Source organism: Nocardia sp. CWNU-33 (assembly GCF_046764895.1).
In the GTDB taxonomy this organism is placed as follows: Bacteria; Actinomycetota; Actinomycetes; order Mycobacteriales; family Mycobacteriaceae; genus Nocardia.
The window spans coordinates 1-111342 of the sequence record NZ_JBKOQN010000006.1 but is presented as its reverse complement, the minus strand read 5'-3'; the positions used below and the strand labels follow the sequence as shown (position 1 = coordinate 111342).

General features: G+C 66.6%; 113 protein-coding genes, 4 tRNA genes and 2 pseudogenes. 84 read left to right on the top strand and 35 right to left on the bottom strand.

What is annotated here, in order from left to right:
* Positions 1-4 precede the first annotated feature (4 nt).
* Positions 5-1582, top strand: coding sequence for a hypothetical protein (locus ACLMAL_RS09995; RefSeq protein WP_411998782.1), 1578 nt, complete (start codon positions 5-7; stop codon positions 1580-1582).
* Here ACLMAL_RS09995 and ACLMAL_RS09990 read toward each other — a convergent pair.
* Together ACLMAL_RS09990 and ACLMAL_RS09985 are read right to left on the bottom strand one after the other, a co-directional pair.
* Positions 1507-2316: a class I SAM-dependent methyltransferase gene (locus ACLMAL_RS09990; protein ID WP_411998781.1), complete on the bottom strand. Its 810-nt coding sequence runs from the start codon at positions 2314-2316 to the stop codon at positions 1507-1509. The two genes, ACLMAL_RS09995 and ACLMAL_RS09990, sit on opposite strands and share 76 nt — an antisense overlap.
* Entirely contained in the window at positions 2286-2804 is a 519-nt protein-coding gene (locus ACLMAL_RS09985) for a DUF2505 domain-containing protein (protein ID WP_411998780.1), read from the bottom strand. Before ACLMAL_RS09985 ends, ACLMAL_RS09990 begins: the two co-directional genes overlap by 31 nt.
* A gap of 153 nt (positions 2805-2957) precedes the next feature.
* Between ACLMAL_RS09985 and ACLMAL_RS09980 the strand changes: the two genes are divergently transcribed.
* A complete protein-coding gene (locus ACLMAL_RS09980; protein ID WP_411998779.1) occupies positions 2958-3497 on the top strand; it encodes a VanZ family protein in 540 nt (179 codons plus the stop codon).
* A 33-nt stretch (positions 3498-3530) separates the two neighbouring features.
* Here the strand turns inward: ACLMAL_RS09980 and ACLMAL_RS09975 are convergent, their stop codons facing one another.
* Positions 3531-4016, bottom strand: coding sequence for a DUF2505 domain-containing protein (locus ACLMAL_RS09975; RefSeq protein ID WP_328406656.1), 486 nt, complete (start codon positions 4014-4016; stop codon positions 3531-3533).
* Positions 4017-4058: 42 nt separating this feature from the next.
* Here ACLMAL_RS09975 and ACLMAL_RS09970 point away from each other — a divergent pair, with 42 nt between their 5' ends.
* Positions 4059-5147 (top strand): UDP-N-acetylmuramate dehydrogenase, encoded by a 1089-nt coding sequence (locus tag ACLMAL_RS09970; protein WP_411998991.1) that lies wholly within the window; start codon positions 4059-4061, stop codon positions 5145-5147.
* A 62-nt stretch (positions 5148-5209) separates the two neighbouring features.
* A complete protein-coding gene (locus ACLMAL_RS09965; protein ID WP_411998778.1) occupies positions 5210-6448 on the top strand; it encodes a L,D-transpeptidase in 1239 nt (412 codons plus the stop codon).
* 75 nt (positions 6449-6523) lie between these two features.
* Here the strand turns inward: ACLMAL_RS09965 and mscL are convergent, their stop codons facing one another.
* Both mscL and ACLMAL_RS09955 read right to left on the bottom strand, forming a co-directional pair.
* On the bottom strand, positions 6524-6976 hold the full coding sequence (gene mscL, locus ACLMAL_RS09960; RefSeq protein WP_406233723.1) for a large conductance mechanosensitive channel protein MscL: 453 nt from the start codon (positions 6974-6976) through the stop codon (positions 6524-6526).
* A gap of 158 nt (positions 6977-7134) precedes the next feature.
* Positions 7135-7869, bottom strand: a complete 735-nt coding sequence (locus ACLMAL_RS09955) for an SDR family NAD(P)-dependent oxidoreductase (protein WP_411998777.1) — start codon at positions 7867-7869, stop codon at positions 7135-7137.
* A 91-nt stretch (positions 7870-7960) separates the two neighbouring features.
* Between ACLMAL_RS09955 and ACLMAL_RS09950 the strand changes: the two genes are divergently transcribed.
* The 6 genes from ACLMAL_RS09950 to ACLMAL_RS09925 all read left to right on the top strand — a co-directional run bounded on the left by ACLMAL_RS09950 (position 7961) and on the right by ACLMAL_RS09925 (position 15186).
* The gene (locus tag ACLMAL_RS09950; RefSeq protein ID WP_411998776.1) at positions 7961-8794 is read left to right on the top strand and encodes an alpha/beta fold hydrolase; all 834 of its coding nucleotides are present in this window, start codon (positions 7961-7963) and stop codon (positions 8792-8794) included.
* A gap of 164 nt (positions 8795-8958) precedes the next feature.
* On the top strand, positions 8959-10431 hold the full coding sequence (gene mshA, locus ACLMAL_RS09945; protein WP_411998775.1) for a D-inositol-3-phosphate glycosyltransferase: 1473 nt from the start codon (positions 8959-8961) through the stop codon (positions 10429-10431).
* Complete coding sequence (locus ACLMAL_RS09940) at positions 10428-10934, top strand: YbjN domain-containing protein (protein WP_328406650.1); 507 nt, start codon at positions 10428-10430, stop codon at positions 10932-10934. The genes mshA and ACLMAL_RS09940 overlap by 4 nt, the downstream gene beginning before the upstream one ends.
* A gap of 212 nt (positions 10935-11146) precedes the next feature.
* Entirely contained in the window at positions 11147-12052 is a 906-nt protein-coding gene (locus ACLMAL_RS09935; protein WP_328406649.1) for an ROK family protein, read from the top strand.
* A gap of 86 nt (positions 12053-12138) precedes the next feature.
* The gene (locus tag ACLMAL_RS09930; RefSeq protein WP_406233713.1) at positions 12139-12876 is read left to right on the top strand and encodes a phosphoglyceromutase; all 738 of its coding nucleotides are present in this window, start codon (positions 12139-12141) and stop codon (positions 12874-12876) included.
* A 252-nt stretch (positions 12877-13128) separates the two neighbouring features.
* Complete coding sequence (locus ACLMAL_RS09925) at positions 13129-15186, top strand: CocE/NonD family hydrolase (RefSeq protein ID WP_411998774.1); 2058 nt, start codon at positions 13129-13131, stop codon at positions 15184-15186.
* An 83-nt stretch (positions 15187-15269) separates the two neighbouring features.
* Here ACLMAL_RS09925 and ACLMAL_RS09920 read toward each other — a convergent pair whose 3' ends face one another.
* A complete protein-coding gene (locus ACLMAL_RS09920; RefSeq protein WP_411998773.1) occupies positions 15270-15935 on the bottom strand; it encodes an NADPH-dependent F420 reductase in 666 nt (221 codons plus the stop codon).
* Positions 15936-16030: 95 nt separating this feature from the next.
* Here ACLMAL_RS09920 and ACLMAL_RS09915 point away from each other — a divergent pair, with 95 nt between their 5' ends.
* The 3 genes from ACLMAL_RS09915 to ACLMAL_RS09905 all read left to right on the top strand — a co-directional run bounded on the left by ACLMAL_RS09915 (position 16031) and on the right by ACLMAL_RS09905 (position 18553).
* Positions 16031-16435 (top strand): helix-turn-helix domain-containing protein, encoded by a 405-nt coding sequence (locus ACLMAL_RS09915; RefSeq protein WP_328406645.1) that lies wholly within the window; start codon positions 16031-16033, stop codon positions 16433-16435.
* Positions 16436-16631: 196 nt separating this feature from the next.
* Positions 16632-17867 (top strand): sensor histidine kinase, encoded by a 1236-nt coding sequence (locus tag ACLMAL_RS09910; RefSeq protein WP_328406644.1) that lies wholly within the window; start codon positions 16632-16634, stop codon positions 17865-17867.
* Entirely contained in the window at positions 17864-18553 is a 690-nt protein-coding gene (locus tag ACLMAL_RS09905) for a response regulator transcription factor (RefSeq protein ID WP_328406643.1), read from the top strand. The genes ACLMAL_RS09910 and ACLMAL_RS09905 overlap by 4 nt, the downstream gene beginning before the upstream one ends.
* 61 nt (positions 18554-18614) lie before the next feature.
* On the opposite strand, the gene ACLMAL_RS09900 is transcribed toward ACLMAL_RS09905, so the two are convergent.
* A complete protein-coding gene (locus ACLMAL_RS09900; protein ID WP_411998772.1) occupies positions 18615-18944 on the bottom strand; it encodes a hypothetical protein in 330 nt (109 codons plus the stop codon).
* Between the two features lie 69 nt (positions 18945-19013).
* The gene (locus ACLMAL_RS09895) at positions 19014-19895 is read right to left on the bottom strand and encodes a hypothetical protein (RefSeq protein ID WP_411998771.1); all 882 of its coding nucleotides are present in this window, start codon (positions 19893-19895) and stop codon (positions 19014-19016) included.
* Positions 19896-19960: 65 nt separating this feature from the next.
* Between ACLMAL_RS09895 and ACLMAL_RS09890 the strand changes: the two genes are divergently transcribed.
* From ACLMAL_RS09890 to ACLMAL_RS09850, 9 genes are all read left to right on the top strand, one after another.
* Positions 19961-20995 carry a Ppx/GppA phosphatase family protein gene (locus ACLMAL_RS09890; RefSeq protein ID WP_328406641.1) on the top strand — a complete coding sequence of 345 codons (1035 nt, stop codon included), beginning with the start codon at positions 19961-19963 and terminating at the stop codon, positions 20993-20995.
* Complete coding sequence (locus ACLMAL_RS09885) at positions 20992-22740, top strand: hypothetical protein (RefSeq protein ID WP_411998770.1); 1749 nt, start codon at positions 20992-20994, stop codon at positions 22738-22740. Before ACLMAL_RS09890 ends, ACLMAL_RS09885 begins: the two co-directional genes overlap by 4 nt.
* Positions 22741-22881: 141 nt before the next feature.
* Positions 22882-23757, top strand: a complete 876-nt coding sequence (locus tag ACLMAL_RS09880; RefSeq protein WP_411998990.1) for a sugar phosphate isomerase/epimerase family protein — start codon at positions 22882-22884, stop codon at positions 23755-23757.
* Positions 23758-23905: 148 nt separating this feature from the next.
* A complete protein-coding gene (locus ACLMAL_RS09875) occupies positions 23906-24790 on the top strand; it encodes a thioesterase family protein (RefSeq protein ID WP_411998769.1) in 885 nt (294 codons plus the stop codon).
* A 22-nt stretch (positions 24791-24812) separates the two neighbouring features.
* Entirely contained in the window at positions 24813-25631 is an 819-nt protein-coding gene (gene proC / locus ACLMAL_RS09870; protein WP_411998768.1) for a pyrroline-5-carboxylate reductase, read from the top strand.
* 160 nt (positions 25632-25791) lie between these two features.
* Positions 25792-26082, top strand: coding sequence for a helix-turn-helix domain-containing protein (locus ACLMAL_RS09865; RefSeq protein ID WP_328406637.1), 291 nt, complete (start codon positions 25792-25794; stop codon positions 26080-26082).
* Between the two features lie 169 nt (positions 26083-26251).
* On the top strand, positions 26252-26353 hold the full coding sequence (locus tag ACLMAL_RS09860; RefSeq protein WP_003402602.1) for a 30S ribosomal protein bS22: 102 nt from the start codon (positions 26252-26254) through the stop codon (positions 26351-26353).
* 175 nt (positions 26354-26528) lie between these two features.
* Positions 26529-27632 carry an NAD-dependent epimerase/dehydratase family protein gene (locus ACLMAL_RS09855; protein WP_406233680.1) on the top strand — a complete coding sequence of 368 codons (1104 nt, stop codon included), beginning with the start codon at positions 26529-26531 and terminating at the stop codon, positions 27630-27632.
* On the top strand, positions 27629-28657 hold the full coding sequence (locus ACLMAL_RS09850; RefSeq protein ID WP_411998767.1) for a lysophospholipid acyltransferase family protein: 1029 nt from the start codon (positions 27629-27631) through the stop codon (positions 28655-28657). The genes ACLMAL_RS09855 and ACLMAL_RS09850 overlap by 4 nt, the downstream gene beginning before the upstream one ends.
* Here ACLMAL_RS09850 and ACLMAL_RS09845 read toward each other — a convergent pair whose 3' ends face one another.
* On the bottom strand, positions 28658-29623 hold the full coding sequence (locus tag ACLMAL_RS09845; protein ID WP_411998989.1) for an HAD family hydrolase: 966 nt from the start codon (positions 29621-29623) through the stop codon (positions 28658-28660).
* A gap of 189 nt (positions 29624-29812) precedes the next feature.
* Between ACLMAL_RS09845 and ACLMAL_RS09840 the strand changes: the two genes are divergently transcribed.
* The 5 genes from ACLMAL_RS09840 to ACLMAL_RS09820 all read left to right on the top strand — a co-directional run bounded on the left by ACLMAL_RS09840 (position 29813) and on the right by ACLMAL_RS09820 (position 35254).
* Positions 29813-30073 carry a glutaredoxin family protein gene (locus ACLMAL_RS09840; RefSeq protein ID WP_328406634.1) on the top strand — a complete coding sequence of 87 codons (261 nt, stop codon included), beginning with the start codon at positions 29813-29815 and terminating at the stop codon, positions 30071-30073.
* A gap of 249 nt (positions 30074-30322) precedes the next feature.
* Positions 30323-31120, top strand: coding sequence for a redox-sensing transcriptional repressor Rex (locus ACLMAL_RS09835; RefSeq protein ID WP_328406633.1), 798 nt, complete (start codon positions 30323-30325; stop codon positions 31118-31120).
* Positions 31117-32631, top strand: a complete 1515-nt coding sequence (locus ACLMAL_RS09830; protein ID WP_411998766.1) for a glutamyl-tRNA reductase — start codon at positions 31117-31119, stop codon at positions 32629-32631. Before ACLMAL_RS09835 ends, ACLMAL_RS09830 begins: the two co-directional genes overlap by 4 nt.
* A complete protein-coding gene (hemC, locus tag ACLMAL_RS09825; RefSeq protein WP_411998765.1) occupies positions 32628-33692 on the top strand; it encodes a hydroxymethylbilane synthase in 1065 nt (354 codons plus the stop codon). The genes ACLMAL_RS09830 and hemC overlap by 4 nt, the downstream gene beginning before the upstream one ends.
* Complete coding sequence (locus ACLMAL_RS09820) at positions 33689-35254, top strand: bifunctional uroporphyrinogen-III C-methyltransferase/uroporphyrinogen-III synthase (RefSeq protein ID WP_328406630.1); 1566 nt, start codon at positions 33689-33691, stop codon at positions 35252-35254. The genes hemC and ACLMAL_RS09820 overlap by 4 nt, the downstream gene beginning before the upstream one ends.
* 123 nt (positions 35255-35377) lie before the next feature.
* Here the strand turns inward: ACLMAL_RS09820 and ACLMAL_RS09815 are convergent, their stop codons facing one another.
* A complete protein-coding gene (locus ACLMAL_RS09815; RefSeq protein WP_328406629.1) occupies positions 35378-35662 on the bottom strand; it encodes a hypothetical protein in 285 nt (94 codons plus the stop codon).
* A gap of 173 nt (positions 35663-35835) precedes the next feature.
* Here ACLMAL_RS09815 and hemB point away from each other — a divergent pair, with 173 nt between their 5' ends.
* From hemB to ACLMAL_RS09785, 6 genes are all read left to right on the top strand, one after another.
* Entirely contained in the window at positions 35836-36813 is a 978-nt protein-coding gene (gene hemB / locus ACLMAL_RS09810; RefSeq protein WP_411998764.1) for a porphobilinogen synthase, read from the top strand.
* On the top strand, positions 36810-37337 hold the full coding sequence (locus ACLMAL_RS09805; protein WP_411998763.1) for a hypothetical protein: 528 nt from the start codon (positions 36810-36812) through the stop codon (positions 37335-37337). Before hemB ends, ACLMAL_RS09805 begins: the two co-directional genes overlap by 4 nt.
* Before the next feature lie 336 nt (positions 37338-37673).
* Positions 37674-38267: a hypothetical protein gene (locus ACLMAL_RS09800; RefSeq protein ID WP_411998762.1), complete on the top strand. Its 594-nt coding sequence runs from the start codon at positions 37674-37676 to the stop codon at positions 38265-38267.
* Complete coding sequence (locus tag ACLMAL_RS09795) at positions 38264-38524, top strand: hypothetical protein (protein ID WP_411998761.1); 261 nt, start codon at positions 38264-38266, stop codon at positions 38522-38524. The genes ACLMAL_RS09800 and ACLMAL_RS09795 overlap by 4 nt, the downstream gene beginning before the upstream one ends.
* Positions 38525-38638: 114 nt before the next feature.
* Entirely contained in the window at positions 38639-38821 is a 183-nt protein-coding gene (locus ACLMAL_RS09790) for a hypothetical protein (RefSeq protein ID WP_411998760.1), read from the top strand.
* 159 nt (positions 38822-38980) lie between these two features.
* Positions 38981-39208, top strand: a complete 228-nt coding sequence (locus ACLMAL_RS09785; RefSeq protein WP_411998759.1) for a hypothetical protein — start codon at positions 38981-38983, stop codon at positions 39206-39208.
* A 37-nt stretch (positions 39209-39245) separates the two neighbouring features.
* On the opposite strand, the gene ACLMAL_RS09780 is transcribed toward ACLMAL_RS09785, so the two are convergent.
* Complete coding sequence (locus ACLMAL_RS09780) at positions 39246-39629, bottom strand: hypothetical protein (RefSeq protein ID WP_411998758.1); 384 nt, start codon at positions 39627-39629, stop codon at positions 39246-39248.
* A gap of 215 nt (positions 39630-39844) precedes the next feature.
* Here ACLMAL_RS09780 and hemL point away from each other — a divergent pair, with 215 nt between their 5' ends.
* The 11 genes from hemL to ACLMAL_RS09725 all read left to right on the top strand — a co-directional run bounded on the left by hemL (position 39845) and on the right by ACLMAL_RS09725 (position 49229).
* Entirely contained in the window at positions 39845-41182 is a 1338-nt protein-coding gene (gene hemL / locus ACLMAL_RS09775) for a glutamate-1-semialdehyde 2,1-aminomutase (RefSeq protein WP_411998757.1), read from the top strand.
* Positions 41183-41259: 77 nt separating this feature from the next.
* A complete protein-coding gene (locus ACLMAL_RS09770) occupies positions 41260-41877 on the top strand; it encodes a histidine phosphatase family protein (RefSeq protein ID WP_328412439.1) in 618 nt (205 codons plus the stop codon).
* The gene (locus ACLMAL_RS09765; protein ID WP_328406619.1) at positions 41874-42506 is read left to right on the top strand and encodes a TlpA disulfide reductase family protein; all 633 of its coding nucleotides are present in this window, start codon (positions 41874-41876) and stop codon (positions 42504-42506) included. Before ACLMAL_RS09770 ends, ACLMAL_RS09765 begins: the two co-directional genes overlap by 4 nt.
* On the top strand, positions 42503-42736 hold the full coding sequence (locus ACLMAL_RS09760) for a hypothetical protein (protein ID WP_411998756.1): 234 nt from the start codon (positions 42503-42505) through the stop codon (positions 42734-42736). The genes ACLMAL_RS09765 and ACLMAL_RS09760 overlap by 4 nt, the downstream gene beginning before the upstream one ends.
* Positions 42733-42969: a hypothetical protein gene (locus tag ACLMAL_RS09755; protein WP_411998755.1), complete on the top strand. Its 237-nt coding sequence runs from the start codon at positions 42733-42735 to the stop codon at positions 42967-42969. The genes ACLMAL_RS09760 and ACLMAL_RS09755 overlap by 4 nt, the downstream gene beginning before the upstream one ends.
* Positions 42966-43832, top strand: coding sequence for a cytochrome c biogenesis CcdA family protein (locus ACLMAL_RS09750; RefSeq protein WP_411998754.1), 867 nt, complete (start codon positions 42966-42968; stop codon positions 43830-43832). Before ACLMAL_RS09755 ends, ACLMAL_RS09750 begins: the two co-directional genes overlap by 4 nt.
* Positions 43829-45547 carry a cytochrome c biogenesis protein ResB gene (locus ACLMAL_RS09745; RefSeq protein ID WP_411998753.1) on the top strand — a complete coding sequence of 573 codons (1719 nt, stop codon included), beginning with the start codon at positions 43829-43831 and terminating at the stop codon, positions 45545-45547. The genes ACLMAL_RS09750 and ACLMAL_RS09745 overlap by 4 nt, the downstream gene beginning before the upstream one ends.
* Before the next feature lie 2 nt (positions 45548-45549).
* Positions 45550-46521 carry a c-type cytochrome biogenesis protein CcsB gene (gene ccsB / locus ACLMAL_RS09740; protein ID WP_328406614.1) on the top strand — a complete coding sequence of 324 codons (972 nt, stop codon included), beginning with the start codon at positions 45550-45552 and terminating at the stop codon, positions 46519-46521.
* Between the two features lie 48 nt (positions 46522-46569).
* The gene (locus tag ACLMAL_RS09735) at positions 46570-46812 is read left to right on the top strand and encodes a hypothetical protein (protein ID WP_411998752.1); all 243 of its coding nucleotides are present in this window, start codon (positions 46570-46572) and stop codon (positions 46810-46812) included.
* Positions 46813-47490: 678 nt separating this feature from the next.
* On the top strand, positions 47491-48441 hold the full coding sequence (locus ACLMAL_RS09730; RefSeq protein WP_411998751.1) for an ATP-binding cassette domain-containing protein: 951 nt from the start codon (positions 47491-47493) through the stop codon (positions 48439-48441).
* Positions 48438-49229, top strand: coding sequence for an ABC transporter permease (locus ACLMAL_RS09725; protein WP_328406610.1), 792 nt, complete (start codon positions 48438-48440; stop codon positions 49227-49229). Before ACLMAL_RS09730 ends, ACLMAL_RS09725 begins: the two co-directional genes overlap by 4 nt.
* A gap of 13 nt (positions 49230-49242) precedes the next feature.
* On the opposite strand, the gene ACLMAL_RS09720 is transcribed toward ACLMAL_RS09725, so the two are convergent.
* Positions 49243-52395 (bottom strand): ATP-binding protein, encoded by a 3153-nt coding sequence (locus ACLMAL_RS09720; protein ID WP_411998750.1) that lies wholly within the window; start codon positions 52393-52395, stop codon positions 49243-49245.
* A 178-nt stretch (positions 52396-52573) separates the two neighbouring features.
* Complete coding sequence (locus ACLMAL_RS09715; protein WP_411998749.1) at positions 52574-53344, bottom strand: hypothetical protein; 771 nt, start codon at positions 53342-53344, stop codon at positions 52574-52576.
* Between the two features lie 179 nt (positions 53345-53523).
* On the opposite strand from ACLMAL_RS09715, the gene ACLMAL_RS09710 reads away from it, so the two are divergent.
* Positions 53524-54135, top strand: coding sequence for a hypothetical protein (locus ACLMAL_RS09710; RefSeq protein ID WP_328406607.1), 612 nt, complete (start codon positions 53524-53526; stop codon positions 54133-54135).
* Between the two features lie 266 nt (positions 54136-54401).
* Here the strand turns inward: ACLMAL_RS09710 and ACLMAL_RS09705 are convergent, their stop codons facing one another.
* Positions 54402-54608 carry a hypothetical protein gene (locus ACLMAL_RS09705; RefSeq protein WP_411998748.1) on the bottom strand — a complete coding sequence of 69 codons (207 nt, stop codon included), beginning with the start codon at positions 54606-54608 and terminating at the stop codon, positions 54402-54404.
* A 121-nt stretch (positions 54609-54729) separates the two neighbouring features.
* The gene (locus tag ACLMAL_RS09700; RefSeq protein ID WP_411998747.1) at positions 54730-54954 is read right to left on the bottom strand and encodes a BldC family transcriptional regulator; all 225 of its coding nucleotides are present in this window, start codon (positions 54952-54954) and stop codon (positions 54730-54732) included.
* 182 nt (positions 54955-55136) lie between these two features.
* On the opposite strand from ACLMAL_RS09700, the gene ACLMAL_RS09695 reads away from it, so the two are divergent.
* The 5 genes from ACLMAL_RS09695 to ACLMAL_RS09675 all read left to right on the top strand — a co-directional run bounded on the left by ACLMAL_RS09695 (position 55137) and on the right by ACLMAL_RS09675 (position 58007).
* Positions 55137-55499 (top strand): DUF4229 domain-containing protein, encoded by a 363-nt coding sequence (locus ACLMAL_RS09695; RefSeq protein WP_411998746.1) that lies wholly within the window; start codon positions 55137-55139, stop codon positions 55497-55499.
* The gene (locus ACLMAL_RS09690) at positions 55496-56581 is read left to right on the top strand and encodes a PLP-dependent cysteine synthase family protein (protein WP_406233636.1); all 1086 of its coding nucleotides are present in this window, start codon (positions 55496-55498) and stop codon (positions 56579-56581) included. Before ACLMAL_RS09695 ends, ACLMAL_RS09690 begins: the two co-directional genes overlap by 4 nt.
* Positions 56582-56740: 159 nt before the next feature.
* Positions 56741-56962: a helix-turn-helix domain-containing protein gene (locus ACLMAL_RS09685; protein ID WP_328406601.1), complete on the top strand. Its 222-nt coding sequence runs from the start codon at positions 56741-56743 to the stop codon at positions 56960-56962.
* Positions 56962-57546, top strand: a complete 585-nt coding sequence (locus tag ACLMAL_RS09680) for a Clp protease N-terminal domain-containing protein (RefSeq protein ID WP_411998745.1) — start codon at positions 56962-56964, stop codon at positions 57544-57546. The genes ACLMAL_RS09685 and ACLMAL_RS09680 overlap by 1 nt, the downstream gene beginning before the upstream one ends.
* Before the next feature lie 77 nt (positions 57547-57623).
* Entirely contained in the window at positions 57624-58007 is a 384-nt protein-coding gene (locus ACLMAL_RS09675; RefSeq protein ID WP_406233631.1) for a phage holin family protein, read from the top strand.
* 95 nt (positions 58008-58102) lie between these two features.
* Here the strand turns inward: ACLMAL_RS09675 and ACLMAL_RS09670 are convergent, their stop codons facing one another.
* Both ACLMAL_RS09670 and ACLMAL_RS09665 read right to left on the bottom strand, forming a co-directional pair.
* A complete protein-coding gene (locus ACLMAL_RS09670; RefSeq protein ID WP_328406598.1) occupies positions 58103-58975 on the bottom strand; it encodes a 1,4-dihydroxy-2-naphthoate polyprenyltransferase in 873 nt (290 codons plus the stop codon).
* 60 nt (positions 58976-59035) lie between these two features.
* Positions 59036-59491, bottom strand: a complete 456-nt coding sequence (locus ACLMAL_RS09665; RefSeq protein WP_328406597.1) for an SRPBCC family protein — start codon at positions 59489-59491, stop codon at positions 59036-59038.
* 46 nt (positions 59492-59537) lie between these two features.
* Between ACLMAL_RS09665 and ACLMAL_RS09660 the strand changes: the two genes are divergently transcribed.
* Positions 59538-63083: an AfsR/SARP family transcriptional regulator gene (locus ACLMAL_RS09660; protein WP_411998744.1), complete on the top strand. Its 3546-nt coding sequence runs from the start codon at positions 59538-59540 to the stop codon at positions 63081-63083.
* A gap of 133 nt (positions 63084-63216) precedes the next feature.
* Here the strand turns inward: ACLMAL_RS09660 and ACLMAL_RS09655 are convergent, their stop codons facing one another.
* The 5 genes from ACLMAL_RS09655 to ACLMAL_RS09635 all read right to left on the bottom strand — a co-directional run bounded on the left by ACLMAL_RS09655 (position 63217) and on the right by ACLMAL_RS09635 (position 67970).
* Positions 63217-64062 carry an ABC transporter permease gene (locus ACLMAL_RS09655; protein ID WP_411998743.1) on the bottom strand — a complete coding sequence of 282 codons (846 nt, stop codon included), beginning with the start codon at positions 64060-64062 and terminating at the stop codon, positions 63217-63219.
* A complete protein-coding gene (locus ACLMAL_RS09650) occupies positions 64059-65048 on the bottom strand; it encodes an ATP-binding cassette domain-containing protein (protein ID WP_411998742.1) in 990 nt (329 codons plus the stop codon). The genes ACLMAL_RS09655 and ACLMAL_RS09650 overlap by 4 nt, the downstream gene beginning before the upstream one ends.
* 88 nt (positions 65049-65136) lie before the next feature.
* Positions 65137-66273 (bottom strand): o-succinylbenzoate--CoA ligase, encoded by a 1137-nt coding sequence (menE, locus tag ACLMAL_RS09645; protein ID WP_411998988.1) that lies wholly within the window; start codon positions 66271-66273, stop codon positions 65137-65139.
* Between the two features lie 363 nt (positions 66274-66636).
* Positions 66637-67029: a VOC family protein gene (locus ACLMAL_RS09640; RefSeq protein ID WP_328406593.1), complete on the bottom strand. Its 393-nt coding sequence runs from the start codon at positions 67027-67029 to the stop codon at positions 66637-66639.
* Between the two features lie 47 nt (positions 67030-67076).
* Positions 67077-67970, bottom strand: a complete 894-nt coding sequence (locus tag ACLMAL_RS09635) for a 1,4-dihydroxy-2-naphthoyl-CoA synthase (RefSeq protein WP_328406592.1) — start codon at positions 67968-67970, stop codon at positions 67077-67079.
* 114 nt (positions 67971-68084) lie between these two features.
* On the opposite strand from ACLMAL_RS09635, the gene ACLMAL_RS09630 reads away from it, so the two are divergent.
* The 3 genes from ACLMAL_RS09630 to menD all read left to right on the top strand — a co-directional run bounded on the left by ACLMAL_RS09630 (position 68085) and on the right by menD (position 71091).
* Positions 68085-68741: a PaaI family thioesterase gene (locus ACLMAL_RS09630; protein ID WP_411998741.1), complete on the top strand. Its 657-nt coding sequence runs from the start codon at positions 68085-68087 to the stop codon at positions 68739-68741.
* Between the two features lie 86 nt (positions 68742-68827).
* On the top strand, positions 68828-69274 hold the full coding sequence (locus ACLMAL_RS09625; RefSeq protein ID WP_411998740.1) for a DUF6918 family protein: 447 nt from the start codon (positions 68828-68830) through the stop codon (positions 69272-69274).
* 173 nt (positions 69275-69447) lie between these two features.
* On the top strand, positions 69448-71091 hold the full coding sequence (menD, locus tag ACLMAL_RS09620) for a 2-succinyl-5-enolpyruvyl-6-hydroxy-3-cyclohexene-1-carboxylic-acid synthase (RefSeq protein ID WP_411998739.1): 1644 nt from the start codon (positions 69448-69450) through the stop codon (positions 71089-71091).
* Between the two features lie 4 nt (positions 71092-71095).
* Here the strand turns inward: menD and ACLMAL_RS09615 are convergent, their stop codons facing one another.
* The 3 genes from ACLMAL_RS09615 to ACLMAL_RS09605 all read right to left on the bottom strand — a co-directional run bounded on the left by ACLMAL_RS09615 (position 71096) and on the right by ACLMAL_RS09605 (position 72378).
* Positions 71096-71320, bottom strand: a complete 225-nt coding sequence (locus ACLMAL_RS09615) for a hypothetical protein (RefSeq protein WP_406233615.1) — start codon at positions 71318-71320, stop codon at positions 71096-71098.
* A 113-nt stretch (positions 71321-71433) separates the two neighbouring features.
* Positions 71434-71670, bottom strand: coding sequence for a hypothetical protein (locus tag ACLMAL_RS09610; protein WP_328406587.1), 237 nt, complete (start codon positions 71668-71670; stop codon positions 71434-71436).
* A gap of 87 nt (positions 71671-71757) precedes the next feature.
* A complete protein-coding gene (locus tag ACLMAL_RS09605; protein WP_411998738.1) occupies positions 71758-72378 on the bottom strand; it encodes a TetR/AcrR family transcriptional regulator in 621 nt (206 codons plus the stop codon).
* A gap of 82 nt (positions 72379-72460) precedes the next feature.
* On the opposite strand from ACLMAL_RS09605, the gene ACLMAL_RS09600 reads away from it, so the two are divergent.
* The gene (locus ACLMAL_RS09600) at positions 72461-73495 is read left to right on the top strand and encodes an aldo/keto reductase (protein WP_411998737.1); all 1035 of its coding nucleotides are present in this window, start codon (positions 72461-72463) and stop codon (positions 73493-73495) included.
* 50 nt (positions 73496-73545) lie between these two features.
* Here the strand turns inward: ACLMAL_RS09600 and ACLMAL_RS09595 are convergent, their stop codons facing one another.
* The 4 genes from ACLMAL_RS09595 to ACLMAL_RS09580 form a co-directional block, all read right to left on the bottom strand.
* Positions 73546-77796: a molybdopterin-dependent oxidoreductase gene (locus ACLMAL_RS09595; RefSeq protein ID WP_411998736.1), complete on the bottom strand. Its 4251-nt coding sequence runs from the start codon at positions 77794-77796 to the stop codon at positions 73546-73548.
* A 224-nt stretch (positions 77797-78020) separates the two neighbouring features.
* Positions 78021-78731, bottom strand: coding sequence for a demethylmenaquinone methyltransferase (locus ACLMAL_RS09590; protein WP_411998735.1), 711 nt, complete (start codon positions 78729-78731; stop codon positions 78021-78023).
* Between the two features lie 256 nt (positions 78732-78987).
* The gene (locus ACLMAL_RS09585; protein ID WP_411998734.1) at positions 78988-80130 is read right to left on the bottom strand and encodes a glycosyltransferase family 4 protein; all 1143 of its coding nucleotides are present in this window, start codon (positions 80128-80130) and stop codon (positions 78988-78990) included.
* A gap of 87 nt (positions 80131-80217) precedes the next feature.
* Entirely contained in the window at positions 80218-80646 is a 429-nt protein-coding gene (locus tag ACLMAL_RS09580; protein ID WP_411998987.1) for a DUF3592 domain-containing protein, read from the bottom strand.
* Between the two features lie 73 nt (positions 80647-80719).
* Between ACLMAL_RS09580 and ACLMAL_RS09575 the strand changes: the two genes are divergently transcribed.
* The gene (locus tag ACLMAL_RS09575; protein WP_411998733.1) at positions 80720-81226 is read left to right on the top strand and encodes a DUF2505 domain-containing protein; all 507 of its coding nucleotides are present in this window, start codon (positions 80720-80722) and stop codon (positions 81224-81226) included.
* 67 nt (positions 81227-81293) lie between these two features.
* Here ACLMAL_RS09575 and ACLMAL_RS09570 read toward each other — a convergent pair whose 3' ends face one another.
* Genes ACLMAL_RS09570 through ACLMAL_RS09560 form a run of 3 tightly spaced genes read right to left on the bottom strand, consistent with a single transcriptional unit; the run spans position 81294 to position 83486 of the window.
* Complete coding sequence (locus tag ACLMAL_RS09570; RefSeq protein ID WP_411998732.1) at positions 81294-81731, bottom strand: VOC family protein; 438 nt, start codon at positions 81729-81731, stop codon at positions 81294-81296.
* A gap of 56 nt (positions 81732-81787) precedes the next feature.
* Positions 81788-82201 carry a helix-turn-helix transcriptional regulator gene (locus ACLMAL_RS09565; protein WP_411998731.1) on the bottom strand — a complete coding sequence of 138 codons (414 nt, stop codon included), beginning with the start codon at positions 82199-82201 and terminating at the stop codon, positions 81788-81790.
* 4 nt (positions 82202-82205) lie between these two features.
* Positions 82206-83486 carry a geranylgeranyl reductase family protein gene (locus ACLMAL_RS09560; RefSeq protein ID WP_411998730.1) on the bottom strand — a complete coding sequence of 427 codons (1281 nt, stop codon included), beginning with the start codon at positions 83484-83486 and terminating at the stop codon, positions 82206-82208.
* 334 nt (positions 83487-83820) lie between these two features.
* On the opposite strand from ACLMAL_RS09560, the gene ACLMAL_RS09555 reads away from it, so the two are divergent.
* Positions 83821-84828 carry a polyprenyl synthetase family protein gene (locus ACLMAL_RS09555; RefSeq protein ID WP_328406577.1) on the top strand — a complete coding sequence of 336 codons (1008 nt, stop codon included), beginning with the start codon at positions 83821-83823 and terminating at the stop codon, positions 84826-84828.
* 248 nt (positions 84829-85076) lie between these two features.
* A complete protein-coding gene (htpX, locus tag ACLMAL_RS09550; RefSeq protein WP_379066716.1) occupies positions 85077-85958 on the top strand; it encodes a zinc metalloprotease HtpX in 882 nt (293 codons plus the stop codon).
* 11 nt (positions 85959-85969) lie between these two features.
* On the opposite strand, the gene ACLMAL_RS09545 is transcribed toward htpX, so the two are convergent.
* Positions 85970-86455, bottom strand: a complete 486-nt coding sequence (locus ACLMAL_RS09545; protein WP_411998729.1) for a MarR family winged helix-turn-helix transcriptional regulator — start codon at positions 86453-86455, stop codon at positions 85970-85972.
* 125 nt (positions 86456-86580) lie between these two features.
* On the opposite strand from ACLMAL_RS09545, the gene ACLMAL_RS09540 reads away from it, so the two are divergent.
* Positions 86581-87627, top strand: coding sequence for a nitroreductase/quinone reductase family protein (locus ACLMAL_RS09540; RefSeq protein ID WP_411998728.1), 1047 nt, complete (start codon positions 86581-86583; stop codon positions 87625-87627).
* An 86-nt stretch (positions 87628-87713) separates the two neighbouring features.
* Here the strand turns inward: ACLMAL_RS09540 and ACLMAL_RS09535 are convergent.
* Positions 87714-87796: transfer RNA gene (locus ACLMAL_RS09535), tRNA-Tyr, on the bottom strand.
* 175 nt (positions 87797-87971) lie between these two features.
* On the opposite strand from ACLMAL_RS09535, the gene ACLMAL_RS09530 reads away from it, so the two are divergent.
* The 11 genes from ACLMAL_RS09530 to ACLMAL_RS09480 all read left to right on the top strand — a co-directional run bounded on the left by ACLMAL_RS09530 (position 87972) and on the right by ACLMAL_RS09480 (position 93981).
* Positions 87972-88463 (top strand): YajQ family cyclic di-GMP-binding protein, encoded by a 492-nt coding sequence (locus ACLMAL_RS09530; protein ID WP_406233588.1) that lies wholly within the window; start codon positions 87972-87974, stop codon positions 88461-88463.
* A 141-nt stretch (positions 88464-88604) separates the two neighbouring features.
* Positions 88605-88677: transfer RNA gene (locus ACLMAL_RS09525), tRNA-Thr, on the top strand.
* A 71-nt stretch (positions 88678-88748) separates the two neighbouring features.
* Positions 88749-88824: transfer RNA gene (locus ACLMAL_RS09520), tRNA-Met, on the top strand.
* A gap of 42 nt (positions 88825-88866) precedes the next feature.
* Positions 88867-89037 (top strand): 50S ribosomal protein L33, encoded by a 171-nt coding sequence (gene rpmG, locus ACLMAL_RS09515; RefSeq protein WP_014988500.1) that lies wholly within the window; start codon positions 88867-88869, stop codon positions 89035-89037.
* 186 nt (positions 89038-89223) lie between these two features.
* Complete coding sequence (locus tag ACLMAL_RS09510; protein WP_411998986.1) at positions 89224-90291, top strand: fused (3R)-hydroxyacyl-ACP dehydratase subunits HadA/HadB; 1068 nt, start codon at positions 89224-89226, stop codon at positions 90289-90291.
* Between the two features lie 270 nt (positions 90292-90561).
* A tRNA-Trp gene (locus ACLMAL_RS09505) sits at positions 90562-90634 on the top strand.
* A gap of 29 nt (positions 90635-90663) precedes the next feature.
* On the top strand, positions 90664-91053 hold the full coding sequence (gene secE / locus ACLMAL_RS09500; protein WP_411998727.1) for a preprotein translocase subunit SecE: 390 nt from the start codon (positions 90664-90666) through the stop codon (positions 91051-91053).
* Positions 91054-91207: 154 nt separating this feature from the next.
* Positions 91208-92002 carry a transcription termination/antitermination protein NusG gene (nusG, locus tag ACLMAL_RS09495; protein WP_411998985.1) on the top strand — a complete coding sequence of 265 codons (795 nt, stop codon included), beginning with the start codon at positions 91208-91210 and terminating at the stop codon, positions 92000-92002.
* 96 nt (positions 92003-92098) lie between these two features.
* Entirely contained in the window at positions 92099-92533 is a 435-nt protein-coding gene (rplK, locus tag ACLMAL_RS09490) for a 50S ribosomal protein L11 (RefSeq protein ID WP_328406571.1), read from the top strand.
* 80 nt (positions 92534-92613) lie between these two features.
* On the top strand, positions 92614-93327 hold the full coding sequence (rplA, locus tag ACLMAL_RS09485) for a 50S ribosomal protein L1 (protein ID WP_328406570.1): 714 nt from the start codon (positions 92614-92616) through the stop codon (positions 93325-93327).
* Positions 93328-93456: 129 nt separating this feature from the next.
* Positions 93457-93981, top strand: a complete 525-nt coding sequence (locus ACLMAL_RS09480; RefSeq protein ID WP_411998726.1) for an NADPH-dependent FMN reductase — start codon at positions 93457-93459, stop codon at positions 93979-93981.
* Between the two features lie 73 nt (positions 93982-94054).
* Here ACLMAL_RS09480 and ACLMAL_RS09475 read toward each other — a convergent pair.
* Positions 94055-95676: pseudogene (locus ACLMAL_RS09475) on the bottom strand (MFS transporter).
* 442 nt (positions 95677-96118) lie between these two features.
* Here ACLMAL_RS09475 and rplJ point away from each other — a divergent pair.
* From rplJ to ACLMAL_RS09405, 14 genes and pseudogenes are all read left to right on the top strand, one after another.
* Positions 96119-96664 carry a 50S ribosomal protein L10 gene (gene rplJ, locus ACLMAL_RS09470; RefSeq protein ID WP_328406567.1) on the top strand — a complete coding sequence of 182 codons (546 nt, stop codon included), beginning with the start codon at positions 96119-96121 and terminating at the stop codon, positions 96662-96664.
* A gap of 142 nt (positions 96665-96806) precedes the next feature.
* Positions 96807-97181 carry a 50S ribosomal protein L7/L12 gene (gene rplL, locus ACLMAL_RS09465; RefSeq protein ID WP_328406566.1) on the top strand — a complete coding sequence of 125 codons (375 nt, stop codon included), beginning with the start codon at positions 96807-96809 and terminating at the stop codon, positions 97179-97181.
* Positions 97182-97457: 276 nt separating this feature from the next.
* Entirely contained in the window at positions 97458-98534 is a 1077-nt protein-coding gene (locus ACLMAL_RS09460; protein ID WP_411998725.1) for an ABC transporter ATP-binding protein, read from the top strand.
* A gap of 44 nt (positions 98535-98578) precedes the next feature.
* Positions 98579-99340 (top strand): ABC transporter permease, encoded by a 762-nt coding sequence (locus tag ACLMAL_RS09455; protein WP_328412430.1) that lies wholly within the window; start codon positions 98579-98581, stop codon positions 99338-99340.
* An 81-nt stretch (positions 99341-99421) separates the two neighbouring features.
* On the top strand, positions 99422-100210 hold the full coding sequence (locus ACLMAL_RS09450) for an MlaE family ABC transporter permease (RefSeq protein ID WP_406238953.1): 789 nt from the start codon (positions 99422-99424) through the stop codon (positions 100208-100210).
* 34 nt (positions 100211-100244) lie between these two features.
* Positions 100245-101594 carry an MCE family protein gene (locus ACLMAL_RS09445; protein ID WP_411998724.1) on the top strand — a complete coding sequence of 450 codons (1350 nt, stop codon included), beginning with the start codon at positions 100245-100247 and terminating at the stop codon, positions 101592-101594.
* Entirely contained in the window at positions 101591-102667 is a 1077-nt protein-coding gene (locus ACLMAL_RS09440) for an MCE family protein (RefSeq protein ID WP_406233573.1), read from the top strand. The genes ACLMAL_RS09445 and ACLMAL_RS09440 overlap by 4 nt, the downstream gene beginning before the upstream one ends.
* Positions 102668-103687 carry an MCE family protein gene (locus ACLMAL_RS09435; protein WP_411998723.1) on the top strand — a complete coding sequence of 340 codons (1020 nt, stop codon included), beginning with the start codon at positions 102668-102670 and terminating at the stop codon, positions 103685-103687. It begins immediately after the preceding gene.
* A 1-nt stretch (position 103688) separates the two neighbouring features.
* Positions 103689-104957 carry an MCE family protein gene (locus tag ACLMAL_RS09430; RefSeq protein WP_328406561.1) on the top strand — a complete coding sequence of 423 codons (1269 nt, stop codon included), beginning with the start codon at positions 103689-103691 and terminating at the stop codon, positions 104955-104957.
* Positions 104957-106198 carry an MCE family protein gene (locus ACLMAL_RS09425; protein WP_411998722.1) on the top strand — a complete coding sequence of 414 codons (1242 nt, stop codon included), beginning with the start codon at positions 104957-104959 and terminating at the stop codon, positions 106196-106198. The genes ACLMAL_RS09430 and ACLMAL_RS09425 overlap by 1 nt, the downstream gene beginning before the upstream one ends.
* Entirely contained in the window at positions 106195-107436 is a 1242-nt protein-coding gene (locus tag ACLMAL_RS09420) for an MCE family protein (protein ID WP_411998721.1), read from the top strand. Before ACLMAL_RS09425 ends, ACLMAL_RS09420 begins: the two co-directional genes overlap by 4 nt.
* Before the next feature lie 130 nt (positions 107437-107566).
* Complete coding sequence (locus ACLMAL_RS09415) at positions 107567-108352, top strand: hypothetical protein (protein WP_411998720.1); 786 nt, start codon at positions 107567-107569, stop codon at positions 108350-108352.
* 12 nt (positions 108353-108364) lie between these two features.
* Positions 108365-109129 (top strand): hypothetical protein, encoded by a 765-nt coding sequence (locus tag ACLMAL_RS09410; protein ID WP_411998719.1) that lies wholly within the window; start codon positions 108365-108367, stop codon positions 109127-109129.
* Between the two features lie 427 nt (positions 109130-109556).
* Positions 109557-111342, top strand: a pseudogene (locus ACLMAL_RS09405) (DNA-directed RNA polymerase subunit beta); the annotation flags it as partial.

Below are 111342 nucleotides of genomic sequence, written 5' to 3'. Positions count from 1 at the left end.
GATCATGGGGACCGAAGGTCAGAGCAGGTGGGATCTCGTCTTCCCCTCCGGTGCGCCCGAGCGGATCGGCGATATGTTCGCCACCGCCGTGGTCGCCGACGCGGTCCGCGGGTATGACGCGGATCTCGCCCAGACGGTGGAGACCTGCCGGGACTGGCGCTGCTCCTATCGCACGGTGTTTCGTGGGCTGACCGCGTTGGCTGCCAGCTCGCCTGCGGCGTCGGTCGGCATCGCGACCGAAGGGCTGCGCTCCGCGCGCAAGTTGCTTCGGCTGGTGACCGGAGCAACCGTCGCGCCGCTGCGCAGCGTCGACGTCGAAAAGGTTGCCGAACCGGGCACCCTCGATACCGTCCGGGTCGAGGGCACCGCGAAACCACTCGGGCGGCTGGAAGTCCCCTACCGCGACACGGTGCTGGCGGAGGAGTCGTTGCAGCGCCAGCTGACCGAATGGCGTCGCGGCGGCATCGTGGAACCGGGATTCGCCGCCGCGGTGGAACGGGTGATCGACCATCCGGAGTGGTTGGCACTGACTGGTTTCCGTGTCATAGTCACCGGGGCGGCGGCCGAGCTCGGCCCGCTGCGCCCGCTGTTGCGGTGGGGTGCGGACGTGCTCGGCATCGATCTGCCGGGGACGGAACGCTGGCAGGAACTTTCGCGGCTCGCCGAGACCGGTGCCGGGGTGCTGCGCTATCCGGTCACGGCCGATCCCGGCGTCGATATCACCCAGCAGTTCCCGGCGCTGGTGCATTGGATCCGTGCGCAGCTCGGTGCGGAGGTCCGGCCGGTGTTCGGCCTGTACGCGAATGATCAGGGGTCCGCGGGAGTTCGGCTCGCCACCGCGCAGGACGTCCTTGTCGAGGATCTGCTCGAGCACCGGCCGGACGCCGCGCTGGCGTTTCTCGGGTCGCCGATCGACTGTTATGCCGTGCCGGAAGAGGTTGTCGCGCAGGCGCATGCGCGACTGCACGGGCGCGGTCTGCGTGGCGCGGACCAGAATCTGCTGCGGCTGCTGTCGGTGTCGACGCTCTATCGGCCGAACTATCGCACCACGGTCACCGACCACCTCGGGGCGAAATGGGGTGTCGCGGATGCGCTTGTTCCGTCCATCGGCCCGAATCATGCTCTGGCGCACCGTATCCTGCGCTGGCGCGCGGTGCTCGCGCACACTGCGGGGCGCACGGTGTCCTACACCGTCGCGCCACCGGCCTCGACGAGTGCGGTGCGCGCCGAGCGTTCGCTTGCGGCCGCCTACCGTGGCATGCACCGATTCGGCGTCGAAATATTCGAACCCGCCACGGCACGAACACTTCTCGCTGCGAAACTGGTCGCCGACCTGATGGCACCGCCTGCCGTGCCGGATGATGCGAATCCGGAGAGCCTGTTCGCGGTGGGCGCGGCGCACGGCGGCCTGTGGCGTCAGCCCTTCGAGCCGCATTCGATGCTGCCGGTCGCGACGGCAACAGGCTCGGTCGCGACGGCGCTCGACTCGGTCGGGGCCGCGACGGACTATGTGCGATCGTTGTTCGGCGCGACGGCCGACCACGGCACCGAGAGCACACAGTCGCGCATGCGGCGGCGGTAGGTCCGCACCGGAAAACCTTCCTGCCGCAACGACTCCGCCGCGGTCCGCCAGCGGACCCGTGGCCCGAACGGCGCGTGTGGCGCGGCGTGGGCCCAGGCGCGGTCGGCGGCGGTGAGCAGAGCATGGATCGGTTCGCCGGGAACGTTGCGGTGGATCAACGCCTTCGGAAGTCGCTCGGCGATGTCGGAGGGGCGCTCGACGGTGAACGGATCCCATGCCAGGGTGAGCGACAGTGGTCCCGAGCGATCCAGCAGCACCCACGCGCAGCGGCGGCCGAGTTCATCGCAGGTTCCGTCGACCAGCAGGCCGTCAGGGGCGACGCCGGACAGGATGGTCGCCCACGCGTCGGGAACCGCCGATTCCGGATATTGCCGCAGCACATTGAACGCGCGCACCAAGACCGGCCGCAGCCCGGCCAATTCGAAGCCGCCGCGGGCGAACCCGACACCGTCGCGGCCGGGTACCACCCGTTCCGGATCGATCTCCAGACCGATCACGCGCACGTCGGCGCGGACGGTCCGCACCCGGGTCGCCAGCTCCAGCGTGGTCCACGGGCTCGCACCGTAACCGAGATCGACGACCAGCGGATCCGGCGCGGTCTGCAGGCGCGCACGGACCAGCTCGTCGTTGATCAGCCAGCGGTCGCTGCGCCGCAGCCGGTTGACGCCGGTGGTGCCGCGGGTGATGGTGCCGACCGGTTTGGTCAGCTGGTCGGGTTTTGCTCTTCCAGCCACCGCACGGTCTCTTCGGCCTCGGCACGGAACAGGTCGACGAGGTTCACCAGCATCAGCTGCTCGAGTCGCGGACCAACCATGGGAATGAACACCTTCGCCTCCGAGGAGAACCGCGCGGTGCAGCCGGTGTCGGTGGGGAACACGCGGATGGCGCCGCCGAGGCTGCCGGGGCCCGCGGGGATGGACGCAGAGTATTTGCCGACGACTTCTTCCTCGTTGAACGGGCCGTAGCTCTCCTTGCGGGTGATCACCATGTCCTTGCGCATCACCGCCTGCGCCATCTCCGGCAGCATCTCTCGCGGCAGGATGTGGTGCAGCACGATCTCGATCCCGGAGTCGCTCACCTCGTGACTCACGACTTCGTTCTCCGAGTACTTCCGCATCTCCGTGACCCGCGCCTCCCAATAGTCGCGGTTCGACAGCGCTGCATACAGCTCTTTGGTGGTGTGCAACGGGTAGCGGGCTGAATAGTCCAGTCGGCGAGCCATGAGCGATTACGTTACCGGGACCGATTGCCGCGCCATCGCTCGGCGGTGAATGTGAAGACCATCCGCACGCGGTCGGACCAGGAGATTACCCAGTTCGCGCTGGTGGCCGCCCGCGCACGGCCGAGACCGAAATCTTTCGGTCAGACTTGCGAAGTGAACGGGACATGGCAGACATGGGGTGGGGTGGTCGTTGCGGCGCTGGCCGCGATTCCGGCGGCGAGCCCGGTCGCGTGGTGGCTGGCGCGGCGGCGCGGTTCCTGGCGCACCGCGCTCTGCGATGTGGGCATGGTGGTCGGTACGGTGCCGTGGCTGTGGATGATTCTCACGCCCGCCGGTTCCGGTCGCTCGGTCAACCTGGTGCCGCTGCGTGACCTGGCCGATCAGCTCACCGAGGACCGGGTTGTCGAACAGCTCGGCGGGAACCTGTTGGTCTTTGCGGCGCTCGGGTTTCTGCTTCCGGTGCGCTCGGCCTGGTTCGCCGATCCGTGGCGACTGCTGATGGTCGGCGCGATCCTGTCGGGCGGCGTCGAGATGCTGCAGTTCGCGCTGGGGGTAGGGCGTCATTCCTCGGTCGACGATGTGCTCGTCAACGCGGTCGGCGCGCTGCTGGCCGGACTGCTGTCCCGGCACTGGTGGCAGCGCTCCTCGGCTGGGCGCCGTGCTAACGCCCCGGAACGAACGCACACCTCCTGACATTTCAGAAGGTGTGCGGCGTCGGGCGCGGACTCAGCGCTGAGCGAGCCAGTTGTTGGTGAACTCCTCTTCGGAGGCGAACAGTTCGGTGAGGCGCTCGGCGATCGCGGCTTCGATCTTCCCGCCGAACAGCGGGATCTTCACCTCGATGCTGCCGGTGACCGTGGCGACCGAGCCGGAGCCGTCGGCAACGAGGGAGATGGCGCCGCGGACCTCGGCGGGTGCGCCGTCGACGCGGGCCTCGAAGGTCGCGGTATCGCCGGACCAATTCTCAGCGCGTGGGATGATCAGATCGCCGGGGCGGACCGCGGTGATGGCGGCGGGCAGCAGCTCGGCGGCGATGGCCTGGACCATCTCGACGTGGACCTGATCACCGTTGACGGCGACCGAATCGAGTCGGGCGTTGGGCCCACCCACCTCGGCGATGCGGTCCTTCCAATACTGCTCGTCAGCGATCGCCGCGCGCACGGCCGCGACCGGATGCGAATAGCGGGCCGTGTACGCCAGGGGTGTAGCCATGTTCGAACACGCTACCGTCTGGCTGTGCGAACTTCACGGGTGGTGTCGTCGGATCAGCTGCGCGAACTGCTGGCCGATACCGGTGCGCTGGTGCGCGAATCGGTGCGGCTTGCGGAACTGACCACGCTGCGGGTCGGCGGGCCCGCGACGGTGGCCGAGTGTGTGACGACCGAGTCGCTGGTGGCGACCGTGCGCGCGCTGGACGCGGCCGGAATACCGATGTTGCTGCTCGCCGGCGGCTCCAATCTGCTGATCGGTGACGAGGGCTTCGACGGTGTCGTCGTCCTGGTGCGGACCGAGGGCGTCGAGATCGGCGCGGACGGTGTGATTGCCGAGGCGGGTGCGAACTGGGACACGGTGGTGGAGGCGACGGTCGGGGCCGGGTTGGGCGGGCTGGAGTGCCTTTCCGGCATTCCGGGATCGGCGGGCGCGACCCCGGTGCAGAATGTCGGCGCGTATGGCGTCGAGGTGGAGCGCCTGCTGCGCCGGGCGCGATTGCTCGATCGCGCTACCGGCGAGATCCGCTGGGTCGAGCCGGGCGAGCTCGGTTTCGGATACCGGACCAGCGTGCTCAAACACCGTGACCACGCCGTCGTGCTCGCCGTCGATTACGCGCTCGATCCCAGCGGGTCCAGCGCACCGCTGCGCTATGGCGAGCTGGCGAACGCGCTCGGCGCGACCAACGGCGAATCCAGACCGGCGGCACAGGTGCGGGCGGCGGTGCTCGGCCTACGGGCGGGCAAGGGCATGGTGCTCGACCCCGGCGATCACGACACCTGGAGCGCGGGGTCCTTCTTCACCAACCCGGTCGTTCCGGAGGCCGGGGTGGGCGAGGTGCGGGCCGCGATCACCGCGCATGTGGGAGATGTCACGATCCCGACCTATCCGGCGCCGGACGGGGTCAAATTCTCCGCGGGCTGGCTCATCGAGCGGGCCGGTTTCGCCAAGGGCTTTCCCGGGCAGGCGGCCCCGGCTCGGCTGTCCACGAAACACACGTTGGCGCTGACCAACCGTGGTGACGCGACGGCCGCGGATTTGGTCGCGCTGGCCAGGACGGTCCGCGACGGTGTCGCCGAGCGATTCGGGATCCGGCTCGAGCCGGAACCGGTCACGGTCGGCGTCACGCTCTAACCGGATGACGCCACATTCTTCGCTAGCCGAGCGAACGATTTCTCGCGCGTAAATTCGAAGAAGTGTGCAATCGTCCAGTCATCCGAAGACCGGCCGCCGCCGTGTCGGCCGTGCTACTCGTCGTGGTCGCCCTGGTGGCAAGCTGCACGATCGACCGCGGCGGCAAGAGCGACTCCGCCCGCGACTCCGGTCCGGTCGCAAAAGTGAGCATGGCCCCGGCCGCCGACGCCGAGAATGTCAACCCGACGGCACCGGTCTCGGTCACCGTCGCCGACGGCACCATCGACCAGATCGCGCTGACCAATGCCAACGGCAAGCAGGTCACCGGCGAACTCGCACCGGACAAGCGCGGCTACAAGATCACCGAGGCGCTCGGCTACGCCGCCACCTACACCTGGTCGGGCACGGCGATCGGCACCGATCGCAAACCGGTTCCCATCGACGGCACCTTCCGCACGCTCGCGCCGAAGAACGCGGTCCCCGCGACCGTCAATATCGCCGACAACCAGGAAGTCGGCATCGCCGCGCCGATCATCCTGCAGTTCAAGGCTTCTGTGCAGAACAAGGCCGCGGTAGAGAAGGCGCTGACCGTCACGACCAACCCGCCCACCGAGGGCGCGTGGGCCTGGTTCCCCGACGACAACGGCGGCTCGCGCCTGCATTGGCGGCCGAAGGACTACTGGGTCCCCGGCACCACCGTGCAGGTCACGGCCAAGCTCTACGGACTCGACCTCGGCGGCGGCAACTATGGATACACCGATCTCACTTCGGATTTCCGCATCGGCCGCCGTCAAGTCGTGCAGGCCAACGCGCCGAGCCACCGCATGCAGGTGGTGCGCGACGGCCAGGTCGTCTTCGACTTCCCGGTCAGCTACGGCCAGGGCAATGAGCCACGCAATGTGACCCGCTCCGGTGTGCACGTGGTCACCGAGAAATACGAAGACTTCATGATGTCGAATCCGCCGTTCTACACCAACGTTCGCGAACGCTGGGCGGTACGCATCTCCAATAACGGCGAATTCATCCACGCGAATCCGGAATCGCTGTCGGCGCAAGGGGCGTCGAATGTGACCAACGGCTGCATCAATCTTTCGCCCAGTGACGCGCAAGCGTACTTCCCGACCGCGCTCTACGGCGATCCGGTCGAAGTGACCGGCACGTCGATCCAGATGTCGGCCGCCGACGGCGATCTCTACGACTGGACCATCGACTGGAGCACCTGGAAGGGCTTGTCCGCGTTGGACGCCGCGCACGCTCCCAGCATCTCTGCGACACCGGTCGCGCCGGGGCCGCCGCGTTGATCCGCGACCAGCGCATACAGATCCGCCCCCGTTCGATGATCCGAACGGGGGCGGATTGTCTTGGGCGCCAGGTGATTACCGGTTCGATGCGGCCTTCTCGGGCGCCACGTTTGCCTTCTCCAGCGCGATGGCCTCCTCGACGGTGCCCAGGTTGCGCCCGGCGAGCAGGTCGCGGATTTCGATGAGCAGTTCGGTCTCGGTCGGCTCGGCGGCCTTGGTGGTGCCGAAGCGGTTCTTGAGCGTCTTCATCGGCACCATCAGCACGAAGTACAGCACCGCGGCGACCATGACGAAATCGATGAGCGCGGTGATGATCGGGCCGACCGCGATGAAAGTGGCGGGCTTGTCCGCTACCAATTGGACGCCGAGTCCCAGCTCGTTGGTCTTGCCCAAAACGGCGAGCAAGGGATTGATGATGCCCTTGGTCACCGCCGTCACCACCGCGGTGAACGCGGTGCCCATGACCACCGCGACCGCAAGGTCGATAACGTTCCCGCGCATCAGGAAATCTTTGAAACCCTTGAGCATGAGCCGAGCAACTCCAATCTGGTGTATTCGAATTTCAAATCCCGGATGCTAACCGTCCGTGCACGCTGAGCAACCGCTACGGGGCACTCGGCCAGCCCTGGCTCCGGGCCACGATAGACGGGAGAGCGTGGTGCTGCGACCCGAGCGCGGACCCGATCTCAGCTGCGGCGCGCGAAGCGACCGGGCACCACCTGGTCGCGCGGCGCGACGACGATCTGGTCCAGGTTGACGTGTGACGGTCGAGACGCGACAAAGCCGACAATCTCCGCGATGTCCTGCGCGACCAGGGGGTCGATGCCTTCGTACACCTTGGCGGCGCGTTCGGCGTCACCGTCGAAGCGGACCAGGGAGAACTCGGTCTCGACGGCGCCGGGCGCGATCTCGGTGAGCCGGACCGGTTGGCCGAGCAGCTCGCCGCGCAGCGTGCGGTGCAGGACGGCCTGGGCGTGCTTGGCGGAGGTGTAGCCGGAGCCGTTGTCATAGGCGTGGAAGGCGGCCACCGAGGTGATGGTGACGATGAGGCCGTCGCCCGAGGCGATCAGCTTCGGCAGCAGCGCCTTGGTGATGCGCAGCGTGCCGAGCACATTGGTCTCCCACATCCAGCGCCAGTCGTCGAGATCGGCCTCCGCCACCGGGGCGAGGCCCTTTGCGCCACCCGCATTGTTGACGAGCACGTCGGCGCTGTCGATCGCGTCGGTGAAGGCCTGCACCGATTCGTCGGAGGTCACATCGAGTTCCAGCGCGGTGCCGCCGATTTCGTCGGCGAGGGTCTGCAGCCGATCGAGCCTGCGGGCGCCGACGTAGACGTGGTAACCCTGCTCGGCGAGCTCCCTGGCGGTGGCTTCCCCGATTCCCGAGCTGGCTCCGGTGACGACGGCGGTGCGGATACTCATGATCTCGATCCTAAGTGCAGGGAGTTTGCCGGAGACCGGGGTTGTTGCCCGGATCACGGTCGGCGCGCGCCGCACCGTTAGCCTCGGTGGCATGGCTATTCGGGATGCGGTCAGTGCGGACGGAACCACCATCGTCTATCGGGTCAGTGGGCCCGCCGATGGGCGCCCGATGGTGCTGCTGCACGGTTGGTCCGCGAATCTGCGGTGCTGGGGTGCGGCCGCTGACGAGTTGGCCGAGCGCTTCCGTGTCATCGCCGTCGATCTGCGCGGGCACGGCTACTCCGATGCGCCGGAGGCCGGGTACGACGATCCCGAGAACTGGGCCGCCGATATCGCGGCGGTGCTCGAGCGGGAGGGCATCGAATCCGGCGCGGTGCTGCTGGGCTGGTCCTACGGCGGCATTGTGCTCAGCGACTACTTGACCGCCTATGGCACCGGCGCGATCGCCGGCGTTGTCTACACCGGTTCGATGGCCAATATCGGCCGTGCACCAGGTGCGGCGACCGGTTCGGCCATGCAGGAAGCCATTCCCGGCGTCTTCGAGGAAAGCGCCGGGCGTGCGATACGTGCTTTCGGCGCCTTCGGCAATGCCAACACCGGCCCGGGCCAGGACAAGGGCGTTGATGCCCAGCGACTGTTCGGCACGAGCCTGGCCACACCGCCGCGGGTGCGCAAGGCGCTGTTCTATCGGACCGTCGACAACACCGAGACGCTGCGCGCCCTCGATGTCCCGGTGCTGGTTCTGCACGGCACCAGTGATCCGGTCGTCCCGATCGAGAACGGCCGCTACATCCTCGACACGGTCCCCGGTGCGCGCGCCTCGTTCTGGGAGGGCGCGCAGCACGGTTTGTTCATCGAGGACCGCGCGCGGTTCGTGGCCGAGATCGGTGCGTTCGTCGACGGCCTGGAGGTCGCGCCGAAGTAGCCGTCCGAAACCCGCCGGTACGGTCTGCGCTCCTCGCGCAGACTGGGTCGTGTTCGGGGAGTGTCTTTGGACGGCGCGAGTTCGTGAGTGTGCTCACGACCGACATGTGATGGCCGTCACTTGCCTCGGTAGCGGCGTCTGAGTTCGCCGATGCAACGTGCACTATGGATAGTGTGAGTGAACGCCCGGACCTACGGCCCAATCGGATTGCCGTGCTATCGGTGCACACCTCACCACTTGCTCAACCGGGCACTGGCGACGCGGGCGGCATGAACGTGTACGTGCTGCAAACTGCCATTCAGCTGGCCCGCCGCGGTACCGAGGTGGAGATCTTCACCAGGGCCACCTCCTCGAATGTCCCGCCCGTGCAGGAGGCCGCGCCCGGAGTGCTCGTGCGCAACGTGGTGGCGGGTCCGTTCGAGGGGCTGGACAAACACGACCTGCCGACCCAACTGTGCCCCTTCACCGCCGAGGTGCTGCGGCAGGAAGCCAGGCATCAGCCCGGTTACTACGACCTCGTGCACTCGCACTACTGGCTGTCCGGTCAGGTCGGGTGGCTGGCCAGAGACCGCTGGCGGGTGCCACTCGTGCACACCGCCCACACCCTGGCCGCCGTGAAGAACGCCGCACTCGCTGACGGCGACTGTCCCGAACCCGTCACCCGGGAGATCGGTGAGAAGCAGGTGATCGCCGAAGCGGATCGGATGGTCGCCAACACCGCCGACGAGGCGCGCCAGCTCATCGAGCTCTACGGCGCCGACCCCGAACGCATCGACGTGGTGCCGCCCGGGGCCGATCTGACCCGCTACCGCCCCGGCGACAAGGCCGCCGCCCGCGCGGAATTGGGGCTGGCCACCGACGAGCAGATCGTCGCATTCGTCGGTCGGATCCAGCCGCTGAAGGCCCCCGACGTACTGGTGCGCGCCGCGGCCGAGGTGCTGCGCGCCCAGCCCGCGCGGCAGCTGCGGGTGCTCATCGTCGGCGGCCCATCCGGAACCGGACTCGAGCGCCCCGACGCGCTGATCGAACTGGCGGCCGGCCTCGGCATCGCCGACCGCGTGACCTTCCTGCCGCCGCAGCCGCCCGACCGCCTCGTCCAGGTGTACCGCGCCGCCGATCTGGTCGCGGTGCCCAGCTACAACGAATCGTTCGGACTGGTCGCCATCGAAGCGCAGGCCAGCGGTACGCCGGTGCTGGCAGCGGACGTGGGCGGGCTCGGCACCGCGGTCCGCCACGGCGAGAGCGGCCTGCTGCTTCCCGGCCACGCGACCACCGATTGGGCGAGCGCGCTCGGTTACCTGCTGGACGACCCGCAACGGCTGGCCCGGATGAGCGCCTGCGCCGTCGGACATGCCGCCAACTTCTCCTGGGAACACACCGCGGAAGGACTGCTTGCCAGCTACTCCGCGGCGCTGACCGATTTCCGTGCGGTGCGCACCCGGCTCGGTGGCGGCCGCGGCGTGCTGTCCGACCGTGCACAGCTGCTCGGCGACGGCACCGAGTTCGACGCCGCACGTCCCGCGGAACCCGGTGAGCGCGCTAGCCTCGCCATGGAACGCGCGGCCGCTCTCCTCGGCGAGAGCAACCAGGCCAGATCACGGGCGCTGTGGCGGCGCCGGATGGGAGCACGCCGGTGAGTAGCGGGGCGCACGCGACCGCGCAGCTGATCGATGCGACGCTGCGTGAGAGGGAGATCGAATACACCCGGCCGAGCGCGGATGTCTTCGTCGTCATCCTGCCCGGTGAGCGCAAGCTGAAGACCACCGTCATGCTCACCGTCGGCAAGCACGGCCTACGGATCGAATCGTTCGTCTGCCGCAAGCCCGACGAGAACTTCGAAGGCGTCTATAAATTCCTGCTGCGGCGCAACCGCAGGCTCTACGGCGTGGCCTACACCCTCGACCGTGTCGGCGATATCTACCTGGTCGGCCGCATCGCCACCCACGCTGTCACCGCCGATGAACTGGACCGGGTGTTCGGCCAGATCCTCGAGGCCGTCGAAGCCGACTTCAACACCCTGCTCGAACTCGGCTTCGCCGAATCCATTCGGAGAGAGTGGAAGTGGCGTGTCTCGCGCGGCGAATCGCTGACGAATCTGCGCGCCTTCGAGCATTTGGTGGACGCGGCCGATCAGCCCTGAGCGAGTCCGGCTTCGTTGCTGAACCCACTGCAGGACGGCGATGTCGGATCAACCGAGCACGGGGAAGTTGCTCCGGGAATTCGCGGACGCGGTGCTGGCGTCGGTGCTCGGAGAGTCGCCCTCGACGCCGTAGGGTGCGGGATCTCTCCCGGGCAGGCCCGTGGTGCGCGACAATCGCGCTGGGACTCGGTGAGTGTGGAGGCGGCCCGGCTATGACAGTTCTTGCTCTTGATATCGGCGCGACGAAGTTCGCGGCGGGACGGGTGCACGGGGGCCGCAAGGTGCGTGACGTGCGGCAGGTCGATGTGCCGCGCGAGGCGGTGTGGGAGGCGTGCCGCACGCTGTTGGCGGAGGTCGCGGGCGACGACACCGTCACCGCCATCGGGATCGGCTCGGCCGGTCCTGTCGATACCCGGTCCGGTGTCACGAGCCCGCTGAACATCCCCGAGTGGAAGTCCGGATTCCCGATCGTCGCCGAGGTGCAGAAGCTATTTCCCGGCGCCGCAATACGATTCGCCATCGACGGTGCTTGCTTGGCGCTGGCCGAACATCATGTCGGCGCATTGCGCGGCGTCGCGAACGGGCTGGCGATGACGGTGTCGTCGGGGATCGGCGGCGGGATCATTGCGGATGGCCGGGTACTGCTCGGCCGGACCGGCAACGCTGGGCATATCGGTCACATTGTGGTGCCGGGCTGGGATGTGCCGTGCGAATGCGGCGGGGTCGGGTGCGTCGAGGCGATCGCCAGCGGCATGTCGTCGGTGCGCTGGGCTCGTGCGCAGGGCTGGTCCGGTGCGACCGGTGCCGCGCTGGCGAAAGCGGCGCACTCCGGCGACGACATCGCGCTCGCGGCGCTGCATCGATCCGGGACCGCGCTCGGGCAGGCCATCGCCTCGGCGGCCGCGCTGCAGGATATCGATCTGGTGGTGATCGGCGGCGGTTTCGCACAGTCGGGTGCACCACTCTGGGAGCCGTTGCGTGCGGCGGTCGCCCGGCACGCGCGATTGGAGTTCCTCGGTGGACTTCACGTCGTGCTGTCGCGAATCACCAACGGCGCCACCCTGGTCGGCGCAGGCGTGCTCGCCGCGGGCCACGCGACGGCCGACACCGTTGTCTGAAGGGCCGGGCTCGGACCGGCTGATGCCCGGTTCGGCCACCGGGAACGGATGCGAGGCAGGTTTGCGCACATGCCAGAATGGCCTGCATGACGTACACCCTCGTGCTGCTGCGCCACGGCGAGAGCGAATGGAATGCCCTGAATCTGTTCACCGGTTGGGTGGATGTGCACCTGACCGACAAGGGTATCGCCGAGGGCAAGCGGGCCGGCGAGTTGCTGGCCGAGCACGGCATCTTGCCGGACATCGTCTACACCTCGCTGCTGCGCCGCGCGATCAGCACCGCGAACATCGCGCTGGACGCGGCCGACCGGCACTGGATTCCGGTGGTCCGCGACTGGCGGCTCAACGAGCGGCACTACGGCGAGCTGCAGGGGAAGAACAAGGCGCAGATCCGTGACAAGTACGGCGACGAGCAGTTCATGCTGTGGCGTCGCAGCTACGACACCCCGCCGCCGCCGATCGACCCGGCCAACGAGTACAGCCAGGAGGGCGACGCGCGCTATGCGGGCATCGAGGTGCCGAAGACGGAGTGCCTGCTCGACGTGGTGAACCGGATGGTCCCGTACTGGGAGTCGACCATCTCCAAGGAGCTCGTCGCGGGCAAGACCGTGCTGGTCGCCGCGCACGGCAACTCGCTGCGCGCCCTGGTGAAGCATCTCGATCAGATCTCCGACGACGACATCTCGGAGCTGAACATCCCCACCGGTATCCCGCTGCGCTACGAGCTCGACGAGAACCTGCGCCCGGTCCGCCCGCGTGAGTACCTGGATCCGGAGGCCGCTGCCGCGGGCGCCGCCGCGGTGGCAAGCCAGGGCGGCAAGTAGCCCTGACCGGCAATCCCTGCACGCAGATGCGCTGCGGTCGAGCAATCGACCGCAGCGCATCTGCTGTTTTGGTGAGTGGCAATTCTGATCTTCGAGCGCGGCTACAGCCGGAATATGCAGCCGATATGGCATGCTGTCCGCTGTATGTGAATCGGTATTCGGATCAAAATTCGTGTGACCAGGAGTTCGAACTTACTCGTCGGTATGTAAACTTTCGCTCGTTCGATCAGTCCGAGAGGTGGATCACGTCCGATGAAGCACGCGTTGCGGGTCACGGTGGCGGCAGTTGCCACCGCGGTGCTCGTTCCTTTCCTCACTTCCGGCGCGAGCGCCGCACCGGTTGCCGCCGGTCCTGATGGCGGCGCGGCGGGCGCGGCCTGGACGGCGGCCGAAGACGGCCCCCAGCAGTTCCCGAACGTGAACATCCAATGGGATGTGCCGATCACCATGAGCGACGGCACCGTCCTCAAAGGCAACGTGTACCGCCCCGCGGACGCGGCGGGCAGGCCGATCGACACCCCGACGCCGACCGTCGTCAACATGACGCCCTACACCAAGCTGGTGTCGAACCTCGCCGACAGCGCGATGTCCATTCCCGGTCTCTCCGACGCGCTGATCGAGTTGTTCCGTCAGATCGATTTGAGCGGTACGCCGCTCTCCGGTGTCACCGACCTCACCAAGGCATTCGGCGGCGGCGAGCTGCGCAACTTCGCGGTCGACCGCCAGCTCATCAAAAGTGGTTACACCCAGGTCGTCGTCGACGTGCGTGGCACCGGTTTCTCGCAGGGTGTGTGGGACATGCTGCGCGAGCGCGAGCAGCAGGACACCGTCGAGGTGATCGACTGGGCCTCCCGTCAGCCGTGGTCGAACGGCCGCATCGGGATGAACGGCATCTCGTATTCCGGCATCAACCAGGTGCAGGTCGCCGAGAAGCAGCCGCCCGCGCTGAAGGCGATCTTCCCGGTGGTGCCCGGCAGCGACCTCGTCAACGACGTGCTCGCGCCCGGCGGCGGCTTCGGCTTCAACTTCATTCCGCTGTGGCTCACGGCGATCAACGGCCTCAAGCTGCTTCCGGATCTGGCGTCGGTGGTCAACGGCCAGTTCGACACGCAGTGGCTCGCCGATCGGGCGAAGGATCCGCTGACCTTCATGGACGTGCTGCTCAATGTCTACACCACCACCCGCGTCGAGGATCTCGATCCGCGCGCGAAGGAACTGCTGACCGGTACCTCGGCAGCGCGGGGGGCCTGGCTGGGCGATCCGAGCAAGATCCAGGTGCCGACCTTCGTGACCGGCGGCTGGCACGACCTGTTCACTTACTCGGAATCCAAGATCTACAACGAGATTCCGCTGCCCGCAGGCCAGAAGCAGCTGCTGATGGGCAACACCTATCACATCAATTCCGGCAACGAATACGGCAAGCCCGGCCTGCCGCCGCGGCTGGACGTGTTGCAGCGGGCCTGGTTCGACAAGTGGCTCAAGGGCATCGACAACGGCATCGACAGCTACGGCCCGGTCACGCTGCGTCAGCAGGGCGGCGGCTGGATCACCACCGATTCGTTCGCCGATCCGGATGCCGCCGAGGCATCACATGATGCGGTGCACCGCAGGATGTATCTGTCCGCCGACCGCAGTGGCACCGCGAACAGCCTGTACGACGGATCGCTGCTGCCGCAGGCGAGCCCCGACTCGGCGCGGCTGACGGTCGCGCCCGGCCTGACTACCCTGTGCTCCAACGACGCAGCGCAGGGTAGCGCGGGCGCGCTCTCGATCATCGACGGCTGCGCCAAGGACTCGCGGGTCGCCGAGACGAACGGGCTGACGTTCACCAGCGCGCCGGTCGCCGACACCACCACGATCTCCGGCCGGATCGCGGTGCGGCTCAACACCGTTCAGGATGGCGCGGACGGCTACTGGGTGGCCACCGTGAACGATGTCGCGCCGGACGGGCAGTCGACCGTGCTCTCCTCCGGACAGATCATGGCGTCGCTGCGCGAGGTCGATGCGGCCAACAGCAGCAAGTCCGCCAACGGCGACTACACCGACCCGCGCGCCTACACCTCGCTGGACCGCCGTCAGCCGACGGTGCCCGGCCAGGAGACCACCCTCGACATTGCGCTGCCCGCCACCGAGGCGATCTTGCAGCCGGGTCACCGCCTGCGCGTCGATGTGTTCGCGGGCAACTTCCCGAAGGGTCTGCCGGTGCTGCCGATGCTGCTCGACACGGGCTCGAGGCCGCAGCATGTGCAGCTGGATCCGAACCGTCCGAGCTTCGTCAATATCCCGGTCCGCGGTAATTCCGGCTGGTGATATCGGCATCGGAGCACTGAAAAGGACGCCTTCCTCGAATCATTCGAAACAGGCGTCCTTTCTTCAGGCACTATCGGCCTCGCTCAGTCCTCGACTGCGAAGGCGGCATCCAGCGGCGGGAAGATTGCCCTGGCATCCTGCCCGCTGAACCAGAGGCCGACGGTGAATACCGATGTCGCCTCCAGGTATTTCGCACGGTGCAGGCCACCGGACGAAACCGGTTGCAGCTTCAGGTCTTCGGCCAGGGCGCAGACCTGCCGCACGGCGGCCGGGTCGTCACCACAGATCGGGACACCCAGCCTGCGGCCCTCGAATTCTCGTGCGTCCGAAGCCCATACCTCGGCGGCGCAGACATTGAACGCCTTCACCACGTGCGCGCCGAGTGCGGTCGCCGCAATGCGCTCGGCGACCGCGTCTTCGGAGAGCACGAATGCGGTCACGCCCGCCGGTGCGGCCGCGTCCGGCATGAACGCATTGGTGCAATCGATCACTGTGCGGCCCACCAGTTTTCCGCCGACTTCGCCCAATACCGCGTCAAGGGCGCTTACCGGCAGCGCGAGCAGGACAACCGCACCGAACTCGGCGGCGTCCACAATGCTGCCCGCTCGTGCGCTGTGTCCGATCGTGGCGACCAGTTGGTCTGCCGCGACTTGCGAGCGCGCCCCGATGACGATGTCGTGCCCGGCCGCTGCCCAACCCCCGCCGAGCGCCTGTGCCATCTGCCCGGCGCCGATGATTCCGATTCGCATCTCAACTCCTGGATGTGTCTGGATGTCTTCGGAAATGACGCTAGGAAAGTCGATGGGCACCTCCGGGTGCGCAACGGCGGTGGCAGGCTCGAGTCATGACAGTCGAACCTGCCACGCCGATCGTCGCGGAACCCGCGCAGTTCGCGCCGTACGGCGATTTCGAAGCCGACTGCCCGGCCAGGATGGCGGTCGACCTCTTCGGCAACTCGTGGCTACCGGTGATCGTGTACATGCTGCGCGAGGGTCCGATGCGGCCGGGCGACCTGCGCACCGCGATCGGCGGCATCAGCCAGAAAATGCTCACCCAGACGCTGCGTCGGATGGAGCAGATGACCCTGATCGAACGCCGCCGCTACGCCGAGGCCCCGCCGCGGGTCGAGTACGAGCTGACTGCGGCGGGACGTGATTTGCTGAATCCGATCTACGCTCTCGGCGAGTGGGTCGATCGACACGGGAGCGCGGTCCGCGCCGCGATGTCGGGCGCCGACGACGAGGACTGAGCGCGGCCCGAGGGGTCGGCTGCCACACGAGGTATGTCCGCTGGATATGACCGATTTCCGCTCGTGTCGCGCACCGTCCTCCGCAGGCCTAACAACGCGTAAACGCGCGGCTAACAGGGCAGGAAGTGCCCATGACCTGCGCGAAACTTCTCGTACCCAGAGTTGGGTTGCCGGTCGGCGACCGTACGATTCAAGGGTGAGTGTTCCGCAGGCCGTACTGTTGGCAGTCCTCGCGGCTGTTGTCGGACTGGCAGTCGGCGGGCTACTGATCCCGTTCATGAACGCCAGGCAAGCCGCGCGCAGGCAGGCCGACTCGGGGCTCACGATGTCGCAGGTGCTCGACCTCATCGTTCTTGCCTCCGAGAGCGGCATCGCAGTGGTCGACGAGTATCGCGACGTGGTGCTGGTGAACCCGCGCGCCGAGGAACTCGGCCTCGTCCGCAACCGGCTGCTCGACGAACGCGCGTGGGCCGCGGTGGAGAAGGTCCTGGCCACCGGTGAGTCCGCCGAATTCGACCTCACCGCGAAGAACCCGATGCCGGGCCGCAGCAGGATCGCGGTGCGCGGCGTGGCCAGGCAGTTGTCGCGCGAGGAGACCAGCTTCACCGTGCTGTTCGCCGACGACGACTCCGAGCAGGCCAGGATGGAAGCCACGCGCCGGGATTTCGTCGCGAATGTCAGCCACGAGCTCAAGACCCCGGTCGGTGCGATGAGCCTGCTCGCCGAGGCCATGCTGGAATCCGCCGACGACCCCGAGGCAGTGCGCCACTTCGGCCAGCGGGTGCTCGGCGAGTCCAGGCGCCTGGGCAAAATGGTGACCGAATTGATCGCGCTGTCGCGGCTGCAGGGCGCGGAAAAGCTGCCCGAGCTCGAAGTGGTCGACGTGGACACGGTGGTGATGCAGGCGGTCGACCGCTCGCGAACCGCGGCCGAGGCGGCGGGCATCACCGTCAGCACCGACCGGCCCAGCGGGCTCGAGGTGCTCGGCGACGAAACTCTGCTGGTCACGGCCCTGTCCAACCTGGTGGAGAACGCGATCGCGTACTCGCTGGCGGGCTCACACGTGTCGGTGAGCCGGTCGCTGCGCGGCGATCACGTTGCGATGGCCGTGACCGATCGTGGCATCGGCATCGCCAAGGAAGATCAGGAACGGGTTTTCGAACGCTTCTTCCGGTCCGACAAGGCGCGCTCGCGCGCCACCGGCGGTACCGGGCTCGGGCTGGCTATCGTCAAGCACGTAGCCGCCAACCACAACGGTGAGATCACCCTGTGGAGCAAGCTGGGCACCGGTTCGACGTTCACCTTGCGAATACCCGCCCATCTCGAGGCCGATAGCGACGACGAGGTCGACGGCTCCGTGGTGAGCATGAGAGAAATCAGCCCGCGCCCTTCGGGGCCGAGCAGACCCAATGGTGTGGAGGCACGCAGATGACGAGTGTTCTGATCGTCGAGGATGAGGAGTCGCTGGCCGATCCGCTCGCGTTCCTGCTGCGCAAGGAGGGTTTCGAGGTCACCGTCGTCGGTGACGGACCATCCGCGCTCGCCGAATTCGACCGCTCCGGCGCCGACATCGTGCTGCTGGACCTCATGCTGCCCGGCATGAGCGGCACCGACGTGTGCAAGCAGCTGCGCACCCGCAGCGGGGTCCCGGTCATCATGGTGACCGCGCGCGACAGCGAGATCGACAAGGTGGTCGGGCTCGAGCTCGGCGCCGACGACTACGTGACCAAGCCGTACTCGGCACGCGAACTCATCGCACGGATTCGGGCCGTGCTGCGCCGCGGCGCGGGCGACGAACTCGACGGCGGCAACGAGAGCGGCGTGCTGGAAGCCGGGCCGGTCCGGATGGATGTCGACCGGCACACCGTGCACGTGAACGGCAAGCAGGTCACCCTGCCGCTGAAGGAATTCGACCTGCTCGAATATCTGCTGCGTAATTCCGGCCGGGTGCTGACCCGTGGCCAGCTGATCGACCGGGTCTGGGGCGCCGATTACGTCGGTGACACCAAGACCCTCGATGTCCACGTCAAGCGCCTGCGCTCGAAGATCGAGGGCGATCCGGCCAAGCCGGAACATCTGGTGACGGTGCGCGGCCTCGGCTACAAACTCGAGGCGTGACGAGGCGATTTCTCGAGGCGAATCCGCCGAGGCCCCCGACAACCTCGGCGTCGCCGCGATCTCAGGGCAGGTAGAGCCAGGTGGGACCGACGGGGGTGTCGGTCTTGCGCAGGCTGATCCAGCCGAGGGCGTCTTCCTGCATGCAGTCGTAGACATCCGCGGCGCTGGTGCCGCGGCAAGCGATGGTGTGGGTGACGCCGTACGGGCTCATGATCAGGTTCTTGCCCTCCTTTGCCGCATTGAGCGCCTCAGGGGTGTTGGCGGGCAGGAAGTCGGCGGTGAAATCGGCGTATTTGGCCGGGTCGCCATTGGGTTCCGCATGCGCGGCGCCGCTCATGGCGAGGGCGGCTCCGACGGCGACGGTTGTCAGGGTGACGGCTTTCTTCAACATGACCGCACATCAAACCCCATATTGGTGACGCTCGCATGGCGCACAGGTGAACCACCCGCTATGGAAACCTCACGTCGATTGGTCGGAAACCGGTGCGTCCGCCTTTATTCGGTTGGCATGCACGGTCGCCGGATGAATTGCAATCAGGCCGAGTCCTGCTCTGCGCTTGCAGTGCCTGGCCAATTCCTCGTAGGCGGGTTTGCCGAGCAATTCTTTGAGCTCGGGCGCGTAGGACTGCCACACCGGGCGTGCGCCCACGTGAGCGTCGGGGGAACCGGAGCAGTACCAGTCCAGGTCCATGCCGCCGGGGCCCCAGCCGCGGCGGTCGTATTCGGTGACGGTGGTGCGCAGGATCTGTACACCGTCCGGGCGGTCGACCCAGTCCTGGGTGCGCCGAATCGGCAACTGCCAGCACACGTCCGGCTTCACCTCCAGCGGCTCGATGCCTTTGCGCAGCGCCATGGTGTGCAGTGCGCAGCCGACGCCGCCCTCGAAGCCGGGACGGTTGAGGAAGATGCACGCACCGTCGAATCGCCGGGTCCGCAGCGCTGGCTCGTCTTCCAGGTCGTCGAGCTCGAGAAAGCCCTTTTTGACGACTTTGCCTTCGGCATTCTTGGCATGGTCCATCAACTGCCAGTCGCCGGGTGTGAGCATTTTCACAGCGCGTTCGAGACGCTTGCGATCGTCCTTGTCGGACAGGAAGGCGCCGTGCGAGCAGCAGCCGTCGTCCGGGCGATCGCTGAGGATTCCCTGGCAGGCCGGAGTGCCGAAGACGCACGTCCAGCTCGACAGCAGCCACGTCAGATCGGCGACGATCAGATGCTCGTCGTTTGCTGGATCGACGAACTCGATCCATTCGCGGGGAAAGTCGAGATCGACCTCGGGGCTCGGTTCGATCTTCTCCGCTGGTCGGGGCCGGGCCGGGCCGTTTGCGGATGCGCCTACCGTCACACCTCGAGACGCTAACAGTTCGGTCGCCTCGTCTAAAGCCCCGGTTCACCCAGTACCGTGTTCATGTGCGGCTTGGGGTACTCGATGTCGGAAGCAATACCGTCCATCTGCTCGTGGTGGACGCCCATCGTGGTGGCCACCCGATGCCGATGAGCTCGACAAAGGCGACATTACGGTTGTCGGAGAACATGGACGGCGCAGGTCGGATCACTGTCCAGGGGGCCGAACGGCTGATCGCGACCGTTGCCGAATTCGCCAGCATCGCCGAGACCTCCAAGTGCGTCGAGCTGATGCCCTTCGCGACCTCGGCGCTGCGCGAGGCCACCAACTCCGAAGAGGTGCTCGCCAGGGTGCTGGCCGAGGCCGGCGTCGAGCTGCGGGTACTTTCCGGCGTCGACGAGGCCAGGTCGACTTTCCTCGCGGTGCGCCGCTGGTACGGCTGGAGCGCGGGCCGCATCCTCAATCTCGACATCGGTGGCGGCTCGTTGGAAATGACCAATGGCGGCGACGAGGAACCCGATGTCGCGCTGTCGCTGCAACTCGGCGCCGGTCGGCTGACTCGCGAGTGGCTACGCGAGGATCCACCGGGCAAGCGCCGCGTCGCCGTGCTGCGTGACTGGCTCGACGCCGAGCTGGTGCTGCCCACCAAACAGCTGCTGGACGCGGGTAAGCCGGACCTTGCCGTCGGCACGTCGAAGACCTTCCGCTCGCTGGCTAGGTTGACCGGAGCGGCACCCTCTTCTGCGGGACTGCGGGTGCGCCGTACACTCACCAGCTCAGGTCTGCGCCAACTGATTGCTTTCATCTCGCGAATGACAGCGTCGGACCGTGCAGAATTGGAAGGCGTAAGTTCCGATCGGTCACAGCAATTGGTGGCTGGCGCATTGGTCGCGGAGGCGAGTATGCGGGCACTATCGCTGGATACCCTCGAGATTTGTCCGTGGGCACTGCGTGAGGGGCTGATCCTGCGCAAACTGGATACCGACATGAACGGCGGACCGCGAGCGACGAGCTCACCGGGACCGGCTGCGGAGACTGGCAGGCCCGCACCCGGTGGTGGCGCCGCGCTATCGGGCCCGATCGAAACGGTGTCGCCATGAGTGATGACTCCAAACAGCTATCGGTCGCCGAACTGCTGGCCCGCAATGGTCAGCAGGGTTCGTCGTCCTCCGGTGGCGGTGGCAGGCGTAGGCGCAGCGGCCGTGGGATCTCGGTTGCGGAGCTGACGGGCGATCTGCCTGTCATCCCGGCCGGCGGCGGTCGCTCCTCGCATGCCGCGCCCGATGAACCGGCGCTCGAAACGCCGTCGTATGAGCCTGCCGCGTATGAACCATCGGCCTACCAGCCATCGGTGCGCGAGCCCGCCGCATACGAACCTGCGGCATATCAGCCATCAGTGCGCGAGCCCGCCGCATACGAACCCGCGGCATATCAGCCGTCGGCGTTCGAAGCGCCTGCACCGGAACCGGTTTCGTACGCCCCCCCGCCGCCCGCGTCGGAGCTGCCGAGCTATTCACCGATGTCGGGGCCGATCACGCGCTACGACCCGTTGTCGGATTACGCTGCGCCCGAGCCGGATCCGTTGCCCGGCCGCTCGAGCCGGGTCATGCCGGGGCGGGACATGCCGGCTTCCCGACATGCCGCGCCCGCCGATCCGTTGTCGTCGCATGCCGCGTCCGACCCCTATGCCCCCGTCGATCCGTACGCACCGGTCGATCCCTATGGGGCCGATCCGCTGTCGGGCGACAGCGTGCCGCCGCTCGGTTCCGGGCGCACCGGTCGCAGGCGCAGGCGCGATCCCGACGAGGAAGCCACCGAGGTACGGCCGCTGCGCGAGGCAGGTCGAGCCGACCCGCTCGCCGACCGTGGGTCGCTCAACGGCCAGGCGGGAAACAGCGGAGCCAAAACCGGCAGGGCCGCCCGTCGCCGTGCGGAGGAGGCACTCGACGTCCGCCGTGCGGAGGAGGTACTCGACGTCGGGCCGTCGCCCGCGCCGTGGTCGCCCGCGCCCAACGGGTTCGCACCCGAATCGGCGCCGATGCCGCTTTCGCCGTTGCCGGAGGCCCCGCCGCGAGGCAACCGGGCCCCGAGTCCGGAGCCGCCTCCCGAGCCACCGCGAAGATCATCCCGACGCTCTGCCGATGCCGGCCTGCCCGCGTGGTCGGCACGAAGACACCACGCGCCGACCCCGAACAACGATCTCGCGCCCGAATCCGGTGGGATTCCGACCGCGGGATGGTCGCTGGCCAGCCAGGATCAGCAGCTGGTTTCCGGTCAGACGGTGGCGGGTGACCTGCTGCGCGACGAGGTCGAGCGGGCCGAACGCGAGGAGGCCGCGCGCGCGAGTAGACGCGAGGGCGGTCGAGGTAAGCGTGGCCGCGGGAAACGCGACGCGGGCCGCGCCCTCGACATCATCGACCTGGACGATATGCAGGGCCACACCGATGTGCACCCGCAGTTCGAGGTGGATGCGGACCCGCTGGAGGACGACGAGGACGACCTCGACGAGCATCCGGATTCGGAGCGGTCGGGGATCATGTCGTCGCGCCGTTCGCGGGTCGCGCGCAAGGCCGAGTACGACGCCAATCGGCGGCAGTGGATGATCCTCGGCGGGCAGAGCACCGGCGCCGCGGTCGCCGGCATGTTGCTGTTCAAGGGGTTCGAGCGGATGTGGGAGATGCTCCCCTGGGTGGCGCTGGCCCTGGCGATGATCGTGATTCTCGGCCTGGTGGCGCTGGTGCGGATACTGCGCAGGACCGACGACATCCTCAGCACGGTGATCGCCGTCGTCGTCGGCATCTTTGTCACGCTCGGGCCGCTAGCCTTTCTTCTCAGTACGAACTGAGTAGGAGCTGCTGTGGGGAACATCGGGCAGGCAGACGACACACAGGTGGGAAGTGTGGTCGGCGCGGACGTACTGGGTACGGGCGTGCGCGCCGAACCCCACTCGCCCGGCGAGCCCGCGTGCGTCGGCGGACAGCGACAGATATTGGTCGGTCTTTCGACGGCTTCGGTGTATCCACAGAACACCGAAGCGGCCTTCCGCTACGCGGCCGAACTCGGTTACGACGGCATCGAGTTGATGGTCTGGGCCGAGCCCGCCAGTCAGAGCATCGCCACTGTGCAGGCCTACGCCCGTAAATACTCCATGCCCGTGATCGCGGTGCACGCGCCGTGCCTGCTCATCTCGCAGCGAGTGTGGGGCTCGGATCCGGTCGCCAAGCTGGAGCGCAGTGTGCGCACCGCCGAGGCGCTCGGCGCGAGCACCGTGGTTGTGCATCCGCCGTTCCGGTGGCAGCGCCGTTATGCGGAGGGCTTCGCCGACCAGGTCGGCGAGCTGGAGGAGCGCAGCACCGTCATCGTCGCGGTCGAGAATATGTTCCCGATGCGCGCGGACACCCTGTTCGGTCGTGGCGCCGGTTCGGTCAAGCGGCTGGAGCGGCGCGGCGGGCCGGGGCTCGGCGTGACCGCGTTCAGTCAGTCCTACGATCCGACCGATGTCGGATACCGGCACTACACCCTCGACCTCTCGCACACCGCGACCGCGGGCGCCGATCCGCTGGCGCTGGCCGGGCGGATGGGGCATGGCCTCGCGCATCTGCATCTCGCCGACGGCCGCGGTGCCGCACACGACGAGCATCTGGTGCCCGGCGAGGGCACCCAGCCCTGTGTGGAGCTGTGCGCGGCCCTGGTGCGCACCGGTTTCTCCGGACATGCGGTCGCCGAGATCAATACCCAGAGCGCACGCACGACTCAAGACCGTGCGGCGATGCTGCACCGCACGCTCGCGTTCGCCAGAGAGCATCTCAATGGCATGGCGCCTGCTCCCGCGCCCGCGCCGAGCCACGCCGGCCAGGTGTGACGAGGTCGTTCGCCCACGCTCGCCGGAGGGGAATGCGGACGCCGAATCCGGTCGTTCTACGCTGTACGAACGCCGGGTATCGGATAAGCGTGGTGTCTCGGCTATCGCCGCGGACCGCCGATGCGGCACAGGAACGACAGGAGTGACGATGCCGGAGCTGACCGTGGACCTCGAGCGGGACACCGAGACCGACGCGCCGTTCAGCCGCGTATGCGCGCTGACCGAACTGTCCGCGACCACCCCCGACACCGGTCGTTACCTCGGCATCATCGACAAGATCTGGACGATCGGCAAAAAGGTGCACGGCGGCACCATGGTCGCGGCCAGCGCCGCGGCGGCCACCAACTGGCTGCGCGCCTCCGATCCGGCGCTCGTCGCGATGGCGCCCATCACGGCCAGCTCCGACTTCCTCGGCGCTCCGGAGCCCGGTGCAGTCGAGTACGAGGTACGCATCCGCAAAGTGGGCCGTCAGATCTGCCTGGCGGATACGACCCTGATCCAGGACGGGCGCAGTCTGGTGCGAACCGCCTTCACCTTCGGACACCTCGACGACGCCGATCCGCTGTACGCACCGCAGCACGGCGATATGCCCGCCGCGCCGCCCGCCGACGCCGTCGGTTACGAATCCGGCTCCCCGATGGGCAGCATCGTGCACGTGGGCCAGGGCGCGGAGCTCTACATCGACCGCGAGTGGGCCAGGTTCCTGGACGGCGAGCAGGCCGAACCGCGACTGCGGCTGTGGATGCGCCCACGCGCGGGCGATCAGCGCGATCCCGATGTCTCGATGTTCTTCGCGATGATGTCGGCCGACATGAGCCCGCCGGTCCCGATGAACCTCGGCCACTTCGGCTGGGCTCCGACCGTCCAGATGACCACCTACCTGCGCCGCAGGCCCGCCCCCGGCTGGCTGCGGATCATCGCGACCACCCACGAAGTCGGCGGCCGCATGTTCGACGAGGATCAGCTGATTCTCGATTCCACTGGTGCGGTCGTCGCGCAAAGCCGCCAGCTGGCGCTGATTCCGCAGCGCTGAGCGCGGTCTAACCTTTACCCCCATGACGAGAATTGCGGTGATCGGTGGAGGTCGCATCGGGGAGGCGTTGGTCGCCGGGTTGCTCGAGTCGGGTCGCGCGGGCAAGGACCTGGTTATCGTCGAGACACACGCGGATCGCGCCGCGCTGATCGCCGATCGGTTCGGCGTGCGGGTCACCGAGTCGGTGGCCGATGCGGTCATCGGCGCGGATCTGCTGGTGATCGCGGTCAAGCCGGGTGACGTCGACACCGTGCTGACCCAACTGGGCAAGGCCGAACTCGATGCAGACCGGGATCAGGTGCTCGTCTCGCTTGCGGCCGGCGTGCCGACCGCACGACTCGAGGCCAAGCTGCCCGCAGGCTTTCCCGTGGTGCGGGTGATGTCGAATACCCCGATGCTGGTCGGCCAGGGCATGAGCGTGCTCGCACCGGGGCGCTATGCCAGGCCGGAGCAGCTGGCCGAGGTGGCCGACCTGCTCTGCGCGGTCGGCAAAGTGGTGACCGTCGCCGAGTCGCAGATGGACGCGGTCACCGCGGTGTCGGGTTCCGGACCCGCGTATTTCTTTCTTGTCGTCGAGGCGATGGTGGACGCGGCCGTCGGCCTCGGCCTCGCCAGGGACGTCGCGACCCAGCTCGTGGTGCAGACCATGGTCGGGTCCGCCGCGCTGCTCGACGATGCCGAGCAGAGCGCCGTGGAGCTGCGCGCCGCGGTGACCTCGCCCGCAGGCACCACAGCCGCGGCGCTGCGTGAGTTGGAGCGGGGCGGGGTCCGGTCCGCGTTCCTGGAGGCGCTGCACGCGGCCAAGCAACGGTCTGCGGAACAGGGCAGGTCTACCGAGTGACCGATTGGTTCCCTGGAAGCAAAGCTTATTTCTCACACCCGTCGCAGTAATCCCACTGGTCCCGCTAAGCTTCAAGGAGCACGTGCGTGTCTGTTCCGCCGGTGGGGAAGCCGGCGGCGCGGACGTGCCGGAGGTCAATGGTGCAATGATGTCTAACAAGATGTCTGCAAATAGCTCAGGGACGTCGCCTGGCGGCTCCGGACCATCTACCAGCCGGGCAGGTTCCCGGTCGCAAGGCAGTTCGGTATCTCCAACGCAACCCGTGCTCGGTGGCGGCACCCAGTTCCTCACCGTCGCCGAGGTGGCAAATTTGATGCGGGTATCCAAAATGACGGTCTATCGGCTCGTGCACTCGGGTGAGTTGCCCGCCGTGCGGGTCGGTCGGTCGTTCCGGGTGCATGCCAAGGCGGTCCACGACTACCTGGAGACGTCCTACTTCGACGCTGGATGAGGCGGTTTCGTTCGCCTCGGGGTGTCCCGGTAGGATGAACCCTCGGTTCGTGTTCGCCTGCCGGTGGCACCGTTTCGTGGTGTCCGGTGGCCGTCGGCGGCGCGGATGCCGAGTACGGCGTACGTGATTGACGTGCGCGCCGAGTAGAGAGAACGCGAGGAACAACCCTATGGGTTCTGTGATCAAGAAGCGTCGCAAGCGCATGTCGAAGAAGAAGCACCGCAAGCTGCTTCGCCGCACCCGCGTTCAGCGGCGCAAACTCGGCAAGTAAGCCGCTGCGCGTTAGCTGGGGAGCCCGTCACCGATCCGGTGGCGGGCTTTTCGTTTTGAAACACTCAAGTTTGAAAACGGTTTGTGTATCGGGTGACTGAAGTCATCGTTAGATCCTCGTTAACAATCTCGGCGCGTCGTATGGCAGCGGTTACGCTTGAACCGCATTAAATGAAATGGGGGCTGTCGAGTTGGGATCCGGTGCTGTGGGATCTGAGATAAGAGATGGACACACACCCAAGGTTGCGCTGGTCACCGGCGCCAGCCGGTTCTTCGGCGGCAATGTGGTGGCCAGACTCGCCCAGGACCCCGGCATCGAACGCATCATCGCCGTCGACACCATGACCCCGAGTCGTGAGCTCTCCCGCCGCATGGGCCGTGCCGAATTCATTCGCGCCGACATTCGAAATCCATTGATCCGCAAGGTAATCGATGGCGGACAGGTGGACACCGTCGTGCATGCCGCGCTGTTGGCGCGGCCACCCGCCGGTTTCAGCAGAGCGGTGATGAAGGACCTCAACGTCCTGGGCGCCATGCAGCTGCTCGCGGTCTGCCAGAAGTCGCCGTCGGTGCGGCGAGTGGTGGTGCGCTCGACGTCGGCGGTGTACGGATGCAGCGCGAAAGACCCCGCGAAATTCACCGAAGAAATGAGTGCGCGCATACCGCCGAGCGGCGGATTCGCGCGCGACATGATCGAAATCGAAGGATTCGTCCGCGGGCTTGCCCGGCGCCGCCCCGATATGGCCACCGCGGTTCTGCGTTTCGCGCCGATCGTCGGTCCACGGCTGGCGGGGCGCGGTGTGCAGTATTTGCGTTCGCCGGTTGCACCGACCGTGTTCGGGCGCGATGCCAGGATGCAGCTGGTCCACGAGCAGGACGCAATCGCCGCTTTGGCGCATGCTGCCAAAGTTTCGGCCGTCGGCGCATACAATATTGCGGGTGACGGCGCCCTTGCTCTATCGCAAGCGGTGCGGCGGGCAGGCCGCATCGAGCTTCCGATCCCGTTCCTGGTGTTCCGCACGGCGGGACGCGCGTTGATGGGCCCGCTGATGCGCGAATTCAGCAGCGAACAACTCGATTATTTTCATTTCGGCTGTGGCCTGGACACCACGCGCATGCGCACCGAACTCGGGTTCGTGCCGCGCTGGACGACGGTGCAGGCGTTCGACGACTTTATCGGGGGCGCAGCGTTGCGGCCCGTCATCGATCCCGCATGGATCGATGCCGCAGAAAATAAACTGCTCGGCCTGCTCGGGGCCGGTACGGGAGCACAACCATGAACGATGTCGCGAAAGTCATCCAACTCCACGACGTGAATATCGAGGCGCGCCCGCGCCCGACCGCGCGTCGCTGGCCGGAGCCCACGGTCGGTGAGTCGTCGTCGGGCCAGGTGACCTCGCTGACCGAACGGCTTGCTGCCACCGAACCGCCAGTGCCGCAATCACTGTCGGACATGCTGCGCGGCGCCCTCGGCAAGCAGATCGGCAAGACCGCGGATTTCGCGCGGCGCAGGCTCACCGGCGATTACCAGGTCGACGAGTTCGGCTTCGACGAGCACCTACTCGAATCGCTGCTCCTGCCGATGCTGCGTCCCATGTCGGATTTCTGGTTCCGGGTGCAGGTCAGCGGGATGGAGAACATTCCAGAGGTGGGTGGCGCGCTGATTGTCGCCAACCACGCGGGCACTGTGCCGCTGGACGGACTGATGCTGCAGCTGGCGGTGCACGACAAGCATCCGAAGCAGCGGGCGCTGCGCCTGCTGGCAGCCGACCTCATTTTCGAGACGCCGGTGCTCGGTTCGCTGGCCCGCAAGGCGGGCCACACCCTGGCGTGCCGTCCGGACGCCGAACGACTGCTGCGCTCGGGTGAGCTGACCGGCGTATTCCCCGAGGGCTTCAAGGGCGTCGGTAAGCAGTACACCGATCGCTACAAGCTGCAGCGCTTCGGCCGCGGCGGATTCGTCGCCGCTGCGGTCCGCACCGGCACCCCGATTATCCCGTGCTCGATCGTCGGTTCCGAGGAGATCTACCCGAAGCTGGCCGATATCAAGCCGCTGGCGCGGCTGCTCAACCTGCCGTACTTCCCGGTGACCCCGCTGTTCCCGCACTTCGGTCCGCTCGGCGCGGTCCCGCTGCCGTCCAAGTGGTACATCGAGTTCGGCGCGCCGATCTCGACCAACGGCTACGAGGCCGAAGCCGCGGACGACCCGATGACCATGTTCGAGGTCACCGATCAGGTCCGCGAAACCATCCAGCAGACCCTCTACAAACTGCTGACCAAGCGCCGCAACGCTTTCAGCGGATAGTCAGTGCTCGCGGCGGCGAGTGACTGCCGCTGCCACCGCACCACCGGCGGCGCCCAGCGCCAGTGCGGTCGGCACGCCGATCTTGGCGGCCTTGCGGCCGGTCCGGAAGTCACGGATTTCCCAGCCGCGATTCTTGGCGACCTCCCGTAGATCCGAATCCGGGTTGATCGCCACCGCCGTGCCGACCAGCGACAGCATAGGCACGTCGTTGTGGCTGTCGGAATAAGCGGTGCACCGCTTGAGGTTCAAGCCTTCTCGGACCGCGAGGGTGCGCACCGCGTGCGCCTTGCCGAGGCCGTGCAGGATGTCGCCGACCAGCCGGCCGGTGAACTTTCCGTCCACACTTTCGGCGACGGTGCCGAGGGCACCGGTCAGCCCGAGCCGTTTCGCGATCACCTGCGCCAGCTCGACCGGCGTCGCGGTGACCAGCCACACCTGCTGGCCCGCGTCGAGGTGCATCTGCGCGAGAGCCCTTGTCCCCGGCCAGATCTTGTCGGCGATGATTTCGTCGTAGATTTCCTCGCCGAGTGCGGCGAGCTCCGCAGTCGGGCGGCCCGCGATGAATGCGAGCGCTTTTTCCCGGCCGCTTGCCATATCGGTGCTGTTCTCTTTGCCGGTAACGCGGAATTTGACCTGCTTCCAGGCGACGTCGACCAGGTCGGAGGTCTTGAAGTATTTGCGTGCGGCCAGACCACGGGCGAAGTGCACGATCGACGCGCCCTGCACCATGGTGTTGTCGACATCGAAGAACGCGGCCGCGGTGAGATCGCGCGGCACCTCCGGTCCGGTCGCTTCCTGTTCGGCGGCCGCCAGGTCGGCGTCGTGCAGCGTCAGCGCGGCATCCGCGCTCGCCTCGCCTGCCAGGTTGGCCCGCAGCTCTTCCTCGCTCGGGCCGAAGGGGCTGCGGGAGATCCGCGCAAGCTGGTCCTGGAGGCTCTGGCCGAGCCTGCCCTGGTTCCATCGCACCGGAAACTCGCCGAATCGTCCGGCGATGAATCCGGCCTTCGTCCCTGAACTGTGGGCCACCTTCGATTGTTCCGGCACCAGTACCTCCGCCCGTCGCGCGAACCACGTCCACAGTAGCCGGAAGCGGTGACAGTCACGGGCTTACCGCGCGCACCGAACCGGGCGTGGCGAGGCGATTTAATATCCGTCATGACCAATCCCACACATTCGGTGACTTTGCTGACGAGATCCGGCTGCGCGCTGTGTGTCACCGCACTGGAACAGCTGCGGGTGATCTGCGCCGACTTCGGGATCGAGCCCGCGACGGTGGATGTCGATGCGGCCGCCGTTACCGACCCTGGCCTGCGCGCGGAGTACGGTGACCGGCTGCCCGTCGTGCTGCTCGACGGCCGTGAGCACAGCTATTTCGATGTCGACGAGCCCCGATTGCGGTCCGATTTGACCCGCTGAGGGAAAGCTGATCCTGTCCGTTTCTGCCGCGCTGCTGGTCGCGGCGGAAAATGAGGCCAAATTCACCGACTTTGTGCAGGGCTTCACAAGCGGTTACGGTGGTGGCACGCGACCCCCATGCCCAGGCTGCGGACCCACCGCGTAATGACACCCAGCATTCCGATACTTCGATCATGGCACCGGACCGCCCCGGGCAAGAGGTCGAACAGCGAACCGGACCTGAGCAGTCCGGAACGAGGAGCCGACGACGTGACAGAGCAGCATGAGACGCCAGGCGGCGTCTCCGGCAGGGCTCTGCAGAAGGACATCCCGCAGGCCACTGTTGCGCGGCTGGCCACCTATCTCCGGGTCCTCGCCATGTTGGCCGACGACAGTGTTGCCATCGTATCGAGTGAGGAACTGGCTGTCGCGGCGGGTGTCAATTCCGCCAAGTTGCGCAAGGACCTTTCCTTTCTCGGACCCAATGGCGTTCGGGGTGTCGGCTATGACGTGGCGAAGCTGCGCAGCAGGATCGAGGATGTGCTCGGGCTGTCGCAGGGACATCGGGTGGTACTGGTCGGTGCCGGCAATCTGGGCCGGGCACTGGTCGGCTACGGCGGTTTCCAGCGCCGCGGCTTCACCGTCGTCGGTATGTTCGACAGTCACCCCGAGGTGATCGGCCTACAGGTCGCCGGTCTGGTGGTGCGTGACGTCGCCGCACTCGCCGAGGCAGTCACCGTGCTGCAGCCGACCATCGCGGTGATCACCGTTCCCGACGACGCGGCGCAGGCGGTGTGCGACTGCCTGGTCGGTGCGGGACTGCAGTCGATTCTGAGCTTCGCCCCGTGCGAGCTGACCGCGCCGGACGGCGTCGAGGTTCGCCGGGTGGATCTGGCCGTCGAGATGCAGATGCTTTCCTTCGATGCTTCGCGCAACGCACCGCCGTTGCCCGAAGTGGCACGTGCCGTATCGGGCCGCATCACCCATCGCGCGCATCCGGCACTCAAGCATTCGACCTCGCATTCGGCAACGGAGCCAAGCAGCAAGGGATCGGTGGTTACCCCATGAGTGTTCTTTTGGTCGGGATTTCGCATCGGAGCGCTCCCGTCTCGGTGTTGGAGAAGGTTGCCATCACCGATGCCGACCGCCCGAAGCTGGTCGACCGAATGCTCACTTCCAGCCACGTGTCCGAAGCGATGATCGTCTCCACCTGTAACCGGGTCGAGGTCTACGCGGTGGTCGACGCCTTTCACGGCGGTCTCGCCGAGATCGGCGACCTGCTGACCAAGCATTCCGGACTGCCGCTGCCGGATCTGACCAAGCACGCCTACGTCCGCTACAGCGAGGCCGCCGCCGAGCATCTGTTCGCGGTGGCGAGCGGCCTCGATTCGATGGTGATCGGCGAACAGCAGGTGCTCAGCCAGATCCGCAGTGCCTACGCCTCCGCCGATTCGCAGCAGGCCGTCGGCCGGACCATGCACGAACTGGCCCAGCACGCATTGCGGGTCGGCAAGCGGGTGCATTCGGAGACCGGCATCGATAGAGCGGGCGCCTCGGTGGTTTCGGTGGCGCTGGATCGGGCCCAGCAGGTGCTGCGGGCGGCTGCGAACGGTTCGCAGGCGCCAGCTCCGGTAACCACGGAGGGGTCCGCGGCCGTCCCATCCGACACCGCGCTCGCGGGCCGGACCGCCGTTGTCGTCGGCGCCGGTGCGATGGGCGGCCTTGCCGTGGCTCATCTTTCGCGTGCGGGCATCGGTCGCATCATCGTGGTGAACCGCACCATCGAGCGGGCGAGCAGGCTTGCGGAGACCGCGGCGTCCTACGGGGTCGAGTCGGCGGCGATGGAGTTGTCGCGGCTGACCGAGGCCATGGCCGCCGCCGATGTCGTGATCACCTGTACCGGCGCGGTCGGCGCTGTGGTGACCTTGGCCGACACCCATCGCGCCCTCGCCGATCGCGAACGCGCCGAATCCGCTTCGACCGAACGGCCATTGATCTTCTGCGACCTCGGCCTGCCCCGTGATGTCGAGCACGCGGTTGCCGGGCTGCCCGGCATCACGGTGATCGACATCGAGACGCTGCAGCGCGACCCCGCTGCTGGAGCCGCTGCCGACGACACTGCCGCCGCCCGCGCGATCGTTGCCGATGAACTCGCGAAATACCTTGCCGGCCAGCGGATGGCCGAGGTGACGCCGACCGTGGCCGCACTGCGACAGCGCGCGGCCGAGGTGGTCGAGGCCGAACTACTTCGTCTCGATTCACGGCTGCCGAGTCTTGCCGACCCGGAACGCGACGAGGTGGCGCGCACGGTGCGCCGCGTGGTCGACAAGCTGCTGCACGCGCCGACGGTACGGGTCAAGCAGTTGGCCTCGACGCCGGGCGGCGACAGCTATGCCGAGGCGCTGCGGGAATTGTTCGAGCTCAAACCTGGTGCGGCGCAAGCGGTCGCCGCGCCGATGGAGATCAACGCGATCGGCGGCGAGCACGGGTCCTTCCGGTTCGCGGGCGACGGCGACATTGTGCTGGCCGACGACTTCACGGCAGGCCACCTCGGCGAAGAACGGGGGCAGTCCGCATGACCATCGTGCAGGAAGAGGACAACGTGACCGCAGGCAGCATTCATGCGCCGTGGCGGATCGGCACGCGCGGCAGTCTGCTCGCGCTCACCCAGTCGGGCACTATTCGCGACGCGCTGATCGCGGCTGGGCAGGCGGCAGAGCTGGTCGTGATCAGGACCGCAGGCGACAACAACGCGACAGACCCGGTCGCGAAGATCGGCGTCGGGGTGTTCACCTCCGCGCTGCGTGACGAGTTGGCCGCCGGATCCATTGATATCGCGGTGCACTCGTACAAGGATCTGCCGACCGCGCCCGACCCCCGTTTCACCATCGCCGCCATTCCGGTGCGCGAGGATCCGCGTGACGCTCTGGTCGCCCGCGACGGCCTCGTGCTAGGTGAGCTGCCCGCCGGTTCCAAGGTGGGCACCTCCGCGCCGCGGCGCGCGGCGCAGTTGCGTGCGCTCGGACTCGGTCTCGACATTGTGCCGTTGCGCGGCAACCTGGACACCAGGCTGCGCAAGGTCGCCGAAGGCGAGCTCGACGCGGTCGTCGTCGCTAGAGCGGGGCTCGCCAGAATCGACCGTCTGGACGCCGTCACCGAGGCGCTGGAGCCGGTGCAGATGTTGCCCGCTCCTGCCCAGGGTGCGCTCGCTGTCGAATGCCGCAGCGACGACACCGCATTGCTCGCGGTGCTTGCCGGACTCGACGACGCCGCCACCCGGGCGGCCATCCTCGCGGAGCGGGCCCTGCTCGCCGAGCTGGAGGCGGGCTGCACCGCGCCGATCGGCGCGCTCGCCGAGGTCGTCGAATCGCTCGACGACGACGGCCGGGTTGTCGACGAACTCTCGCTACGCGGATGCGCCGCGGCCATCGACGGTTCCGAGGTGCTGCGGGCTTCCGTGGTCGGCGCCCCGGAGCGGGCGGCCGAGTTGGGTCGAGCACTCGCCCGTGAGCTGTTGGAGCTCGGCGCGCGTGAGCTGCTCACCAGCGTGGAACCGGAGGCGCTCGGTTCCCCCACACAGGCGGTGGATCTGCCCGCCACAGACTTTGTCGATCCCAGCCCAATGGAGAACAGCCGATGAGCAGCCGAGCTACCAAGAAGCATCCCGGTCGGATCCTTTTCGTCGGGTCGGGTCCCGGCGACCCGGCATTGCTGACAGTGCGCGCCCGTGAGGTACTCGGCCGGGCGACGCTGGCGTTCACCGATCCCGATGTGGACAAGGGCGTGCTCGCCCTCATCGGGACTGCCGTCCAGGCGGATCAGGACGGTGAGCGCCCCGTCGACGTGCGTCCAGCGCTCGGCGAACCCGCCGAGGTGGCCAAAACGCTGATCGCCGAAGCCCGCAACGGCCATGACGTGGTCCGCGTCGTCTCCGGCGACCCGCTGACCACCGACGCCGTTATCGCCGAGGTCACCGCGGTGACCAGGTCGCACATGGTCTTCGAGGTACTGCCCGGTCTGCCCGGCGGCTCGGCGGTGCCGAGCTACGCGGGCATCGCACTCGGGTCCGGGCACACCGAGGCCGACGTGCGCGGCGAGGTCGACTGGGCCGCACTCGCGGCCGCGCCCGGCCCGCTGGTGCTGCACGCGTCCTCGGGGCACCTGGCCGAAACCGCCAGCGCCCTTGTCGAACACGGCATGGCGCCGCAGACCCCGGTCGCGGTGACCGTGCGCGGCACCACGCGCCAGCAGCGCACCATCGAGGCGACCCTCGCCACGCTCAACAGCGCCGCCTCCGAGCTGGTCGGCCCGCTGGTGGTGACCATCGGCAAGGTGGTCGCGCAGCGCTCGAAGATGTCCTGGTGGGAGTCGCGCGCGCTGTACGGCTGGACCGTGCTCGTGCCGCGCACCAAGGACCAGGCAGGCGAGATGAGCGAGCGGCTGGTGACGCACGGCGCCATCCCGATGGAGGTGCCGACCATCGCGGTCGAGCCGCCGCGCAGTCCCGCCCAGATGGAGCGGGCGGTCAAGGGTCTCGTCGACGGCCGCTACCAGTGGGTGGTGTTCACCTCCACCAACGCGGTGCGTGCGGTGTGGGAGAAGTTCGCCGAATTCGGCTTGGACGCGCGGGCGTTCTCCGGTGTGAAGATCGCCTGTGTCGGCGAGGCCACCGCGGAGAAGGTGCGCTCGTTCGGCATCAACCCGGAGTTGGTCCCGAGCGGTGAACAGTCCTCCGAGGGTCTGCTTGCCGACTTCCCGCCCTACGACGATGTTTTCGATCCGGTGAACCGAGTGCTGTTGCCGCGCGCGGACATTGCCACCGAAACCCTCGCCGAGGGTCTGCGTGACCGCGGCTGGGAGATCGACGATGTCACCGCCTACCGGACTGTGCGCGCGTCGCCGCCGCCCGCCGAGACCCGCGAGATGATCAAGACCGGCGGTTTCGACGCGGTCCTGTTCACCTCGTCCTCGACAGTGCGCAACCTGGTCGGTATCGCGGGCAAGCCACATGCCCGCACCATCGTCGCCTGCATCGGCCCGAAGACGGCCGAGACCGCCATCGAATTCGGTCTGCGCGTCGACGTGCAGCCGGAGGTCGCTCAGGTCGGCCCGCTGGTCGAGGCGCTCGCCGAGCACGCCGCACGGCTGCGCGCCGAGGGTCTGCTGCCGCCGCCGCGTAAGAAGAGCCGCCGCAGCCGGTAATCGGATTGTCGGACGAAACGCCCACCGCGCTGTGGGCGTTTCGCTTTTCCACCGGCCACCGGCCACCGGCCACCGGCCACCGGCCACCGGCCACCGGGTCGAACGCCGGGCAGCTCGGCGGGATCAGCGGCTGTAGCGCATCAGGGTGCGCACCAGCCTGCAGGTGGTGTCCGATGGTGGGCGGATATCGATGAGTTCCGCGGTGCGCCGAATGCGCTCGTTACTCGCCTGGCTCGGGAGATAGATGCCCGAATCGAGCAGTGCGATGGTCAGCCGCATGGCCTTGAGCCTGCGGTTGTGGCTGACGTACCACTTGCGTGGGCGGCCTGCCGGCAGCGGCCGCTTCTGGAGCGGAACATACGGCCGGTCGATGATGACGGTCTTCGACTTGGGTGCGGTAGCGGGCATCGCCAGTCCTCCCGTAGTGGTGCGTTTTCGAGTGCGAATCTCTCGAACACTTCTTCGATTCTACCTCTGGGCACCGACAAAAACCGCTGGCCACAAGGACTTTCGCGGTTGGCGCAGTAGCGGGAAGAGCGCCGCTGAAACACCAGGGAGGCGGCAGGCGTATCGTGCGGTTCATGACCGGAATGGACCGCCCGCGGCGGTTGCGCCGTACCCCCGCTCTGCGCCGCCTCGTTGCCGAAACGACTCTGCAGCCACGGCAATTGGTGCTGCCGATGTTCGTGGCAGATGGCCTGGAAGAACCGCGGGAAATCAGTTCGATGCCGGGGGTGATGCAGCATTCGATGGATTCGCTGCGCAAGGCCGCCGTCGAGGCGGTGACCGCGGGTGTCGGCGGGCTCATGCTGTTCGGGGTGCCGCGTTCGGAGGACAAGGACGCCACCGGCAGCAAGGCCAGCGATCCGGACGGCATCCTCAACCGGGGCCTGCGTGCGCTGGCCGATGAGGTGGGCGGCTCGACGGTGCTCATGGCCGACACCTGCCTCGACGAGTTCACCGATCACGGGCACTGCGGTGTGCTCGCCCCGAACGGTGCCGTCGACAACGACGCGACCCTGCACCGCTACGTGGAGATGGCGCTCGCGCAAGCAGACTCCGGCGCCGACCTGCTCGGTACCAGCGGGATGATGGACGGCCAGGTCGGCGCGATCCGGCGCGGGCTGGACGCGGTCGGGCACACCGACACCGGCATCCTCGCCTACGCCGCCAAGTACGCCTCGGCCTTCTACGGCCCGTTCCGCGAGGCCGTCGGCTCCTCGCTGGAGGGCGACCGGCGCACCTACCAGCAGGATCCGGCCAACCGCAAGGAGGCGATCCGGGAGCTCGAGCTGGATCTGGCCGAGGGCGCCGACATCGTGATGGTGAAGCCCGCGATGTCCTACCTGGACATCCTGCGCGATGTCGCCGATCACTCGTCGGTTCCGGTCGCCGCGTACCAGATCTCCGGCGAGTACGCGATGATCACCGCCGCCGCCCAGCGCGGCTGGATCGACCGCAGGGGCGCGATCATGGAGTCGTTGCTCGGCATCCGGCGGGCGGGCGCGGACATCGTGCTCACCTACTGGGCAACCGAGGCCGCACACTGGCTGTCGTGACGAACCCGATAGGCCCGATGGGCGCTGTGCCGCAGCCGCCCGCACCGCCGGAGGACATCCGGACCGCACGTCAATTGTGGTGGGGCGTTGTCGTTTTCGGCATTGTGCAACTCGCGGGCTCGATGCTGGCCGCGGTGCAGAATCGGCACGAATTCGCCAAGCAGATGTTCGACCAGATGCAGGAGAGCGATCCGAAATTCACCATCGCCACCGCCGACCTGATGGTGTCCTTGGCGTACGTGGTCGCGGTGCTGCTCGGCCTGACCATCGCGGCGGTCGCACTGGTGCTCGCGCACCAACTGTTCCTCGGCAAGCTATGGGCGCGAACGCTGCTGACCTTCGTCGGCGTCTGGCTGGCGCTCACGGCGGTCGGCACCATGTTCGCGCTCGGTTCAGGGACCGCGGGTGTGGCCCCCCTGGTGGCGGGCGGCGCGGGCATCGTGCAGGGCGTGCTCGCGGCGGGTGCGATCTACCTGAGCCACCGTCCGGACTCGACCGCGTACTTCCAGCTGAAGCGCAGGTGAACGGGCGGTCGAGCAGGCGGTCGAGTTTGTCGGGGAAACGCCGGCATGTATCGTGAGGGTTGTCACAGTGGACTTGGGAACCGGTAGTTGCTTGTCAGACGTTCGCTTACCTTTCGTGAGTGCGTTGACCAGATGGCTCCGGGAGATCGGAGGCATAGATGCGTGTGGTTATCCAACAGCCACAGAGCATTCGGCGAGAATTGCTCGTCCTCAGCCTGCTGATTCTGTTCGGTGTGCTCACCGTCGCGGTACTGCTGATTCCCGGCATCGTCGGCTGAATCGTCCGCGTTCGATGGTCCTGCCCGTCGTCGTGATCGGCGCGACCGGGAGCATGACGTGAGCGATGTGGGGGAGGGCTCCGGCATTCTGTTCGCCGAACCGGGCGCGCGCTGGCGCTCGGTGTCCTACGGGCCGGGTCTGTGTCTGATCATTCTTTTCATCGAATTGGTGACCGCCACTGCGGTGCACTGGTTCGCCTTGATTTTCTGTGCTGCGCTGATCGCGGGTTTCGTTGTGTTGCAGGTGATCGCGGGTCGACGCCATGTGAGCGTCGAACTTACCGACAGCATCCTGCGCGAGGGTACCGAGACGCTCCCGCTGAGCGCCGTCGCCGCGGTGCTCCCCGAGCGCGACGAGGACTCCTGGGACGACGAGGACTGGGAGTCGGCGCGCGCGCTCGGCGAGCTGAGCGGGGTGCCGCGCCGCCGTGGCGGGATCGGACTGCGGCTGGTCGACGGTAGCTTCGTGCAGGCCTGGGCCAAGGATCACCGTGGATTGCGGGCCGCGCTCACCGAGGCGCTCGACCGGCAGTGTGGCACCCCGGGCAGCGACGCCACCGACGGCATTGCCGATAGTGTCGACGAGGTCGATAGCGTCGAAGACCCCGGCGGCGCCGATGACCGACACAGCGAGAACGGAGCGGATCGTTGAGGCGAGAAATCGTAGTGTTCGGTGAGGTAGTCGTTGCGGTGCTGTGCCTGGTCGTTGCGGTGCTCAGCTGGCGAAACGGGTTGGTCACCACGTCATTCGCCGCCGCGGGAGACCTCCCGGCCCACAGTGCGACCCGCTATGTCGGTCCGTGGCTGCTGCTGGCGGCTTTTCTGGTCGCCATAGCCGGTATTGCCGGCATCGACGCGGGCGCCCGGGCGCTGCGCTTCGTCGCCGAGCGTCCGTCGACCCGAGGCTGACCGAACCGGGCAACCACCGGCGATCATTGCCGCCGCTGCTGTTTACCGCGCCGACCGCGGGAACATCGAAGCCATGCAGCCGACAAGCCACACGAGGAAGATCGCCCTGGGGTTGTGGCAGGCGGCACGATCGGCGTCGCCACGATGCCTCCCGCCGCTGCCGTCCCCGCCGAGGTCGCGCCAGTGCCGCCCGCCCTCGGCGCCACTGCGCAGGCACTGCCGCTGCACCTGTTGCCGGCGCCGCTGGCCTGTCTGGCGACCACCGGCTCAGCCGAGTTCTGCATCGGGATCGCCTGATGCGGCACGCTCTGGCGCGCAACCGCCGACTCGGTTACCGTGCACGTGCAGCCACGGCTGCTGTGGGCGGTAGCACGGCGCACAACGCTGGATGTAGCGAATCTTTGTGTGGCCGTTAGGAATTCGCTGTAATTCATATTGCGTCGATAAGGAATGCTGATGATCGGATTTGCTGGAAAGCTGGGTGTCGGGGTGGCCATCGCCGCCGCGGTCGGGATCGGTGCCGCGCCGGCGGGCGCCACTACATTGCCGCTGGAGCCCGCCGCGGTCGACACCGCCATGGTCGTGCCGGTCTTCGCGCCGGAGACCGGCTCCGCAGGCATCTACAACGGGATCATGTGCCGGTTGCACACCATCTCGGCCTCGGTGCCGTGCATGTACACCTGAGCCGGAGACCCGGCTCGAGTGCGTGACCGGCCTCCACTCAGTTCCACTGCTGGTAGATGTCCAGCACGCGACCGTCGTGGGTGCCGGGGGCGTTGATATACAGCGTGATGGTGCCGTCCGGGTAACTTGCGGCCTCCGTCATGACCTGGCGCAGCGAGGCGTGGACGTTGCCGCTGTCGTCGTGGTAGATCTTGGTGTCGGTCTTCAGGCCCGCGCCGATCCGGTTCGGTGGCACGAGCATGGAGACCAGTGCGGGCAGCGGCCCGTCGGCGATGGCCGCGGTCTCCTGGTGGCTCAGATGCAGACCGACCCGGTCCGGCTGGCCGAATGGTTCCGCGGCAGCGGCGGTTCCTGCGCCGAGCAGTGCGGCGGTGGTGGTACAGGCGGTGAGAACCGCGGCGGTGAAGATGGCAAACCGCATAGACAGACCCTTCTGGCTGGTAGATGGTGCCCGAATGTGGTGTGAGACGCACCGAGATTACGCATCAGCAATCATTCGGCGACCGATATTCGAGGAAACATGCCCGGCGTGTTGCGCAGGAGTGCCGCGTCGGTGCGCGACGCGCGCTGCGGTGTGGATCACTCCACTACACCCTGTCGTCGACTCGATCGGATCGGGCTGAGAGACTGGACGTCGTGAGTTCTTCTCCGCGCGCGACCAGATCATCGGTGCCGGTTTCCGCTCAGCTCTTCGAACGGGCGAGTTCGGTGATCCCCGGTGGTGTGAACTCCCCGGTGCGGGCGTTCAAGTCCGTTGGTGGCACACCGCGATTCATCGCTTCCGCCAACGGCTACACCCTCGTCGACGCCGACGGCCACGAGTACGTCGACCTGGTGTGTTCGTGGGGGCCGATGATTCTCGGCCACGCACACCCCGCGGTGGTCGAAGCCGTGCAGCGCGCCGCGACCGGCGGGCTGTCCTTCGGCGCGCCGACGGAGGCCGAGATCGAACTCGCCGAGCTGATCGCCGAACGGGTCGCGCCGGTGCAGCGGGTGCGGTTGGTGAACTCCGGCACCGAGGCCACGATGAGTGCGGTGCGACTGGCCCGCGGCTACACCGGTCGCGCGAAGATCATCAAGTTCTCCGGCTGCTACCACGGGCACGTGGACGCGCTGCTCGCCGACGCCGGGTCCGGTGTCGCCACGCTCGGCCTGCCGACCTCGCCGGGCGTCACCGGCGCGCAGGCGGGCGACACCATCGTGCTGCCCTACAACGACATCGACGCCGTCACCGCCGCGTTCGCAGCGAATCCCGGCGAGGTCGCCTGTGTGATCACCGAGGCGGCCGCGGGCAATATGGGTGCGGTCGCGCCGCTGCCCGGGTTCAACGCGGGCCTGCGCGCACTGACCGAAGAGCACGGTGCGCTGCTGATCATGGACGAGGTGATGACCGGGTTCCGGGTCAGCCGCGCAGGCTGGTTCGGCCGCGAGGGCGTCGCAGGTGACCTCTACACCTTCGGCAAGGTGATGAGCGGCGGCCTGCCTGCCGCCGCGTTCGGCGGTCGAGCCGAGATCATGAATCACCTGGCCCCGCTCGGCCCGGTCTACCAGGCGGGCACCCTCTCCGGTAACCCTGTCGCCGTCGCGGCGGGCCTTGCCACGCTGCGCGCCGCCGACGACGCGGTGTACGCCGCGCTCGACCGCAATGCCGAACGGCTCGGCGGCCTGTTCACCGAGGCTCTCACTGCCGCGGGGGTCGAGCATCAGGTGCAGTTCGCGGGCAATATGGTGAGCGTGTTCTTCGCCGACCGTCCGGTCATCGACTACGCCGCCGCCAAGGCCAGCCAGACCTGGCGTTTCCCCGCCTTCTTCCACGCCTTGCTCGACGGCGGCGTGTATGCGCCGCCGAGCGCGTTCGAGGCCTGGTTCGTTTCCGCGGCGCTCGACGAGGACGCGTTCGACCGTATTGCCGCCGCCCTGCCCGCCGCCGCACATGCGGCCGCGGCCGCCACACCCGAAGGATCCCGCGCGTGAGTTCCGACCCCGATCAGCCAGATTCCGAAGAGCGCGAAACACCAGCCGCCGCCGATAGCGATCCCGGCGTCGAGACCATCGTGCACGTGCTGCGCCACGGCGAGGTGCACAACCCGAAGGGCATCCTCTACGGCAGACTGCCCGGCTTCCAGCTTTCGGTGACCGGACGCGCGCAGGCCGGCGCGGTCGCGCGGGCGTTGTCCGATCACGACATCTCGCTGGTGATCGCCTCGCCGTTGCAACGCGCGCAGGAGACCGCCGAGCCGATCGCCGCGCAGCACGACCTGATCGTGCGGACCGATGAGAACCTCATCGAAGCGGGCAACACCTTCGAGGGTCTGCGGGTGTCGGTCGGTGACGGCGCACTGCGCAAGCCGCGGCACTGGTGGAAGCTGCGCGATCCGTTCACGCCGTCCTGGGGCGAGCCGTACCTGCAGATCGCGCACCGGATGCTGGCAGCGGTGAACAAGGCGCGGGTCGAGGCGGCCGGACACGAGGCCGTGCTGGTCTCCCATCAGCTACCGGTGTGGACGCTGCGCCGGTTCCTGCAGGGGCAGCGGCTCTGGCACGATCCCCGGCACCGGCAGTGCTCGCTCGCTTCACTGACTTCCCTTGTGTACCAGGGTGATACGCTCGTCGACATCGTTTACTCCGAGCCTGCGGGCGGTTCGGACCCCACGGTGCACGGCGCATGAGATCGGCCACCGTGTTCTCTCGGCCCGTGGCCCGGCGCCTCGCGCCGGTCCTGGTCGCCTGCGTGTGCTTCGTTGCCGCGCTGGCCGGCTGCTCGACCGGGACAGACGCGGTGGCCTCCGGCGGCACCTTCGAGTTCGTCTCACCCGGTGGCAAAACCGACATCTTCTACGACCCGCCGAGCGCACGGGGCACCATAGGCACACTGGCCGGCCCCGACCTGATGACCGCAGGCAAAACCACCTCGGTCGAGGATTTCGCCGGCAAGGTGGTCGTGCTCAATCTCTGGGGGCAGTGGTGCGGGCCGTGCCGCGCCGAGGCTCCTGCCCTGGAAAAGGCCTACGAGGCGACCAAGGACAAGGGTGTCGTTTTCCTCGGCATCAACGTCCGTGATCCGCAGCAGGACAAGGCCCAGGATTTCGTGGTGGACAACAAGATCGGCTATCGGTCGATCTACGACCCGTCCATGCGCACGTTGCTCGCCCTCGGCGGCAACTTCCCGACCAGCGTCATCCCGACGACGCTCGTTCTGGATCGTCAGCACCGTGTCGCCGCCGTCTTCCTCCGGTCGCTCCTGGCCGAGGATCTCCAGCCCGTACTCGAACGTATCGCCACAGAGGACTCTCAGTGAACCGCACCCGCAGCCCGCGCGCCTGTCGCCCGCGGCAGGCCGCCCGACTCATCCGTGGAACATGGACCGTCGACGATCGCTGGGCGGGCGTGGCCTCGGTGCCGCGCAGCGCCGCGGCGGCATCGATGATGGATGTCAGCTGGGCCGAGGTCGACCCGGCACCGGCGGACACCGAACGGCAGGTGCCGATGCGCCGCGACGCGGAGCAGGCCGAGGAGGTGCAGTCGTGAACCGCGATCGCCGGATGCGCGGCGGCCGCGCCTGTCGTCCGCGGCAGGCTGCCCGGCTCGTCCGTGGCACCTGGCGGGTCGATGACCGCTGGGCCGGTGTCGCGATGGTGCCGCGCAGTGCCGCGGCGGAATCCTTGCGGGATGTCGCGCGCGACGATGCGCCGACGGTCTCCGCCGTGCCGGCTGCCGAGCAGGCGACCACTGGCGATCCGCGAGGAGCGGAGTCGGCGTGATCGTGCTTGCCGGAGTGGGGGAGTCGTTCCAGCAGACCGCGGCGACCGGACCGCTGCTGCTTGCGCTCGGTGCCTGCATGCTGGCGGGACTCGTGTCGTTCGCTTCACCGTGTGTAGTGCCGTTGGTACCCGGCTATCTGTCGTATCTGGCTGGGCTGGTCGGTGCCGAGGCGCCGCCTGTCACCCCTGCCGAAGCCAAAGGTCGCGGGGGTAAGTCCGGTTCGGTGGCGGTTGCCGATCGGGCCGTAGTGTCCGCACCGCAGGTGGCGCGCAGTGGCCGGATGCGGGTCGCGGGCGCGGCCGGTTTGTTCGTCGCCGGCTTCACCGTGGTGTTCGTGCTCGCTACCGCGACGGTTTTCGGCGTGATCCAGACACTGAACGTGAATCGTGAACTGCTGCAACGCATCGGCGGTGTGGTCACCATTCTGATGGGCCTGGTGTTCATCGGTCTGGTGCCCGCGCTGCAGCGCGACACCAGGATGGAGCCGCGCAGGCTGACCAGCATCGCGGGCGCGCCGCTGCTCGGCGCGGTGTTCGCGCTGGGTTGGACGCCGTGCCTCGGGCCGACCCTGTCCGGTGTGATGGCGGTGTCCGCGGGCACCGACGGGACGACCGCGGTGCGCGGGGTGGCGCTGATCGTTGCCTACTGCCTGGGCCTCGGCCTGCCGTTCGTGATCCTCGCCTTCGGTTCGGCGAGCGCGCTGCGCGGCGTCGGGTGGCTGCGCCGCAATTCCCGCACCATCCAGATCATCGGGGGCATCCTGCTTGTTGCGGTCGGCATCGCGCTGGTCACCGGCGCGTGGGACCAGTTCGTCGCCTGGGTTCGCGACGCATTCGTCTCCGAGGTGACGCTACCGATATGACCGTGATCGACAGACCGGAGGCGCCGCACACTCCGCCGCGCCAGTCGCTGCCGGGTCGGGCGTGGGCGCTGGTGCGCAACACCTGGCGCGGGCTCACCAGCATGCGCACCGCGTTGATGCTGCTATTCCTGCTCGCGTTGGCCGCGATCCCCGGCGCATTGCTGCCGCAGCGCAGCCTCAACGAGCAGAAGGTCGCCCAGTACATCGCCGACCGGCCGACGCTCGGGCCGTGGATGGACCGGTTCGAGCTGTTCGACGTGTTCTCCAGCTTCTGGTTCACGGCCATCTATGTGCTGCTGTTCATTTCGCTGGTTGGCTGCATCCTGCCGCGCGTGTTCGATCACTACCGGGCGCTGCGCACGCCGCCGGTGCGCGCACCGCGCAATCTGGCCAGGCTGCCGCACCACTACGCCGAGACCGTCGAGCGGTCTCCCGACGAGGTGATCGCGCATGCCCGTCGGCAGTTGCGCGGCTGGCGCACCGAGGTGCGCGTCGGTGGGAGCGTCCGGCCCGGAGGCGGCAGCCTGCCCAACCACGCAGGGCCCGGCGAGCGAAGCATCGAGCAGAGCGGGCGGGACGGGGAGATCACTCTTTCGGCCGAGAAGGGGTACACCCGCGAGCTGGGCAATCTCGTCTTCCATCTGGCTCTGGTCGGGCTGCTGGTCGCCATCGCGGTCGGCAAGCTGTTCGGTTACGAGGGCAGCGTTATCGTCATCGCGAACAACGGTCCCGGCTTCTGCACCACCTCGCCCGCGGTTTTCGACTCGTTTCGTGCGGGCAATGTGAACGACGGCACCGGCATGACTCCGATCTGTGTGCGGGTCAAGGACTTCAAGGCCGACTACCTGCAGAACGGTCAGGCCGAGATGTTCACCTCGAATATCGAATACCAGGCCGGTGCCGACCTCCAGACCAACACCTGGCGCACCAGCACGATTCAGGTGAACCACCCGCTGCGTGTCGCTGGTGACCGGCTGTACCTGCAAGGGCACGGGTTCGCGCCGACGTTCACCGTCACCTTCCCGAACGGGCAGACCAGGACAGAGACCATCCAGTGGCGACCCGAGGACGCCCGGACCTTCCTGTCCAGCGGAGTGCTGCGGATCGATCCGCCCGGCGGCATGTACGCCACCGAGGCCGAGCGCCGCAAGAATCAGATCGCCGTGGAGGGCCTGTTCGCGCCGACCGCCCTGCTCCACGGAAGCCTGCTGACCTCGTCGTTCCCCGTCATGAACGATCCGGCCGTCGCGGTGGATGTCTATCGCGGCGACACCGGCCTCGACACCGGAAAGCCGCAGTCGCTGTTCTCACTCGACTCCGAGCAGATCAAACAGGGCAGGCTGACCAAGGAGGCCAGGGTGAACCTGCGCCCCGGCGAATCCACCACCCTGTCCAACGGCGCCAAGGTGACCTTCGACGGCGCACAGGAATTCGTGAACTTGCAGGTGTCGCACGATCCCACGCAGCAGTGGGTGCTGGTGAGCGCGTTGGCCATGATGGCGGGGCTGCTCGTTTCGCTGCTGGTGAAGCGGCGGCGCGTCTGGATCCGCGTGTACCCCGCCGATGCCGAAGCCGGTACCGTTGACCAACGACGCACCGTAGTAGAAATGGGCGGGCTCGCGCGGACCGATCAGGCCGGCTGGGGTGGCGAGTTCGACACATTGCGTGCGCGCCTGCTGGATCAGCAGTCCGGCACCGAGAACACGGGAGAGTGACCATGCCGATCGACGAGAACATCGCGCACTACAGCGATCTCGCCTTCAAGTCGGCGATCGTTGTGTACGCCCTGGTGCTGGTACTGCTCATCGTGCAGTACGCCTCGGCGCGGACGCTGCAGGTCGTCGAGCGTGAGCTCGTCACCGCGGGCGGTTCCGGCGCAGACCGACCCGCCGTCCCCGGCCGCATCGAGACGCCGCAGGCCAAGCCGCTCGCGGAGCGCGCAGGCAATATGGCGTTCTCGGTGCTCGTCGTCGCGATCGCACTGCACGTGGCCTCGATCGTGTTGCGCGGCTTCGCGACCCACCGCTTCCCGCTCGGCAACATGTACGAGTTCGTCACCATGGCGACCGCGGCGGCCGCCGTCGTCGGCATCCTCTTCCTGCGTGAACAGCGTTACCGGGCCATGTGGGTCTTCCTGCTCGTCCCGATCCTGATCCTGATGTTCCTCGCGGGCACCATGCTCTACGCCGACGCTGCCCCCGTCGTCCCCGCCCTCAAATCGTTCTGGCTGCCCATCCACGTCACCATCGTCAGCATCGGCAGCGGCGTGTTCCTCGTCTCCGGCATAGCCAGCCTGCTGTTCCTCTTCCGCCTGCGCCAGCCCGAGGGCCAAGAATCCGCCACCATCCTCGGCACCATCGCCCGCCGCCTCCCCGACGCCCGCGCCCTCGACGGCCTCGCCTACAAAACCACCATTATCGGCTTCCCCCTCTTCGGCGCGGGGGTCATCCTCGGCGCGATCTGGGCCGAAGCTGCGTGGGGGCGGTTCTGGGGCTGGGACCCGAAGGAGACTTGCTCCTTCATCGCCTGGGTTCTCTACGCTGCGTATCTGCACGCCCGAGCGACCTCCGGCTGGCGCGATACCAAGGCTGCGTGGATCAACATCGCAGGATTCGTCGCGATGCTGTTCAACCTCTTCATCATCAACATCGTGATCTCGGGGTTGCACTCGTACGCGGGCCTGAACTGAGCGATTTCGCTGCTGCTTCGCAGGAGGTCGAACGGCACCCTGAGGAGCATGACCGCGGCCTTCGATGACATGAACCTCCGCGACCTCGTCGGTCTATTGACCGAAGAGGAGCAGCAGGATCTGCGACCTGCTGTGCTTCGCTTGGTGGCCAGCCACGGTCAGCCGGTCACAGACCGGGAAGCAGCGACCGAATCCAGATGTCTCTCGTTCGCTGGGACAGTCGAGGCCGAACCCGACTTCGTTTCCACGTCCCAGGAAGTGTTGTGGCGTGACCTCGGCGGCCGTGAGTGATCATTTGTGACACCGGGCCGCTTCTCGCAATCGCCAACAAGCACGACAGTGAGCACTCGGCTTGTTACGCCGCCTCGAGCCAAGAGCGGGGCCCGCTGATTGTTCCCTCGACCATAGTCACCGAAGTCTGCTACATGCTCGCCAAGCTCGGCACACAAGCCGAGGCCGGTTTCCTCCGTTCTTTGGCGGCCGAAGAACTCTAGGTTGAACAACTCCTCCCCGCCGACTATGCGCGCATGGCAGACCTTGTAGTCCAGTACGGAAGTTTCCCGCTCGGTGCGGCAGACGCGTAGGTCATTGCCATCGCGGAACGGTTCGGGATCAAGAGGGTGGCAACACTTGATCACCGTCATTTCCGTCAGGTAGTTCCAAAACACTGCGCCGCTTTGGAACTCGTGCCGGGCGAAGAGAAATTGACCAGACGTCAACGGTAGTTACGTCGCTGACCGGGCCTGCCAGTATCGATCACAGTTCCAGGTACAGGTGTTCACACGTGGCCGCGATCTGGTCGATCTGGCTCGGCACGCGGCACTGGTGCGGTTCCGGGTTTCACCGGGCTGTATTCGCTGCGCTGACCAGCGCAACCTCGTGAAACCGCGATGCAACCGCGGTGAATCCGGGCGGGCGCATTCTTTATCTCGACAGCGACCACGGGGTCGCGGATTCGAGGAGAAAGACATGATGGCCAGCCCCCGCCCACCGGCGATCACGGTCACCGGACTGCGCAAGTCCTACGGTGATCACCAGGTGCTCGACGGCATCGATCTGAATGTGCCTGCCGGGACCATCTTTTCGTTGCTCGGCCCGAACGGGGCCGGGAAAACCACCACGGTGCAGATCCTTTCGACACTGATCGGTGCCGATGACGGCGAACTGCGGGTCGCAGGCCACGACGTCACCCGCGAACCCGATGCGGTTCGCGCCGCGATCGGCGTCACCGGTCAGTTCGCCGCGGTGGACAACCTCCTCACCGGCGAGGAGAACCTGGCGATGATGGCGACACTGCACCATCTCGGCCGGGCCGAGCGCAAACGCCGAATCGCTACGCTGATCGAGCAATTCGACCTGGTGGACGCCGCGAAGAAACCGGCATCGACCTACTCCGGCGGCATGCGCCGCCGGCTCGACATCGCGATGGGTCTGGTCGGCGACCCGCAGGTGCTCTTCCTCGACGAGCCGACCACCGGGCTCGACCCGCGCAGCCGTCGCTCGGTCTGGCGGTTGGTCCGCGAGTTGGTCGCGGGCGGCACCACCGTCTTCCTCACCACGCAGTACCTGGAGGAGGCCGACCAGCTGGCCGACCGGATCGCGCTGATCGATGGCGGCAAGGTGGTCGCCGAAGGCACCCCGGAGGAGCTCAAGCGCCTGGTCCCGGGCGGCCACATCAACCTGCGGTTCACCGAGCCGCGTGCCCTGGCCCTCGCCGCGCAGATGTTCGGCGTCCTCGCCCGCGACGAGGACGAGCTGACGCTACAGGTGCCCAGCGATGGCGGCGTCGATTCGCTGCACGCCCTGCTGGACAAGCTGAAAGCCGCGTCGATCCACGCAGCCGAACTCTCTGTACACACCCCCGATCTCGATGATGTTTTCCTCGCCCTCACCGGCAAGCCGAAGGAGTCCGTGCGATGAGCACCACCATGAAGTACGCCGTGACCGACTCGATGATGATGGTGCGCCGCAGCCTGCTGCACATCGTGCGCTATCCGTCGATGACCTTGCCGCTGATCATCTCGCCGGTCGTGTTTCTCCTGCTGTTCGTCTACGTCTTCGGTGGCACCCTCGGCGCCGGACTCGGCAGCTCGGGCGGTCGCGCCGACTACGTCAACTACGTGACCCCTGGCATCCTGCTGCTGACCGTGGCGGGTGCGGCGACGGCCACCGCGGTGTCGGTCTGCACCGATATGACCCAGGGCATCGTGGCGAGGTTCCGCACCATGGCGATCTTCCGGCCATCCCTGCTGACCGGGCATGTCGTCGGCAGCGTGGTGCAGACCCTGCTCAGCGTCGCGACGGTCATTGCGGTCGCCGTGGTCATCGGTTTCCGTCCCACCGCGAGCCCGGCCGAATGGCTTGCCGCAGTGGGCATCCTGTCCCTGCTGATCATGGCGATCACCTGGGTTGCCGTCCTCATGGGCCTGGTCAGCGATAGCGTGGAGACCGCGAGCAACCTGCCCATGCTGTTGATGCTGCTGCCCTTCTTCGGCAGCGGGTTCGTTCCCACCGACTCGATGCCGTCCTGGCTGGGCTGGATCGCTGAGCATCAGCCGTTCACCCCCGTCATGGAGTCGCTGCGCGGACTGCTGATGGGCACGGCTATCGGCAACAGCGCGTGGATCGCCATCGCCTGGTGCCTGGCCATCACCGCCGCGAGCTTCTTCGGCGCGAAGCAGCTGCTGAACCGCGAGCCCGGCCGCTAAGCGGCTGTGCCCATCAGGCCATCCGTTTCCGCAGTGCGGCAAGGGCGGCGGAACGCAAGCCGAGTACGTCCAGGGCGGCGTATGTCGAGACACCCTCGACATACGCCGCCTCATCTGCGTTTGCGGCGCACTCTCTGGCTCGCTTACTCGACATGGTCGGATGGATCTGCCGCGGTGGATCGAACCGTTCGGCCAGCGCGATCAGGCGGGCGCCGTCTGCCGTCAGGCCGCGGTCGATTTCCACCATGGCCAATGCCAAAAGAACTGCGCCACAGGCTGTCAGCTCCGCCAGATAGCCGCCCGGCTGGGTCACCGGATGCTCCAGTAACGCGGTCACCTGCCAGGGCAGATCTTCGACGAGAGCGCCGACCAGATCCAGCCGGCCGTGGTAGGCGTGTGCCAGGACCATCGCCGACCGAGCCTCCAACGCCCACACCTGCACACCGCGCGGATCGGGACGGTAGAAGGGATGCGAGGTGCTCGCTACCAGCTCGGCAATCCTGCGCCAGCGCCGCAGACCATCGTCGATATCGCCGCGGGCGAGCCGAATTTCGGCATCGGCAATCACCTTGTACGGTTGCGCGAACGGGTCGGCATGGTCGGCAACCTGCGCCAACCATTGCTCGGCACCTTCGATATCCCCGAGCTGCAGTGACGCCATTACCAGCCCGACGATCAGATCGACGCGATCCGGTCTCGGCCCATGGTCCACGAGCTGCCGCAGCGCTCGTTCCACCTGCTGCCGCGCCAGCTCCCCCTGCTCCGACAGCAGCGCGAGTTTGCCGATCCGGCAACGCGCCTGGAACCGCATCCAGGTATTCGACGTGCGCTCGAAGGCGGCGAGCATCCGCCGGGTCGCCGCGAGTGCCTCGTCGCGGTCACCTGTCTGCTCCGCGCGGAAGCTCGCGACGAGGTGGGCAACGCCGGCGAGCAGCGGTTGATCACTAGCGCACAGCCGATCCAGTGCGGCGGAGTCCGGACCGAGCAGCTCGGGTCCAGCGCGGAAAATCACCGCAACGGCGCGCACCAGGGTGTCCGGCGGCGCCGCGGGCAGGCGGCGCAACACCAGCATCGATCGCAGCTCGAAACCACTCTGGGTGACGGCACTCAACGCGCAGACGGTCGCCGCCGTTCGGGTCACCTCCACATAGTCGGGTTCGGGCCGGTAATGCGAGAGCACCCAGGCACATTCGCCCACCAGCTCCACGATCCGCGCATAGTGGGATCCGACGTACCACCAGGCACCCAACGCCGCCCAGGTGGCGGCGACCGTCGGCCCGTCCGACCGATCCAGCCCGAGCCGCAGGGCCCGCACCAGGTTGTCCTGCTCGGCGCGCACGGGGTTGTTTTCCCCTTGGTCGGTGAAGGCGATCTCGTTGGCGCCGACACCGAATTCGCGTGCCCAGGCCAGGAACCCTGCCAACGCACGCTCGCCCTCACCCGCATCGGCCCGCCGAGCCGCACCGAAATCCCTGACGGTCTCCAGCATCCGGAACCGGGTGCCCGAGCCCACCTCGGTGATCTGGATCAACGAATGGTCGACCAGATGCTCGAGCATCTCCAATGTTTCATCCAGGCCGTCTGTGTCGCCCGAGTCGCCGCTGAGCAGTCGGTGCGCCGCCATAGCGGTGAATCCGTTGGGAAAGACCGACAACAACCGCATCGCCGCCTGCGCTTGCTCGTCGAGCAGGTTCCAGCTCCAATCGACCACCGCATGCAGCGTCCGATGACGTTGTGGCGCATCGCGGGAGCCGCTGCGCAGCAGCGCGAACCGGTCGACCAATCGGCCCGAGATCTCGGCGATCGACATCACCCGCACCCGCGCCGCCGCCAGCTCGATGGCCAATGGCAGCCCGTCCAGCTGGGCGCATAGTGCCGCCACCTCGGCCGGCGGCAGCGCGATGTCCGGCCGCACCGCGCGGGCGCGCTGCCCGAACAACTCGGCCGCCGTCGCCGCCGCCAGCTCAGGAAGCAGATGAACCGCCTCCGAGGTCAATCCCAGCGGCGCCCGGCTGGTGACGAGGATGCGCAGGTCTGCTACCAGTGACACCAGCGGACCGACCAGTGCGCTGACTCCCTCGAGAACCTGCTCGCAGTTGTCCAGGATCAGCAGGGTGGGACCGGACCCCAACGATTTGGCGATGGCGGAGATGACGCTGTTGCCAGTCGATGGCCCGGCCTGCGACGCATCACCCGCCCCCAGCGCACCGGCCACCTCGGTGGCGACCATGCCGTCGTCCTCGACACCGGCGAGCGGGACCAGATGCACTACCCGCTGCTCGGCCAGCCTGCCGACGGCATGGGCCATGCGAGTCTTGCCGAGGCCGCCGGGGCCGACGAGAGAGACGACTCGCGCGGACCGCAGCAGCGCGGTCACCACCGCGATGTCTGTTTCGCGGCCGAGCAACGGGTTCGGATCGTGCAGGATGCCGTGGCGAACCACAGGTTCGTTCGCCCTCAGCAGCTGTTTATGAATCGTCTGGAGCACGGTGCCCGGATCCGCGCCGAGCTCGTCGCGCAACATCCGCCGGTAGTCGTCGTATCGGGCGAGCGCGGCGGCGGGCCCCGCGGTGTCGGCCTCCGCCCGCAACAGCTCGGCCAGCACCTCCTCGTTGCGTGGCTCGCTCGTCGCGGCGTCGGTCAGCGGCCCGACGGCTTCGGCGTACCTGCCCAACCGGGACAACGCCAACGCGAACACGATCAGCAGGGTCCGATAGGCGGGCTGCTTGGCAATGCGCAACTCGGACAACGGATCCGCGCCCGAGGCGTGCTCGACGACCCCGTTCCACAGCGTGAGTCCGGCCGCTGCCTGATCGAGTGCCGCCACGTGGTGAGCTGCCCTGGCATGGCGTTGCGCTGCCGCCGCGTGCACTTCCAGCGCTGTCGCGTCGATCTGCTCCGGACTCAGCGCCAGCCGATACCCGGTAGGCGTGCTCGCGATAAGGTCGGCGCCCAGCTGCGATCGCGTCCGCGACACCAGCACCTGCAACGCCTTGGCTGGATTCTCGGGCGCGTCCTCGGGCCACACCCCGGCGATCAGCCGAGCGGCGCTGGACCCGTTGCGTAAATCCATTGCCAGCAGAGCGAGCAACCCGCGCGTCCGCGCGCCGCTGATCTCCTGATCGCGCAGCGCCACTCCCGACAGCAAGGTCATCTCGATACCCACCCGCATACCGTAATCGTCGGCGCGCCGGGTGGCCCATCGAGCAAATCCGGACCTGCTACCAGGACGAACTAGTCTTCGCCTGCGGTATCACGGTTATGCGGGCTCGTTGCGTCGTGGATCGGCCCACCCGAGCAGTGTCGAACACGCGGCACCGCCGGCGAGCGAACGGGCAGCATCCTCACATGCGGGCGACGCAGACGACGAATTTGCGCTCTTGGTAGACGATTCCGCGGTCACCCTTCGAGCAGCGGTTGACGTCGACGGTGTTGTGTTTGATCTCCACCACGCGCCCGCCGTTGGGGGTGCCTCGGGCGGCGCAGTCGATGCGTTTCGATTCGTTGGGGACCAGTTCCATGCAGCCGCCTACCACCCAGTCGATGTCCAGGCAGAGGGCGGATTCCGGGGTTTGCTGGAAGGTACGGTCGGCGTCGCGCGGGCACTGGGCAGTTTTATCGATGACCTTGTAGGTGGAGCTTCCGCTGCCGCAGGCGGCTTTGCCGAGGGTGGTGGTGTCGCCCGCGCCGGTGATTTCCACGCAGTCGCCAGGATTCACCTGCAGCCGAATGAGCTGTTTGCCGGTCTCGCCGCGAGCTCCAACGGTAGTGGGCGGCGGGGTCGTCAACGGGAACTCTTCGATGGACGGTGCCGCCGATGTGGCTGCGGTGCTTGTGCTTTCGTTGGCTTGCGCCTGCTCTTTGACATCGGGATCGTGATCGTTCATCGACACCGCGATCATTGCGACGAGGGCTGCCGTCAACGCGGTCGCAGCAACGAAGACCGTCAGTACGACAGCGGCACGGATACGTTGGCGCGACACGTGAGATCCTCCAGAGCTGTTGCGCTTCGAACATACCCCGCCGAGGTTCGAAGTTGTGAAACTTGCAGTTTGCAGATCACGCAATGCATACACTATCCGGCGGGTGCGCGTCGAGTTGTTGTCCGGCATCATATTTCGCTCGGTGACACAACCTTCGCAAAACCGGGACATTGGTCGAACGACCAGGTCACGATGGGGCAACGATGGCCTACGGTAGGCATATCTATTGCCATGTATGGCAACAAGATACTGTCGCTGTACACGTCATCCGGCTGCACGAGCCGGAGGTCTCGTGAGAAGGAAACACCTGAATGAAGTTCGGCATGTTCGCCGCCACCACTGTTTTAGCCGTTGCTGCGGTGGGAATCGCTGCGGGAACGGTTAATGCGAAGCCTGCGGAAGAGGTCATCCGAGAGGTTTCGACATCGGGCGTCGAGCAAGGAATCAGCTACCGTACCGTCCTCTCCGATGTCGCAGGCGTGATCACCACTGCCGTAGACGGCGGCGCCTTCGAGCTTGTCGATAACGGTGCAAAGGTTGCGTTGAAATCCGCAAGCGGCGCGGTGGTCGCCGAGGTGCCGCTGGCCTTCGACATCTCCGGAAGCCGGATGGCGGTCGCACACGAAATCAGTGACAACGGCCGAAAGCTTGCTCTCACACCGCAAGTGAGCGCCAAGAACATCGGCGAGATGCAGTCCATCAGCTCCATGGCCAGGTTTGTCACCGAGCTCAACAAGAACGTCGTCGGCCTGGTCGCGGGCGGCCTGATCGGTGGTCTGATCGGCGCCGTGGTCGGCCTCGGTTTCTTCAGCATCATCACCGGCCCGATCGGCCTGCTGGTCGGCGCGATCGCCGGCGGCTACATCATGGGCGGACAGTCGTTCGTGGATGCCATGGGCGCGGTCGTCCGGGGTGAGCCCTGATCCAGGGCGGCGTGCCTCGATCCGAGGCGGCGTGGGCTCGCGGTGTCGGTGAGTAAGCGGATTCCGACCGACGAACATCCGGTGTGCGGGAGTGTTGGGTTACCCGCGCAACGGTTGTCGGATCGGTGGCGTGGGGTGATCTATCCCCGGTACCTCGGGGCGCCGCGCCGAAGTCGCTGACGAGACATGGGCTCGTGGATTCCGAGTCGGTCTCCGGATCGACGCAAAACTACCGCCGCGCGGGGACGAACTCCAGCGCGCGATTCTCAGCGCTCGGTGGGACCCGAGTCGCCGTCGCGGTGCTGTCGGGACAGCCGCCACAGGAATTCGGGGTCGTCGTCGGGACCCTTGATGTGCTTGCGCTGTGGTGACCGCGTGGGTGGGGTGGTCGGATCCGACTTCTCCGGGCCGAACGCCTTCCAGCACAACACCGCGACAGCCACAACTGCGATGAGTGCCAACAGGTACGTCACGTCGCTCACCTCCTGGTATCGAGGGTAGCCGCGTACGAAGTCTTCGGACACCGGTGATGCGAAATTGGTGCGACAGCCTTGCACGGGCCCCTGGGCAGCGGGCCCGAGCGGGGCCTGCGGGTCAGTGCGCGTTGACCGCGGTGCTGGTGGCCTCTGTGGTCAACGACCTGAGTAGTTGCAGAACTTCGGACTCACGGAACCGGCGATGTCCGCCCGGCGTGCGCAGCGACCCGAGACGCCCGGCGTGGGCCCAGCGGGTGACGGTCTTTGGATCGACGTGGAACATGGCGGCCACTTGGCCCGGTGTCAGCAGGGTGTCCTGGCCGCCGACGGTAAGCGCAGTCATAGCAAACCTCTCCGTTCTCGACAGTTCCCTCATCAGTGGCGCCATCGTTGCACTGCGACCCCTACGTAGTCGAACCACCTACAGTTGGTAAAGGGGAAGTAATAGACAAATCGGATACGCCATCCGCCTTCGGTACGAGGTCTCGCCGAAGGCGGCCGATAGCTTCGCATAGGCTGATCGACGTGAGTGACGCAACTCCACCGGAAGGTGCAACCGGACAGCAACCCGCTGGCGCCGGCCGACGGCTGGCCCGCAATCTGGCGCTCTACACCCTCGCGAGGCTGGGTCTGGTCGTCGTCATCACGGTGGCGATCGTCGGGATCGCCCGGCTGGTGTCGGTGGACATTCCACTGGTGGTCGCCGCCCTGTTCGCGCTGCTCATCGCCATGCCGCTGTCGCTGACGCTGTTCAAGAAGCTGCGCACTCGCGTCAACGAGGACATCGCGCTGGTGGACGAGAAGCGCCGCAGGGACAAGGCGCAGTTGCGGGCCAGGCTGCGCGGCGAGACCCCGGACGAGGACAAAGACGGGGGCACGTCCGCATGAAGCAGTGCGACCGCAGCACCCCGCGCGACTGGGTCGACAATGCCGTGCGGTTGATCGACGCCGACACCCAGCGCAGCGCCGACACCCATCTGCTGCGCTACCCGCTGCCCGGCGAATGGCGCGTCCAGCTGTACCTGAAGGACGAATCCACCCACATCACCGGCAGTCTCAAGCATCGGCTCGCGAGATCCCTTTTCCTGTATGCGATTTGCAACGGCTGGGTCGGCGAGGGCACCACGGTGGTCGAGGCGTCGTCCGGTTCGACCGCGGTGAGCGAGGCGTATTTCGCCAAGCTGCTCGGGCTGGATTTCGTCGCGGTGATGCCGGCGAGCACCTCGCCGCAGAAGATCGCGCTCATCGAAGCACAGGGCGGCCGTTGTCATTTCGTGCAGCGACCCCCGGACATGTACACCGAGGCGGCCCGGCTCGCTGCCGAATGCGGCGGCCACTACATGGACCAGTTCACCCACGCCGAGCGGGCCACCGACTGGCGTGGCAACAACAACATCGCCGAATCCGTCTTCGAGCAAATGGCTTTGGAGACCAACCCGGTGCCGGACTGGATCGTCGTCGGCGCGGGCACCGGCGGCACCAGTGCCACCATCGGCCGCTATATCCGCTACCGCAGGCATGCGACGAAGCTGGCCGTCGTCGACCCGGAGAACTCCGCGTTCTACGGCGGCTACGAAACCGGTGACGTGGGCTACGAGACCGGAATGTCTTCGCGCATCGAGGGAATCGGCCGTCCGCGGGTGGAGCCGTCGTTCGTCGGCCAGGTGGTCGATCGCATGATCGAGGTTCCCGATGCCGCGTCCATCGCGACCGCACGGCACGCCAGCGGCGTAATCGGCCGCCGGGTGGGCGGTTCCACCGGGACGAATCTGTGGGGTGCCTTCGCCCTCATTGCCGAGATGATCGCCGCTGGGCGCTCCGGCAGTGTGGTGACGTTGCTCTGTGACGGCGGAGATCGTTATGCCGGAACGTATTTCAACGACGAGTGGGTTGTGGCTCAGGGGATGGGCCTGGCCGAGCCCGCGGCGATTCTGGACAAGTTCCACAGCACCGGCGTCTGGAGCGGATAACGCCGCGTTCCCTTCCGGTCTTGTTCTCGCAACCCCGCCACCCGAGCTGCCTCGGCCGGCGGGGTTGTCTGTTTCTCCAATAGTGAACTGCCGGTGTCCGACGCCGCCGATTGTCAATTTTTATTGACAGAACCGATGTTGTCAATAAAAATTGACGACATGACTGAGGCAACCACACTGGCGGCCGCCGCAGGCAGCCCCGACCCCAAGGTCGGGCTGCGCGCGGTGCTCGCACTACGTCGGCTGCTCGAACGCCTCGAAGCGATCCAAGTGGCCAATGCCAGGGGACAGGGCTGGTCATGGCAGCAGATCGCGGAGGCGCTCGAGGTCAGCAAGCAGGCGGTCCATCACAAACACTCTCGGAGAGGCGGAAATCGCTGATGTTCGAACGGTTCAGTAGGGCGGCCCGAACGGCCATCGTGACGGCGCAGGAGGACGCCCGTGAGCTGCGGTCCTCGACCATCGACGTGGAGCATGTGCTGCTCGGCGTGCTGTCGCAAGGCGAGCAGGAGTTACAGGAACTGCTGGCCGAGGCCGGCATCACCCACGATGGGGTGCGCAGCAACCTGGCGCAGCCGGACAAGAGTCAGCCGCTCGGCGAAGAGGACGCCGAGGCGTTGCGTTCCATCGGCATCGACCTCGATGCGGTGCGCGAAAGCCTGGAGGCCAACTTCGGAGAGGACGCGCTCGACCGGGTGACGCCGGAGCAGCAGCGGCTCGGACCGTTCGGCTGGGGTCGCGGCGGCAACTTCGGGCACATTCCCTTCGCTCGTGACGCGAAGAAGGTAGTGGAGTTGTCGCTGCGCGAAGCCCTCGCCCGCAAGGACAAGACCATCGAATCCACGCACCTGCTGCTCGGGATCCTGCGTGCCCCCAATGCCACTACCACCCGTTTGCTCGGCGGTTCCGGAGCGATCGCCGAACTTCGACCGAAGGTGCTCGCCCTCCTCGATCGTGCCGCCTGACCCGGTGTGTGGGTGCTGGCACCACAATTCGCGTTGTGGGGCAGCACCCGCGCGCCCGCCGGGCCTAGCATTGGGCCATGCAGCTTCTGATTCGGTTGATCATCAACGGTGTTGCCATCTGGCTGGCCGCGGCATGGGTCGACAAGATCGAGATCCTAAGTCCCGACAACAGTACGACGCAGAAGATCATCACCGTGCTGGTGATCGCCGCGATCTTCACCGTGATAAACGCACTGGTCAAGCCGATCGTCAAACTACTGTCGCTGCCGCTGGTGATCCTCACCCTCGGCCTGTTCCTCCTGGTGATCAATGCACTGATGCTGTGGCTCACCGCAAAGATCACCGAAACCACCGAGTACGGTCTGCGCGTCGACGGCTTCTGGGCCGCCGTCTGGGGCGGCGTCATCATCTCGGTGGTCAACTGGGTGCTGGGAATCCTGGTCCCCGACGGCGACGACTAACGCGCCGCGCTGAAATCTCGGGGCGACTGACGGCTACCGCCGGAGGAGACCCGTCGGCAGCCTCGCGCTCGGCCGAGCGCAGGTTAGAGCTCCGCTCAGCCCGCAATCCCCAGGGCGAGCGCGCTCGCCGCGGACCAGACCAGCAGTGCAAGGCCCGAATCGCGGAGGGCTGGAATGAGTTCCAGCCCGCCCTTGCCGGAGCGCACCGGCGCGTTGGCGCGGACCGCGAGCGGGATCGCGACCAGTCCGACCAGCGCCCACGGTGTCCTGGCCACCAGGATCAGCGTGGCGAGGAACGGGATCGCCAGCATCGCCAGGTGCAGGGTGCGGGTGCGCGGGTCGCCCAGCTTGACCGCAAGGGTCACCTTCCCGGATTCGGTATCTGTCGGGATATCGCGCAGGTTGTTCGCTACCAGCACCGCGCTGGAGAACGAGCCGACCGCGACGGCGAGCACCACACCGGCCCAGTCGATCCGGTCGGCCTGCACGAACTGGGTGCCGAGCACACCGATCAGACCGAAGAACACGAACACCGCGATCTCGCCGAATCCGCTGTAGCCGTAGGGCTTGCTACCGCCGGTGTAATACCACGCACCCGCCAGGCAGGCGGCGCCGACGAGAATCAGCCACCAAGCCGACAGCGCGACGAGCACCAGACCGAACACCGCGCCGATGGCCAGACTGATGATTGCGGCGTTGCGGACCGCGGCGGGCGAGGCGAGCTTCTGCCCGACCAGCCGCAGCGGGCCGACCCGCACGTCATCGGTGCCGCGGATGCCGTCGGAGTAGTCGTTGGCATAATTCACGCCGATGATCAGTGCCAGCGAAACCAGCAGCGCGAGAATCGCTTTCCACCACACCGCGCCATCGATGGACGCGGCGGCGCCGGTACCGGCAATGACAGGGGCGATCGCGTTCGGCAGGGTGCGGGGCCGTGCGCCCTCGATCCATTGCGCTGCTGTAGCCATACCCGCAGCCTAATAGGTACCGGCGCACCGAGTCCGTCGAGCGCCGCGCGATCGGTTCGTCTACGCCTCGGCGACCGCCTTCAGCCGGCCGAGACCCTTCTCGAAGTCCTTGCCGATCATGTTGTCGATCGGGAACACCTTCCCGATCAGCCCCATCAGGCCTTGGCGCTGACCGGTCATCCGCCACACCACCTCGGTGCCGCTTTCGACCGGATTCAGCTCGAACGTGGTCTGGTTGACGGCCTTGAACGGCTTCTCGAACGCCAGCCTGATGTCGATTTCGCGAACGTCGCTGGAAGTGATTTCCATGGCGCCGCGCCCGGCTTTGCGGTTGCCGTCCCAGGCGTATTTGGCGCCGACGCCGGCATCGGACCCGGTGTAGCTCCGCTGCAATTGCGGATCGATGTCCTCCCACGGCGACCACTTCGTCCACTCGTGGAAATCGTCGATCAGCCCGTGAATACGCGACGGCTCGGCCGTGATGACGGCCTGCCGAACTACCTCGAACTCAGCCATGTGCTCAGCGTAGGCGACCGACCGGCCGGAATGGAGGTGAAAAACCATGACGACCTGGTCGGCGTTGCTCGCATACGATGACGACGGAATGTTTCCGGATCAGAACGGCCCCGACGGCCGAAGTCGGACTGTGACAACGCCCGCAGGCGAATCGGTCGTGGTGGCCCTGCTGGGTGAAATCGCGCTACGCAGGGACGGTGCGCTCGCGGCGCTGCCGGGCGCCAGGTCGCGACTGTTGCTGGCTGCCCTGGCCCTGCGGCCCGGCCGCAGCCGCAGCGCGCAGGCCCTCATCGACGATGTCTGGGGCGAACAGCCGCCGCGCGCGCCGATGAACGCGTTGCATACCCAGGTGTCGCGGCTGCGGTCGGCGCTGCCGGACGGTGCGTTGGAGATCGGGCCCGCGGGCTATCGGCTCATCCTGCGCGCCGATCAGGTCGATCTGACGTTGGCCGATGACTTGATGCGCACGGCACGCAGGCGGCAGACCGAGGGAGACCACGCGGCGTGCCTGGCCGCGGTGGCGCAGGCCAGGTCGTTGTGGCGTGGCGAGCCCGGTGCGGATCTGCCCGCAGGCGAGTTGGCCGACGAACTGCGTACCGCGGCCGCACAACGATTCGCCGACCTGGAGGCCGTCGAGGTCTCGGCCCTGGTGTCCGGTGGTGACCTCGATGGTGCGGTGGCGATCACCCGTCGAACGGTCGCGGCCAACCCCGTGGACGAGGCCGCGCACGCGATGTTGATGCAGCTGCTCGCCGCCGCCGGCCGGTCGAACGAGGCGCTGGAGGTGTTCGCGTCCATCAGGGGTCGGCTGGTCGAAGAGCTCGGCGCCGATCCGGGGCCTACGCTCGTCGACCTGAATACCGCGATCCTGCGCGGAGACCCGGTTCCCGGTCTCGCCCCGCGCTCCGATCACGCGCCGCGATCGCCCAGCGATGCCGCGGTGAACGGTGCCGTATTCGACGAGCCGACGCGGGACGCGGCTGCCGACCCGGCAGCCACCAGCGGACGAAATTCGGCTGTGTGGTTGGGCGGTTCGGCCCCGAGTGCGGTGACCGCGATCGGGCTGCGTGCGGCACCCAACACCCTGCTCGGCAGGGCCGCCGACCTGGATGCCCTCGAGGAACTGCTGCGCCGGTCGCGGGTGACCACGGTGCTCGGCCCCGGCGGCACCGGAAAGACCAGGGTGGCCAACGAATTGGGCGCTCGGGTGGCGCACGGCATGCCGGTTGTGCTGGTGGAGCTCGCGTCGGTGCGCACCGACGCGGATGCCGATGCCCGTTCGGAGATCGAAGGCGCGGTCAGCACCACCCTCGGCTTGGGTGAGGTCGTGCTGGAATCGGGTCGCATGCGCCCTGGGCAGCCGGTCGATGCGCGCAGACGGCTTCGGGACGCGCTCTCGGCCCGTCCGATGCTGCTGATCCTGGACAACTGCGAGCACCTGATCGACGCGGTCGCCGAGGTTGTCGCCGACCTGGTCGGCAGCTGTGATCAGCTCACCGTGCTGACTACCAGCCGCGCGCCGCTCGCGATCACCGCCGAGACGGTGTATCCGTTGTCGCCCTTGGCGATCGATGCGGCCGGATCGCCCGCCACCGACCTCTTCATGGCGCGAGCCCGTGCGGTACGACCGGCGGTGCGACTGGATCCGGAAGCGGTCGCCCGACTGTGCGGCACGCTGGACGGCTTGCCGCTCGCCATCGAGCTGGCCGCGGCTCGCGTGCGCACGATGAGTGTGGAGGAGATCGAGTCCAGGCTCGAGCACCGTTTTGCCCTGCTGCGCAGCGGGGATCGTTCCTCACCCGCCCGGCATCGAACCCTGCACGCGGTGATCGCCTGGAGTTGGAACCTGCTCGACGAACCCCAGCAGGTGACCCTGCGCCGAATGTGCCGGATGCCGGGCGGTTTCACCCTCGCGGCCGCCGAGACGGTGGCAGGCGGCCCCGAGGTCGACGATGTCGCCCTCGCCGTGGACGGCTTGGTCGGCCAGTCGCTGCTCACGGTGCTCGAGGACGACGACGGCGTGGTCGGCACGCGCTACCGAATGCTGGAGACCGTCCGTGAATTCGGTGAGGAACAGCTCGCGCTCACCGAAACCGAAGCGGTGGCGGGTGTTCCGGGCGCAGTCGACGAGGGCTTGCTTGTTATGCACCGGATGTCACACTGGGCCCGCGATTTCACGGTTGCCGCGGCCGATCGGTATCGGGCAGGCGAGCAGGTACCCACGGTGCTTTCGGTAGCGGCCGACCTGGACAACCTGGTCGCAGTACTGCGTTACGCGGTCGAGCGCCGCGACGCACGGACCGTGTACCGGGTGTTCCCGGTGGTCGCGTTGCTGTGGGTGATGCGCGGCGCGCACATGGAGCTGACGGGTTGGGCGCGCAGGATCATGGTGCTGCCGCCGGAAAAGCAGCCGGTGCGCGGTACGGTCGCCGATCTGCAGATGCTCGCCCACTTGGTGGTCGCATTGCACATGTTGTACATGGGCACCGACCTGCGCCCGATTGCCACCGTGCGAGCACGCGCACGCCGATTGGCGCGCACCGGCACCGATTTCAATGCGGGCATTCGATATCTCGGCGAGCTCCTCTGTGTGGATCCGTCCGGCGCCGGCGTGGCCAGGCTGCTCGCCGAGGGTGCGCGTTCGCCCGACGACGATGTCCGCGCCTCCGCGCTGATCATGCGGATGAACGCGCAGGAGAATTCCGGACTGGTCTACGGCTCCACCAGAGATGCGCTGAAGGTCCTGAAAATCATGGACGGCCGCGATCTGTGGGGCACCTCGATGGTGAGTCAGCATCTGGGGCAATTGGCCGGGCAGACCGCGCAATACGCCGATTCCGTCCAGTATTACCGCAGGGCAGCAGATCTCTTGCGGGAATTACGAGCCCACGAAGAAATGCTGGAAATGAGTAGCTACCTCGCGATCTCGCTGATCGGCACGGGGCGACTGGGGCAGGCGCGGCAGGTGCTGGACTCCGCACTCGGATCCGCGGATTCGGATCCCTCCTCTCGATCCCTGGTCGACGACCCGTCCATTCGGCGAAATCCGCGTTTGGCGGCCGTGGTCGGCGGGGTCGCGGAACTCGAACTCGCCGAGGGCGATATCGACGCCGGGATGCGCCACTTCCACCGGGCGCTCGACTTGCTCGGCTGGCCGGAGGACATGCTCGCACCAGGACCCGGTGGATTGATGCTGGCCAGTGGGGTCCTCGACGCCCATATCCTGCACGGCCGTGCGGCGGCGGTGGCCGGATTGATGCACGAGCTCGCGGGCAGCGCGGCGGTCCGTCTTCCACAGTTCTTCGATCTGCCGCAGATCGGTGCGGTCGGCTGTGCGGTCGGCTCGTATCACCTCGCCATCGGCGAAGAACCGGACCGCGGTCTGGAGCTGCTCGCGCTGGCCACCAAGGTCGGTGCCAGACAGGACTATCCCTCGATGGAATGGCGGCGCCACATTCGGCTGCATCGAGAGGTGATCGGTGACGAGCGACTGGACGCGGCCTTGTCCCGGTCGGCGGCGCTGCGGCGCAAAGACGCGGCACAGCGAATCATCGAATTGCTGCGCGAATTGTCGGGCGTCGCCGCGGATTGAGCGCACACTCCGGTCGATGATCGACCTCGGAAGAGGCACCGCTCGACACGAAAGCCGAATGCCATTGTGAGTGACTTTGCCTCTCTCACCATGGCATTCGGTTCGTGGGATGATTGCCTGCGATGCCGGACACTCACGCCCTGCGCATGTACGCCTTGATGCTCAGCGGGGCGAAGATCGCAATCACGACGACCGAGCCGAGCAGCGACCAGGCCAGGTCACTGCCGTAATCGTTCCCGTTCATCAAGGCCCGGGCCGTATTCACCATGTAGTACACCGGATTTGCGTGATTGATCGCCTGCAACCAGCCCGGCATGGTGCTCACCTGAGCGAACGCACCCGACATGAAGGTCAGCGGGAACATCACCATCATCGAGATGCCCTGCACGCCTGCGGCGCTCTTGCCGGTGACGCCGACCAGCGCCCAGATCCAGCTGACCGCGAACGAGCACACCACGATGACCAAGCCCGCGACCACCACGCCGACCACGCCGCCCTCGGGCCGGTAGCCGAGGCAGAGGCCGACGAGGATGGTCAGGGTAGTCGCGAGAACGTAGCGCACCATATCGGCGATCAACGCGCCGGCCAGTGCCGAAATACGGGCGATGGGCAGCGATTTGAACCGGTCGAAGACGCCCTTGTCCATGTCCTCACGCAGCTGGGTGCCGGTCACCACCGAGGTCAGGATCACCGTCTGCACCAGGATGCCGGGGATGAGGATCGGCAGATAGTCGTGCACGTTGTGGGAGATCGCGCCGCCGAAGATGTAGGCGAACAGCGCGGTGAACAGGATCGGCTGCACGGTCACATCGAACAGTTGCTCGGGATTGTGCTTGATCTTCAGAATGCCGCGGTAGGCCATGGTGAACGAGGTCGACACGGTCTGCCGGAGGCCGATCTTGTTGCTGGCCTCCGGGATCGAGAGTGGTGTCGCGTGCCGCCCGGCAGCAGCCGTACTCGGTTCGGTGATGGTGGTCATGCCGCGCTCCGTTCGGAATCGTTGTCGTCGTCGGCCGGGTGGCCGGTAATGGTGAGGAAGACCTCGTCGAGGGTCGGCTTGCTCACGGTGATCTCGTCGACCGCGATGTCCCACTCGCGCAGGCGAATCAGCAGATCGGCGGTCAGGCCCGCGTCCTCGAGCGGCGCCGTTAGCCTGCCGGCCTCCGGCGTGATCAGGGCTTCGGCGCCGAGGAAATCACCGACGATGCGGCGAGCCTCCTCGAGCTGGGCGCGATCGACGAGGGTCAGGTGCAGCGAGGAGCCGCCGACGGAGGCCTTGAGCTCGTCGGCGGTGCCGTCGGCGATCACTTTGCCGTGGTCGATGACGGCGATCCGGTCGGCCAGCTGATCGGCCTCGTCCAGGTACTGCGTGGTGAGCAACACCGTCGCGCCCCCACGAACCAGCCGGCGAATGGTCTCCCACATCTGGGCGCGAGTGCGCGGGTCGAGGCCGGTGGTCGGCTCGTCGAGGAACAGCAGCGGCGGTGTCGCGATCAGGCTGGCGGCCAGATCGAGGCGGCGGCGCATGCCGCCGGAGAAGTTCTTCAGCGGCTTGTTCGCCGCCTCGGTGAGGTCGAATTCCTCGAGCAGTTCGGCGGCCTTGCGGCGCGAGTCGATCCGGCTCAGACCGAGCAGGCGGGAAAAGATGATCAGGTTCTCGGTGGCCGACAGGTCCTCGTCGACGGAGGCGTACTGGCCGGTGACACCGACGAGGGAACGCACGGCCGTCGGTTCGGCGACGACGTCACGGCCGAAGATGCGGGCGCTGCCGCCGTCCGGCCGCAGCAGGGTGGCCAGCATCTTGATGGTGGTGGTCTTGCCTGCGCCGTTCGGTCCGAGCACGCCGTATACCGAGCCCTGCGGAACCGCCAGGCTCACACCGTCGACGGCGCGCTGTTCCCCGAACACCTTGACCAGGCCGTCCGCCTCTACGGCGAGCGCTGAAGTTGGTGCGAAAGAAGTCATGCCGAGAACTGTGGGGGGCCGATCTTGCACGGCCCTTGCATGACGGTGTCACGCGCACTTGCAGCGGCATGCGCCGCGCGTCGTGAGCCTATTGTCGCGTCGACTCGGCCAGCAGATACGCGCGCAGTTCGGTGCGATTGGGCTTGCCGGGGCCGATCAGCGGTAGCTCGTCGAGCAGCGCCAATTCCCGGGGGGCCGCGATAGAGTCCAGCTCGCGCACGACGTGCTCGCGCAATTCCTCCAGGGTCGGCGTCGCGCCCGCGGCAGGCACTACCACCACGGCGACGCGCTGCCCCAGTCGTTCGTCGGGCAGTCCGAGCACCACGCATTCGCTGATCGACGGATGCGTCCCCAGCACGGCCTCGACTACCTGCGGTATCACCAGCAGGCCGCCGGTCGTGATTGCCTCGTCGAGCCGGCCGCTGATGCTGAGCACGCCGTCGTCGAAGGTCCCCGCGTCTTCGGTGCGGAACCAACCCGGTTCGGCGAACGCGGGATGATCGGGTTGGTTGCGGTAGCCCGCGGCGATCATGGCTCCACCGAGCAATACCCTGCCGTCCTCGATGCGCACTTCGGTGCCGGTGAGCGGCACCCCGTCGTAGACGCAGCCACCGCAGGTCTCGCTCATGCCGTAGGTGCGAACAACGTTGATACCGGCAGCTTTCGCGCGTTCGTAGAGCGGTAGCGGGGTGGCCGCGCCGCCGACGAGCACCGCGTCCAGTTCGGCCAATGCGGCTGCGGCGATGGGTGTGTCGAGCGCCTTGACCAGCTGGGTCGGCACCAATGCGGTGTACCGGCGTGGTCCACGCATGCTCGAGACCGCGCCCGCCAAGGCTTCGGGCAGGAAACCGCCCGAGACGTCGAGCACGGTGGGTTCGGTACCTGCCTGGATGCTGCGCAGCAGCACCTGGATGCCGGCGATGTGGTGCGTCGGCAGGGCGAGCAGCCAACTGCCCGGCCCGCCGAGCCGGTCATGGGTGGCCGCGCCGCTGGCAAGCAGCGCGGACGCGCCGAGCATCGCACCCTTCGGCACCCCGGTGGTGCCCGAGGTGGTCACCACCAGCGCGATGCCGTCGTCGATCGGCTCACCGGGGGAGAGGGCGTCGCTGAGGCGCTGGGCCTCGCGACGATCGCTGGTTGGGATCGGCAACCACGCGGGGCCGTTCCCTTCCAATGCTTCACGCAGATGTGGCAGCACATCGCCGACCCGGGATCCGGTCGGCATCGGCAAAGTCCGCAAGGTCGTTGTCACGATTCCACCTCGCTGACGCCGGGCTCCGTCGTGCCCAGAGGCGCTGTGCCCATGGCTCGCTCGCTCCGCTCCCTCACGCGTCTGATCGTGTCATGCCCGCGCCACCACCGGCGGAACGGGTCGGTTTGCTGGATCGACGCGCGCGGGGTGGGTGCGCTGCGCGGGAATGGGGTTCGGGTACGCCAGGCATCGAGACTGCGATTCACTCGTCGGACGGGGTACACAGCGGCGGGCCCGGACATCGACGGTCGGGCAGCCATCCGAGCGTTATCGTCCTCGCCGGACTCGGCATTGGCAACTCGGGCCACCGGTGGCGGCTCCTGGCCTATCCGGCCGTCAGTCCGGTGACCAGCGCGAATCCCGCCGGATCGGATGCTCGGCGGGTACCTCGACCAGCACGATCGGTACGCCGTCGGGGTCTTTCAGCCACATTTCGATCAGGCCCCATGGCTCGCGCACCGGTGGTCGGTCGATCGCGATCCCCTGCAGCGCCAGCTCGGCGGCGGCGTCGGACACATCGCGGACCTGCAGCCAGATCGCGCCGCTGAAGGCCGTCGAATTTCCCGTTCCGCCGTGCGCGGCCACCTCCACCAGCGACTGTCCAGCGAAGAAAACCGTGCCGCCCGGATACTCCCTGGCAATGGCGAGCCCGAGTCCATCCCGATAGAACGCAAGCGTTTTCGCGTGGTCGGCCGGACGCAGGATTATCCGGCTGCTCAGAATGTCCATTTCACACCATCTGTCCGATTAGTCCGATAAGTGCGACGCGGTGGTGGTCAGAAGTACCAGGGATACGGGGTCCAGTCGGGCTTTCGCTTTTCCAAGAACGCATCGCGGCCCTCGACGGCCTCGTCGGTCATGTAGGCCATGCGGGTGGCTTCACCGGCGAACAGCTGCTGGCCGACCAGGCCGTCGTCGAGGAGATTGAACGCGTATTTCAGCATGCGCTGGGCCTGTGGGGATTTGCCGTTGATATCGGCAGTCCATTCCAGCGCAACGTTTTCCAGCTCGGCGTGATCGACGACCTTGTTCACCGCGCCCATCTGATGCATTTCCTCCGCGGTGTACGGTCGGCCGAGGAAGAAGATTTCCCGTGCGAATTTCTGGCCGACCATTTTCGCCAGATAAGCGCTGCCGTAGCCGCCGTCGAAACTGCCGACATCGGCGTCGGTCTGCTTGAACTGAGCGTGTTCGCGACTGGCCAGCGTCAGGTCGCAGACCACGTGCAGGCTGTGCCCGCCGCCCGCGGCCCAGCCGTTGACCAGCGCGATGACCACTTTCGGCATGAAGCGGATCAGTCGCTGCACCTCCAGGATGTGCAGCCGGCCCGCACGCGCCTGATCGACCGTGTCGGCAGTCTCTCCGCTGGCGTACTGGTAACCGTTGCGGCCGCGGATGCGCTGATCGCCGCCCGAGCAGAAGGCCCAGACGCCGTCCTTCGGCGCAGGCCCGTTGCCGGTGATCAGCACCGCGCCGACGTCCGGGGTCATCCTGGCGTGGTCGAGCGCGCGATAGAGCTCGTCGACGGTGTTCGGCCGGAACGCATTGCGCACCTCCGGACGATCGAACGCGACACGGACGGTGCCCTGCTCGATATGCCGGTGGTAGGTGATGTCGGTCAGGTTCTCGAACCCGGGAACGGGCCGCCACAGCTTCGGATTGAACGTCACGTCAGTGATTATTGCCCCCGGCCCCGCGTCGGGTGCCAGCGACTTCCCATGGTCGGAGCCCGGTCACCGGATTCTTCGACTTGACGGTGTAAAACAACGCGTTACCGTGCAGGTATGAGCGAGCGAGTGAAACCGGTTATCGACCGGAGCGCGGTGGACGAATCCCGGTACGAGAAGCACGGGGGCTTTCCCAAGGTCTCCCGCGCGAAGATCGGGTCCAATTTCGGGCCGTTCGTCGAGGCGATGCGCACGTTGCAGGATCTGGCCGTCTCTGTCGACGCCACCGACGACGTTTTCGATGAAGCGCTCGCACAAGCGCGGCAGCTGATCGATCTGCTGGAGCCCTACCGCGCGCCCGAGCTACAGGGGCCCGCGGGCCGCGCGGTCGAATTGCCAGGGCGCGGCAGCCTTTTGCTGCTGCCGTGGCAGGTGGCCGCGGCCGGCCCCGACGGAATCCGGATGACCGGTGAATTTCGTCGCTTCCATCTCGGCGGCAACGGCGCCGCGCACGGTGGCGTGCTGCCGCTGCTGTTCGACGACCTGCTCGGCATGATCGTGCACTACGCGGGCAGACCGATAAGCCGAACCGCATATCTGCACGTCAACTACCGGAAAATCACTCCGCTGGAGACGCCGCTCACAGTGCAAGGACGGGTCGATCGGATCGAAGGACGCAAGACTTTCATCACCGCGGAGCTGCTCGATGAGCAGGACAATGTGCTCGCGGATTGTGAAGGACTCATGGTGCAGTTGCTGCCCTGGCAGCCCTGAGCCGGGTCAGTACCGTGTGACCTTCCGCACCAGTGCGTATAGTTGCCAGCGCTCGTTCATCGACATCAATCCGGAGGAACCTGAAAGTGGTTGCAGCACTGTCTGAATCCCTGCTCGACGACGCCAAGCGCACGGCCTTCCTTGCCGACGCCAAGGAGGTTCTGGACGCCGAGGTGTCGGACAAGGGTGGTGCGTCTGGCCTGGCAGTCAAGGGTGGATACGCGGCGGTCAAGAAGATCAGCCCGTCCATCGTGCCTGATGCACTGGAGTCCTTGGCGCCCAAGCTCGTCGCGCAGTTGGAGCCGTTCTGGCAGGAGTACGCGGCCAACGGCGCAGGCACATTCGCCGATCTGCTGGTCGCCAAGTCCGACGAGGTCGCCGAGGCGTTGCTCGTCGTCACCGACGAGCGGGCCGACTCCTCGACCAGGCCCGCACTGAAGAAGGTCTACTCCTCGATGCGTTCCTCGGCCAAGAAGAACGTCATCGAGGCCCTGCCGCGGCTGGGCGATCTGGTTCAGAAGCACGCCAACTGATTTCGGCAGCGCGCGTCGCACACCGACCGATATCGGCATCGCCGATTCGGGGTGTGCACGCTTCTGCGCCGCCCGCGTCCGGTGGTGGACGCGGGCGGCGAAAACCCACTCGAACACACGTGTGTGAGCAGGGCGACGGAGACGTCGGGGCAACTGTCTGAGAGGCTGGAGTCGTGAATCCGTCTACAGCACAAGCGCAGGTGGTCGTCGACGAACTCGCGCGCGGGGGTGTGCGGGACGTCGTTCTGTGTCCGGGGTCACGCAACGCTCCGTTGGCCTTCGCGCTCCAAGCGGCCGACGCGGCGGGCCGGCTCCGGCTGCACATGCGCATCGACGAACGGACCGCCGGATTCCTTGCGGTCGGGCTCGCGGTCGCGAGCAGGCTGCCCGTCCCGGTCGTCATGACGTCGGGGACCGCGGTGGCCAACCTCGGGCCCGCGGTGCTGGAGGCCAACTACGCGCGGGTGCCGCTCGTGGTGCTCAGCGCGAACCGGCCTTACGAGATGCTGGGTTCCGGCGCCAACCAGACGGTGGAACAGCTCGGCCTGTTCGGTAGCCAGGTCCGCGCCACCATCAGTCTCGGCCTCGCCGAGGACGAATCCGCCAATGCCGACTGCGCGCCCTACGGGCACCAGAACAGCCTGTGGCGCTCGGCGGTCTGCCGGGTGCTCGCCGCGGCCCGCGGCACCCGCTCCGGCAACGCGGGCCCGGTGCATTTCGATATCCCGCTGCGTGAGCCGCTGGTGCCCGACCTTGCGCCGGGCGAATCCGCGCCTGCCGGACGCGCGGGCGGGCGAGCCTGGACGCTCACCCAGTACGCGACGCTCGATGTGCCACTCGACATCGACCTGACGCCCGACACGGTCGTCATTTCCGGGCATGGTGCCGGCCTGCGACCCGAGCTGTCCGCGTTGCCGACCGTCGCCGAGCCGACGGCCCCCATGCACGGCCCGGCACTGCACCCGCTCGCGCTGCCGCTGCTGAAGCCGCAGCAGGCCATCATCACCGGCCGCCCTACTCTGCACCGGCAGGTCTCGCGGGTGCTCGCCGACCCGGATGTCACCGTTTTCGCGCTGACTACCGGGCCGCGCTGGCCCGATGTCTCGGGCAATGTCGTCGGGACCGGTACTCGCGCGCTGGTCACGGGCGCACCGAGGCCGGAATGGCTGGCACACTGCCGGGAACTGAACGCGCGGGCGAATGAGGTGGTGCGCGCCGAACTCGCCGCGCACCCGAAGCCGACCGGCCTGCATGTGGCCGGGGTGGTGATGGATGCGCTGCGCGAGGGCGATCAACTACTGCTCGGCGCGTCGAACCCGGTCCGTGATGCGGCGCTCGTCTCGTCGCCGCGGCCCGGCGTCCGGGTGCTGTCCAATCGCGGTGTCGCGGGCATCGATGGCACCGTGTCGGCTGCGGTCGGCGCGGCACTGCATCACGAAGGCCGCACGATTGCGTTGATGGGTGACCTCACCTTCTTGCACGACGCGTCCGGCCTGCTGATCGGGCGTGGTGAACCGCGCCCCGCCGATCTCACCATCGTGGTCGCCAACGACGACGGCGGCGGCATCTTCGAACTGCTCGAACAGGGCGACCCGCAGTACGCCGGTGTCTTCGAGCGAGTGTTCGGCACCCCGCACGGGATGGATCTGGCCGCGCTGTGCGCCGCGTACCGCATTCCGCACCGTCAGGTCGATCCGGAGCAGTTGGCCGTCGAGCTGACCGCACGGGCTCACGGAACACGGGTGCTGGAGGTGGTGACCGAACGGTCCAGCCTGCGCGAGCTGCATGCCACGGTGCGCGCCAAGATCGCGCCCTAGCGCGTCAGTAGGCGGGGCCGGTGTCGTGGTCGTCCTCCAGCGGCACTGCGATCAATTGCTCGACGATGTCGGCCGGGTCCGCGCTCAGCGCGTCCCGATCGACCGCTGCGGCAATCTCCTGTTCATCTGTCTCGTCGACGATTTCGTCCGGATAGGCCGGCACGGATTGTTCGGCGAGATCGGCTTCCGGAACCACGTCCATGGCGCGGGACGTGTTGCGATCGGTCATTCGTTCGCTCCTCTCCGCTGGTGCCTCCTGCGTGGATCACCCACGACGGAGTAGGACAACAGTCGGACACGCATCGAGAATGCTCCGCCGCGCGCGATGCGGCAACCCTGCTGTTACTCGCCCTCGATCGCACCGGTTCCGTTCGCCGGGTATTCCACCAGCGCCAGCGTCCGGTTCGCCATGAACCGCGCGGTGCGAACCGCGACTCCGGTCCTCGTCACTTCGCTGACTTCGACAACGCCGCGCGCGATCCGGACGTCTACGCGCCGGCCTGCCCTTGTCGCGACCACTTCATAGCTTCGAGACCCGTCGCCGAAGTCGACGACCACCTCTACACGATCACCCTTCATCTCCCAATTATCCGCTTTTCCAGCACTTTTCGCCGCTACGACTTGGTTGCGACGGCGGGTGCGAGGAACGCGAATCAACAGGCCGGATCACTGCGGGGCGGCCACGAACAGGCCCGCCGCAGCGGCGCTCGTCGCGGCACGGGCGGCCGTTGTTGCCGCGAGGTCGTCGATGGGGTCGCCCGAGGCGAGCAGACGGTAGTAGAGGGGTGCCGAGACCGCGGAGAGGACCGCGCGTGCGTCGGTGCCTTCGGGAACCTCACCGCGGGTGATCGCCGCCTGCACACAGGGAGACCATTCGGTGAGGCGGATGTCGTAGAAGCGGTGCAGGGCGGTGGCGGCGGTGTCGTCACAGGTCGCGGCGGAGATGACGGCCTGGAAGAGCCTGCCTTGGCGCGGGTCGGTCAATGTCTTGGCGACCAGCCGGGCGTTTGCGGTCAGATCGCCGAGCAGGGAGCCGGTGTCGGCGTGCGGCAGCGACTGTTCGGCCATGTCCGCGAGCAGGTCGATGACCAGTCCGGTCGAGGTGCGCCAGCGGCGGTACGCGGTGGTCTTGCCGACCTCGGCCCGTGCGGCGACCTCGGCGAGGTCCAGGTGGGCAAAGCCGCGTTCGGCCAGCAGATCGCCTGCTGCTTGCAGTACCGCCTCGCGTACGCGTGCGGTGCGTCCACCAGGGCGGACCGAGCCGGGAGTGAGCTCCTCGGACGTCATAACGGGACTCCAGTTTCATTTATGGCGCGACAGGTGTACTGTTCGAGATGTTAACGGAACTATAGACCCTTTAGGAGTCATCATGGAGTACCGGCGGCTCGGCGCATCAGGTTTGCTCGTCCCGGCCTTGAGTTTCGGCGCGGGCACCTTCGGCGGTCGTGGCGAACTTTTCAGCGCCTGGGGCGACACCGATGCCGAACAGGCCCGACGCATGGTGGACATCAGCCTGGAGGCAGGCGTCACCATGTTCGACACGGCCGATGTCTATTCCGACGGCGCCTCCGAAGAGGTGCTCGGCGCGGCTATCAAGGGACGCCGCGATCAGCTGCTGCTGTCGACGAAGGCGAGTCTGCCGACCGGTCCCGGCCCCTATGACGCGGGTTCGGGGCGGGCCCGGCTCATCAGCGCGGTCGAGGGATCGCTGCGCAGGCTGGGCACCGACTACATCGACCTGTTCCAGCTGCACGCCTTCGACGCGCACACCCCGGTCGAGGAAGTCCTTGCCGCACTGGACGATCTGGTGCGTGCGGGCAAGATCCGCTATCTCGGCGCATCCAATTTCGCGGGCTGGCAGCTGATGAAATCCCTTGCCGCGGCCGATCGGAACGGTCTGACCCGCTACGTCGCGCACCAGGTGTACTACTCGCTGGTCGGCCGCGACTACGAGTGGGAGCTGATGCCCCTCGGCCGGGATCAGGGTGTCGGCGCGGTGGTCTGGAGCCCACTGGGCTGGGGCAGGCTGACCGGCAAAATCCGCCGTGGACAACCGCTTCCGGACGGCAGTCGACTGCACCGGACAGCTGAGGCAGGCCCGCCGGTCGACGACGAGCACCTCTACAACGTGGTCGACGTACTCGACGAGCTCGCCGCGGAAACCGGCAGGACGGTCCCGCAGATCGCACTCAACTGGCTGCTGAGCCGACCCACCGTCGCAACGGTGATCGTCGGCGCCCGCAACGAGGAACAGTTGCGCCAGAACCTCGGTGCTGTCGGCTGGCAGCTGTCCGCCGACCAGATCGCTCGGCTCGACAAGGCCAGCGCGACCACGCCGCCGTACCCGTACTACCCGTATTACCGCCTGCCCGACTTCGCCCGGCTCAACCCGCCCGCGGTGTAGGAGAAACGCATCGCCGACACCCTCCAGCCGGTCCCGCGAGGCAGGACCTATCAGTAAACGTCACGGATGTAGCGCTTCTCGGCGATGAGTTGCTTCTTGAAGGCCAGCGCGCTGTCCTCGTCGAGCTTGCCGTGGATCCGGGCAATGCGTAGTAGGGCGTCGTCGACGTCCTTGGCCATCCGCGCGGCATCGCCGCAGACGTAGAAGTGCGCACCGTCGCGCAGCCAGGACCACAGTTCCGCGCCGTGCTCGATCATCCGGTGCTGCACGTAGATTCGCTCACGCTGGTCGCGGGAGAAGGCGAGATCGAGCCGGGTGAGGAAGCCGGAGCGGAACATGTCTTCCCACTCGGCGCGATAGTAGAAGTTCTCGGCGGCGTGCTGGTCGCCGAAGAACAGCCAGTTGCGGCCGGTGCAGCCGAGTGCGCGCCGCTCCTGGAGGAAGCCGCGGAACGGGGCGATGCCGGTGCCGGGACCGACCATGATCATCGACGCTGTCGGGTCGAGCGGCGGTCGGAAGTGCGGGGAACGGTGCAGGAAGACCGGGACCGCCGTGCCGCGATCGGCCAGGAACGTCGAGCACACCCCGCCGCGGCGGTCGGCGGATCCGGTCGCCGCCGGATCGCCGTAGCGGACGATCCCGACGGTGAGCTGCACCTCGTCCGGGCTGACCAGCGGGCTGGAGGAGATCGAATACTGGCGCGGCTGCAGCTTTTTCATGGTGCCGAGCCATTCGACGAGATCGGCCCGCACCGGGAAGTCGCGCAGCACATCGACGGCTTGCCGGTCCCACAGGTATTTATCGAGCTCGTTGCGATTGTCGCGGCGCAGCAGCTTGGCGAGCCGAATGCTGTGGTTGCGTTCGGCGATGAAACCGAGCAGATCCTGGCCGACCCTGGTGATGTCGTAGTGGGTTCGCAGCGCATCGGCCAGCGGCAGTTCCCTGTTGTCGATTTCGACGATCCTGCGGCCGTCCAGCCCGGTTGTCTCGAGCCACTCCGTGACGAGCGACTCGCAGTTGGCAGGCCACACCCCCAGCGAATCGCCGACCTCGTAAACGGCCTCCAGCTCGCGCAGATCGAACCCGAACTGCCGCACCTCTTTCGATGATCCGGCGCGCGAGAGCGGTTCGTTGCGTACCAGCGGGGCGGCGACCGGCGCATTGCGGGTGAAAGGTGCAGGCTCGGCGCGCTGTGTGCGGTCGAGCGCGGGCGCGGGCGTATGGGTCAGCACCAGCGTGCCTGCTCCGCCTGCGCGCACCGCGGTCCGAGTAGGGGCAGGAGCGCTAGGCCCCGGCGTCAGCGGTGTGTCCGTCTCGGACAGTTCACCGTTCGACGAGCCGGCGAGTGCGGCAAGGACATTGTCGAGCCACTGCGCCGCGGGCTCTTCGAAGTCGGGTTCGGTGTCGACGCGCGTAAGCAGCCGGGTCGCACCGTGTTCGGCGAATTTCCGGTCCAGTTTGCGTCCGTGGCCACAGAAGTCGTCGTAGGAGGAGTCGCCGAGTGCAAGCACCGCGTACCGTACGCCGGTCAGCCGGGCCGCGCTGTCGTCGAGGCGGCTCCAGAAATCGGCGCCGTTGTCCGGTGGTCCGCCGTCGCCGAAGGTGCTGGTAATCAACAACACATCGCCGGTCAGCCCGCTCAGCTCGCACGAGTCCATATCCAGCAGTCTCGGCAGATAGCCGTTGTCGGCGAGGCGGGCGGCCGTGGTCGCCGCGAGTTCCTCGGCATTGCCGGTCTGCGAGGCCCACAGGATGGTGATCGGCGGCTGGGCGGCGATGTCGTCGGTCGTCGTCGCGGCCGCGGCGCGGGAGTACATGCCTGCGAGCAGTCCATCGATCCAGAACCGACTGTGCAGGGACAGCGGTGCGGACTCGGGCAGCACCGGCTGTCCGGTGACCGGCATCGATTGCAGCGCCGAGAGGTATCCGGATAGGTAGATGCGTTCGTGCTCGGTGAGGGTCGGCGTTGTGGCCGCGTCGAGTCCGAGTGCGGTGGCCAAGGGGTGGGCGCCGCGGAAAGCGGCTCCTTCGAGCGCGTTGAACAGCGCGGGCTGCACTCCGGAAATGTCTGGTGTCGCGGGAGATTCGGGCGCGGCAGGCGATTCGGACCGCGGCACCGGCGCGACCCGGCGCAACGACACCGCACACGCCTTGAACTCCGGTTGCAGGGATGCCGGGTCGACAGCGTCGTTGGTCACCGCGTTGATGGTCAGGTACTCACCCTGCTCGTCGTTCCAGTGGAACGGTGCAAAGCAGTCGCCGGGCCGCACCCGGTCACTGATCTGCGCGGGTAGCACCGCTCGCCCACGTCGCGAGGCTATTTCGAGCTGATCGCCTGCCTGAATACCGAGCCGTTGCGCATCCGCCGGATGCACCTCGACGAACGGCTGCCCGTTCAACTTGGTCAGTGCGGCGATCTTGCCGGTCTTGGTCATGGTGTGCCATTGATGCTGCAACCGGCCGGTATTGAGCACGAACGGATAGTCGTCGTCGGGCATTTCCGCCGGGGCCAGGTGCGGGCGCGGCCAGAACACTGCGCGACGACTCGGCGTCGCGAACGCCAGTCGCGGCCGACGGCCCGCCTCGTCGACGAAAAGCTCTTGGCTGACACCGTCGTTGAGATAGCGGATCGGGTTGCGCCGCGCGCCGGGCTCGGCGCACGGCCACTGCATCGGTCCGGCACGCAGCTGCTCGAAGCTCATGCCGCGCAGGTCGTAGCCGGTGGCGGGATTGGCGAACCTGCGGAGCTCGGCGAAAACTTCTGCACTGGAGGCGAAATCGAAGCCGTCGAATCCCATCGCGATGGCCACCTGCGCGATCAGCAGCCAGTCCGGCCGCGCCTCGCCGATCGGATCGACCGACCGCTGCAACAACGTGACGTTGCGTTCGGAATTCACCATCACTGCATCGGCTTCGGCCCACAGCGTGGCGGGCAACAGCAGATCGGCGTAGGCATTGGTCGCGGTCTCGGTGTAGGCGTCCTGGGCGATCACCAGCTCGGCGGCCTCGAGTCCCGCGATGACTGTCTTCCGATTGGCGACGGTGGCCACCGGATTGGTGCAGATGATCCACGCGGCCTTGATGCTGCCGTCCGACAGCTGGCGGAACATATCGATGGTGCCCGGCCCGGCCTCGGTCCGCAGCGTGCCGGGCTCTATGCCCCACGCGGTCTCCACGAAGGCTCGATCGGCGGCGGCGAGGACGCTGCGCTGGCCGGGTAAACCCGGACCCATGTAACCCATTTCGCGACCGCCCATGGCATTCGGCTGACCGGTGAGCGAGAACGGTCCACTGCCGGGACGGCAGATGGCGCCGGTGGCCAGGTGCAGATTGCAGATGGCGTTGGTGTTCCAGGTGCCGTGGGTGGACTGGTTGAGCCCCATCGTCCACAGCGTCATCCATTCGCCTGCCTCGCCGATCCAGCGTGCGGCGGTGCGGATGTCGGCCACGGCGAGGCCGGTGATCTCGGCGACCTTCTCGGGGGTGTAGTCAGCGAGGAATTGGGGCATCGACGCCCAACCTTCAGTGTGCTCGGCGATGAATTCCTCGTCGATGTCACCGTTGTCGACGAGCAGATGCAGCAGCCCGTTCAGTAGCGCCAGATCGGTGCCCGGCGCGAGCTGCAAGAACAGGTCGGCGCGGGCCGCGGTGTCGGTGCGCCGCGGATCGACGACGATCAGCTTCGCGCCCGCCTTGATCCGATCGACCATCCGCAGATACAGGATCGGATGGCAGTCGGCCATATTCGCGCCGATCACGAAGAACAGATCGGCGTGTTCGAAGTCGTCATAGGATCCGGGCGGCCCGTCGGCGCCGAGCGACTGCTTGTACCCGGTCCCGGCACTGGCCATGCACAGCCGGGAATTGGCCTCGATCTGGATGGTGCGCAGGTATCCCTTGGCAAGCTTCGTCGCCAGGTATTGCGCTTCCAGCGACATTTGCCCGGACACATACAGCGCGATCGCGTCCGGTCCGTGCTCGTCCAGGATGGCCCGCAGCCGAGCCGCCGCCTCGCGCACGGCCTCGTCGACCGACACCGGCACCGGAGCCTGGTCCCGCGCGGGCCGCCGGTAGGCGGTTTCCATCCGTCCCGGCGCCCGCATCAGATCCAGGTGGGTAGCGCCCTTGGTGCACAGCCTGCCTGCGTTCGCGGGATGCAGTTTGTCGCCGCTCACCTTCGCGATCACCGTCGCACCACTGGCATCGGTTCGCGTCTGCACCGTGATGCCGCAACCGACGCCGCAGTACGAGCACGCCGTCTTGGCCGTGCCCGGCGCGCTCCCTGTCACTGCGTCCGACATGCCTCGATCATGGCGATCACCGGTTGCGACCTATTTACCCAGCGTTATCGCCAGATGACAATTTTCCTCACAGCAGGAGCCGAGAGCGGTGAGGTGCGCATCTTGGTGTCTCGGTATGGCCCGTCCAGCTGGGTGAATGCCGCATTTCACCGGCGATACCGGCAGTAACCGCACCATAACCACCTCGGCCGCGACGCGGTGTGAGTGCAGTCACCGCACGACCGTCAGAGCTTGTATCCGCGGTGCATCGCGACAATGCCGCCGGTCAGATTGCGCCATTTCACCGCCGACCAGCCCGCGTCGGCGATCCGCACGGCCAGCTGCCGCTGATTCGGCCAGGCGCGGACGGATTCGGCCAGGTACACATAGGCATCCGGATTGCTACTGACCGCTCGCGCCACCTTCGGCAGCGCCTTCATCAGGTACTCCATGTACACGGTGCTGAAGACCGGAATGATCGGCGTGGAGAACTCACAGACCAGCAGCCTGCCGCCGGGCTTGGTGACCCGGAGCATCTCGCGCAGCGCCTGCTCGCTCTCGGAAATATTGCGGAGTCCGTAGGAGATCGTCACCGCATCGAAGGAATTGTCGGCGAAGGGCAGCGCGGTGGCATCGGCCGCGACCATCGGCACATTGCGGAACTTGCCCGCGGCGAGCATGCCCTGGGAGAAGTCGGCCGCCAGACACCAGGCGCCGGATTTCGCCAGGTCGAGCGTGGAGATCCCGGTGCCTGCCGCGAGGTCGAGCACCCGCTCACCCGGCCGGGCCGCCAGCGCCTTGCGCACCGCCCAGCGCCAGTATCTGTCCTGGCCCATGGAAATGACGGTGTTGGTCAGGTCGTACCGCTTCGCGACCCCGTCGAACATCGACGCGACCTCGCGCGGCTGCTTGTCCAGCGAGGCCCGAACCGATTCTCGCTGCTCTGTTTTCGCCACCCCTCGACAGTAACGCGCCGTCCAGTCCCCACCGGCCATGATCCCGGGCACAACTGCCGCGGACCATGCCCGCGCCCGGTTCCCGCGGGTCTCGCGGCGGCCTCGCCATCGCTCGCCCCGGCGCAACTGCGGCTGCCTCGCCTTCGCTCGACCCGGCGCGACTGGCGACGGACTCCCTCCGGCAGTGTCATCAGGCGGCTGTCTCGCCTTCGCTCGACCCGGCGCGACTGGCGACGGACTTCGTCCGGCAGTGTCATCAGGCAGTGTGTGGCAATCGGATCTGCTGTCCCGTCACGGCCGCGTAGTGGCCCATCAATTCGGTGCAGATCGTGGGCCAGGTGCGGTGCAGTACCGACTTGCGGGCGGCGGCAGCGAATCGGGTTCGTAACGTCGGATCGTGCAGCGCGCCGATGGCGCTCGGCAGCAGTTCGGTGAAGCGATCGACCGGGAGCAGGTATCCGTTGCGGCAGTGCGCGATGAGGTCGCGTGGACCGCCTGCGTCCGGGCCGATCACCGGAACCCCGGCGGCCAGTGCTTCCTGCACGCCCTGACAGAACGTTTCGTGCTCTCCGGCGTGCACCATGACATCCAGGCCGGCGTAGGCCTGCGCCAATTCGTCGCCGCCGAGCTCGCCGGTGAACACGGCGGTCGGCATCAGCCGGGCCAGCCGGGCCCGTTCCGGACCGTCGCCGACGATCACCAGCTGGATATCGCGGTCGCCGGCAAGCACCGCGAGCCGTTCGACATGCTTTTCCGGAGCCAGCCGCCCGACGAACCCGACGATCAGCTTCTGCTGTCCCGACAGCCAGGCTGTGCGCAGCTCTTCTCGCCGCGCCGACGGGGTGAACCGGGCGATATCGACGCCGCGACCCCACCGGTGCACCCGCGGAATACCGTGCCGCGCGAGATCTTCCGCGGCCGCCCGCGACGGCGCGAGTGTGCGGGTGGCGCCCTCGTGGATGCGCCGGGTCCAGCCCCAGGCCGCGCGGCCGGCCAACCCGAGCCCGTAGCTCTTGGCGAACCCGGCGACATCGGTCTGATAGACGGCCACCGCGGGCAGGTCCAATCGCAGTGCGGCGGCCAGGCCACCGGCGCCGAGCAGGAACGGCGAGGCCAGGTGCACCACGTCCGCGTCGAAATCGGCAATGGCGGCGGTGATGCCCGGCTGCGGCAGGCCGACCGGCAGCGAACTGATCTTCGGCACCATCACCGCGGGGACCCGGTGCACCGGGAAACGACCGTAGAAGCGCGGGGCGGTGGGCTGCCCGCGTGGGGTGTCGGGGGCGACCACGAGCGCCTCATGGCCGTGCTGGTCCAGATGGTCCAGCACCTTCAGCACGGAATTCACGACGCCGTTCATATTCGGCAGGAACGACTCCGAAACGATGGCTACTCGCACCACTCGAGACTGACCGGTACAACGCGCCGTGCGGTCACGCCGACGTGACCAGGACGGAAAGTTCCGACGAAATGTCGGGGGCACCGGTCAGCGGGCCGGGACCGGTTTCGCCCTGCGCCGGCCGATGCGCAGCAGTATCCACAGCGTCGGCAGTGCGATCAACCACACCACCACGATCACCGAGAGCGCGGGCAGCACCGCGACGCTCGCGTCGCGTCCCGCCACTCGGACCAGATCCGGATCACTGCGGTTGTACTCCACATTGATCCGCTCGCCCGCGGTCAGATTGGTCGGATAGAGCACCCCGACCTTCGGATTATGCGTCTCTCCGTCCGGTGTGACGTACATGACCGCCGAGCGCAACCGGCCCGCGGAGAGCACTTCGGCGGTGGTCACGCCTTTGTCGGAGCTGATCAGATAGTCGTTGCGCCAGGCCGCGAGCACGAGCAGGACCACGAGGGTAGTGAGGACGATCGCGACCGTGAGGATGCTGATCTCGGCCCGCCGCAGGCGGATCGACCGCCTTTCAGACTGGCTGGTTTCCGACACCGCAATAGGCTACTTGCCGCCTCGGATACCGTGTGCGCCCATGTCCCGAAAATTCAGCTTCACCGTGCAGTACACAGTCCCGGTCGAAGATCTTCACCGGGCACTTACTACCGATGCCGCCTGGGTGGCGCGCTTCGCCGACGCCCAGACCGCAACGATCGACCTATCGCACCCGGGCGGCGAGGGCACGATCCGCATTCACATGACCGAAAAGGCAAGCCGGGACAAGGTTCCCAGCATCGTCGGCAAGGTGCTCAAGAGCGAGCTCGTGCTTTCGCGCACCGATGACTGGCAGGCGCTCGACGGCGAAATCGCCAAGGGCACTTTCGAAGGGGCCACCGGTGGCATCACCACAGAGATGTCGGGGAACTATGAGCTGCGTCCGACTGCCGAGGGGTCGGAGATCGAGGTCGTCGGCACCGTGCAGGTGAAGGTGCCGCTGGTCGGTGGCGCCATCGAGCCGCTGGCCGAGCAGTTGTTCCATCGGGTGCTCAACAGCGAGCGCAAGTTCTGTCAGGAGTGGCTGGCCGCCCAGGCCACTGCCTGATTCGACCCGATCGCCGCCCGACGCCCCGGCGCAAGCCGGGGCCAGTCGGGTCCTCGCGCCACCTTCGCTACGCGAAGGCCTGCGGGTCGAATTCCTTCGGCTCCACCAGCACCAGCCAGTTGCCGGAGTTGTCGCGAATGATCGCCTCGGTCCCGTAGGGCCGTTGCGCGGGCGGCTGGATGAACTCGACGCCCTTGGCGGTGAGTTCCTCGAAGGTCTTCTGGCAGTCCTCGGTCTTCAGGCCGAGTGCGCCGTGGGTGCCGTTGGCAAGCGCCCGCCTGATCGCCTCGGCGAGGTTGTCGTCCAGGGGCGGGCCGGGAATCATCAGCGTCACTTCGAGTTCGGTGTGATCGGGGTGTGCGACGCTGACCCAGCGAAAGCCATTGTCACCCATGGTCACGTCGCTGACCTCGACGAATCCCAGCTTATCGATGTACCACTGCTTTGCTGCGTCCTGGTCGGTGACGTACACGGTGACCAGTGAGACGTTCGAAATGCTTGTCATGAGTACAGGCTATTGCCGCACCACACGCCCCGGCTTCTCCGAAATTGCGGTGTTGGTCAGCTCGGCGGTGTGCGATCGGACAGCCCGTGCATGAATACGTAGCACCCGGGTATCCGCAGCGCCCCGTCGGCGAATTTGGCCTGGTACTGCGACGGCGTCGAGCCGACCAGCTGCCGGAACTTGCTGCTGAAGGACCCGAGACTGCTGTATCCGACCAGCATGCAGACCTCGGTCACCGTCAGATTCGTTGCGCGCAGCAGATCCTGGGCGCGCTCGATGCGCCGCTCGGCCAGATAGGCCGCAGGCGTCTTTCCGTACACCGCCGCGAACGCCCGCAGGAAATGGAACTTGGAAACCCCTGCCGCAGCGGCCAATTCATCGAGATTCAACGGCTCGGCATAATGCCGATCCGCAAGGTCGCGCGCCCGCCGCAGGTGCGGTAGCAGATACAGCGCGGGCAGGCCGGTCATGGCGTCAGCTGAACGGCGCGAGCTCATCGAAGCGCATGGACGCCCGGCCCGCGGCACGCCAGGCCCGCGCCGTCATGTCCACGTCCTCGTCGGTGACCAGATTGCCCATCACCCGAACCGCGGTGCGCTGCAGATACTTCGACCGCATCACCGGCGGACCGCCCACCGGAACCATCCGCGGGTGGGTGGCAAGCCCGGCAATCCGCCGCGCCACCGAGAACGTCCGCCCGTAGCGGGCGCGCAGCAGCTCCGGCCAGAGCCTGGTGAGGTCCGGCTCGTCGAGCAGCCCGGCCAGCATGTGCCCGCCTTCGAGGCCGTAGTCGATGCCCTCGCCGTTGAGCGGGTTCACGCAGCCCGCCGCATCGCCGATCAGCACCCAGTTGCGCCCCGCCACATTCGAGACCGCGCCGCCCATCGGCAGCAGCGCCGAGGCGACGGCCCGCAGCGAACCTTCGAATCGCCATTCGTCGCGCCGCAGCGAGGTGTAGTGCTCCAGTAGCGGTTTCAGTGCGATGTGGGAAGGCCGCTTCTCCGTGGCCAGCGATCCGACGCCGATATTCACCTCGCCATTGCCGAGCGGGAACACCCACCCGTAACCAGGGACCAGTTCGTTGTTCGCGTCGCGCAGCTCCAGATGCGAGGTGATCCACTGATCATCGCTGCGGGCGGACTTGATGTAGGCGCGGGCCGCGACACCGTAGGCGTACTTCCGATGCCAGGTGCGGCCGAGCAGTTTGCCGATCGGCGAACGCACACCGTCGGCCACGATCAGAATGTGGCAGCCGATCGACCGGGTGCCCTCGGCCGTCTTGACCGTCACACCGGTGACCAGGTCACCCTCGCGGGTGACATCGACCACTTTCGTGCCGTCCAGCATCCGTGCGCCGGACTTGACCGCGGTCTCGCGCAGCTTGTCGTCGAGTTCGGTTCGGGGAACGGCACTTCCGTAGGTCGGAAAGGAACCGCTCGGCCACGGCAGCAGCGCCTCGCGACCGAAGCCGGTCATGCGGAGGCCATGATTCACCGTGTGCGCTCGCACCCAGTCGCCGAGGCCGAGATGCTCGAGCTCGGCCGTCGCGCGCGGGGTCAGGCCGTCGCCGCAGGTCTTGTCGCGTGGGAAGACGGCGGAGTCGGTGAGCAGCACATCGCGGCCCGCCCGCGCGGCCCACGCTGCGGCCGCGGAACCGGCCGGTCCGGCACCGACGACGAGTACTTCGGTCCTTGCGGGCAGCGCGGCCTGCGTGTCCCCGTCGCGGCCAGCGGGTGTGACATCCGGTGAACCCATGCGCTCAATACTTGCAGGGCAGTCTCGTCGGTGTGCGGCGACCGGGCATTCGCTTATTCGAGCGGGCCCGACACTGCCTGTGTCACGGCGGAACCCCAGCTGAGAGCATGCGGTGCTCGCGCGCGGAAAACAATGTGCAAAAGTGTCTGATACACCGCATAGTGACGGTGTTCATGGGGCCATCGGGCGGGGACACGCTAGGTTCTCTACCGTGGGGTCGGACGCATCGCTGGGAGAAGAAATGAGCACATCTGCAATGAGCGAGCGGAGCGAGCGAATCAATGACGCGGCGCGCCTCGCGAACAGCGGATCCGAGCGCCGGCGAGGAGGAGCTATGAGCGACGTCAGCACGGTGGTGGCCGGGGTCGATCTCGGTGACACCGAACTCGCGGCGACGGTGCGAAACGGCCTGGAAAACGTCGAGAAACTCCTGATCGACGAGCTGTCCGACGGCGAAATCTTCCTTCAGGAAGCGGCGCTGCATCTGGCGAAGGCGGGCGGCAAGCGGTTCCGCCCGCTGTTCACCATCCTCACCGGCCAGCTCGGCCCGCGCCCGACCGACCCGGCGCTGGTCACCGCGGGGACCGTGGTGGAGCTGGTGCACCTGGCGACCCTCTACCACGACGATGTGATGGACGAAGCCTCGATGCGCCGTGGTGCGCCGAGCGTGAATTCGCGCTGGGGCAACAACATCGCGATCCTGGCGGGCGACTATCTCTTCGCGCACGCCTCCCGGCTGACCTCCACTCTCGGCCCCGATGCGGTGCGGATCATCGCCGAAACCTTCGCCGAACTGGTGACCGGCCAAATGCGCGAGACCATGGGCGCACAGAACTCCCAGGACCCGGTCGAGCACTACCTGCGCGTGGTGTGGGAGAAGACCGGCTCGCTGATCGCCGCCGCAGGCCGTTTCGGCGGCACCTTTTCCGGCGCCGACGACGAACACGTCGAGCGGCTTGCCCGCCTCGGTGACGCGGTCGGCACCGCCTTCCAGATCTCCGACGACATTATCGACATCTCCTCGGCGTCCGAGCAGTCCGGCAAGACGCCGGGCACCGACCTGCGCGAGGGCGTGCACACCCTGCCGGTGCTCTACGCGCTGCGCGACGAGGGCGCCGAGGGCGATCGTCTGCGCAAGCTGCTGGCCCGCCCGCTGGAGACCGACGACGAGGTCGAGGAGGCGCTCGGCCTGCTCGCCCGCTCGCGGGGCATGGTGCTCGCGAAGGAAAAGCTGCAGGGTTACGCCGACATCGCACACGCCGAACTGTCCGCACTGCCCACGGGCCCAGCCAATGACGCACTCGAGCGTTTGGTCCGCTACACCATCGAACGCGTCGGCTGAGCGGCGTATGCCGGCAACAACTGATCTCGCACGTACATGGGTAACTCACCGGGCACGGGCGCACTGAGCCGCCACCTCACCGCCGGTCGCCGACGACAACCTCGTGGCACTCGAGTCCGGCCTGAATTCTCGGAGAGGCGGATAAGCGCGCGAATGTGGGCGTGGACTCCCTCTGGAACCTGTGTTGCGCTTATATCGTTGAGCTGCTGTAAGGCACTCAATGGACGGGGGAGTGGGCAAGGAGACGTATGCACGGGCACGGGTATGCGAATGGACTGAAGACGTTCGGGCTAATGGTCGGTCTCTCGGCCTTGATCGTGTTCGCCGGGGCGATGTTCCGCAGCCCGACGATTCTGATCCTGGCGATTGTGCTCGCCGTCGGTATGAACGCCTACGCGTACTTCAACAGCGACAAGCTCGCGTTGAAGGCCATGCACGCGCAGCCGGTCAGTGAGCTGGAGGCGCCGGTGATCTACCGCATCGTGCGCGAGCTCGCGACCACCGCGCGTCAGCCGATGCCACGGCTCTACATCAGCCCGACGAACGCTCCGAACGCGTTCGCCACCGGCCGCAGCCCTCGGCACGCGGCGGTCTGCTGTACCAGCGGCATCCTGCAGATCCTCGATGAACGCGAATTGCGCGCGGTGCTCGGCCACGAACTATCGCACGTCTACAACCGCGACATCCTCATCTCCTCGATCGCCGGCGCGCTCGCCGCGGTCATCTCCGGCTTGGCCAACCTGGCCTTCTTCGCGTCGATGTTCGGCGGCAACCGCAATGGCGGCGGCCCCAACATGCTTGGCGTGCTGCTGATTTCGCTACTCGGTCCGATCGCGGCGACCTTGGTCAAACTGGCCGTCTCACGCTCACGCGAGTATCAGGCCGACCAATCCGGCGCCGAGCTGACCGGCGACCCGCTGGCGCTCGCGTCGGCGCTGCGCAAACTGGAGCGCGGTGTCCAAGCCGCCCCGCTGCCTCCTGAGCCGCAGCTGACCGCCCAGTCGCACCTGATGATCGCCAATCCCTTCCGTGCCGGCGAGAAGGCCGCCCGCTGGTTCTCCACCCACCCTCCGATGGCCGAGCGCATCGCCCGGCTGGAGGAAATGGCGGGCGGCCCGCGCAACTACTAGCTCGGGTCCGCTTATCCCAGTTCCTGCTCGTAGGCGCGGAGGGTGTCGACGAACAGCCGGCGTTGCTCGGGGGTCAGCGGCCCGAGGACTGCACGCCAGGCTCGCGCGCTGCCGCCGAGCCAGTCGTTGACCGACTTCTCGTGCGCCGCCGCGATACCCACGATGGTGCGCCGCCGGTCGGCTTCGTCGGTGCGTCGTTCCAGCACGCCCTGACGGCTCAGGTCGCCGACCATCAGGCTGACCGTCGTCGGCGCCACCTCCAGGCGCACCGCGAGATCGTTCACGGTCATCGGTCCCTCGAAGACCAGATTCGCCAGCAATGACAGATGCCGCGGCGCGAGCGAGAACGATTGCAGCTCTTCGGGAACGCGCATCTTCTTCGCGCGGCCGACTACCCGCGGCATGAGCAGCAGCAGGCTGCGGATGCCCTCTTCCACCGCGATACCTGCGCCGTCGTGCGCGCGCTCGGCTGCGGTGCTGCGCCCATCGGTTGACATCCCGGACACCTCCAAATAATCTTTGGTCGCAAAGTTAATTTGCTTGCAAAGCAAACTCTATTCTCTCCGACAAGGCTATTACCGGCGGCCGCCGATCCGTGGCGGCAGCCCGGAAGGACCAGGACATGACCGACTCGCAGCCGACCTCCGCCGCCGACTTCAACGCGGCGATCATCAACGAGTTCCGCGCCAATGCGGGCAAGGTCGGCGGTTTGTTCGCGGGCGCGCCGCTCGTGCTGCTGACGACGATCGGTGCGAAAAGCGGGCGCAGCCACACCACTCCTCTCGTGTATTACCGACACGACGATCACCTCCTGGTGTTCGGCTCGAATGGCGGGTCCGACAGCCATCCCGCGTGGTTGTTCAACGTGCGGAACAACCCCGAGGTGACAGTAGAGATCGGCGCATCCGGCGCCGTCGAGACCTTTCAGGCGACCGCGGTCGTGCTGAGCGGTGCCGAGCGGGAGCGTCGCTATGTCGAACAGGCCGCTCGTGACCCGGCCTTCGCGGCGTATCAAGCGGGAACCGAGCGGGTCATTCCGGTGGTCGCCCTGCGCAAGGCCCGGCGGCCATCGGTCGGTCGACGCCCCATCGTCCTCGGTGCAGTGATCCTTGCCGGCGCTGCCGGAGTCATCGCCACGCGTGGTTCAACCGAGAAAACGACACCCACCACGGCTCCGGCGACCGCCACGGCGCGAACAACGGCGATCGGCGACCATCTCCGGCAGGTGCATGCGCAGCTGAGGCGGGACCTCGGTACGGTGCGCGCCGAGTTGGCGGCGCAGGTGGGCGATTCGGTGACGTTGCCGAGTCTGCCGCGCGATTTACGCGCCCATTGTGTCGGCTTCTGTAGCGCGCTGCATGAACACCACACCTCCGAAGACGGTGTCTTTCCGGTCCTCGCGAAGCAGTTTCCGGAATTGTCGCCTGTCTTGGCCCGGCTACAGCGTGAGCACGGTGAGGTTGCCAGGGTGATCGCCGAGTTGCAGCAGGTGCTCGACCGTGGCGACACCGCCGATCCGGCTCATATCCGAACTGAATTCGACAGGCTCGCAAGCGAATTGGAGGCGCACTTTGTCTATGAGGAGAGCACGATCATCGACGCGCTGAACGCGATGGACACTTCCGTGCTGCCGCCGCGCCCTGGTGCCGACCGGCCCGGTGGCCGCTGAACAAACGAATGCGGCGCGAATATCGTCCCCGCAGCATGATGAAAAAGGGAAACCCCCGTCGATCGTGATCGACGGGGGTTATTCGGTGGCAGATGTAGGATTCGAACCTACGTAGGCTTTCACCGACAGATTTACAGTCTGCTCCCATTGGCCGCTCGGGCAATCTGCCGTTGCGCTTCTCGGCGCGCAGAGCAGCTTACAACGAACCCCGACCCTTAATGCAAACCGGCTGGCCAACGGCCGTGCGACGCGACTACGGTCGTGCTTCCGGGTAGAACTGACGATGACCGGGAGCACCCGGCGTGCGTCAGCACCGTAGGACCGTCACCGAACAGGAGCGCAGTGTGGCCGATTCGTCTTTCGACGTCGTCAGCAAGGTCGACCGTCAGGAGGTCGACAACGCTTTGCATCAGGCGGAAAAAGAGCTGACCACCCGCTACGATTTCCGTGGGACGGGCGCGACGATCGAGTGGTCCGGCGAGGACAAGATCGTGCTGACCGCGGAGGCGGAGGAGCGGGTCAAGGCTGCGCTCGACGTATTCAAGGAAAAGCTGATCCGTCGTGACATCTCCCTCAAGGCGTTCGATGCGGGCGAGCCCATGGCCTCCGGCAAGATCCACAAGATCACCGGAACGCTGGTGCAGGGCATCGACTCCGAGCATGCGAAGAAGATCACCAAGAAGATCCGCGACGAGGGCCCGAAGGGCGTGAAGGCGCAGATCCAGGGCGACGAGCTCCGGGTGAGCAGTAAGAAGCGCGACGACCTGCAGGCGGTCATCGCGCTGCTGAAGGGCGATGACTTCGGTATCGCGCTGCAGTTCGTCAACTACCGTTAGTGCGGTCGGCGGCCCTCGGCGGGTCGCCGCAAAACCGCTCTGACCACACGGTTTGGAAGTGCGACCGGTGAGTGTGTAATCTCGTTCAAGACTTCGCCGCGCCGGGGTTACGATTGAAAATCTTGGTGCGGAAGTAGTCATGCCCCCTTAGCTCAGTCGGCAGAGCGTTTCCATGGTAAGGAAAAGGTCAACGGTTCGATTCCGTTAGGGGGCTCGCCGGATTGCCGGTGGTGACCGACTCGGCATCTCCTAGGTTGGGCGCGGCACCAGGCAATGCGACCCCGTGGCGGTGTAGCTCAGTCGGTAGAGCAAACGACTCATAATCGTTGTGTCGCCGGTTCAAGTCCGGCCATCGCTACCAAAACCGATCAGACCATCTGGTTGACCCGAAAGAAGGAATATCGTGGCCGCGAAGTCCACCGATGTCCGGCCAAAGATCACCTTGGCCTGCGAGCAGTGCAAGCACCGCAACTACATCACCAAGAAGAACCGGCGCAATGACCCCGATCGGCTGGAACTGAAGAAGTTCTGCCCGAACTGTGGCACGCACCGGGGACACAAAGAATCCCGTTAGTCCGCCACGCGTGCCGCTGCCGCGTGGATCGATTCCGGGAGAGCGAATCCCGGTTACTCGGGCTGTGACAAATGCGAGGGCCGGACGAATGTCCGGCCCTGACGCATTTTCACGGTGCGAGTGCGGTGGTCGAACGCTCCGCCGACTCCGGCAGCGGGGTCAGATAGGTACAGTCCTCCCGTGACAATCAACACCGGTACAGACGAAGCGATCGCCATGGACGAGACTTTCGATCCTGCGGCACACGCGGCCTCCATGGTGGGTCACCACTACCGCGTCGACGACTACTACGAGGTCGGCCGCGAAAAGGTCCGCGAGTACGCCCGCGCCGTGCAGGATTATCACCCGCTGCACTGGGAAGAGGACGTCGCGCAGGAGTACGGCTACGACGGCTTGCTCGCCCCGCTGACCTTCATCTCCCTTGTCGGCATTCTGGCGCAGCGCAAGCTCTTCGAGCAGATCGTCACAGGCTATGACCTGAGCCAGATCATGCAGACCGATCAGATTCTGGAATTCCACCGGCCGATCAAGGTCGGCGACCACCTGACCTGCGATGTCTTCCTGCATTCGTTCCGGCAGGCATTCGGTGGCGACATCATCGTGACGAAGAACATCGTCACCGATCAGAACGACGAGCTGGTGCTCACCACCTACACCACCCTGATCGGGCGCAGCGGCGGCGACATCGACCCGAATCTGCAGGGCGCGGTGCGCAACGTGCTGATGCACGGTATCGGTGAGGATGCGCCCGAGCACCACCCGCGTACGCCTGCCTCGGATACACCGACGCCCACGCCGGTGGCCACGATCCCCGATATCGCGCCGAGCAAGCACGCGCTCGACTTCGAGCGGGTGTCCGTCGGCGACGAGTTGCCCCCACGCACCGTCCGGCTGACCCGTGGCGACCTGGTGAACTACGCGGGCGTCTCCGGCGACGCGAACCCGATCCACTGGAGCGACGATGTCGTCAAGCTGGTCGGCCTGGAAAACGTGGTCGCGCACGGCATGCTCACCATGGGCCTCGGTGGCGGTTTCGTCACCTCGTGGCTCGGTGATCCCGGTGCGGTCAAGGAGTACAACGTCCGCTTCACCAGCCCGGTCTACGTGGGCTCCGACGAGCCTGCCGAGATCGAGTACACCGGGAAGGTGAAGTCGGTGGATCCGGAGACGCGGACCGCGGTCATCGCCATTGTGGCGAAGTCGGTCGGTCGCAAGATCTTCGGCCGCGCGACCGCAACGGTGCAGCTGGCGTGAGCGGTCGTGGTCCGGAGTTGGACCCAGCCTGACCTGGTCGACTGACCCTGATTGGCAAATGGCGCGGACGGTAACGTACACTCAGGTCTCTGGGGTCACCAGCCGTTGCGCGCTGCTCTGTAGGGCTGGTTCCAGGCGGTCCGGAGGGATGTACTCCGAAGGATCGCCGACGGGGCCGGCAACTGCTGGAGCGGCGCGCGTGTTGTGTGACACCGGAACTGCACAACTGAATACCGAACAGTGGTTGGACAGCCAACACGGTCCAACCAAAGGGGCGTAGCTCAACTGGCAGAGCAGCGGTCTCCAAAACCGCAGGTTGCAGGTTCAAGTCCTGTCGCCCCTGCCCTGGATGCCAGCGACGAAAGGATCGACGTGAGCGACGAGCGGGATACTCGCCACGGCGCGCATGCGGCCGACGATGGCGATGACACCGCCGCAGTGAGTCGGCCGAGCGGCAAGCGGTCCGCCCGGCGGGCCCGCAACACGTCCGATTCGGGCACGGTCGCCACTATCGAGCGGCCGTCGCTGAGCAAGGCAGCCAAGAAGACCGATCGGGCCGAGCGCAAGACGGGTAACCCGTTCAAGCGCTTGATCAAGTTCCTCCGCGAAGTTGTCGCGGAGCTGCGCAAGGTGATCTGGCCCAATCGGAAGCAGATGGTCACCTATACGAGCGTTGTTCTGGTGTTCGTGATTTTCATGGTCGCGTTCATCAGCGGGTTGGATCTGGCGTTCATCAAGGGTGTCAACTGGCTGTTCGGCTAGCCGAACGTCGCCGGCGACTGCTCGCAGGTCGCTCGAAACGATCGGTCGAAGCCGGTAGCCGATCCCGGGGCGGACACGGGCGGAGCGATTCCGCCGGGCGCCCGGCCCCGGCACGCAGAGGATGTACGTGACGACACAGGAAGCGAGTGCCCCAGTGAGCACCCCGGAGAACGACACAACCGACGAGTTCCCGGTCGACGACGTGGTGGTCGAGGCCACCGACTCCGTCGAGGAATCTGCCGCCGACGAAGTGTCGGTGGTCGAGGAATCCGAGCCCGCTGACGAGCCCGCCGCCGAAGCCGAGCCCATCGATGCCGAGCCCGCAGACCCCGTCGCCGAGATGAAGGCTGCGCTGCGGCGCGCCCCTGGCGACTGGTACGTCATCCATTCCTATGCGGGCTACGAGAACAAGGTCAAGGCCAATCTCGAGACCCGTGTGCAGAACCTGGACCTGGAGGAGTACATCTTCCAGGTCGAGGTGCCGACCGAAGAGGTCACCGAGATCAAGAACGGCCAGCGCAAGCACGTCAACCGCAAGGTGCTGCCCGGCTACATCCTGGTCCGGATGGAACTCAACGACGAGTCGTGGGGCGCGGTGCGCAACACCCCCGGTGTCACCGGATTCGTCGGCGCGACCTCGCGCCCGTCGCCGCTTTCCATCGACGACGTGGTGAAGTTCCTGGTCCCGGCCGCGCAGCAGCAGAAGAAGCCCGCTGCCGCCGCTGCCGCGAGCGGCGAGGGTGGCGCCGCCGACATCGTCGCCAAGCCGACCATCGAGGTCGACTTCGAGGTCGGCGAGTCGGTGACCGTGATGGACGGCCCGTTCGCGACGCTGCCCGCCAGCATCTCCGAGGTCAACGCCGAGCAGCAGAAGCTCAAGGTGCTCGTGTCGATTTTCGGCCGCGAGACTCCGGTCGAGCTGGCGTTCACCCAGGTCGCGAAGATCTAGCCCAGTTACCTCAGCGACGGGGCGAATCCGCCCGGTCGAGGATCGCAACACCAGGACTTGCAAAGAGCAAGGAAAACAGACACCTAGGAAAGAAAGATGCCCCCCAAGAAGAAGAAGCTCGCCGGGATCATCAAGCTTCAGATCCAGGCCGGCCAGGCGAACCCCGCCCCCCCGGTGGGCCCCGCGCTCGGTCAGCACGGCGTCAACATCATGGAGTTCTGCAAGGCGTACAACGCCGCGACCGAGTCGCAGCGTGGCAACGTCATTCCGGTCGAGATCTCGGTGTACGAGGACCGGTCGTTCGACTTCAAGCTGAAGACCCCGCCCGCTGCCCGGTTGCTGCTCAAGGCCGCCGGTATCCAGAAGGGTTCGGCCGAGCCGCACAAGACCAAGGTCGCGAAGATCACCATGGACCAGGTCCGGGAGATCGCCAAGACCAAGGCGGAAGATCTGAACGCGACTGACATCGATCAGGCGGCGAAGATCATCGCGGGTACCGCTCGCTCGATGGGTATCACCGTCGAGGGCTGAGCGAACTCGCTCCTCCACCCGGGTGGGAGGGCCGGCCAGGCCCGATAACCACTTCTGAACCAGAACAAGGACAGAGAATCATGGCAAAACGAAGCAAGGCGTATCTCGCCGCGGCCGAGAAGGTCGATCGCGATCAGCTGTACTCCCCGCTCGCCGCTGCGCGGCTGGCCAAGGAGACCGCCACCACCAAGACCGACGCGACCGTCGAGGTTGCCGTTCGTCTCGGTGTGGATCCCCGTAAGGCCGACCAGATGGTCCGCGGCACGGTCAACCTGCCGCACGGCACCGGTAAGACCGCCCGCGTCATCGTGTTCGCGGCCGGCGAGAAGGCCGCCGAGGCCGAGGCCGCCGGTGCCGACGCTGTTGGCGCCGAGGACCTGATCGAGCGGATCCAGGGCGGCTGGCTCGATTTCGACGCCGCGATCGCCACCCCGGACCAGATGGCGAAGGTCGGCCGGATCGCGCGTGTCCTCGGACCGCGTGGCCTGATGCCGAACCCGAAGACGGGCACGGTCACCAACGATGTGACCAAGGCCGTCAACGACATCAAGGGCGGCAAGATCAACTTCCGCGTCGACAAGCAGGCCAACCTGCACTTCGTCATCGGCAAGGCGTCCTTCGACGACACCAAGCTGGTGGAGAACTACGGTGCCGCGCTGGACGAGATCCTGCGTGCCAAGCCGTCGACCGCCAAGGGCCGCTACGTCAAGAAGGTGACGGTGTCGACGAACACCGGACCGGGCATCCCGGTGGACCCGAACCGCACCCGCAACCTCCTCGACGAGGATGCGTAAGTAGCACCAGGCAGCAACCGCAACGGCGGGAACGCGAATCGCGTTCCCGCCGTTGCGCGTTTCCGCCAGGTGCGCGGCCGGACTAATCCACGCGCGAGGGTCGTTGCTTCTCGTGTGACCGTTGTTCTGTTGATTTCTGGAAGCACGCGCAGTGCTTCGACCAATTCCGCCGCGCTGCGCACCGTGCAGGCGATCGCCCCGAAGGGCGTGGAGACCACCTGGTACGAAGGTCTGACCGAGCTGCCCGCTTTCAGCCCCGATGATGACGGCACGGGCCACCCATCCGTTGTCGCCCTCCGCGAACAGCTTTCGCGCGCCGATGCAGTGCTGCTGTGCACTCCCGAATATGCGGGCACGCTGCCGGGCAGCTTCAAGAACCTGCTGGACTGGACCGTCGGCACCGGCGATTTCTATGAAAAGCCGACGGCCTTTCTGAATGTGGCCGCACCGGGTCGGGGCGAAGGAGCCGCGGCGACTCTGGTAACCGTTCTCGGCTATATCGGCGCGGTCGTCGATCCGGACATTTGCGCCAGGCTGCCCGTGGCTCGTGCGGCCGTCGGCCAGGACGGTCTCGTCGATACCGCTGAATTCCGTTCTGGCGCAATCGAAGCGCTCGATCGCCTGGTCGAGCATGCGGCGCGGTTGTCGGTCTGACGCTGAAATGAGAATGCCCCGTTTTCCCGGCGCAAGCCGGAACGACGGGGCGTTCACTGTGATGAGCGAGTTTCTAGTCGGACGAATCTTCCTGATTTCCTGCGGTTTTCCGCCATCCGAGCAGCACCGACTCGCCTTCTTGCACGCCCCACGGCAGGAAGATTGCGACGATCACCGCGCACACGACCACCGCACCGGCGGCCACCAGGGACGCCGCGTGCGAACCCTGCAGCGCCGCGGTCTTCATCGCCGTGATCAGGTTCTCGCGCTGTGCCTCGAAGAATGGGGCCAACTCCCGTTTGCGCATCTCGAGCACGCTGAGCGGGCTCGCTTTCACCAGACTCCGCTCGTTGGCGTCCATCATCCCGGCGGGTACGCGGTCGATGAGCGGCGAAACGCGAGTCGTGTAATACGACGCCACAATTGATCCGAGCACCGCGACACCGAGGGTGGCGCCGATCTCGCGGGTGGTGTCGTTGACCGCCGAACCCGCGCCCGCCTCGTCGAGCGGCAGTGACGACATGATCGATTCGGTGGCCGGGCCCTGCACGATGGCCAAGCCGAGCGCCATCGACACCATGGACGGCAGCACGTCGGTGAGGTAAGGGCTGTCGACTGTCACCTGGCCACCGAGGTAGAGGCCGAGGCCGGTGAGCAGCAGGCCGAACACGATGACGGACGTGGTGCCGAGTCGTTGTGCGAGCAGGGTTGCGATCGGCGCGCCGATCGCCACCGAGAATGCGAACGGCAGTGAGGCGATACCGAATTCGAGCGGTGTGTATTCGCGCACGCCTTGGAAGTACTGTGTGATGAGGAACAGGAATCCGAACATCGAGAAGTAGCCGATCGCAATCGACAAGGCGGGCAGCGAGAATCGCCGATTGCCGAACAGCGTCATATCGAGAATCGGTGTGCTGGTGCGCAGTTCCCAGGTGACGAATGCGGCAAGCAGTGCGACGCCGAATGCGCCGGTGCCGAGCGTGGTCACCGATGTCCAGCCGAAGCGCGGTGCCTCGATGATGGACCAGACCAGCAGCGTGATGCCCGCGATGGACAACCCGATGCCTGCCGGATCCAGCCGCCCTACCTGCGAGGAGCGCGATTCGGGCACCCAGATCAGCGTCGCGGTCATGGCCAGCAGCGCCACCGGCACGTTGATCCAGAACACCGAATGCCACGAAAAGTGTTCCAGCAGACAGCCTCCCGAGATGGGGCCGATGGCGATGGCGAATCCGGCCATGGCGGTCCACGCGGCAATGGCGAGGGCTCGTTCGCGACGATCGGTGAAGATATTGATGATGAGCGCGAGCGTTGCGGGGAAGACGGCGGCGGCAAACACGCCCATGGCGGCACGGGCGGTGATGACGCTGCCCATGGCATCCGATAGCGCGCCGCCGATCGACATGACGGCCACGCCGGCCAGGCCGATCATCATCACCCGGCGGCGGCCGTAGCGGTCGCCGAGGTTTCCGAAGGCGAGCAGTAGTCCGGCAAAGGTCAGTGTGTAGGCGTCGACGACCATTGCAGTCCGCTGACGCCGGTCGCCAGCTCGACGCCGAGGGAGGGTAGGGCCACGTTGACGATGGTGTTGTCGAGGACGACCAGCAGCTCTGCCAGGCAGATCACGGCGAGTGCGGCGAAGCGGTGCGTGCGTCGTTCCAGCAGCACCGGTGGATCGACTATGGAGGTTGCCATAGTTCAGCAGTCAAGCAATATCTGTCACCGTTGGTAACACTTTTTGGCGGAGATGTCGACCACAAAGCGCTATGAATTGTGAGACGGCGCACAACAATTCGACGTCGAGGAGGGGGCGATTCAGCCCCATGGAGAGCCCGTTTTGGCAGATGGTGACCTTGGCAGGTACTCTGGACGACAGTTATCGACGAGTTCGATCGCTACCCAATCCGTTCTACCGAAGACCGTTGGTCGCCGTTCCCGCCTGGGATCGGTCGAAGGTCCGGCAACAGCCGGCGGCCCACGCAGGGAGATCTGAGGCTGGGAATTGGTCCGGGTATTACTCGGGTCGATCCCGTATTGCGCCCCGGAACGCTCTGCGTTCGGGGCGTTTGCTTTATCGCTGGCCCCTGGTGCTTGGTAGTTCGTATATACGAACCGACATCCAGAGAGGAGGCGAAGTATGGCAAAACCCGAGAAGGTCACTGCGGTCGAAGAGATTGCGGAGCAGTTCAAGAGCTCGACCGCCACCGTTGTCACGGAATACCGTGGTCTTTCGGTCGGCAAGCTCACCGATCTGCGTCGCGCGCTCGGCGCGGGCGCCACGTACTCCGTCGCCAAGAACACCCTGGTCAAGCGTGCGGCCGCGGAAGCGGGCGTCGAAGGCCTGGACGACTTGTTCGTCGGACCGACCGCCATCGCCTTCATTCAGGGCGAGCCGGTCGACGCAGCGAAGGCCCTCAAGACCTTCGCCAAGGACAACAAGGCGCTCATCATCAAGGGCGGGTACATGGACGGCGCTGCGCTGTCCGTTGCCGAGGTCGAGAAGATCGCCGACCTCGAGTCCCGCGAGGTGCTGCTGGCCAAGCTGGCCGGCGCGATGAAGGGCAACATGGCGAAGGCCGCCGGTCTGTTCAACGCTCCCGCATCGCAGGTGGCCCGCCTGGCCGCCGCGCTCGTGGAGAAGAAGCAGGCCGAATCCGGTGGCGAAACCGCTGCCGCTGAATAACCCCGCGGCGTGAGCGACGGGCCCGGAGGCGGAAGCGCCAGCGTAACCACGCAGGGCCCCGCGAAGGCCGCAAATTGAACACAGCGGGTGATTCGCGTGCGGCTCGCCCTCATAGACATCAACTACCGAAAGGAACAACATCATGGCCAACGTTGACGAACTGCTCGAGACCTTCGGCAACATGACCCTGCTCGAGCTGTCGGACTTCGTCAAGAAGTTCGAAGAGAAGTTCGAGGTCACCGCCGCTGCTCCGGTCGCCGTCGCCGCTGTCGGCGCCGCGCCGGTCGAGGCCGCCGAAGAGCAGGACGAGTTCGACGTCATCCTCGAGGGTGCGGGCGACAAGAAGATCCAGGTCATCAAGGTGGTCCGTGAGATCGTCTCCGGCCTGGGCCTGAAGGAAGCCAAGGACCTGGTCGAGGGCGCCCCGAAGCCGATCCTGGAGAAGGTCGCCAAGGACGCCGCCGAGGCTGCCAAGGCGAAGCTGGAAGAGGCCGGCGCCAAGGTCTCCGTCAAGTAATTCGCTCGTCTTTTCGAGTAACCCGCGAGCAGTCGCCTGCGACTACTTCGCCGAACGGGCGGTCCCCATTGGGGGCCGCCCGTTTGCTTTGTCCGAACGCACGCGACCGTGGTGCGATTATCGTGAGCGTTTCGGGGTTACTCTTCAGTCAGGTTGAGGTGTGCCGCGTCTCGCCCATGGGTTACAGTGACCGAACCCACTGTGATGCGACACACCGCGACAGCCGAATTGCGTGGTACGCCGGTGGGCTGCTCGCTGAGAATTGTGGAGGTTGGCGTGGGCGTCGAGGTCAGGACCGAGGGTGTTACCAAGTCTTTTGGTTCACAGCGAATTTGGCAGGATGTCTCGCTGACACTGCCCTCGGGCGAGGTCAGCGCCCTACTCGGTCCCTCGGGTACCGGTAAGTCCGTCTTTCTCAAGTCGTTGATCGGTTTGCTGCGCCCGGAGCGAGGCTCCATCTTTATCGGCGGCACCGATATCACCACGTGCTCCAATAAGGAGCTCTACGAGATTCGCAAGCTCTTCGGCGTGCTGTTCCAGGACGGCGCGCTGTTCGGCTCGATGAATCTCTATGACAATGTCGCCTTCCCGCTGCGCGAGCACACCAAGAAGTCCGAGTCGGATATCCGCAAGGTCGTCATGGAGAAGCTGGAGCTGACCGGTCTGCTCGGGGCCGAGAACAAGCTGCCCGGCGAGATCTCCGGCGGTATGCGCAAGCGAGCGGGCCTGGCCCGCGCCCTGGTGCTGGACCCGCAGATCATCCTGGTCGACGAGCCGGACTCCGGCCTCGACCCGGTCCGCACCTCGTACCTGAGCCAGTTGCTGCTCAATATCAACGCGCAGATCGACGCGACGATCCTGATCGTCACGCACAACATCAACCTGGCGCGCACGGTGCCGGACAACATCGGCATGTTGTTCCGCCGTCAGCTGGTCATGTTCGGCCCGCGCGAGGTGCTGCTCACCAGCGACGAGCCCGTGGTCAAGCAGTTCCTCAACGGCCGCATGATCGGCCCGATCGGTATGAGCGAGGAAAAGGACGAGGCGCAGATGGCGCGCGAGCAGGCGCTCGTCGACGCCGGCCATCACCACGGCGGCGCCGAAGAGGTCGAGGGCATCATCCCGCAGATGAAGGCGGAGCCCGGCATGCCGGTGCGACAGGCCGTGCATCGTCGCAAAGAGCGGGTCCGCGAGATCATGCACACGCTGCCGCACCAGGCGCAGGTTGCGATTCGTGAGTCACTTGCGGAGAACGACGACACGCAGGTACTGACCTATAACAGCGGCGACCCAGCAGGTTATCAAGGTGGCACATACGACACAACCGTGCGCCACAACACAACTAACGGGTAACATCTGCGATCGTGAACTCCACCCTGGCGCGATTGCGGACTCCAATGGAGTCAGGGTTTGCTCAGGCCGGCAACATCTTTGCGCTCTTTATCGACGTGCTGCGCAAGACGTTCAAGCGGCCGTTCCAGTTGCGCGAATTCATCGAGCAGTCGTGGTTTATCGCGAGTGTTTCGATTTTGCCGAGCGCACTGGTGGCAATCCCGTTCGGCGCAGTTGTTGCGCTACAGACCGGCTCGCTGATCAAGCAACTGGGAGCCGAATCTTTCACCGGTGCAACCAGCGTGCTCGCTACCGTGCAGCAGGCCGCCCCGGTCGTCACCGCCTTGATCATCGCGGGCGCGGCCGGGTCGGCGGTCGCTGCCGACCTTGGTTCGCGCACCATCCGCGAGGAGATCGACGCGCTCGAGGTGCTCGGCGTGGATCCGGTCCAGAAGCTGGTGGTGCCACGCGTCCTCGGCATGACCCTGGTGGCCGTGCTGCTCAACGGTCTGGTGTCGGTGGTCGGCATCGCGGGTGGCTATTTCTTCAATGTGCTGCTGCAGGGCGGTACGCCGGGCGCCTACCTGGCCTCGTTCTCCGCGCTGGCGCAGTTGCCGGACCTGTGGATCGGTGAGATCAAGGCGCTCGTGTTCGGTCTGCTCGCCGGCGTGATTGCCGCGTACAAGGGGTTGCATCCCAAAGGGGGCCCGAAAGGAGTCGGTGACGCGGTGAACCAAGCGGTGGTGATCACGTTCCTGGTGTTGTTCTTCGTGAACCTGGTGCTGACCCTGGTGTATCTCCAGGTCGTCCCCGCCAAGGGCGCCTGACCCGTGGCCACTTCCTACCGCAGCCCGGCCCTGGCCAAGACTGCCCGCCGGGCGGGCGAAATCGTGCGTATGCCACTGAACATGGTCGATCGCGCCGGTGAGCAGATGTCGTTCTACTCCCGCGCCATCGCCTGGATTCCGCGGACCGCGGTGCATTACCGCAAGGAGGTCATGCGGCTGCTCGCCGAGGTGACCTTCGGCAGCGGCGCGCTCGCGGTGATCGGCGGCACCATCGGTGTCATCGTGTTCATGTCCGGCTCGGTCGGTGTCGTGGTCGGCCTACAGGGCTTCAAGGCGCTCGACTCACTCGGCAGCTCGGTGCTGACCGGCTTCCTCACCGCCTATATCAATACCCGCGAGATCGCGCCGCTGGTAGCGGCGCTGGCACTATCGGCAACGGTGGGTTGTGGTTTCACCGCCCAGCTCGGCGCGATGCGCATTTCCGAGGAAATCGACGCGCTCGAGGTGATGGCGGTGCCGGGTGTGCCGTTCCTGGTCTCTACCCGTGTGATCGCGGGATTCCTCGCGGTCATTCCGCTGTACATCGTCGGTCTGCTCGGCACATTCCTGGCATCGCGAATGATCAGCATTTGGTTCAACGGGCAATCCAGCGGCTCCTACGACCACTATTTCAGCCTTTTCCTACCACCAGAGGACGTGTTGTATTCGTTCCTCAAAGTGCTGGTATTCGCGTTCGTGATCATCATGGTGCATTGCTATTACGGCTTCCACGCCACCGGCGGTCCCGCCGGCGTCGGTGTCGCGGTCGGCCGGGCGGTGCGTGCGGCGATCGTGCTCGTGAATGTGCTCGACTTCTTCCTGAGCCTGGCGATCTGGGGAACAACCACGACGGTGCGGGTCGCGGGATGAGCCGCATCCGTGGCGAGCGAAGTGAGGCTCGGTCATGAGTTCCGTTCAAGCCTGGCGGTCTACCGAAAAGGTGCGGGTCCGGGTTCTCGGTATCGCGTTCTTCGTGATCTGCGCGCTGTTCCTCTGGACCACCATCGCGATCTACAACAAACAGTTCGTGAAGACAGTCGAGGTCAACCTCATCACCGACAGCGTCGGCAATGCGCTCACCCGCAATGCGGACGTCAAGGTCCGCGGCGTCCATGTCGGTGAAGTCCGTTCCAGCCAGTCCGAGGGCGGCAAGGTGACCTTGGCGTTGGCGCTGGATCCCGGCAAGGCCGAACAGATTCCGGTGAACGCGACGGCCCGGCTGCTGCCCAAGACGCTGTTCGGTGAGCGGTACGTGGATCTGGTGATCCCGGACGATCCCAGCGCCCAGCATCTGACCAATGGCGTCACGCTGCACCAGGACACCAGCGGCAACGCGATCGAGATCAGCAAGCTGCTCGATGATCTGCTGCCGCTGCTGCAGGCGATTCCGCCGCAGGATCTGGCCGCCACCCTCGGCTCGCTGTCGCAGGCGCTGTCGGGTCAGGGTCTTGCGCTCGGCGAGACGATCGACAAGCTGGACAACATCTTCCGCGAGGTCAACGTGGTGATGCCGGATCTGCAACAGGATCTTGCGAGCTTTGCCGACGTGGCCGCGACCTACTCCGATGCCGCGCCGCAGCTGATCGACGCGCTGAACAATCTGCGTACCACCAACGCGACCATCGTGCAGAAGCGCTCGCAGATCGACACGTTGATAGCCTCGCTGACCCCCACCGCGGCCACCACCGCCGACTTCTTCCTCGCCAACCACGACAACATCATCGATCTGGCCGTCGACTCCCGGCCCGCCCTCGAACTGCTGGCGACCTACTCGCCCACCTACGCGTGCGCGCTGGCGAACTTCGCGAAGATGAAGCCGCGCATCGACCGCCTCTTCGGCAAAGGCACCGATCGGCCCGGCTCGCGGGTGACCATCGAACTGGTCAACACCCGCGGCAAGTATCTGCCCAACCAGGACGAGCCGCGCTGGCTGGACACCCGGGGGCCGTGGTGCGTTCCGGAGTACCCGCTCGGCGTCGACCCCGGTCAGTACACCGGTGGTTCCGCCAACGAGGGTTCGTATCAGGTGCCGAGCCGCAACCCCGGCGACCAGAACACCGGATACCTGGAGACTCCGCAGTTCGGTGTCTACCCGGCAGGCAGTGCGCCGACCACGGCGAATTCGCCACTCGAGCAGCAGACCCTCGGCGCGATCTACGGTGCGGCCAACGATGTTTCGCCGGAACAGGTGCCCAGCTGGGTGACTCGGATCGGAGCGCCGGCATTCCGCGGAAGTGAGGTGAGCGTGCGATGAAACAGAAGCTGCGTGGCGTGGGATCGCCGCTGACCAAGCTGATCATCTTCGTCATTGTCACCCTTTTCGCGACCACGGTGCTCGGCCTGTCCATCGCGAACTACAGCGGTGGCGGTACCGAGTTCAAGGCCAGGTTCACCGATGTCACCTCGCTGAACCCGGGCGACGAGGTGCGCATCGCGGGTGTGCGGGTCGGCAAAGTCACCGACGTCTCGATTGTGGACAAGCGGCTGGCCGAGGTGAAATTCGAACTGGCCGACCGCAATTGGCTGCCCGCCTCGACTACGGCGACCATCCGCTACCGCAACCTGGTCGGCCAGCGCTATATCGCGCTCGAGCAGGGGGCAGGCGAGCAGGGCCGCAAGATCAACAAGGGTGCGACGATTCCGCTGGAGAAGACGCGTCCGGCATTGAATCTGACCACTCTGTTCAATGGCTTCCGACCGCTGTTCCACACGCTCACCGCCGACGACGTGAACAAGCTGTCCTTCGAGATCATCCAGGTGTTCCAGGGCGAGCAGGGCACCATCAAAGATTTGGTGACCAGCACCGCGAGCCTGACGAACAAGATCGCGGACAAGGACGCCGTCATCGGGGAACTCGTGAAGAACCTGACCGCCGTGCTGGAAACGGTCAACCAGCGCGAGGACAACTTCGACCAGCTGATCGTCAATACCGAGGCGTTGGTCAGCGGGCTCGCCGCCGAGCGCGACACCATCGGACGTTCGGTGACCTCGCTGGGCAACCTGGCCTCGGCGACCTCGGATCTGCTTGTCCCGACCCGGCCGTCGCTGCAGGGTTCGATTGCCGGGCTCAACCAGCTCACCGGCACCCTCAACGAGCGCAAGGACGACGTGAACGAGGTGCTGCACAACCTCCCGATCAAGATGGAGAAGCTCGGCCGCGTCGGCAGTTACGGCTCGTGGTTCCAGTTCTATCTGTGCGGTATCGACATCGTCGTCGGGCCGGGTGTGCCGGATGCGCCGCAGCTCAACCTCCCGGCCGGGATGCCGACGATCAACCAGCCGCTCTACACCAACGCCGCGCCGCGCTGCCACGGGAAGGGCCGCTAGATGGACGACCGGATCCTGCTCGGCAAGCGCAGCCCCGCATTCATGGGTGTGCTCGGCCTCGTGATGGTGCTGCTGGTGACGATCTCCGCGTTCTTCCTGGACCGGCTGCCGATCATCGGCGCGGGCACCAAGTACACCGCCGAGTTCTCCGAGGCGGCGGGCATCAAGAAGGGCAACGAAGTCCGCATCGCCGGCGTCAAGGTCGGTGCAGTGTCGGATGTCCGGCTGGCCGGTGACCGGGTGCTCATCGACTTCCGCACCAAGGACGCCTGGGTCGGCAACGAGACGACCGCCTCCATCCAGATCAAGACCGTGCTGGGGCAGAAGTACCTGGCGCTGGACCCGAAGGGCTCCAAGCCCGCCGATCCGAGCAAGCGAATCCCGTTGTCGCGCACGCTTTCTCCGTACGACGTGGTGGATGCGTTCAGTGATGCGGCAAAGAACATCGACGAGATCGACACTGCGCAGCTGGCCACCAGCATGCGGGTGCTGTCGGAGGCATTCGCCACCACGCCGCCGGAGATCCGCAGTTCCATCGATGGTGTCGCCAGGCTCTCGGAGACCCTCGGCAAGCGCGACCAAGAGCTCAAGCGGATGTTCGCCGCGACCAAGCAGACCACCCAGGTGCTCGCGGATCGCAATGCCGAGTTCGAGCGGCTGCTCGCCTCGGGCGGGCAGTTGCTGACCGAGCTCAATGTTCGTCAGCAGTCGATCTCGCAGTTGCTCACCGGAGCCAAGACGGTGGCGGCCGAACTCAGCGCGCTGGTGCACGACAACCAGGAGCAGATCGGCCCGGCCCTGACCAATCTGAAGGCCTCCATCAACCTGCTCAACGCCAACCAGCAGAACATCTCCAAGACATTGGAACTCGCGGCGCCGTTCTACGGCCTCTACGCCAACGTGCTCGGCACCGGTCGCTGGTTCGACGCGGTGATCGTCAACCTGCTTCCGCCGGGCCTGCCGGAAATTCCCGGTGATCGACCGCCGGTGCGTTCTTTCGGCCCTCTGGAAGGTAACTGACATGGCGACGAGCTGGCGCGGTGAGCCCTTGACCGCACTGCGGTCCTCCAGTCGCGGCACCAAGGCGGCCATCGCCGTGGTGGTGGTCGCTGCCCTGCTGGCGGCGGGTGTGTTGTGGTGGCTGTTCGATCGGATGACCACCACCAAGATCACCGCCTACTTCGATCGATCGGTCGGCATCTACGAGGGTTCCGACGTGCGGGTGCTCGGGGTGCCGGTGGGACGGGTCGCCTCGGTCGAGCCGCTGGGCGACCAGGTCAGGGTCGTCATGGATGTCGACCGGAAATACGACGTGCCCGCCGACGCCAAGGCCGCGCAGATCACCCCCTCGGTGGTCTCCGACCGATTCATCCAGCTGACGCCGGTGTATACCGGCGGGCCGAAAATGGGCCGCACCGCGACCATTCCGCGGGACCGCACGGTCACCCCGGTGGAGGTCGACCAGCTGTACAAGAGCATCACCGAGCTGTCGGATGCGTTGGGCCCCAACGGCGCCAACGCCGAGGGCGCGGTGAACGAGCTGGTGCGCACGTCGGCGGCGAACCTGGCAGGCAACGGCGAGGCGCTCGCCAACAGCATCACCCAGCTCTCGCGGGCGGCGCGCTACCTGTCCGACGCGCGCGGGGACATCTTCGACACCGTGAAGAACCTGCAGAGCTTCGTGACCATGCTGGCCCAGAACGACTCGCAGGTGCGTCAATTCAACGCGCAGCTCGCGGATCTGTCCGGGTTCCTCGCCGGCGAACGGCAGAACCTCGGTGAAGCGTTGAACCTGCTGTCGGTCGGCCTCGGCGATGTCGCCCGGTTCATCGACGACAACCGCGACCTGATCGCCGACAACGCGCAGGCGCTCACCGAGCTCACCAAGACCCTCGCCGACAAGCGCGATGATCTCGCCGCCGCGCTTCCGGTGCTGCCGCTGGCGCTGAGCAATCTGATCAATGTGCACAACGGCGAATCGGGCACGCTCGACATGCGCGCCAACTTCACCGATCTGCAAGATCCGTTCGGTGCGGTGTGCAAGATGCTCGATCTGAGCAAGCTGATGCCGGGCGATCCGAAGTTCGAGGCCATCGGCAAGCAGATGCGACCGCTGCTCGACCACTGCAAGGAGATCACCGACCAGATCACCGCGGGCGTGAAGACGCCGACGCTGATCCTGCCGTTCGGCATCCTCAGTGGCGAGAACGAGCAGCGCGCCCCGGTGCCGGGGACCGTGCCGGGCACCCCGTCCGATCAGCTTCCGCCGTCGCAGGGAGGTGGCCGGTGATGAGCCGCAACACGATTCGCAAGGGCGCAGCGGCCGTGGCGCTGAGCGCGGTCGGCCTGCTGGTGGCCTCGTGCGCCTCCAACGGCATCTACAGCGTCCCGCTGCCGGGTGGCGCCGATGTCGGCGCGCACCCGATGCACATCGACATCCAGTTCGACGATGTGCTCGACCTGGTGCCGCAGTCGGCGGTCAAGCTCGAAGGCGTGCCGGTGGGTCGGGTGGAGGAGATCGTCATCGGCAAGGACCAGTGGACCGCGAGCGTGCGGACCCTGGTGAACTCCTCGGTCGAGCTGCCCGCCAACGCCAAGGCGGAGGTGAAGCAGACCAATCTGCTCGGTGAGAAATTCATCGAGCTGACCAGACCCACCGCGGATCCGGACCCGAAGAAGCTCACCGACGGCTCGGTGATCCCGGTCGCCAACACCCGGCACGCCACCGAAATCGAGCAGGTGCTCGGCGCGATGTCGTTGCTGCTCAACGGTGGTGGCGTCGCGCAGCTGCAGCCCATCGTCACCGAGCTGAACCGGACGTTGGGCGGCCGCGAGGACAAGGTGCGTTCGCTGCTCGATCAGGCGAACACGCTCATCGCAGGACTGGACGCACAGGTCGACAACATCACCAGGGCCATAGATGGTCTCGCGACACTGAGCGGCCGGGTGGCCACCCAGACCGATCAGATCGGCAAGATCCTCGACGAACTGCCCGAGGGTATCAAGATCCTCAATGAGCAACGCCCGCAGCTGATTTCGATGCTGGCTCAGCTCGATCGGGTCGGCCAGGCCGGTTTCGAGGTGCTGGACCGCTCGAAGAACGATCTGATCACCGATCTGCGTGCACTGCGTCCGACACTGCAGGAGCTCGGCCGCGCGGCGCCGGATCTGGTCACGGCGCTGCCGCTGGTGCCGACCTACCCGTTCCCCGACTCGACGCTGGAGGGCACCTTCGGTGGTCAGGTGAACACCTGGCTGTCGGTGGACCAGCAGATCGGCGTGACGCTGAGCAATCTCGGTGTCGGCAAGGGTGATCCGGTGTACATCCCGCCGAAAACGGGTCCGACGCCGGTGATCAACCCGACCAACCCGTACTACAACGGGAACGGTCCGCGACCGGGCTGGCCCACGGTCTCGATCCTGCCGCTGCCGCCGAACATGGCCTTCGCGCCCGCGAACGGCGTTGCGCCGCCGACGAATCCGCTCGGTGCGATTCTCGACCAACTCGGTGTGGGAGGTGGTCCGCGATGACCCGCCTTGTCCGTAATCAGCTGATCCTCTTCGTCGTGGTCGCGGTGGTGGGTGTGGTGCTCGTCAGCGCCAAGTACATCCGCCTGGACAATATGCTCGGCTTCGATCTGTACACCGTGAAGGTGGAGACGGCGCAGACCGGCGGCATCTACAAGGGCGCCGAGGTGACCTACCGCGGCGTTCCGGTCGGCCGGGTCGGCGATCTGGAGCTCTCCGACAAGGGCGTGGTGATGAACCTCGTCATCGACTCGAGCTCGCCGGACATCCCGGCCTCGGCCAAGGCCGTCGTTGCCAACCGCTCCGCCATCGGCGAGCAATACCTGGATCTGCAGCCCGATTCCGATCGCGGTCCCTATCTGCGCGACGGCTCGGTGATCACCTCGGCGACGACACCGGTATCGATCGAGGAACTGATCGGCAGTGTGGACTCGTTCACCAGCTCGGTCGACCTGGCCGCGCTGAACACCACCGTCACCGAGCTCGGCAAAGCGTTCAACGGCAAGGGCGACGATCTGCAGGTTTTCGTCGACTCGCTGAACAAATTCACCGTCACGTTCAACGAGACGCTGCCGCAAACGATTCAGCTGATCAAGGACGGCCGCATCGCGCTCGGCACCCAGGCCGAGCAGGACGGCGCGATCCGCCGATTCAGCAATGGCCTCGATCTGCTGACCGCTCAGCTACGGTCCAGCGACCCCGATCTGCGCAGGCTGATCGGGACGGGAACGGACGCAAGTGACCAAATCGGCGCGCTGCTCAGCGAGAGTGGCCCCGCACTGACCGAGGACCTGGCGAACCTGCGCCAACTGTTGCAGTCCATCTCGCCGAAGTTCTACGCGCTGCGGCCGCTGCTGATCATGCTGCCGTCGCTGTCCATCGGCGCCTCCTCTACCGCCCCCGGCGACGGCACCAGCCACTTCGGTCTCGTCCTCGAAGCCAATAACCCGCCCGCGTGCACGTTGGGCTACGAGGGGACCCAGCGGATCCTCGAGCAGATGAAGCGGGAGAATCCGGATTTCGACGACACGCGTGACGAGTTCCCGTTCAACCGGGACGCGAAATGCACTGTGCCGTTTGGTAATCCGACCGCGGTGCGCGGTGGCGCGCGGGCCGATCTCGCAGACCCGAGCATCGTGCAGCCGTGGGATTCCAACCCGAAGACCGACCCGGAAAAGCTGAACCTCAACCCGATCGCTGTTCAGATGGCCACCCTGCTGGGGGTCACGCCGAAGCGGTGACCAGGACCGACGCGGCGTCGCCGCAATAATTACTGACGTTAGGGTGTGCAGTCGTGAGTGAGCGCAGCGAGCGAACTATAGGCACAGCGCCACGGGGCACGACGGAACCGAGCGTCAGCGAGGTGCAGTCGTGAGTCCCGATCTTTCCAAGGAACAGCCTGGACCCAACGCGCCCGATTCCACGGAATCCGACGCCGCGGCGGCTGTCCCCACGGAGGCCGCCGCCGAGTCGCCGACCGCGGAACAGTCCACAGCGGAGCCGGCGGCGCGGGCGGTCGATTCCGTGCTCGCCGACACTGCGGCGGGGCGGCCGCCGTTCGTCGTCACCGTGGTGGCCGCCGCCGCGCTGGTGATCGCGCTGGTCGCCGCGGCCTGGTTCGGCGGGGGCTGGGTGCGTGCCGCGTTCTTCACCGACGGTCCGCGCACCGAGGCGCGTGATGCCGCGCTCACCGATGCCAGGCAGGCCGCGATCAATCTGATGTCGATCAACCCGGCCGATGTGGAGGGCTCGATCGCGATGATCCAGTCCTCGATGACCGGCCAATTGCTCGACGAGGCGACCAAGGGGCAGGAACAGCTGCGGACGACGGCTTCGGAGTCCAAGACCAAGCTGGAGTCGAAGGTGCTCGGTGCGGCCCTTACCTCGTTGAACTCCGAGCGGGACCGGGCATCGGCGCTGGTGGTGCTGCAGGTGACACGCAGCGTGCCCGATACCGCGCCGGTCAGCTTCCGGCAGTCCTGGACGCTGAACATGATCAAGGAGGGCGAGGTCTGGAAGGCGGAGAAGGCGGAATCGCTCGGGCAGCCGGTGCCGCTGGACGCACCGAAACCAGGTAGTACGCGCGGTGCGCCGCAAGCGCCCGGTGCTCCTGCCCCTGCTCCTGCCCCCGCGCCCCCGACCAAGCCCGGCTCGTAGGAGGACCGATTCATGGCATCCAAACGACCCGTCAACCGCGTAACGCCCAGGAATCGGGCTGCAACCGACCGGGCGGTCGCGGGCGCGGGAGCGCGCAATCGGCGAGCTGCAGAGCCTGCCACGTCGAACCGCAGGCCGACCGGCAAGACCCGGGTCGCCGATGAGCCGCGCACCGCGAGGACCCGCCGTCCTAAAGTCGCCGGCAACACCGAGACGGTCGAATCCGGCACGCCACCGCAGCACGACGTCGAGCAGCGGCCTGCTCGGCGGCCACTGCGGCGCTCGAAGACCGGCTGGGGTGTTGTCATTGCGGGTGTCGTCGCCACAGTGCTGCTCGCCGGTTTCGCGGTGCTGGCGGCCTTCCGGCCCGGCGTCGACGATTCGAACCAGGCGTTCGTGCAGACCAAGGCCACCGAAGAAGTGAGCGCCGCCGCGGAGCACGCGCTGCGCACCGTGTTCGCCTACGACGTGAAGAAGCTCGACGGCTACAAGGATGCGGTGCACCAGGTGGTGACCGGGCAGATGCTGACCGACTTCGACAAGTACGCCGACACCAATATCGCCGCTATCAAACAGGCCCAGACCAGCGCGGATGTCGATGCCAAGCCGATCGGAGTGACCTTGCTCACCGATGACAAGGCCGAGCTGCTCGTCAATATGGTCGTCAGCGCGAACAAAGACGGCGTTGCGCAGGAAAGCGCCTCCGGTCCGATCGTTTTGCGCATGCAAAAAAAGGACGGACGTTGGCTGGCCAGCGACATCGTCGATCGCAATTGAGCCGCTCGACCTGGTGATCTTGTAGCGCGGCAGGCGATCTCGGTGCGCCCCTGGTCGGCGCTGCCACTTGACGAGTTTCGCCCGACCCGTCACGCTATTCACAACAGCGGCAGCTGTCACAGTGGCTCCAAGCGCCCCGTGGCTCCCGACGCAGCCAGCGATTCGGGCCCGGCGCGCCAGCCATATAGGTCACGGCGCGCCGCCACGCGGAGGCTCGCTCTGGTGGTACTTTGACACCTCGGCGTATGTAGGTGTAGGTTTGGACGTTGCGCTGGCTGCCTCCTGTCCATACCTCGATTCGCACACGTGAGTTCCACCCTTCCGGTGTTACTTCCGCTGTTGCCTGTTCGGGTTTCGTTCGGGTTGTAACCAGCGGAATTCGTAGCAGACAAGCGACGGTCGCGGACCACCACGCGACGCGCGTGAGGTGCTGGAAGGACGCATCTTGGCAGTCTCCACCCAGACCAAGGCACTTGCCGGAATCCCCGGAGCCCCATTGAGGGTGTCTTTCGCGAAGATCCGTGAACCCTTGGAGGTGCCCGGACTTCTCGATCTACAGACGGACTCATTTGCATGGTTGATCGGTTCGCCTTCATGGCGTGAAAAGGCCGCGCTCCGCGGTGACGGCGGACTAACGGGGGGTCTCGAGGAGGTGCTCGAGGAGCTCTCGCCGATCGAGGACTTCTCGGGCTCGATGTCCCTGTCTTTCTCGGATCCTCGTTTCGAAGAGGTCAAGGCCTCCATCGACGAGTGCAAAGACAAGGACATGACCTACGCGGCGCCGCTGTTCGTCACCGCTGAGTTCATCAACAACAACACCGGTGAGATCAAGAGCCAGACGGTCTTCATGGGTGATTTCCCGATGATGACCGACAAGGGCACGTTCATCATCAATGGCACCGAGCGCGTCGTCGTTTCGCAGCTGGTGCGTTCGCCGGGTGTCTACTTCGACAACAGCGTCGACAAGAGCACGGAAAAGGACCTGCACAGCGTGCGCGTCATTCCGAGCCGCGGCGCGTGGTTGGAGTTCGACGTCGACAAGCGCGACACCGTCGGTGTCCGCATCGACCGCAAGCGTCGCCAGCCGGTCACCGTGCTGCTGAAGGCGCTGGGTTGGACGACCGAGGAGATCGTCGAGCGTTTCGGCTTCTCCGAGATCATGATGTCGACCCTGGAGAAGGACAACACCGCCGGTCAGGACGAGGCGCTGTTGGACATCTACCGCAAGCTGCGCCCGGGCGAGCCGCCGACCAAGGAGTCCGCGCAGACCCTGCTGGAGAACCTGTTCTTCAAGGAGAAGCGCTACGACCTGGCGCGCGTCGGTCGCTACAAGATCAACAAGAAGCTGGGCATCCACCTCGGCGAGCCGATCACCGCGTCGGTCCTCACCAAGGAAGACATCGTCACCACGATCGAGTACCTGGTGCGCCTGCACTCCGGTGATCGGATGATGACCGCGCCGGGTGGCGCAGAGGTTCCCGTCGAGGTCGACGACATCGACCACTTCGGCAACCGCCGCCTGCGCACCGTCGGCGAGCTGATCCAGAACCAGATCCGGGTCGGCCTCTCGCGCATGGAGCGCGTGGTCCGCGAGCGGATGACGACTCAGGACGTCGAGGCGATCACGCCGCAGACCCTGATCAACATCCGCCCGGTCGTCGCCGCGATCAAGGAGTTCTTCGGAACCTCCCAGCTGTCGCAGTTCATGGACCAGAACAACCCGCTGTCGGGTCTGACCCACAAGCGCCGTCTTTCGGCCCTTGGCCCGGGTGGTCTGTCCCGTGAGCGCGCCGGTCTGGAAGTCCGTGACGTCCACTCCTCGCACTACGGCCGCATGTGCCCGATCGAGACCCCGGAAGGCCCGAACATCGGCCTGATCGGTTCGCTGTCGGTGTACGCGCGGGTCAACCCGTTCGGTTTCATCGAGACCCCGTACCGCAAGGTCGTCGAGGGCAAGGTCACCGACGACGTCGTGTACCTGACCGCCGACGAGGAGGACCGGCACATCCGTGCGCAGGCCAACTCGCCGGTCGACGCCGAGGGGCGCTTCCTCGAGGACAAGGTCCTGGTTCGTCGTCTCGGTGAAGAGGTCGAGTTCGTTTCGGCCGCCGAGGTCGATTACATGGATGTGTCGCCGCGTCAGATGGTGTCGGTGGCGACCGCGATGATCCCGTTCCTCGAGCACGATGACGCCAACCGTGCCCTGATGGGTG

Coding starts and splice junctions, on each gene's coding strand:
- ACLMAL_RS09995 (WP_411998782.1), top strand. CDS start 5: ATGGGGACCGAAGGTCAGAGCAGGTGGGATCTCGTCTTCCCCTCCGGT.
- ACLMAL_RS09985 (WP_411998780.1), bottom strand. CDS start 2,804: ATGGCTCGCCGACTGGACTATTCAGCCCGCTACCCGTTGCACACCACC.
- ACLMAL_RS09975 (WP_328406656.1), bottom strand. CDS start 4,016: ATGGCTACACCCCTGGCGTACACGGCCCGCTATTCGCATCCGGTCGCG.
- mscL (WP_406233723.1), bottom strand. CDS start 6,976: ATGCTCAAGGGTTTCAAAGATTTCCTGATGCGCGGGAACGTTATCGAC.
- ACLMAL_RS09955 (WP_411998777.1), bottom strand. CDS start 7,869: ATGAGTATCCGCACCGCCGTCGTCACCGGAGCCAGCTCGGGAATCGGG.
- ACLMAL_RS09950 (WP_411998776.1), top strand. CDS start 7,961: ATGGCTATTCGGGATGCGGTCAGTGCGGACGGAACCACCATCGTCTAT.
- mshA (WP_411998775.1), top strand. CDS start 8,959: ATGGATAGTGTGAGTGAACGCCCGGACCTACGGCCCAATCGGATTGCC.
- ACLMAL_RS09935 (WP_328406649.1), top strand. CDS start 11,147: ATGACAGTTCTTGCTCTTGATATCGGCGCGACGAAGTTCGCGGCGGGA.
- ACLMAL_RS09930 (WP_406233713.1), top strand. CDS start 12,139: ATGACGTACACCCTCGTGCTGCTGCGCCACGGCGAGAGCGAATGGAAT.
- ACLMAL_RS09925 (WP_411998774.1), top strand. CDS start 13,129: ATGAAGCACGCGTTGCGGGTCACGGTGGCGGCAGTTGCCACCGCGGTG.
- ACLMAL_RS09920 (WP_411998773.1), bottom strand. CDS start 15,935: ATGCGAATCGGAATCATCGGCGCCGGGCAGATGGCACAGGCGCTCGGC.
- ACLMAL_RS09915 (WP_328406645.1), top strand. CDS start 16,031: ATGACAGTCGAACCTGCCACGCCGATCGTCGCGGAACCCGCGCAGTTC.
- ACLMAL_RS09905 (WP_328406643.1), top strand. CDS start 17,864: ATGACGAGTGTTCTGATCGTCGAGGATGAGGAGTCGCTGGCCGATCCG.
- ACLMAL_RS09900 (WP_411998772.1), bottom strand. CDS start 18,944: ATGTTGAAGAAAGCCGTCACCCTGACAACCGTCGCCGTCGGAGCCGCC.
- ACLMAL_RS09885 (WP_411998770.1), top strand. CDS start 20,992: ATGAGTGATGACTCCAAACAGCTATCGGTCGCCGAACTGCTGGCCCGC.
- ACLMAL_RS09875 (WP_411998769.1), top strand. CDS start 23,906: ATGCCGGAGCTGACCGTGGACCTCGAGCGGGACACCGAGACCGACGCG.
- proC (WP_411998768.1), top strand. CDS start 24,813: ATGACGAGAATTGCGGTGATCGGTGGAGGTCGCATCGGGGAGGCGTTG.
- ACLMAL_RS09865 (WP_328406637.1), top strand. CDS start 25,792: ATGTCTGCAAATAGCTCAGGGACGTCGCCTGGCGGCTCCGGACCATCT.
- ACLMAL_RS09860 (WP_003402602.1), top strand. CDS start 26,252: ATGGGTTCTGTGATCAAGAAGCGTCGCAAGCGCATGTCGAAGAAGAAG.
- ACLMAL_RS09855 (WP_406233680.1), top strand. CDS start 26,529: ATGGGGGCTGTCGAGTTGGGATCCGGTGCTGTGGGATCTGAGATAAGA.
- ACLMAL_RS09850 (WP_411998767.1), top strand. CDS start 27,629: ATGAACGATGTCGCGAAAGTCATCCAACTCCACGACGTGAATATCGAG.
- ACLMAL_RS09840 (WP_328406634.1), top strand. CDS start 29,813: ATGACCAATCCCACACATTCGGTGACTTTGCTGACGAGATCCGGCTGC.
- ACLMAL_RS09830 (WP_411998766.1), top strand. CDS start 31,117: ATGAGTGTTCTTTTGGTCGGGATTTCGCATCGGAGCGCTCCCGTCTCG.
- hemC (WP_411998765.1), top strand. CDS start 32,628: ATGACCATCGTGCAGGAAGAGGACAACGTGACCGCAGGCAGCATTCAT.
- ACLMAL_RS09820 (WP_328406630.1), top strand. CDS start 33,689: ATGAGCAGCCGAGCTACCAAGAAGCATCCCGGTCGGATCCTTTTCGTC.
- ACLMAL_RS09815 (WP_328406629.1), bottom strand. CDS start 35,662: ATGCCCGCTACCGCACCCAAGTCGAAGACCGTCATCATCGACCGGCCG.
- hemB (WP_411998764.1), top strand. CDS start 35,836: ATGACCGGAATGGACCGCCCGCGGCGGTTGCGCCGTACCCCCGCTCTG.
- ACLMAL_RS09785 (WP_411998759.1), top strand. CDS start 38,981: ATGATCGGATTTGCTGGAAAGCTGGGTGTCGGGGTGGCCATCGCCGCC.
- ACLMAL_RS09780 (WP_411998758.1), bottom strand. CDS start 39,629: ATGCGGTTTGCCATCTTCACCGCCGCGGTTCTCACCGCCTGTACCACC.
- ACLMAL_RS09765 (WP_328406619.1), top strand. CDS start 41,874: ATGAGATCGGCCACCGTGTTCTCTCGGCCCGTGGCCCGGCGCCTCGCG.
- ACLMAL_RS09745 (WP_411998753.1), top strand. CDS start 43,829: ATGACCGTGATCGACAGACCGGAGGCGCCGCACACTCCGCCGCGCCAG.
- ccsB (WP_328406614.1), top strand. CDS start 45,550: ATGCCGATCGACGAGAACATCGCGCACTACAGCGATCTCGCCTTCAAG.
- ACLMAL_RS09735 (WP_411998752.1), top strand. CDS start 46,570: ATGACCGCGGCCTTCGATGACATGAACCTCCGCGACCTCGTCGGTCTA.
- ACLMAL_RS09730 (WP_411998751.1), top strand. CDS start 47,491: ATGATGGCCAGCCCCCGCCCACCGGCGATCACGGTCACCGGACTGCGC.
- ACLMAL_RS09725 (WP_328406610.1), top strand. CDS start 48,438: ATGAGCACCACCATGAAGTACGCCGTGACCGACTCGATGATGATGGTG.
- ACLMAL_RS09715 (WP_411998749.1), bottom strand. CDS start 53,344: ATGATGCCGGACAACAACTCGACGCGCACCCGCCGGATAGTGTATGCA.
- ACLMAL_RS09710 (WP_328406607.1), top strand. CDS start 53,524: ATGAAGTTCGGCATGTTCGCCGCCACCACTGTTTTAGCCGTTGCTGCG.
- ACLMAL_RS09700 (WP_411998747.1), bottom strand. CDS start 54,954: ATGACTGCGCTTACCGTCGGCGGCCAGGACACCCTGCTGACACCGGGC.
- ACLMAL_RS09690 (WP_406233636.1), top strand. CDS start 55,496: ATGAAGCAGTGCGACCGCAGCACCCCGCGCGACTGGGTCGACAATGCC.
- ACLMAL_RS09685 (WP_328406601.1), top strand. CDS start 56,741: ATGACTGAGGCAACCACACTGGCGGCCGCCGCAGGCAGCCCCGACCCC.
- ACLMAL_RS09680 (WP_411998745.1), top strand. CDS start 56,962: ATGTTCGAACGGTTCAGTAGGGCGGCCCGAACGGCCATCGTGACGGCG.
- ACLMAL_RS09675 (WP_406233631.1), top strand. CDS start 57,624: ATGCAGCTTCTGATTCGGTTGATCATCAACGGTGTTGCCATCTGGCTG.
- ACLMAL_RS09670 (WP_328406598.1), bottom strand. CDS start 58,975: ATGGCTACAGCAGCGCAATGGATCGAGGGCGCACGGCCCCGCACCCTG.
- ACLMAL_RS09665 (WP_328406597.1), bottom strand. CDS start 59,491: ATGGCTGAGTTCGAGGTAGTTCGGCAGGCCGTCATCACGGCCGAGCCG.
- ACLMAL_RS09660 (WP_411998744.1), top strand. CDS start 59,538: ATGACGACCTGGTCGGCGTTGCTCGCATACGATGACGACGGAATGTTT.
- ACLMAL_RS09655 (WP_411998743.1), bottom strand. CDS start 64,062: ATGACCACCATCACCGAACCGAGTACGGCTGCTGCCGGGCGGCACGCG.
- ACLMAL_RS09650 (WP_411998742.1), bottom strand. CDS start 65,048: ATGACTTCTTTCGCACCAACTTCAGCGCTCGCCGTAGAGGCGGACGGC.
- menE (WP_411998988.1), bottom strand. CDS start 66,273: ATGCCGACCGGATCCCGGGTCGGCGATGTGCTGCCACATCTGCGTGAA.
- ACLMAL_RS09640 (WP_328406593.1), bottom strand. CDS start 67,029: ATGGACATTCTGAGCAGCCGGATAATCCTGCGTCCGGCCGACCACGCG.
- ACLMAL_RS09630 (WP_411998741.1), top strand. CDS start 68,085: ATGAGCGAGCGAGTGAAACCGGTTATCGACCGGAGCGCGGTGGACGAA.
- ACLMAL_RS09615 (WP_406233615.1), bottom strand. CDS start 71,320: ATGACCGATCGCAACACGTCCCGCGCCATGGACGTGGTTCCGGAAGCC.
- ACLMAL_RS09610 (WP_328406587.1), bottom strand. CDS start 71,670: ATGAAGGGTGATCGTGTAGAGGTGGTCGTCGACTTCGGCGACGGGTCT.
- ACLMAL_RS09605 (WP_411998738.1), bottom strand. CDS start 72,378: ATGACGTCCGAGGAGCTCACTCCCGGCTCGGTCCGCCCTGGTGGACGC.
- ACLMAL_RS09600 (WP_411998737.1), top strand. CDS start 72,461: ATGGAGTACCGGCGGCTCGGCGCATCAGGTTTGCTCGTCCCGGCCTTG.
- ACLMAL_RS09595 (WP_411998736.1), bottom strand. CDS start 77,796: ATGTCGGACGCAGTGACAGGGAGCGCGCCGGGCACGGCCAAGACGGCG.
- ACLMAL_RS09575 (WP_411998733.1), top strand. CDS start 80,720: ATGTCCCGAAAATTCAGCTTCACCGTGCAGTACACAGTCCCGGTCGAA.
- ACLMAL_RS09570 (WP_411998732.1), bottom strand. CDS start 81,731: ATGACAAGCATTTCGAACGTCTCACTGGTCACCGTGTACGTCACCGAC.
- ACLMAL_RS09565 (WP_411998731.1), bottom strand. CDS start 82,201: ATGACCGGCCTGCCCGCGCTGTATCTGCTACCGCACCTGCGGCGGGCG.
- ACLMAL_RS09560 (WP_411998730.1), bottom strand. CDS start 83,486: ATGGGTTCACCGGATGTCACACCCGCTGGCCGCGACGGGGACACGCAG.
- ACLMAL_RS09555 (WP_328406577.1), top strand. CDS start 83,821: ATGAGCGACGTCAGCACGGTGGTGGCCGGGGTCGATCTCGGTGACACC.
- htpX (WP_379066716.1), top strand. CDS start 85,077: ATGCACGGGCACGGGTATGCGAATGGACTGAAGACGTTCGGGCTAATG.
- ACLMAL_RS09545 (WP_411998729.1), bottom strand. CDS start 86,455: ATGTCAACCGATGGGCGCAGCACCGCAGCCGAGCGCGCGCACGACGGC.
- ACLMAL_RS09540 (WP_411998728.1), top strand. CDS start 86,581: ATGACCGACTCGCAGCCGACCTCCGCCGCCGACTTCAACGCGGCGATC.
- rplK (WP_328406571.1), top strand. CDS start 92,099: ATGCCCCCCAAGAAGAAGAAGCTCGCCGGGATCATCAAGCTTCAGATC.
- rplA (WP_328406570.1), top strand. CDS start 92,614: ATGGCAAAACGAAGCAAGGCGTATCTCGCCGCGGCCGAGAAGGTCGAT.
- rplJ (WP_328406567.1), top strand. CDS start 96,119: ATGGCAAAACCCGAGAAGGTCACTGCGGTCGAAGAGATTGCGGAGCAG.
- rplL (WP_328406566.1), top strand. CDS start 96,807: ATGGCCAACGTTGACGAACTGCTCGAGACCTTCGGCAACATGACCCTG.
- ACLMAL_RS09455 (WP_328412430.1), top strand. CDS start 98,579: ATGGAGTCAGGGTTTGCTCAGGCCGGCAACATCTTTGCGCTCTTTATC.
- ACLMAL_RS09450 (WP_406238953.1), top strand. CDS start 99,422: ATGGTCGATCGCGCCGGTGAGCAGATGTCGTTCTACTCCCGCGCCATC.
- ACLMAL_RS09445 (WP_411998724.1), top strand. CDS start 100,245: ATGAGTTCCGTTCAAGCCTGGCGGTCTACCGAAAAGGTGCGGGTCCGG.
- ACLMAL_RS09440 (WP_406233573.1), top strand. CDS start 101,591: ATGAAACAGAAGCTGCGTGGCGTGGGATCGCCGCTGACCAAGCTGATC.
- ACLMAL_RS09435 (WP_411998723.1), top strand. CDS start 102,668: ATGGACGACCGGATCCTGCTCGGCAAGCGCAGCCCCGCATTCATGGGT.
- ACLMAL_RS09430 (WP_328406561.1), top strand. CDS start 103,689: ATGGCGACGAGCTGGCGCGGTGAGCCCTTGACCGCACTGCGGTCCTCC.
- ACLMAL_RS09425 (WP_411998722.1), top strand. CDS start 104,957: ATGAGCCGCAACACGATTCGCAAGGGCGCAGCGGCCGTGGCGCTGAGC.
- ACLMAL_RS09420 (WP_411998721.1), top strand. CDS start 106,195: ATGACCCGCCTTGTCCGTAATCAGCTGATCCTCTTCGTCGTGGTCGCG.
- ACLMAL_RS09410 (WP_411998719.1), top strand. CDS start 108,365: ATGGCATCCAAACGACCCGTCAACCGCGTAACGCCCAGGAATCGGGCT.